The sequence below is a fragment of the Shimia biformata genome (assembly GCF_016888515.1).
In the GTDB taxonomy this organism is placed as follows: Bacteria; Pseudomonadota; Alphaproteobacteria; order Rhodobacterales; family Rhodobacteraceae; genus Shimia_A; species Shimia_A biformata.
Window position 1 is genome coordinate 63,539 of sequence record NZ_JAFEJK010000002.1, and the last position, 111,549, is coordinate 175,087.

Below are 111,549 nucleotides of genomic sequence, written 5' to 3' on the forward strand. Positions count from 1 at the left end.
AGGCAGCGACATCGTCGGGTCACAAGGTTCCCTATCTGACCTACTACGCGGGCAGCCTTGGGGCCGCGACGATCATGGGTGAGGGTGCCGTTGGTCAGGTCAAGCAGATCTCGGAGATGAACACCAACCTCGAAACACCGGATGAGCAGGACATGCTGATCGACGGGTTCGAGACCAAGAACAGCGACATCAGCTATTACTACCACCGCATCTTCACCGCGATGGGCATGTTCGATGCCGCCGCCACCGCCGCAGGCAGCGTCGAGCCGATCAAGGTCGCGATGGCGCTTGAGGGTATGGAATATGACACCGCCTATGGCCCTGTCACCATGCGCGCCGACAACCACCAGATCCTGCAACCGCTCTACATGTCGACCTTCAGCGCGGACGTGAAACGCGATGTCGAGGATCTGGGGCTGGGATGGGCTTCGGGCGACGGCGACCGGATCGAGGCTGACAAAACCTCTATGCCCACATCCTGCGAGATGAAGCGCCCGTAATCCGGGCAGGTCATCACACATGAAACCGGGGCGTCGGGCCAGCCGCGCGACGCCCCCTTTTCAGCCGAGGCTCTCATGGAAACCATCCTCTTTTCGCTTCTGAACGGGGTGATCTACGGGCTTCTCCTGTTCATGCTGTCCAGCGGTCTGACGCTGATTTTCAGCATGATGGGGATCCTGAATTTCGCCCATGCCAGTTTTTACATGCTGGGTGCCTATTTCGCGTTCAGCTTTACCCAGGTGACCAGTTTCTGGTTCGCTTTGATCTTTGCCCCGATCCTTGTCGGACTTCTGGGCGCTCTGGTCGAACGATGGGGGCTGCGCAGCGTTCACCAGCATGGCCACGTGGCAGAACTGCTGTTCACCTTTGGCCTGGCCTACCTGATCGACGAGGTGGTCAAGATCGTCTGGGGAAAGAACGCGGTGGACTATCGCGTGCCAGAGTCGCTGGACTTTCCATTGTTCGAGCTGTTCGGCGCCCAGTATCCCGCCTATCGGATGTTCATCCTGGTGGTTGCCGTCGGGATGCTTGTGGCGCTCTGGTATCTTCTGAAACGCACGCGGATCGGCCTGATCATTCAGGCCGCGCTGACCCATCCGCATATGGTTGGACATCTGGGCCACAACGTACCGCGCATCTTCATGGCCGTCTTCGGTGCCGGTTGCGCACTGGCGGGTCTCGCCGGTGTGATCGGCGGCAACTATCTTGTCACCGACCCGGCCATGGCCGCCTTCATGGGGCCGATTGTCTTTGTGGTCGTTGTCATCGGCGGGCTTGGCAGCCTTGAAGGGGCGTTCATCGCCTCGTTGCTGCTTGGCCTGTTGCAGACCTTCGCCATCTCGATCGACGCCAATTTCTCGGATTTTCTGGGCTGGGCAGGGGTCACGGCGACAAGCGAACTTGGAAGCATCTCGATCTCCTCGCTGGCGCCGATGCTGCCTTTCCTTCTGTTGGTCCTGATCCTGATCGTGAAACCAACCGGACTGATGGGGGACCGTGAAGTATGACCGATACAGCCACACCCGATTTCGCCACCCTCAGCCCGTCGCGCGGACAGAAGTTCCGCCAGCGTGTGCTGCCGCTGATCGCGCTGGCGCTGATCCTGGCGCTGGTGCCCGCCCTGTCGCCGTCGCGCACGGTCTATTCGCTGCTGAACGCGGTTGGGATCAACATCGTCTTTGCCCTGTCCTACAACATGCTGTTGGGGCGCGGAGGGCTATTGTCCTTCGGCCACGCAGTCTATTTCGGTCTGGGCGGTTATGCCGCCATGCATGCCATGCGCGCGATCGAGGCCGGAGACGGCCTGTGGTCCGGCTTCCCGGTCTTCGGCCTGCCGGTTGTCGGCTTTGCCGCCGGTGCCCTTGCCGGGGCCGTGATCGGCTGGCCTTCGTGCCGTCGCGCCGGGACTGCGTTTGCCATGATCTCGCTTGGGGTTGCCGAACTGATCGCGGCGGCCGGTTTCATGTTCGCGTCGATCTTTGGCGGCGAAGAAGGCGTCACCGGCGACCGCATGAACGGGCCGGAACTGTTCGGCCTGTCGCTGGGTCCGGTTTCCGAGGTCTATCTGTTCATCGCCTTCTGGACCGTGGTCGGCACGGCGATGATCTTTGCCTTCACCCGCACGCCCCTGGGCAAGCTCAGTGAAGCCACGCGCGACAACCCCGAGCGGGTCCAGTTCATCGGCTTCGATCCGGTGCGTATCCGCTATATGGTGTTCATCGCGGCCGGGGCCTTTGCCGGTCTGTCGGGCGGCATGGCGGCGGTGAATTACGAAATCTTCACCCCGGAATCCCTGTCTCTGCACCCCTCGGGCTTTGTCCTTCTGATGGCTTACATCGGCGGTATCCGCTACTTCTCTGGGCCGATCCTTGGCGCGGTTGTGCTGACGGTGATGCAGTCGATGCTGTCGGATTTCACCGAGGCCTGGCTGCTTTACCTTGGGGTTCTGTTCATCGCGATCATCATGTTTGCGCCCGGCGGTCTGGCCGGCATCTTCCACGGCGTTGCCGGGACGGTGCGGCGTGACGGGGCAGGGCGCGCAGCGCGCTCGCTGGGTCTGAAGGCGGCGGGCGTCAGCTTGCTGCTGGTCGGTCTCATCGTTTTGATCGAAGTCGTGATCCGCTGGTCCAACGGCTATGGCGAGGTGTTCGAGCCCTTCGGCCTGATGTTGGAAACGGGGTCAGTCCTGACCTGGGTGTTGGTGGCCGGTCCCATCCTTGGTGGCGCGGCGCTGGTGCGCTTCGTCGCAAAGACAGATGAAGGAGGTGCGTGATGTCGACACCCGCATTGGAAATCGCCGGGCTGCACAAAAAGTTCGGACCGGCCCATATTATCCGCGGTGTGGACCTGACCATCGCCAAGGGTGAACGCCACGCGATCATCGGGCCGAACGGGGCCGGGAAGTCGACCCTGTTCAACCTGATCTCGGGCTATTTTCAGCCCAGCGAAGGCAGCGTCACGATGAACGGCGCGCCGATCTCTGGCTTGCCTGCGTTCGAGATCAACCGCCGCGGCCTGTCGCGCAGCTTTCAGGTATCGAACATTTTTGCCAACATGACGGTGCGCGAAAACGTGCGCTGCGGCGTGTTGCATTCGATGGGCTATGGCTACAGCTTCTGGCGCAACATCGGCAACCTGCGCAGCGTGCAGGAAAAGACCGCCGAAATCCTCGAAAAGGTAGAGCTTCTGGACAAGGCCCATGTGCCTGCCGCGTTGCTGCCTTATGCAGACCAGCGCACGCTGGAGATCGCGGTCACCATCGCGGGCGGGGCGGATGTCATCCTGCTGGATGAACCCACCGCAGGGATGAGCCATTCCGAAACCGACCGCGCCGTGGCGCTGATCCGCAAGGCGACCGAGGGCAAGACCCTGTTGATCGTCGAACATGACATGGGCGTGGTCTTTGACCTTGCCGACACGATCAGCGTCCTTGTCTACGGCGAGATCATCGCTTCGGGCAAACCCGAGGACATTCGTGGCAACCCCAAGGTCCGCGAGGCCTATCTGGGCGATGAGGCCGACCAGCAAGCGATTGGAGGTGCAGCATGAGCGCGACCGAACCCATGCTGAAAGTGGAAGACCTGCATGCCTATTACGGCAAGAGCCATGTCTTGCAGGGCGTCGACCTCGAAATCATGCCCGGCGAGGTGGTGGCGCTTCTGGGGCGCAACGGGGTGGGGCGGTCGACCACGGCCAAGGCCATCATGGGCGAGGTCGCGCCGCAGGGCCGGGTGACGTTCAAGGGACAGCCGATCTCGGGGATGGAAAGCCACCAGATCGCCCGGCTGGGCCTGGGATACGTGCCGGAAAACCGCGACATCTTCCCCATGATGACGGTGCGCGAGAACCTGATCCTTGGCATCAAGAACATGCGAGCGACCGGGCGCTGGAACATCGATGACATGCTCGACATGTTCCCGAACCTCAAGACCCGCGCGGACACTTTGGCCGGGGTTCTTTCGGGGGGCGAGAAACAGATGCTGACGATCTGCCGGACCCTGATGGGGGACCCCGATCTTGTCATCATCGACGAACCGACCGAGGGGCTGGCCCCGAAGATCGTGCATCAGGTCGGCGACCTGATTGCCACTATCGCCAAGGCAGGTGTGGCGATCCTTCTGGTCGAGCAAAAACTGTCGATCGCGCTGCGGATCGCCGACAAGGTCTATGTCATGGGCCACGGCAACATCGTCTATTCCGGCACGCCCAAAGAGTTCCTTGAACGGGATGACGTGCGCCGCGAATGGCTGGAAGTCTGAGCCCGCATCCCCGTGAGGCACAGATTGGGCGGGTCCTTGTTGTTTTCCCGGACCCGCCCGCTTTTTGGACTATAGGATAATGACGTTGCGCTTGGCCGCGCCGGTCATCGTGTCGGCAATCGCCTCGTTCACCTGATCAAGCGTCCAGCGCCCCGAGATCAGCTCGTCCAGCTTCAGACGACCCTGCTGATACAGGTCCACCATCCACGGAATGTCGCGCTTGATCACCGTGTCGCCCATTTTCGAGCCGATGATCTGCTGGCCCATGTCCGACATCAGCAAAGGCTGGTAACTGGCGCTTTGGCCAAAACCGGGCATCCCGACCATGACGATCTTGCCGCCATCGTCCAGGTAGCGCGGCGCCGAGTCATAGGCAGGGATCGCACCCACGGTCACGATCACCGCGTCGGCCTTGCCGCCCATCGCCCGGATCGCTTGGGTCCATGGTTTCGCCGCACTGCCCAGAACGCCGTCCGTGGCACCGAACTCGCGGGCGATTTCCAGTTTTTCTTCGGTCATATCCACCGCCACGATCCGGCGCGCGCCCGCGATCCGCGCGCCCTGGATCGCGTTCAGGCCGACCCCGCCCGCGCCGATCACCACCACGTCCTGACCAGGGCGCAGTCCGGCGGCATTGACGACCGCACCGACGCCGGTAATCACGCCACAGGACAACAGCGCTGCGGCATCCTTGGGCATCGAGGCCGGGATCTTCACGATCTGGCTGGTGTCGACGACGACCTTCTCGGCAAAGGCGCCACAGTCCATGCCCTGCATCAGAGGCCCGCCATCGGCGGTCTTCAGCGGTCCGTCCATGTCGTCATGGGTGGTGGTGCAGATCGTCGGCTTGCCCGCGCCGCAATTGGCGCAGGACCCGCAGGCGCGGATCAGCGTGACAACCACGTCATCGCCTTCCGCGAAGCCTTTCACACCCGGTCCGACCGCAGTGATCTTACCCGCCGCTTCGTGGCCATAGACCGCCGGAAGGCTGCCGCCGAACTTGCCCTGCCAATAGGAAATGTCGGAATGGCAGATCGACACCGCCTCAAGCGTGACTTCGACCTCGCCCAGTTCAGGTGCGGCCAACTGGACTTCTTCAATGGTCAGGGGTTTTCCGTATTCTCGGCAAATGGCAGCCTTGATCGTTTGCATGGTGCGACTCCGCGTTGACTGGGTATCGGATCTTTCCGAATCTTGGTGTGGTGTTTGGAAAAATAAAGGAAAAATAATAACTTACAAGTTTGCGGAAAATATTTCTGCAAATGACTGAAAATGTTGTTTATTCTGCGGGTGCAGCATCTTTCAGGGGCAGATTCTATGCCCGGATCATGCCGCAACAAATACCAATTCGGCAGCGCATTCAGGCCCGCCGGAGACATGAAGGAACAAAAAACGTGAAAGCCATTCTGTGCGAGGAACACGGTCCACCCGAGCTTTTGAAGCTGCGCGACATCGACGCCCCTGATCCCGGCAAGGGCGCGGTGCGTATCCGCGTCGATGCCTGTGGCGTTAATTTCCCCGAGACGCTGATCATTCAGAACAAGTACCAGTTCAAACCCGACCTGCCGTTCGTGCCGGGCGGCGAGGTTGCGGGCACCATTGATGCGGTTGGCGAAGGTGTCACCGGTTTCGAGGTGGGCGACAAGGTGATGGCGATGTCTCTGACCGGCGGCTTTGCCGAACAGATCGTGGTCGACGCGATCTCGGTTCGCAAGCGACCCGACACGATGCCCGGAGAGATCGCGGCAGGGTTCACCATGACCTATGGCACCTCGATGCACGCGCTGAAACAGCGCGCCAAGCTGCAACCGGGCGAAACGCTTTTGGTGCTGGGCGCGGGCGGCGGCGTGGGCTTGGCTGCGGTCGAGATCGGCAAGGCGATGGGCGCGACCGTGATCGCGGCAGCTTCCAGCCAGGACAAGCTGGACGCCGCGTCCCGCGCCGGGGCCGATCACCTGATCAACTACACGTCCGAGGACCTGCGCGCGCGGCTGAAAGAGATCACTGGCGGCAAAGGCGTCGACGTGTTCTATGACCCGGTCGGCGGCGATATGTTCGAGACCTGCCTGCGGTCGATGGCCTGGGATGGGCGGGCGCTGGTGGTCGGGTTTGCCTCGGGCGAGATCCCGAAGGTCGCGATCAACCTGACCCTTCTGAAAGGTTGCGCCATTGTCGGCGTGTTCTGGGGCGCGTTCCGCCGCCAGTTCCCGTCCGAGGACGCGGCCAATTTCGACCAGCTGTTCGAATGGTTCGAAGCCGGCAAACTGGCGCCGCAGATCAGCAAGACCTATGCGCTGGCCAATGCGGGACAGGCGCTGATCGACCTTGCTGCACGCAATGTCGTCGGCAAGGTCATCGTCAAACCGTGACTGCGAAAAGGGGGGGGGCAGGACAGGATTCCCTTGTCTTATGTTGGCATCGGGTGCAGGATTTTCACAATGCGGAATCAAATTCCGCAAATACCGAGATGAAAGGACAGGTCCATGAACGTTGATCCAGAGAATGCCCAGCCACCGTCGCCATTCCTTCTGGCCGCGGAATGGCGCGCACTGTGGGAGTTCGGCGCCTATGGGCTGTCCCTGCCCTTCCTGTCGCGACTGCCAAAAGGGGACGGGCGTCCTGTGCTGGTGCTGCCCGGCCTGTCCGCTGGCGACATGTCGACCCTGCCGATGCGCCTTTTCCTGAAAAACCGGGGGTACGCGGTCTATGGCTGGTCGCTGGGACCGAACCAGGGCTATCGTCCGGGTCTGAAAGAGTTGAAGCAGAAGAGGCTCAAGGACATCTATGACGAACATGGTCAAAAAGTCAGCCTGATCGGCTGGAGCCTGGGCGGCATCTATGCCCGTCAACTGGCCAAGGCCATGCCTGACATGGTGCGCGACGTGATCACGCTGGGCAGCCCGTTCAAGGGCCATCCCCGGTCGTCAAACGCCTGGCGGCTTTACGAGGCACTGGCAGGCCACACCGTCGACGAGGTCCGCGTGAGCGAAGACATCGCATCGGCACCGAAGGTGCCGACGACCTCGATCTTCAGCCGCACCGACGGGGTGGTGGCGTGGGAATGCTGCATCGAGACCGAAGGCCCGCAGTGCGAGAATATCGGGCTGGAAGGCAGCCATTGCGGGCTGGGTCATAACCCGCTGGCGCTGACAGTGATTGCCGACCGGTTGTCCCAGAAAGACGGCGAATGGGCGCCCTTCGACCCCAAGCCACCGGTCATGCGGGCGATGTTTTCTGATCTGCACGATCCGATTCAGGCGACTCACTGACGCTGCAACCAGCACCGATTCTATGGTTCGCGCCCCCGGAGACCTTTCTCCGGGGGTGTTCTTTTTTCGCCTGCCGGAACAAGGAAGGGAAAATGCTGCAATGCAGCAACAAAACTGCTGCAAATTGAAGTACCCGGATAGAAAGTGCTTGGGAGCTTGTTATGTGTGGAAATATATTCCGCAAAGCGGCAATATGGGCGTGCCGATGGTCGGGCGCCCATGATTTGCTGGCACATCGCAGGAGTGACGACATGACCAAGAAAACCGCGAAACCCGAATCCGCATCCAGTCCGGCGGATGCCGCCAAGAACGGCGTCGACAAGGTAAACGCATGGGCCAAGGATGCCGGGGAACAGCTGCGCGAGGCCGCCGCCCGTGCCACTACAGATTTCAAAACCGCCGGCAACATCGCCATCGAGGGCGAGGTCCAGCACAGCACCCGCCTGTTGCAATTGGCCGGCGACCTGTTGAACGCACGCTCGAAAGCGACCCTGTCGATCCTTGAACAGGGCGAATTGAAAGCTGCAGCCGATATCGAGCGCGATTTCCTGAAATCCGCCGCCGAGACCCTGACGCAGGGCATCCGCGAATTGAACGAGATCCGCGTCAACACGCTGCGCGACGCGTCCGAGACCTATTCGACCCGCGCCAAGGAAGCGATCGACCGGCTGTCCAAGCCCGGCGCCGCGGCGTGATCGACAACTTTCGGCGTGTCCGCGCCTGAAACGGGTGCGGCCACGCGGCCAATTCAGCAAGGAAGAGGGGATATGGCCAATCTTTCGACCATGGACGCGACGTTTCTCTACAATGAAACGCCCGAGACCCCGATGCATGTGGCTGGGTTGGCCATCTTCAAACCCCGTGACGACTATGACGGCAACATCTTTGAAGATTACCGCAAGTTCATCGCCGACCGGGTTCACCTGATCAGCTATCTGCACCGTCGCCTGTCGACCTCGGCCTTCGCGCCGTTCGACCCGATCTGGATCGAGGATTACGATCTCGACTGGGACTACCACATCCGCCACAACGCCCTGCCGAAACCGGGCAACCGCAAGCAGCTGAACGAACTGGTCGAGCGGTTGCATGCCGTGCCGCTGGATCGCAAGCGCCCGCTTTGGCAATTCTACGTGATCGAGGGTTTGGAAGAAGGCGGTTTCGCGCTTTTCACCAAGACCCACCATGCCTGTCTTGATGGCGGGGCTGGCATCGTCACCATGAACATTCTCTATGACCAGTCCCCGGACGGGTCCGAAGTCGCACCGCCGAACCTGCATGGCCAGACCCGCCAGCCGGAACCCGACTGGGTGCAGCATCTGCGCGAATCCTATTCGCAGCTTCTGAAGCAGCAGGTGAAAATGCTGGAAAACGCGCCGCAGATGCTGAAGGCGATGGAGCAGCTGACCCACAAGGCGGTGGATGACATCCTGCATCCCAAGGTACCCAAGACCGCGCCGCGCACTCCGATCAATGTCAGCATCGGCCGCGAGCGCAGCTTCTCGACGCTCAGCCTGCCGCTGTCCGAGGTGAAGGCGCTGGCCAAGGCCACGGGCTACAAGATCAACGACGTGGTGATGATGCTTTCGGGCGGGGCGCTGCGGCGCTATCTCGAACGGCTGGGGGATTTGCCTGCTGAACCATTGATCGGCGGGGTTCCGGCCTCGCTGCGCAAGGCAGGCGACTTCAAGATGAACAACCAGGTCGTGCTGATGCTGGCCAGCCTTGCCACAACCGAACGCGACCCGATTGAGCGCCTCAAGGCCGTGTCCGAGTCGATGACCGAGGCCAAGGAACGGCTGGCGCTGGTCAAGGACGTGATCCACCTGGAATACAGCTATATCGGCGCGCCGCAGATCATGCAGGGCTGGACACGGTTCATGAATGCTACCCATGCCGCGGACCAATTGCCGCCGCCGATGAACGTGATCGTATCGAACGTGCCCGGCGCGCCAAGCCCCTGGTATCTTTTGGGGCACGAGATGGCGAACTATTTCCCGGTCTCGATCCCAAACAATGGCGTTGGGCTGAACATCACCGCCCAAAGCTACAGGGACACGCTGGATATCGGCATCGTGTCGGGCAAGGCAGCGGTGCAGCAAACGGACACTATTTCCGAGATGTTCCTGCAGGAATACGCCCTGTTCAAAAAGCGGGTGGCCGCGATGGAGGCCCCCACCGACAAAGCGGAAACCCCTGCGGTCGAGGTGCCGATCAGGAAAGCTCCGTCAAAGAACGCCGCGACCAAGGCTCGGACGTCAGACCCCGCGCTGCAAAAAACCGCAGCAAAGAAGTCGGGTGCAAAGAATCCGGCGGTCAAACCAAAAGCCACAAGAAAGTCAGCTCCGCGCCAGCCCGCCACCAAGCCCAAGAAAGCATGACCCGGGGCGGCCCCTTTGCGCCGCCTGTTTCGCGAACTCATCCATAACCACAACCAAAGCCGCAGCGCCGGTCCCCGGCGATCTGCAGCTTCCCAAACAGGGAAAGAAAGACATGAAGGATCTGACAGTCGACCTGGGCGATCTTGCACGGCATGACGCATATATCGACGGCACATGGACAGCGGCGGCCAATGGCGCGCGCTTCGAGGTCACAAACCCCGCCACGGGCGAAGTCATCGCGCAGGTTGCCGACCTTGGCGCGGCGGAAACTCAAACCGCCGTTGCCGCGGCGGTTGCGGCGTTTCACGACTGGGCCAAGCTGCCCGCCCGCAAACGCGCCCTGATCCTGCGCCGCTGGCATGACCTGATCCTTGAAAACACCGAGGCGCTGGCCCTGATCCTGACCACCGAACAGGGCAAGCCGCTTTATGAAGCGAAATCGGAAATCCGCAGCGGCGCGGCCTATGTCGAGTGGTTCGCGGAAGAGGCCAAGCGGCATTACGGTGAGGTGATCCCGAAGGATTCCGATGGCCGCCGCTACCTGACATGGCACGAGCCCGTTGGCGTGGTGTCGGCGGTGACGCCGTGGAACTTCCCTTCCTCGATGATTACCCGCAAGCTGGCCCCGGCGCTGGCGGCGGGCTGCACCGTCGTCCTGAAGCCCTCGGAACTGACGCCCCTGTCGGCGCTGGCGCTGGCGGACCTGGCGGAACATGCGGGTGTCCCGGCTGGCGTGATCAACGTCGTCACCGGGCTGGATGCCGCCGCCATCGGGCAGGTGCTGACCACCCATCCCGATATCCGCAAGTTCAGCTTCACCGGCTCGACCCGTGTGGGCAAGATGCTGACCGCGCAATGTGCGTCGACCGTGAAACGGGTTTCGATGGAGCTGGGCGGCAACGCGCCTTTCCTCGTGTTCGAAGATGCCGATTTGGACGCGGCCGTGGCCGGGGCGATGGGGTCGAAATTCTCGAACGCGGGGCAGATGTGCATCTGCACAAACCGTATCCTTGTGCATGAGAACATCGCCGACGCCTTTGTCGAGAAGCTGGCCGCAGCCACCGCCCGACTGCGTCCGGGCAATGGCGCGGTGCGCGGCACCTCGCTGGGGCCGCTGATCAGCGATACCGCCTGCGCCAATGTCGCGGGGCTGGTCGAGGACGCAGTGGCGCGCGGTGCGAAAGTGGTCGGAGATGAGGGTGACGCGCCCGACACGGGCAGTTTTGTCAAACCGATTGTGCTGGATGGTGTCACGCAGGACATGCGCGTCTTTGCCGAGGAAATCTTCGGCCCCGTCGCCCCGGTCCTGCGGTTCAGCACCGAGGAAGACGCCATCGCCATGGCCAATGATACCCGCTATGGGCTGGCCGCTTATCTCTTCACCCGCGATATCGGGCGGGTGATCCGGGTTTCTGAAGCATTGGAATTCGGCATGGTCGGCGTCAACGACATCGCCATCTTCCCCGAAACCATTCCCTTCGGCGGCATCAAGGAAAGCGGTTTTGGCCGCGAGGGGTCCAGTCACGGCTTGTCGGAATATACCGAGGTCAAATACGTCGCGCTTGGCGGCTTAGGCGGCTGATCTTCGGGTCTGACAAGACGCGGGCGCGGCAGGGACAAACCTGCCGCGCCCATTTTCCATATAACGATCAGCCTCGCCTAGATCGTAATCGTGCCCGGATCGGCGTCGTCGTATAGTCGCTCCAGCAGATCCTTTCGGCGGGTCAGCACCTTGCGGAAGTTGAGGTTGCCCTTGGCCGTCATCTCGCCCTCGGGCATCGAGGCCGGTTCGCTGAGGATGATCGCCCGGCTGATCAGGGTCGATGACCCCGCGTTGTCGCGGGCGCGTTCCGCCAATCTGCGGTGAATTTCGCAGCGCAGCATCCTGCCCGTCATCGCGCCGTCCTTGTCGTCCGTCTCGAAACCCTGCGCGTCAAGTTCCCCAAGGTTGGGGAAGATCATCACGCCGATCTGGTCGCGGTCGGCCCCTGTAATCACCACGTCCGAGGCAAGAGGCGCGAGACAGGTCAGCATGTCCATCCGCAACTGCGCTGCCCGAACCCAGGTGCCAGTGAGCAGCTTGAAATCCTCGGAAATGCGCCCGTCAAACGCCATCCCCTTGTCGATGTCATCCGGGTCGACCAGCCGCATTGCGTCGCCGGTGATAAAGAACCCCTCGTCGTCAAACGCCTCGGCGGTCTTGTCCGGGGCCTTGAAATAACCGGGCATCAGGTTCGGCCCTTTGGCGCGGACCTCGAACCGGTTGTCATCATCCGGGATCAGCTTCAGGGTCACGCCCCCCAACGGCACCCCCACCACGCCCGGCCGGTCAATCGGTTCATGTTGCAGCATCAGTGCAGGTGCCGACTCGGTCAGACCCCAGGACGAGGTCATCAACGGGATCTCTCCCTTCACCTCAAGCGCCATCTCCTCCAGCCCGCGCCAGACCTCCATCGGCAGCGACGCGCCAGCATAGAAGATCATGTCGAGATCGGCAAAGAAGGCCTGTCGCAGCTTTGCGTCCCTGCGCATCGCGTCCAGCAGCATCGCCCAGCCGACCGGGACGTTGAAGGCAAGCGTTCCGGTCATCATCGACAGGTTCTCGACAGTGCGGTCGAACAGGCCCTTCACCGGCTTGCCGTCGTCAATATAGAAACTGCCGCCATTCGCCAGCATCATGTTGAAATTATGCGACCCGCCAAAGACGTGGTTCCATGGCAGCCAGTCAACGACCCGCGGCGGGTGTTCGCGCAGGATCGGCAGCGCGTCGGCCATCTGGGTCTGGTTCACGCACATCATGGCTTGCGTGGTCATCACCCCCTTGGGCGCCGAGGTCGAGCCGCTGGTCATCAGGATTTTGGCCACCGTATCGGGGCCGACCTGCGCAAAAGCCGCGTCGACGTCGACACCCCCATCCCCTTTCAGAAGGTCGGCAAAGGGCGTGACATTGGCGTTCTGGCCGGGGCGGGTGGCGACGATCTCGATCCCGCTCAGCGCATCCAGCGCCAGCGCCTCGGCATATTGGTCGGCATCGACCACATAGGCCATGGTCGGCCCGACCAGGTCGATCGCGTGGCGCAGGCGGCCATGGGCGCCGTGGATCAGGGAATATTGTTCGGCCACGGGCGCAGTCGGGACGCCGACATATTGCGCCGCGAGAGTCAGAAGGGCGTGATCGACCCCATTGCCCGACATGATGATGATCGGCGTCTGTGGCCCCATGCCGCGCGCCAGAAGGGATGCAGCAATTGCGCGCACCTGGTCCAGAGTCGCAAGAAAACTTTCGCTCCGCCAACCCGCACCGCTACGTTCGGCGATGAAGGTGGTTTGCGGCGTCTTCTCTGCCCATTGATGCAGCCAGTCGCCGGTTTTGCCAACAACCGCACCCAGCGGGTGGTTGGATCGCAACAGGACGGTGCCATCGGCCCGGTCCTCTCGGTTGACGGAATGTCGTTGAAAAAGCGATGCCCGTTTCATGCCCGGGATTTCCCGCTTTTTTCGATCTTGGACAGTGCCGCAACCAGCGTGGCGCGGGTGGCATCGTCCAGACCCGACAGCAGTGCCCGTTCATGCGCTTCAACCGCCGCCACAGCCCTTTTGCACAGCAATTGACCGGCCGGGGTCGCGGTCAGCGCATAGGCTCGCCGGTCGGTTGGCACCCGGTCGCGGCTGACCAATTCTCGTCCTTCAAGCTCGTCGAGGATGACAACGAGGTTGGGGCGTTCGATATCCATCGCGTCGGCCAGTTGCGACTGGCGCAGGCCGGGATTGTCGACGATCAGCACCAGCGCGCTATAGGTCAGCATGCGCAGCTCGAACGGTTGCAGGGTGCGGACCAGATCGGCCTGCACGACGTTGAATGCGCGTTTCATGTGATAGCCGACGAAGCCGCGCAGCGTAGCGTCGCTGACCATCAAGATGTCCGTCGTGGTTGCAGAGGTTTGGGCGGGTTTCTTCATGGGGTTTCCTCGCTTGGCTCAGCTGAATACCGGGGCGCGTTTTTCCAGAAAGGCGCGCAGCCCCTCTTCGGCATCCGGCGTGGTCTGTGACATGGCGGCGGCAAGGGATTCGACAAACAGCCCGTCGCCCTGCGACATATCGTTGATCCGCGCGATAGACTGGATCATGAGGTAGTTCGACAGGGGCGCGTTGCGGGCGATCTTGCTCGCCAGTTTCCGAGCAAGTTCCAGTGCCTTGCCGTCATTCACCGCATAGTGCGCCAGCCCCAGCGTGACGCCCTCATCGGCGCCATACTTGCGACCCGTCAACATCATCTCGGTCATCCGGTCGGCGCCCAAAAGGCGGCCGACCCGTGCCGTTGCACCGCCCCCGACGAAAATCCCGCGACGGCCTTCGGGCAGTTGGAAGATGGTCGATTCCTCGGCGATACGGACATGGGTGGCCGCGGCCAGTTCCATACCGCCGCCGATCACCGCCCCGAACATTGCTGAGACGACCGCCAGCCCGCCGAACTGGATCTTGTCCATGACCCGATGCCAGGCGCGTGAATGGTACAGGTTTTCTTCGGGCGACCGATGCACATGTTCCGACAGGTCCAGACCCGAGCAGAAATGCCCCTCGGTGCCAGTCAGGATCACCACGCGGACACTCTCTGGCGGGGCCGAGAAAAAGGCGTCAATTGCCTCAAGAAGTGCTTCGCACATGGCGTTGCGTTTGCCGGGGCGGGTCATGGTCAGGGTGGCGATGCGGTCTTCGATCTCGATTTTCAGCATGTCAGACATGGTCGGTCTCTCTTTCAGCGCGGGGGCAGGCGGACGGCACCATCCAGCCGGATTGTGGTGCCGTTCAGAAACGGGTTCTCGACGATATGCTGGGCAAGCGCGGCATATTCATCCGCCTCGCCGAGCCGTGGCGGGAAGGGGATGTTCGCGGTGATCTTGGCCGCGATTTCTTCCGGCAGCCCTTCCATCATCGGGGTGTGGAACAGGCCCGGCGCGATGGCCATGACGCGGATCCCTGTCTGGGCAAATTCGCGCGCGGCAGGCAGACACATCGAGGCAATCGCACCTTTGGACGCGGCATAGGCCGCCTGTCCCAATTGCCCGTCCTGCCAGGCGACCGAGGCAGTGTTGATCACGACACCGCGTTCACCGGCATCCTCGTCCGGGGTCAGCGTGGCCATGCGCGCCGCAGCGTGGCTCATGACGTTGTAGGTGCCAAACAGGTTTACGCGCAGGGTCTTTTCAAACACGTCAAACGACAGTTTCCCCTCGCGCCCGACTATCCGTGCTGCCATGCCGATCCCGGCGCAGTTCACCACGATCATCGGGGCACTGCCAAAATGTTGTTCAACCGCGTCAAAGGCCGCGCCAACCGCGTCTGCGTCGCCGACATCGGCCTGAACCGCAAATCCGTCAACCTCGGCGGCTACGGCCCTGGCGCCCTCAAGGTTGAAGTCCAGCACTGCAACTTTGGCTCCTTCGCGCGCCAACCGGCGTGCGGTCGCCGCTCCCAATCCGCTTGCCCCGCCAGAGACAAGCGCGACTTTCCCCGCGATCTTCATTTGATCGATCTCCCTTAGGTATGCGTATTAATAGTTATTTCACATAACCATTAAGGCAAACCCGGAAAAATGCAACATTCATCTTTCCAGGAGATTGGGCAGCAGAGGCCGCGGTCAGAGGAAATCGTCGCGGCGCGGGGTGAAGCAGTCAATCAGCTCTCCGCTTTCAAGGCAGGTACAGCCATGTTCCGCCCCCGAGGGGATGACCAGGCTGTCTCCGGGCCCAAGGTCATGGGTGTCGTCGCCGCAGAAAAACTGAAACCGGCCGGATTTCACGTAAGTCGACTGCACATGCGGATGGCTGTGACGATAGCCCTGTGCGCCATTTTCGAATTTGAACGACACCACCATAAGGTCGGCATGATCGGCAAGAACCTGGCGCGTGACACCGGGATCGGCGGCGACGGCTGGAAAATCGGACATGATGAAATTCCTTGTGAATGAGTGCGGCGTCTTGGCCGGATTATTCAAAGTACTCCGCGTGTTTGCGGGCGACATCGTCGATGGTGTCGTCAAGCCGGCTGAGGTGTTTTCGCGCCACACGGGTCGCTTCTGCAGCATCATGGCGGATCAGCGCCTCGGCAATTCGGGTATGATCGTCAAGCAGCGATTCGACCTCGTGATCGCGCCCCAGGCTCAGAACGCACATGCGGTCGACCTTCTGCTTGCATTGCTCGATGGTCTCGAATGCCAGCGGATGCCCGGACAGAGCGCAAATCTCCCGGTGGTATTCATAGTCGAAACGGTGGAAGCTTGCGTGGTCGCCGGCGTCGATCGACGTCCTTTGACCGGCCAGATTGACGGCCAGAGCGTCGGCCTTGGCCTTGTCCCAGACCGCGCAGGCGCTGTGCAGAACCTCAAGCTCAACCGCAAGCCGGACAAACCGGGCGTGGGCGATCCGTTCCAGCGAAAATCCCCGAACTTCGGTCGCGCGTTGAGGGCGAATCAGCAACAGGTCCAGATTGGCAAGCCGAACAAAAGCGTCACGCACAGGTTGTCGCGAGACTCCGAATTGCTTGGCCACTTCGACCTCCGACAGCTTTGTGCCCGGCAGCATCCTGAGCGACACAATCTCGTCGCGCAGTTGTTCAAAGACAATGTCGGTGGTGGTCCGCCGCTCAATGATCTCAGAGAGTTCCCGCATGTATAGCCTTCTCTTTTCCACCATTTAGACCGAACCCGGAACGGGTGCAAATCTTGCATCTTGTCGCGCAATCCCGCCGGGCGCTTGGTCCGGGTTTCCGGGCGGCGGTATCGATCAGTTCGATTCTGTCTTGACATAGCTAACATACTAGTTGTCTAAAATGCTAGCAAGTCAGTAATGGCGCTGCAGATTCCTTTTCGGGTCAAACGGCCTGTCGGAAGAACAAGACACAGAATGCTGGGGGGCATTCGGCCACGGCACGAAAAAACGCCCCCCTGACGAACGCAAAACAGGTGCCGGGACCGGTCGCGCAACAGGTCCGCCAAGCACCGAAGGAGGAACACGGAATGAACCAAGCGGAAGCCAGCCCCCTGTCCGGGAGGGTCGCAATTGTAACGGGCGGCGGGCGTGACATCGGTCGTGCCTGTGTCATGCGGCTGGCCCAGGCAGGCGCCGCGGTCGCCATCAACTATCACAGCTCGTCCCAGGGCGCAGACAGCGCCGTGGCCGAGATCAGGGCCGCCGGTGGCCGCGCGATTGCGCTTCAAGGCGACATGACCAACGGCGATGACGTGGCCGCGCTGGTGTCCGAGACGACCAAGGCCTTTGGCGACAAGATCGACATCCTGGTCCATGTCACCGGCGGGCTCGTGGCGCGCAAGACAATGGCCGAGATGGATATCGACCACTGGAACCGCGTCATGGACCTGAACGCCACCTCATTCTACCGCGCTGTAAAGGCGGTGCTGCCGCAGATGTCCGCCGGTGGTGCGATTGTCGGTCTGGCAAGCCAGGCCGGGCGTGATGGCGGCGGTGCGGGGGCGGTGGCCTATGCTGCGTCCAAGGGCGCGGTGATGACGATGACACGTGGTCTGGCCAAGGAACTGGGGCCGGATATCCGCGTCAACTCGGTCTGCCCCGGCATGATCGACACGGACTTCCACAACACCTTCTCGAAACCCGAAGTGCGCAGCCACGTGGCGAACATCACCCCTCTCAAACGTGAGGGCTCGTCCGAGGATGTCGCGAACCTGGTCACCTATCTGGCTTCGGATGAGTCGGCATTCATCACAGGCGCCAATATCGACATCAATGGCGGTCTGCTCTTTTCCTGACCGGTCCCCGGCGCAGGAATTACTTCAACTGGTCAAAACCTTAGGGAGGAACTCATGTACCAGAAACTTTCAAAAACCCTTCTTGGCGCGGTCGCCGCGCTGTCGGTCATGGGCGGCGCGGCCGCGGCCGAGAACTGGCGGGCCTGGAACATCCACAGCGATGGCCACCCCAACACCCCGGCAATGGACCGGTTCTCGGAACTGGTGAACGAAAAGACCGGCGGCGACGTCACGATCGAGGTCTTCCACGGCGGCGTTCTGGGCACCCAGCCCGACGCGCTGGAGCAGGTCCGCATCGGTGCGATCGAGGTCGGCAACTTCAGCCTGGGTCCGATCGGCCCGATGGTGGCCGAGGCGAACCTTGTCTCGCTGCCCTTCATCTTCAAAAACGTGCCGCACATGTTCCGCGTGATGGAAGGTGAAGCAGGTCAGATCGTTGCGGGCGCGATGGCCGATGCCGGGCTTCTGCCGCTGGCATGGTTCGACGCTGGCGCGCGTTCGTTCTATGCGCAGAAAGCGATCCACACGCCCGACGATGTTGCCGGGCTGAAGATCCGCGTGATGAACAACGATCTTTACACCGCGATGATCTCGGCCATGGGCGGCAACCCTTCGCCGATGGCCTTCTCGGAAGTGCAGCAGGCGCTGAAAACCGGCGTTGTTGATGGTGCGGAAAACAACTTCCCGTCCTTCAAGAACGTCGGCCACTACGAGGTCACCACCGACTATTCGCTGTCGGAACACCTGATCATCCCGGAATGCATCTGCGTCAACACCGCCAAGTTCAACGCGCTGTCGCCCGAGCTGCAAGAGGCCGTGCGCAGTGCCGCGCAAGAGGCCGCTCTGTATCAGCGTGAACTGTGGGCGGTTCAGTCCGAGCAGGCGCGCAAGGATGTGGAGGCCGCAGGCGTGACCGTGACCGAGATCGCCGACAAAGCTCCGTTCCAGAACGCGATGGGCAAGGTCTACGAGGACTATCTCGCCGCGAACCCGAACATGCGGACGCTGGTGGAACTCGCGCAAGCGACCGAGTGACACTGACAATGTCAACAGACGCCCGGGCCGAAACGACGTCCGGGCGTCATTGAATGGGGGAGGGGCATTAGATGGACACATCGCCCAAACGGGATGGGTTCCTTGGCCGGATGGACCGGTTTTTTGAATTCCTGTGCCGGATCAGCCTGATCCTGTCGGGTACAGCGCTTGTCATTATGACCGCGATCTTCGCCTGGCTGGTTTTTGGCCGCTACGTGTTGAACGACACGCCGACCTGGGTCGAGCAGGTCTCGCTTCTGCTGGTCATGGTGATCGCGTTTTTCGGGGCTGCGGTCGGGGTGCAGCAGCACACGCATCTGTCCGTGGTGCTTTTCAGAACTGCGGTGCCAACGAAGGTGCGCACCGTCTTTGTCTTTATCACCGACATCCTGATGGGCGGGTTCGGCTTCATGATGTTCTGGTATGGCTGGGAACTGACCCAGTTCAAATGGAAATCCGCCATCCCGCTTCTGAAATGGCCCGAGGGCCTGCGTTCCCTGCCGCTGACCATCTGCGGCGCTCTGATTTTCCTCTTTTCCGTCGGCCACCTGATCCGGCTTTTCCTTGGCAAGGACGAGCGTCAGGACAGCATAGAATAGAAGGCGACTATGGGACTTTTGCTACTTCTGGGGGTCTTTGCCCTCTGCGTCATCATCGGCACGCCGGTTGCTTTTGCGCTTGGAATCGCCGCGCTCAGCGCCTTCTGGTTCGAGGGTCTGCCGCTGCTGGTCGTGTTCCAGCGCATCGTGTCGGGGATCAACGTGTTCTCGCTGATGGCGATCCCCTTCTTCATCTTCGCCGGCGAACTGATGTTCCATGGCGGCATCGCCATGCGGCTGGTCAAGTTCGCCCAAAGCGCGGTTGGTGCGGTGCGTGGGGGGCTTGGCATCGTGAACGTGTTTTCGTCGATGCTGTTCGGCGGAATCTCGGGGTCTGCGATCGCCGACATCTCGGCGCTGGGCTCGATCCTGATCCCGGTGATGAAGGACAAGGGCTATGACGCCGATTACGCAGTCAATGTGACCGTGACCTCGTCAATCGCGGGGATCATCATTCCGCCAAGCCACAACATGATCATCTTCGCGCTGGCCACGGGCGGTGCGGTGTCGATCTCGAAACTGTTTCTGGCCGGTGTGGTGCCGGGCATCCTGATGTGTGTCTGCCTGGCCATCGCCGCCTATATCGTCGCCGTCAAACGCGGCTATCAGGCCGAGCGGTTTCCCGGTTTCACCGTTCTTTTCCTCAGCTTCATCGGCGCGATCCCCGGCCTTTTGACCGCTGTCATCATCGTCGGTGGTGTGCTGTCGGGCGTGTTCACCGTGACTGAATCCGGTGCGTTCGGGGCGATGTATGCCTTTGTGGTGACCCTGCTGGTCTACCGTTCGATCACATGGGAAAACTTCAAGATCGCCGTGGTTTCATCCGTGCGCACAACGTCAATGGTGATGATCCTGATCGCCTGCGCCGCGGCCTTTGCCTATATGCTGACGTTCTACCGGGTGCCGGACAAGACTGTCGCGCTGCTGACCGGGCTGACCGAAAACCCGATCCTGATCCTTTTGATGATCAACGCGGTGCTGCTGCTTCTGGGCATGATCATGGACATGGCGGCGCTGATCCTGATCTGCACGCCGATCTTCCTGCCGGTCATGTATGCGCTGGGTGTTGATCCCGTGCAGTTCGGCATGATCCTTCTGGTGAACCTTGGCCTTGGGCTTTGTACCCCGCCGGTCGGGGCCTGCCTGTTCGTCGGCTGTGCCGTCGGGCGGCTGCCGATGGAAAAGGCGCTTCGGACGATCTGGCCCTTCTACCTGGCGATCTTCGTGGCCCTGATGATGATAACATTCATACCGGCCATATCGCTCACTTTGCCGAGCCTTTTGGGGTAGGCCCGGCGGTGGCGGGGCCGACGCTCCCCGGATGCCCCGCCACCATGAATTGCAGCAAAAAACGCGCCAGTGCCTTGCGGGGCTGGCGCGTTTCCTTTTGTTGCAAGAGGGATGCGTTCAGTCGCGTGTTGCCCATTCCGGCCGCGCCGCGCCCAGATAGGGAGCCGCACCATCGGCGCGCAGCCGGGCGCCATCCACCCTGAGCGGCGACAGGACGCTGGCAAATGTCTCACCGCCGCGCGAGGTCTCGCCAATGCAGCCAAGCGCCTGCAAAACACCCGATTGCCGCAGGTCGCGCCAGTCCGACACCGGCGCCGCCCAGATGTCGCGGGCTTCTGTGGTCTTTATGAACGACTTGGTGGTCAGCGGCCTGACCGCCGCCGCGATTTCCGACTGGATCAGGTCGCGGTCGGCAAAAGGGTCGCGGGATGCATCCGGCGCGGCCAGCCCAAGACACTCATAAAGGTCGCCAAGATCGTTCATGGCAATGGCGACATGGCCATCGGCTGTTTCATAAACGCCATAGGGCGCGCCCAGATAGGCATGGGCGGCATTGGCAGCTGGGCGTTGCGGCGGGCGGTGGCCATCGTTGAAATGGGTGGTCAGCAACTCGAACTGCAAATCGACCATCGCTTCCAGAAGGCTGGTTTCCACGTGCCCGCCCTCGCCACTGATCCCGCGCCGCACCAACAGGGCCAGAACCCCCTGTGCCAGCGCCGCACCGGCAAGGATATCGGCAATCGGCAGGCCAAAGGCGACGGGCCCGTCATTGGCCGCACCGGACAGCCACATCACACCGCTGCGCGCCTGCGCCAGAAGATCCTGACCGGGTAGTGCGTCCCAGTCATGGCCAGTGCCATAGCCCGAGACCGACCCGTATACGATGCCCGGCTTACGCGCGCGCACCGCGTCAAAGCCAAAGCCCAGCCGCTCGATCACGCCGGGGCGGAAGTTCTGGATCACCACGTCCGCGCCGTCGATCAACTCCCAGACCTGCGCCTTGCCCGCCTCGGTCTTGAGGTCGACCGCCACCGATTTCTTGCCCCGGTTGATGGCGTGGAAAATCGTGCTTTCGCCGTCGATCATCACGTCCGAGACATAGAGGTAGCGCGACAGATCGCCCTTGCCGCTGCGCTCGATCTTGATCACCTCGGCGCCAAGATCGGCCAGCCGGAGCGAGGCGTAGGGGCCCGCCAGAAACTGCGAGAAGTCCAGCACTCGCAGCCCTTTCAGCGGTGCGGTTGTCATGGTTCACCTTCGAAGCTGGCGGCAAAGCGGGCGTTTAGCGCTGCAAGCCCCGCCGCGATGCCGGTCTTGCCCGTGAGCATGTCGTTGACGATCTGCGAGCCCTCTTCCTGGAAACCCATGTACCCGTTGTGACGCGGGCGCAGCCAAGCCGCTTCATGTGTCAGGCGGGTGTTGCGATAGGCGTCCATGACGGGGGCGTTCGCGGCCTCTGACGCCCAGGCCACCGCGTTTCCGGGCTGGCCGTTCGATTGCACGTAAAACCCCGACTGGCAATCCGCCCCCGCGACCCAGGCGGCAAAGGCGGCGCAGATTTCGGGATGTTCCGTTCCGGCGGAAATCGCCAGTCCGGTGCCGCCAAGCGCAGACCCGACGGGGCCGTTTTTTCCCAGAACCGGCATATCGGAAAAGGCAATACGGTTGGCGCGATACCCCTGATCGGCATACCCCTTGTAGAGATAGGTCAGTGGCATAAGGCGCACCTTGTCACTTTCGGCCATGGCATCCAGCGCCGCGATCGGGTCCAAGCTGAAACAGGTCGGGTCAAGATGTGCGGTGACGGCTTGCAAAGCGTCGAACACCTGTTCCGCCACCGCAGGCCGCATCAGTTCGGTCGGGTCTGACCCGCAGGGCGCGCCGATGTTGGCGGCCAGCGTATAGACGCACATCAGAGAATGCGGCGGGCGCAACGGCAGGATCACCGCCCCGTCGCGTGCCGCCTCGACCACGTCCCGCCAGCCGCTGACGCGGTCGCCAAGATCGGGCCGATGCGCCTGTACCTGCGTCGCGGCATCGACAGGCAGCGCCCATTGGTGCCCGGCAAGGTTATAGCTGACAAAGCTCTTGCCGACGGTTTCATTCATCAGGGCGGTCATCGTTGCGGCGGGCAGCAACTCGTCCAGCGCAAGAAGACAGCCCTCGGCCACCACCGCGCCGACGTGGGGATGGTCGATGATCATCATGTCATAGGTCGCGGCCAGTTCATCAACCGGGGTCGATTCAAACCCCTGCAACGAACGTTTGTCCCACTCAATCGTCACGCCAGGGTGGGCTTTGGCAAACGCGTCCGCGGCGGCGACCATCGGGTCATACCCGCGCGGGTCGGACCATGTCATGCCCCTGAGGGAAATAGTGGCTGTCATCGTGTCTCTCTGTTGGTCTGATGGCTGGTCAATCCGGCGCGTCGAAGGCGGCACCGGCGCCAAGGGCTTCGGAAATCCGTTTTCCCGCCTCGATCATCGCAAGGCGGCATTCCTTTACATCCGGGTCGCCCTGGCTGGTCAGGCGGCGGATGTAGGGCGTGGTCAGTGCTGCGGCGACCTCACCTTCGTATGAGAAGATCGGGACCGAGACGTTGTGAATACCCGCAATGGTCAACGAGGCGCTCTGGCAGTAGCCGCTCTTGGTGACCTGATCGACGTTTTCATGGAACATGCGCAGCATGTCAGGGGTCGTGTTCTCATTGCGCGCGCACAGCGCATCGATGCGGTCCTTGCTCATCTGGTAGACCAGGCAGGCGCCGGACGCGGTATAGGAAATCGGCACGCGCGCGCCCAGCCGGACGGCGGTGATATTGTTGTCGGGCGGATCGACCTGGGCGATGACCAGGATGTCGGCGCCGTGCAGAATGGCAAGGTGCAGCGACTGGTTCAGGCGCAGCGCATATTCTTCCATGATTTCCCCGGCCACCGCAGACAGCCGTTTGACCGGCGGATGCCGGTGCGACATCTCGAACATCTTGAGCGTCAGGCTGTAGCGTTCGCTTTCGGGGTCCAGCATCACGTAGCCCCGCGCCTGCAGCACGGCCAGCATCCGATAGATTTCGCTGACCGAACGCTCCAGCGCCGCCGCAACCTCGGCCTTCTTCAATCCCCGCGTCTGGCTGGCAAGCAGCTCAAGTATGTCCAGCCCCTTGGACAGGGCCGGGGCGCTGTATTTCTCAAGATCGGGAGAGGGGCGGTCGGGTTTGGAAACCATGGGAATGTCCTTTGCCGGGGCGAAATAATCGGTTCTGGCGCTTCTGCCTTACAGGTCCCAGATGCGGCAAGCGTTTTCATTGTAAAACGCAGCTCGCTCCCCGTCGCTCCAACCGACGGTCAACGCATGGGTTGCGGCCACCCAGACTGCCAGCCCACCGCCGAGGTTGCAGACCGGTTGGTCCGAGCCCCAGACGATCCGGTCATGGCCAAAGGCAGCAACGGTTTCTTCGACAAAGGGGCGGATGTCGTCCAGAGACCATGTGTCGGCATCCCCGTAAGCGACGACCCCAGAGATCTTGGCCACCACATTCAGCCGTTCTGCCAGAGCCCGAATATCGGCGCGCCACGGTTCTATTGCACCCGAGGCCACGTCCGGCACACCGCAATGGTCAAGGATGAAAGTCACGTCGGGGCAATGGTCGACCAATTCTGCGGCCAGCCCCAGTTGCCGGGGCAGGACACACAGGTCGAAGGTTCGCCCAGTGCCAGACAGCCGCCAGATATTGTCGCGGAAGGTCATGGTCTGGCTGACCTCGTCCGGGGCAACGTGCAGCACGCGGCGGAAACCCTTTACCAGTGGATTATCAAGGTTGCGCTCAAGAAAGGCGGCAAACCCGTCGTTTTCCGGGCGGCAGGACGAGATTGCCCCGCGCATCAGGCTGCCGGGCTCTGCCGCCAGTTCGCCGATCAGAGCTGTCTCGTCCTCGATCCGGTCCTCGGCGACGTCCACTTCCATGTGGAGGCAACCCATGATTCCCAACCGCGCCGCATCGCGCGTGTAGGCGTCAAACCGATTGTCCCGGTTCAGTGCCTCAAACCCATCAAGCCACGGATATTCGAGCCGGTCCTTATAGATCAGGTGCAGGTGGGTATCCAAAAGCATGTCGGCGTCCTCCGGGTGTTTCTGGAGTCAGATAAGCATTGACTAAATATGAAAGTCAAGTTTATGTGTAAATATGAATTGAAGTTTCATATAGGAATACCCATACCGGCGCAAACCCTGCGTCATGGCAAATCCAAAGGGAGGATCTCATGGGAAATCAGAAACTTAAGGTGCTTTTGGGGGCGACCGCTCTTGCGGCCGTGGCCGGGCATTCAACAGCGGGTGAGTTCGACGGAATCACCTTGCAAGCCAAGCTGATCGGTGGTCAGCAATACGAGGCGCTCTATGCCCGGATCGCGGAATGGGAGGCCGCGACAGGTGCAAAGGTCGAGGTGATCTCGAAGAAAAACCACTTTGAACTGGACAAGGAATTCAAGTCCGACCTCGCCGCGGGAACGCTGGGCTGGTGCGTCGGTTCGAACCACTCGTCCTTCGCGTCGCAATACCCGAATCTCTATACCGACCTGACGCCATACCTGTCGGCAGATTTCATCGCGGAATACGTGCCCGCAAACATCGCCGCGTCCAAGATCGGCGATGCGCTGGTCATGCTGCCACGCGCGCAGTTTGACGTTTCGGCGCTCTACTATCTGAAGTCGGTCTATGCCGACGCCGACAACCAGGCGGCATACAAGGCCAAGACCGGCCGCGATCTGGCCCCGCCGGACACCTGGGAAGAATACAAGGAACAGGCGATCTTCTTCACCGATGCGCCGAACTTCTACGGCACGCAATACGCCGGCAAGGACGAGGCCATCGTTGGCCGTTACTATGAAATGGTGATCGCCGAGGGTGGTCAGCTGTTCAACGACGACTGGTCGCCGGCCTTCAATTCGGACGCGGGCAAACGCGCATTGTCGTGGTTCGTCGATCTCTATCAGGCAGGCGCCGTTCCTCCGGGCACCACGTCCTACCTGTGGGATGACCTTGGCCAGGGCTTTGCCTCGGGCACCATCGCACTGAATCTGGATTGGCCGGGCTGGGCCGGTTTCTTCAATGGCGAGGACAGCTCGAAAGCTGCCGGTGACGTGGGCGTCATCGTTCAGCCGCAGGGCTCGGCCGGTATTCGTACGGGCTGGTCCGGGCATCACGGGTTCTCGGTCACCGAAGCCTGCGACAACAAGGAAGCCGCTGCATCGCTGGTTGCATGGCTGACCAACGAAGATAGCCAGAAGCTTGAAAGCGCTGCCGGCCCACTGCCAACCCGGACCGCCGTCTGGGAACACGTGGTCGCCTCGGCTGAAGGGGATGCCTATCGCTCGGAAGTTCTCAAAGCGTTCCAGGCTGCCGCGTCGCACGCATTCCCGGCACCGCAGACGCCCTACTGGATCGAGGCCACCAACCTCATCTATCCCGAACTTCAGGCCGCTATCCTTGGGGACAAGTCGATTGACGATGCCCTTGCCGATGCCGCCGAAGCCGTCGACGAGATGATGCAGGAGAACGGCGTCTACTAAGCCGCCCTTCATGGCCGGGGGTGATCCTCCCCTCATCCCCGGCCCGCCCTCTTGTCACCTGACGGGCCTTGCCCGAACCGACATCACGAAACCCTCCTCGAATTCAAGGACGCAAGCAATGTCCCGCTTCCGGCCACCGGCGTGGTTTGTCCTTCTGCTGCCCGCGATCATCATCCTTGCAGCCGTCGTGCTTATTCCGCTGATCCTGTCATTCTACTCCAGCTTCACGCCTTACAAGCTGACCCGTCCCGAAACGCTCTATAAGTGGATCGGCACGTTCAACTACGAAAAGGCGATGAAAAGCGTGCATTTCTGGTCTGCTTTCGGACGCACCGTCCTGTTGCTGACTGTCGCACTGAACCTAGAAATGCTGTTGGGCCTTGGCCTGGCGCTTCTGGTGAACAAGGTCACATATGGCCAGCGCGCCCTGCGCACGATCATGATGTTCCCGATGATGTTCTCGCCGGTTCTGGTCGGGTTCCAGTTCAAGTTCATCTTCAACGACAACGTCGGGCTGGTGAACAACGCCCTTCAATCCTTGGGGCTGACCGACCGGGCCATCCCGTGGTTGGTCGATGGTCAGCTTGCCTTCTTCTCGATTGTCGTGGCCGAGATGTGGTCCTCGACCGCCGTCTTCGCCATCCTGATCCTGGCCGGGTTGTTTGCCGTGCCGCGCGATCCGATCGAAGCCGCCAAGGTCGATGGCTGCACCCCATGGCAAAGCTTCCGTCACATCACGCTGCCCTATGTCATGCCGTTTATCTACATCGCGCTGGCCATCCGTTCGCTGGATGTGGCGCGGGCCTATGACATCGTGCAGATCATGACGAACGGCGGCCCCGCCCGCCGGACCGAACTGCTTTGGACGCTGATCGGGCGCACCGGCTATGTCGATGCCAAGATGGGATATGCCAACGCCATGGGCTATATCTCGATCTTCCTCGCGATCATCTTCACCGTTTACTTCTTCCGCAAGCTCAACGCCGCGCGGAGCGAACTTGGCATGGCGGGGTAAGGACATGAACGAGAATCTCCAACACCGTATTCGCGCCCGTCTGCTGAAGCTGGCCCATTTCGTGGCGCTGTTCATTGCCATGGCGATCATCTGCGTGCCGGGTCTCTGGGTTGTCCTCAACTCGTTCCGGCCCACTGTAGACATCATGGCGAAACCGCCTGTGTGGATCCCGCGTGGCCTGAACCTCGACAATTACCGCGCCATGTTCGGCGCGGTGGGCGAGGGCGGCGTGCCGGTGCTGCAATATTTCACCAACTCGCTGATCATCTCGGTCACCTCGACCTTTATCGCCATCCTTGTCGGTATGGCGGGGGGCTATGCCTTTGCCCGCTATCGCTTCAAGGGCAAGGCGGCGATCTTCATCGGTCTGATGCTGACCCGCGCGGTTCCCGGCGTGTCGCTGTCGCTGCCGCTGTTCATCGTCATGGCCAAGACCGGCCTGATCGACACCCACATGGGGCTGATCCTGGTCTATGTCGCACTGAACGTGCCCTTCACGATCTGGCTGATTGACGGGTTCTTCCGGCAAGTGCCGATCGACCTGGCCGAAGCCGCCGAGATCGACGGCTGCACCCGCTGGCAGGCGTTCTGGAAGGTCGAGTTTCCGGTGGCCCGCGCAGGTGTGGCATCGGCGGGCATCTTCGCCTTCCTGACAAGTTGGAACGAATACGCGCTGGCCAGTCAGCTGACCCGCTCGACGTTTTCGAAAACCATGCCGGTGGGCCTGCGCGACTTCACGTCCGAGTTCACCATCAACTGGGGGGGCATGTGCGCGCTTGCGGTCCTGATGATCATTCCCGCACTCATCCTCACCTTCATCGTACAGAAACACCTCATTGCCGGCCTCACCTTCGGCGGCGTGAAAGGATAAGACTTATGGCACAGGTTCAACTGCAGAACGTGGTCAAGAAATACGGCGCTGTTGAAGTCGTCCACGGCATCAACCTTGAAATTGCCGATAACGAGTTCGTGGTGCTGGTCGGTCCCTCTGGCTGCGGCAAGTCCACCACCTTGCGGATGATTGCCGGGCTCGAGGCGATCTCGGGCGGGGACATCTCGATCGGGGACCGGGTGGTGAACGACCTGCCACCGCGCCACCGCAATATCTCGATGGTGTTCCAGAACTACGCGCTTTACCCGCATATGACGGTGCGCGAAAATCTCGGCTTCTCGCTTCAGATTGCCAAGCGCCCGCAGGCCGAGATCGACAAGGCCGTGGACGAGGCCGCGCAGATCCTGTCGCTGGCCGAGTATATGGACCGCAAGCCCGGCGCCCTGTCGGGTGGTCAGCGCCAGCGCGTCGCCATGGGCCGTGCCATCGTGCGCCACCCCGAGGTGTTCCTGTTCGACGAACCCCTGTCGAACCTCGACGCCAAGCTGCGCACGCAGATGCGGACCGAGATCAAGAAACTGCACCAGAAGGTCAAATCGACCATCGTCTACGTGACCCATGACCAGGTCGAGGCAATGACGCTGGCAGACCGCATCGTGATCATGCGCGACGGACATATCGAGCAGGTCGGCACCCCGCTGGAAGTATTCGAAACCCCGGCAAACACCTTTGTCGCCACTTTCATCGGCTCGCCTCCGATGAACCTGCTGTCCGGTCAGATCGCAGGCGGCGAGGTGGCCATTGACGGCGGGCCGAAGGTCACGCTTCCCGACCAGTTCGCGGGCAAGGTGCAGGACGGGCAGAAGGTCATCCTCGGCTTCCGCGCCGACAACCTGATGCCAGAGGGCCATGCCATGCCGATGGAAGGCGCATCGGCCGAGTTCGAGATGGTCGTGAACCTCTCGGAACCGCTGGGCACCGAAACACTGTTGTTCGGGTCGCTGGCAGGCAAAGAGGTGCAGGCCAAGATGCTGAACCCACGCCCTGTCGCGGATGGTGAACGTCTGCAGTTCCAGCTGGACCTGACCCGCTGCCACCTGTTCGACGCCGAAACCCAACAAAGCTTGAGGTAAGCCCATGGCCAAGATTGCCCAGGTCGAGATCTTCATGGCCGACCTCAAACCCAAGGTGAAACGGGTCGACGCGATCCAAAGCTTCGTCAGCCAGGAAACCCCGTTCGTGCGGATCACCGACACCGACGGTGAGACCGGGTTGGGTTACAGCTATACGATCGGGCAGGGCGGTCCGGCGGTCATGTCGCTGCTGCAAGAAACGCTTGTGCCACAGTTGATCGGACGCGAGGCGGAAGAGATCGAACGCATTTGGCGCGACCTGTTGTTCTCGACTCATGCCACGGCGGTGGGGGCGATCACCTCTCTGGCGCTGGCGGCCATCGACACCGCCCTTTGGGATCTGCGCTGCAAACGCGCGGGGCTTCCCCTTTGGCGGATGCTGGGCGGAGCGAAGGATTCCGTGCCGATGTACACCACCGAAGGCGGCTGGCTGCACATCCCGACCGAAGACCTTGTTTCGGATGCGCTGGATGCTCAGTCCAAGGGTTTTGCCGGATCGAAGATCAAGATCGGCCGCCCGCATCTGTCCGAGGATCGCGCGCGGCTGAAGGCTGTGCGCGAGGCGGTGGGCGATGCTTACGAAATCATGGTCGACGCCAACCAGAGCTTCTCCCGCGCCGAGGCCACCCGCCGCGCTCGCGTGCTGGAGGAATTCAACATTGGTTGGTTCGAGGAACCGATGCCCGCCGACGACGTGATGGAACACGCGCGCCTTGCCGCCAGCACATCGGTCCCGATCGCGGTGGGCGAAAGCATGTATTCGCTGAGCCAGTTCAAGGATTACCTTGTGACCGGGGGCGCCAGCATCGTGCAGGTGGACGTCGCGCGGATCGGTGGCATCACGCCATGGATGAAGGTCGCGCATATGGCCGAGGCGCATAACGTCCCCGTCTGCCCGCATTTCCTGATGGAACTGCATGTCAGCCTTGTCTGCGCCATCCCCAACGCGCCGTGGCTGGAATACATCCCGCAGTTGGACAGCCTGACCGCGTCGCCCATGCGGATGGAAGCGGGCCGCGCCTATCCCTCGGATGCGCCGGGGCTTGGGATCGACTGGGACAACGACAGGCTGACCGCCGCCCGTATCGACGGGCTGTCGGCCATGTTCAGCTAAACGGAGGTTCGCAAATGCAACGCATGGGAATGGTGATCGGCCTGGACGCCGAAAAGGTGCAGGAATACAAAAAGTTGCACGCCGACGTCTGGCCCGGCGTCCTGAAGATGATTTCCGAGTGCAACATCCGCAACTACTCGATCTACCTGAAAGAACCCGAGAACCTTCTGTTCGGCTACTGGGAATATCACGGCAGCGACTTTGAGGCGGACGCCGCGAAGATGGCCGCCGACCCCGAGACCCAGCGCTGGTGGGATGTCTGCATGCCCTGCCAGAAACCGCTCGATACCCGCAAGGACGGCGAGTGGTGGGCGATGATGGAAGAAGTGTTTCACTTGGATTGAGCGATGTTTGACGACCTGCAACAACACTGGCCCAAGGCCACCAAACCCAGGCCCATAGTGATCTTTGGTGCCGGATCGATTGTCACCGACGCCCACCTGCCGGCCTATGCCAAGGCGGGCTACAGGGTGGCGGGCATCTATGACCCCGACCTTGAAAAGGCGCGCGCATTGGCGGCAAAACATGGGGTCGATGCCTATGCCGCGCCGGAACAGGCCGCCGCCGTCCCGGACGCCATCTTCGACCTGGCAACTCCGCCGGATGCCCATGTCGGCATCCTTTCGATCCTGCCCGAAGGCGCGGGTGTGCTGATCCAGAAACCCATGGGGTCGGACCTGAAGGGTGCCACCGAAATCCTGACCATCTGCCGCCAGCGCAACCTCAAGGCCGCCGTCAATTTCCAGCTGCGTTTCGCGCCAATGATGCTGGCGCTGCAGGACGCGGTGAACCGGGGTCTGTTGGGCGAGATCGTCGATTTCGACGCGTGGCTTGCCCTCGATACGCCGTGGGGATTGTGGAAATTCCTCGAACCCCTTCCTCGGGTCGAGATCAGCCTGCACTCGATCCATTACCTCGATTTCATCCGGGGGCTTCTGGGTGACCCGCACGGCGTGCATGCCAAGTCGATGGGGCATCCGTCATCGCGCATCGCCCAGACCCGTACAGCGGCCATTCTGGACTATGGCGACACGCTGCGCTGCGCGCTTTCGATCAACCACAACCATGCCTTCGGGCGCAAATACCAGGCATGCGAATTCCGCATCTGCGGCACCCGGGGCGCGGCCTATCTGCAACTGGGCGTGAACCTCGACTATCCCAAGGGTGAACCGGATATCCTCGAGATCAACACCGGCGATGGCTGGCATTCCGTTCCGCTGGATGGGGCATGGTTCCCCGACGCTTTTGCCAGCCGGATGAGCCAGCTTCAGCGCTTTGTCACCGGCGAGGACGCCACCCTGATTTCAAGTGTCGAGGACGCATGGAACACCATGGCGCTGGTCGAGGCTGCCTATGAAAGCAGCGCCGCGCCCGCCCACCCGATTGCAAGGAAACCCACATGAACATCCAGGAAATCTTTTACGAGGATTACGAGGTCGGGCATCAGCGCGAAACTTTCGGACGCACCATCACCGAAACCGATTTCGTGGTTCATGCCGGGCATACCGGCGACTTCTTCCCGCATCACATGGATGCCGAATGGTGCGCCACGCAGGATTTCGGCCAGCGTATCGCCCATGGCACCATGGTATTCGCAATCGGTATCGGCATGACCGCCAGCGTGATCAACCCGGTCGCCTTTTCCTATGGCTATGACCGGCTGCGCTTCATTCGCCCGGTTCATATCAATGACACGATCCGCACCCGCCTGACCATCGATCGCAAGCTTGAAGACCCCAAGCGCGCGGGCATGGGGCAGGTCTTTGAAAAGGTCGAAGTCATTAACCAGAAGGACGAGGTCGTCCTGTTCTGCGAACATATTTACCTTGTCCAGATGAAGGCGGCGGCATGAGCGCGTTTTTGAAACTCCACCGCGACGACAACGTGCAGGTCGCGCTGCGGTTGGTGCCCAAAGGGTCGATGATCGACACGGCCAATGGCCCGGTGGCGACGCTGTCGGATGTTGCAATGGCCCACAAGGTCGCCGACTGCGCCATCGCCAAGGGCGAACTGGTGATCAAATACGGCATGCCCATCGGCACCGCCACGACCGATATCGCGCCGGGCGCCCATGTGCATGTCCACAATATCGCCAGCCGTTACACCGCGACCCACTACCGCGCCGAAGAAGCGGGGCTGGCCGATGCCTGATATTGCGAAACCCAACTGGCAAGGTTACCTGCGCGCCGATGGGCGCAAGGGCATCCGCAACACTGTCGCCGTGGCCTATCTGGTCGAATGCGCTCATTTCGTTGCGGATGAGATCGTGCGGAATTTCCGGGGTCAGGATGTTCACCTGATCGGCTTTCCGGGCTGTTTTCCCAATGATTATGCCCAACGGATCATGGAACAGCTTGGCACCCATCCGAACGTGGGCGCGGTGCTGCTGGTCAGCCTGGGCTGCGAAAGCTTCAACCGCTCGAAACTGGCCGAGGTGATCGCCGCCAGTGGACGCCCCGTCGAAACGCTGGTGATCCAGAAATCCGGCGGTTCCGCGGCGACCATCGCCAAGGGCATGGACGCCGTTCAAGGCATGCTGGCACAGATCGCCGACGTGCCCCGTGCGCCGATGGGCGTCAGCGACCTGATCGTCGCCACGGTCTGCGGCGGCTCGGACGGGACCAGCGGCATCTCGGGTAACCCGGCAGCGGGACGCGCCTTTGACCGGCTGGTGGCGGAAGGGGCCGCCTGCATTTTCGAGGAAACCGGCGAGCTGATCGGCTGCGAACACATCATGGCGGAACGTGCAATCACGCCGGAACTGGGCACTGAACTGACCGCCTGCGTGGAAAAGGCCGCGCGCTATTACAGCACCCTGGGCTATGGCAGCTTTGCCGCCGGAAACGCCACCGGAGGCCTCTCGACCATCGAGGAAAAGTCGCTGGGCGCCTATGTCAAATCCGGCGATGCACCCATTTCCGGCATCATCAAGCCCGGTGACGTACCGCCGCGCGGCGGGCTCTACCTGATGGACGTGGTGCCGGACGGCGAGGTGCGGTTCGGGTTCCCCAACATCTCGGACAATGCCGAAATCGTCGAGATGATTGCCTCGGGCGCGCATATGACCCTGTTCATCACCGGGCGCGGTTCGGTTGTCGGCTCGGCGATCTCACCGGTCATCAAGATCTGCGCCAATCCCGACACCTACCGTGCGCTTGAGGGCGACATGGACGTTAACGCAGGCGCGATCATCGAAGGCACGCGCAGTCTCGATCAGGTGGCGGATGAAATCTATGACCAGGTCCGCGCCACCGCCGCAGGATCCGCCACCGCATCGGAATCCCTTGGCCACCAAGAATTCATCCTGACCTACAAACGCTTCGACCCCATCGGCCCGGCCTGCCTCCCGGTGCCTTGAGAACGAGAGAGATATGAAACGACTTCAAGGAAAAACCGTCTTTGCCACCGCCGCCGCCCAGGGGATTGGCCGTGCCACGGTCGAGCGCATGGCGTCCGAGGGCGCCCGCGTCATTGCCACCGACATCAACATCGACCCGCTCGCCGATGCGCAGGGCCTTGAGGTCGTGCAGCTTGACGTGACCGACACCGACGCGGTGATCGCCGCCATTGCCGCTGCCGGTCCGGTGGACGTTCTGTTCAACTGCGCCGGAGTGGTTCATGCGGGCACCATCCTCGACGCCACGCGCGAACAGCTGGATTTCGCCTTTGCCCTCAATGTAGCCGCCATGTTCGACACGATCCGCGCCGTTCTACCGGGGATGCTGGAACGCGGGCAGGGGTCGATCATCAATGTCGCCTCGGTTGCATCGTCGGTGATCGGCGTGCCGAACCGCGTTGTCTATGGCGCAACAAAGGCTGCCGTGATCGGCCTGACCAAGGCCGTCGCGGCAGACCATGTCCGCCAGGGCATCCGGGTGAACGCGATCTGTCCCGGAACCGTCGACAGCCCCAGCCTGCACGAGCGTCTGCGCGCCACGGGCGACTATGAACAGGCGTGGCAGGACTTCAACGAAAGGCAGAAGATGGGGCGCGTTGGCAAGACGTCTGAAATCGCCGCGCTTGCCTGCTACCTCGCCTCGGACGAGGCCGCCTTTACCACGGGTCAAACACACAATATCGATGGTGGCTGGACCATCTGACAACCAACTGACGAGGACGACATGAAACTTCTGCGTTATGGCCCCCGCGGGGCTGAAAAACCCGGTGTTCTGGACGATCAGGGCCAGATCCGTGACCTCAGCGGCATTGTCGGCGACATTGCCGGGGACATTCTGGTCAATCTGGACCGCCTGACAGGTCTCGACTTCAATAACCTGCCCGTTGTCGACGGCGACCCGCGCCTTGGCGCCTGTGTCGGCGGCACCGGCAAGTTCATGTGCATCGGCCTGAACTATTCCGACCACGCGGCTGAGACCGGAATGGAGGTTCCGCCCGAGCCTGTGCTGTTCATGAAGGCCACCTCGGCGATCTGCGGCCCCAACGACCCGATCCTGATCCCGCGCGGGTCCGAGAAAACCGACTGGGAGGTCGAACTGGGCGTCGTCATCGGCAAGCCGGCAAAATATGTCTCGGAAGCGGACGCGCTCGACCACGTCGCGGGCTATTGCGTCATCAATGACGTCTCCGAACGCGCCTTCCAGACCGAGCGTGCGGGCCAGTGGACCAAGGGCAAATCTTGCGACAACTTCGGCCAGACTGGCCCGTGGCTTGTAACCAAGGACGAGATTGCCGACCCCCAGAACCTGTCGATGTGGCTGACGGTGAACGGCGAAACCGTTCAGGACGGCTCGACCCAGACGATGGTCTATGGCGTCGCCCATGTGGTCAGCTACCTCAGCCAGTTCATGACGCTGCATCCCGGCGACATCATCTCGACCGGCACCCCTCCGGGCGTCGGCATGGGCTTCAACCCACCGCGCTACCTGAAAGCTGGCGATGTCGTGGAACTGGGCATCGAGGGGCTGGGCCAGCAGAAACAGGTCTGCATCCAGGACTGACATTGCAGACATCAAGGGGCGGCTTCGGGCCGCCCTTTTTCATCCACAGGAGATCGCCATGACGGAAAGCTACTACGACGAACACGACGACACCCAGCTGTTCAACGTCGAGACATGGCTCTACGAGGATTTCGAGGTCGGACAGAAATGGCGCTCGATCCGCCGGACGATTTCCGAGGGCGAGGCGATGCTGTTCAACAGCCTTGTCATGGACAATCACCCCTATGTCGCCGACGATATCTTCACCAGCGAAGAAGGGGTCTTTGGCAAACGTCTTGTCGCGGGCGCAATGGTGTTCTCCTATGGCCTTGGCCTGATGGCCCATAACAACGTCAACACCTTCTCATATGGCTATGACAAGCTGCGCTTCATCAAGCCGGTTTTCATTGGCGACACCATCTACACCGTGCGCACCAACCTTGAGAAACGACCTAAATACAAGGACATGGGTTTGGTGAAGGTCAGCTACCAGGTCTACAAGAATAAGGGTGAACTGGCGCTCTACGCCGAGCATCTCCAGACCGTGAAATACCGCCACCCTGAAAACGTCACTCCCGAGACCTGACCGCCGCTTCCTCTTGCCCGAAATACCTCGGGGTGAGCATCGAAAACGAATTGTTTTCGATGTGAGGGGCAGCGCCCCTCTGGGCCCTTACCCAAGATAGCGCGCGGTATCGGCCCCCAGCGCCGGACCGCCCTCGGGGTTGCGCAATACCGCGCCATCCAGCCGGATCGGGCAACGCGTGGTTCGGATCTGGGTGCCATCCGGCGCGGCGATTTCCTGCACCGCATCCAGCGCTGCAAAGCCGTCCGTTGCCATCAACTCAGGCCAGTCCATCACCCGCGCACACCAGATGTCGGCCGGTTCCAGCCGGTCCAGCCAATGCTGCACTGTTTTCCCGGCCAGATGGTCGCGCAGGATCGCCTTGATCTCGTCCCGCTTCTCCAGGGCAATCTCCGGCGCGCAATAGCCTTCCAGTTCGGGGCAGTCCAGCAAGTCGCGCAAGGTGGCGATCGGCGTCATCGCCAGCGCCAGATAGCCATCGGCACAGGCATAGACGCCATAAGGCGCCGCGACGGTGGCATTGGCGTTCGAGACTGCGCTGCGCCGGGGCATGGTGCCGTCGCCATTCAGATAGGCGGTCAGCAACTCGAATTGCATGTCCAGAGACGAGGACATCAGGTCCACCTCGACCAGCCCGCCCTTGCCGGTCACGCCGCGCCGGATCAGCGCCGCCATGATGCCCTGCACAAGGTGGTTGCCACAGGCGATGTCCAGCACCGCGAACCCGGCGGGCACCGGTGCTTCGCCGTCATTCCCAGACAGCCACGGCATGCCCGTCATCGCCTGCACGAGAAGGTCCTGACCGGGTTTCTTCACCCATGGCCCCGTCGTGCCATAGCCCGTGACCGCCCCATAGACGAGGCGCGGATTGCGTGCGCTGACTGCGTCGTAGCTTAGCCCGATCCGCTCCATCACACCGGGGCGGAAGTTGTGGATCATGACATCCGCCGTATCGATCAGCGCCGCGACCTTCTCAAGGTCCGCGCTGTCCTTCAGGTCTGCCGCGACGCTTTTCTTGCCGCGGTTAATGGTGTGAAACAAAAGGCTGTCCGGCCCGACTTTCTGGTCCGCGATGACCAGCGACCGGCACAGATCCCCGCCGGCGGGCCGCTCGATTTTGATTACTTCGGCACCAAGATCGGCCAATCGCATCGCCGCCATCGGCCCAGCCAGGAATTGTGCGAAATCGAGGACTCTGAGCCCGTCCAAAGGTTTCATGTCATGCTCCGAATATTCATATGAAAAACTATAATTCATATACGGAGGCATTGAAAGTGCCATGTGACCTTGTTCGGGAGCCGGGTCAAAACGCAAAACGCCTGCGCAAACCATGGTCGCGCAGGCGTCTTTGAAAACTGGATCGAAAGGTGGGGTCAGGCGTCCCTTTTGGCCGCCGTGCAGAGAGTCACTTGCCCCATTTCAGCGCGATCAGGTCCATGTCAGAGGCCAGTTGCAGCAGACGCTCGCGGGTTCGGTCTGACATCGGTTTCAACGGGTGGCGCACATGGTCGCTGCCGATCACGCCGCCTTCCATCATCACTGTCTTGCAGGCGCGCAGACCGCATTGCCGGTTCTCGTGGTTGATCAGCGGCAGGCAGCGCGTCCAATGCGCCAGCGCCGCGTCCTTGTCACCCGCACGATAGGTTCGGATGATCTGCCCGATATGCTCGCATTGCAATCCCGACGTCATGGTGCCGGTGCAGCCCGCATCGAGATCGGCCAGCAGGGTCGCGGCCTCTTCGCCATCAAACGGGCCTTCGATGGCATCGCCGCCAGCCTCGATCAGAGCCGCCAGCTTGTCAGCGGCAAAGGGCATCTCCATCTTGAAATAGCGCACCTGTTCCAGTTCTTTCGCCATCCGCACCAACAGCGGCACCGACAGCTGACAGCCCGACAGGGGCGCGTCTTGTACCATGATCGGGATCGAAATCGCGTCCGACACGGCCTGGAAATGCTCGTAGATGCCCGCCTCGGCAGGCACCAGCCCGACGCCATGATAAGGCGGCATCATCATCACCATCGCGGCACCCATCGCCTGCGCCGATTTTGCGCGTTCCACGACAATGCCGGTTGAGAAATGGCTGACCGTGACAATGACCGGCACCCGCCCCGCGACATGTTCCAGCGAAAGCCGCATCAGAAGCGCGCGTTCGGCATCGGAAAGGACGAACTGTTCCGAGTAATTGGCAAGGATGCAGATCGCATCGACGCCCTGGTCGATCATGCAGTCAAGCACGCGGCGCATGCCATCCTCGTCGACACGGCCATCTGCGTGGAACGGGGTGGGGGCGACGGGCAGAATTCCTGTGAGTGGTGTTTGCATCGGTATTCCCGGTCAGATTCAGGTCAGGTTCTATTCAAAAAACGGGGCGACGACTTCGCGGCGGCCCAGAAGGAAGGCGTCCGCGACATGGCGCAGCGGTTCAAGGTCGACATCGCTTTCGCCGGTGGCCAGAAGCCGCGCCATGCGCGCGTAAAGCCGGGGGTATTCACCCGACAGCGTGTCCTTGGCGGCCTTCTGTTCGGTGCCGTTGACGATCATGCGCGCGCCGCCGTCTTCCAGCGTCAGCGTGCCGTGATCGGTCTCGGCCTCGATGCGCCAGGTCTGGTCGCCCTCCTGCCGCCAGTCAAAGACCGCGCTGACATCGGCGCCGTCGGGATGGGCAAACCGCAGGTGCGCGGCAATCGGACCCTGCTTGTTTTCGGGCGTTTCCAGCACCGCATCGGTCAGGTGCAGCGTCTCCGGCATCAACCGGGTGACAATCGACAGCGCGTTGATGCCGGGGTCGAACACACCCAGCCCGCCGGGTTCCCAGATCCAGTCCTGTCCGGGATGCCAGCGGCGCACGTCCTCTTTCCATGTGACGGTCAGCCGCTTCAACACCTTGCCCGTCAACCATTCCTTCGCCGGTTCGACCATCGTGGCCTCACGCGAATGCCAGGTGGCAAACAGGGTGACGCGGAAGTCATTGGCCATCGCTGCCAGCTTGCGACACTCGGCAAGACTGGCGCCCGGCGGCTTTTCCAGCATGACGTGGCGGCCCGCCCGGATTGCGGCCTCCGCATAATCAAAGCGCGGCACCGGCGGCAGGCACAGCGACACGACGCGAATGTCCGGGCGCTGTTCCAGGAACTTGGTGAAATCCGAAAAGCTTTCGACCCCGTCCACTGATCCCTGCCGCGAGACGGTTGCGGTCAAATCCCAATCGGGTGATGCCGCGATTGCGGGGACATGCTGGTCCAGGGCGATCTTACCGACGCCGACAAGAGCGATGTTCATCAATGCGAGTCCTTTCCGACAGGGCTGCCCCGGCAGCCTTTGAGAAAGTCGAGATCGGCCCCGGTATCGGCGCCTTCGACATGGGCCTGATGCATCCAGGCATAGCCGCTGGTGGCCTGCTCATGGCTGGGTTGCCAGGACGACAGGCGGTCGGCGAGTTCCGCATCGGAAATGTCCAGATGCAGCCGCCGCGCGGCAACATCGACCTCGATCATGTCACCATTGCGGACCACTGCCAGCGGGCCACCCGCCGCCGCCTCGGGCGAGGTGTGCAGGATCACGGTGCCATAGGCCGTGCCGGACATGCGCGCATCGGAAATGCGGATCATGTCGGTGATGCCTTTCTTCAGCACCTTGGGCGGCAGGCCCATGTTGCCGACCTCGGCCATGCCGGGATAGCCCTTGGGCCCGCAGTTCTTCAGCACCAGAACGCAGGTTTCGTCAACGTCCAGCGCGTCGTCATTGATCTTGGCCTTGTAGTCGTCGATGTCCTCGAACACCACGGCGCGGCCACGATGTTTCAGCAGGTGTTCTGACGCCGCCGACGGTTTCAGCACAGCGCCCTTGGGCGCAAGGTTGCCGCGCAGAACGGCAATACCGCCCTGCGGGGTCAGCGCCCTCTCCACGGGTCGGATCACGTCGGTGTTGTGGTTCACCGCACCCTTGACCTCGTCCCAGATCGCTCCGCCGGAAACGGTCAGCGCGTCCTTGTGCAAAAGCCCGGCTTCGCCAAGGTGCCGCAGCACGACGGGCAGGCCCCCGGCATAGAAGAACTCTTCCATCAGATAGTCGCCCGACGGCATCAGGTTGACGATGGTGGCAATGTCGCGCCCGCAGCGGTCCCAGTCGTCCAGCGTGAAATCCACCCCGACCCGGCCCGCAATCGCCAGCAGATGCACCACCGCGTTGGTCGAGCCGCCAATCGCGCCATTGGTGCGCACGGCGTTTTCGAACGCCTGTTTGGTCAGGATGTCGGACGGTTTCAGGTCATCCTTGACCATCTGAACGATCCGACGGCCTGACAGTTGCGCCATAGCCCGGCGGCGGCTGTCCACGGCGGGGATCGCCGCGTTGCCCGACAGGGCCATGCCAAGCGCCTCGGCCATCGACGCCATGCTGGACGCCGTGCCCATGGTGTTGCACGACCCCGATGACCGCGACATGGACTGTTCCGCCTCAAGGAACTCGTCCTGCGTCATCTCCCCGGCTTTCACCGCTTCCGAGAACTTCCACAGATGCGTGCCCGAGCCGACCCGCTCGCCCTGGAAATACCCGTTCAGCATCGGACCGCCCGAGACCACGATCGACGGCAGGTCGGTCGAAGCGGCGGCCATCAACAGCGACGGCGTGGTCTTGTCACAGCCCACCAGCAACACCGCGCCGTCAATCGGCTGACCGCGCATCTGTTCCTCGATGGCAAGCGCGGCCAGGTTGCGGAACATCATCGCCGTCGGGCGGAAGGTGTTTTCACTGGCTGAGAACGCCGGCACCTCGACCGGAAACCCTCCGGCCTCCCAGATGCCGGCCTTCACCTTCTCGGCCAGTTCCCGCAGGTGACCGTTGCAGGGCGTCAGGTCGGACCATGTGTTCAGGATGCCGATCACGGGGCGGCCGTCGAACAGGTCGTCCGGGTAGCCCTGGTTCTTCATCCAGCCACGGTGATAGATCGTGTCCCGCGAGGTGCCGCCATACCATTCCTGGCTGCGCAGACGCCGTGGCCATGTTGCCGGTTTGAACGTCATTGCGTCAGGCCTGCTTGGATTTGTTGTAGACGTCGAAGATGACTGCGGCCAGAAGCACCAGGCCTTTGATCATCTGCTGATAGTCGATGCCGATACCAAGGATCGACATGCCGTTGTTCAGAACCCCCATCAGGAAGGCCCCGACCACCGCGCCGACGATCTTGCCGACACCGCCCGACATCGACGCCCCGCCGATGAACACCGCCGCAATCACGTCCAGCTCCAGCGCGAAGCCCGCTTTCGGCGTGGCCGAGTTCAGGCGGGCGGCAAAGACCATGCCCGCGATGGCCGCAAGGACGCCCATGTTGACGAAGGCCAGGAAGGTCAGCCGCTCGGTTTTGACACCCGACAGTTTTGCTGCCTTCTCGTTACCCCCCAGCGCATAGATACGGCGGCCGGTGACGGTGCGTTCGGTGAAGAAGGCGTAAAGGATCGTCAGGATGCCCATGGTGATCAGGACGTTCGGCAAACCCCGGAAGGTCGACAGCTTGAACAGGATGAAGACCAAGGCAAAGGCGATGATCCCGACCCGCGCCCAGAAGAATCCGTTGGGTTCGACCTCCATGCCATAGGCCCGGTTCTGCGCCCGTTTCTTCAATTCGAGCGACAGGATCAGCGCGGCGGCAATCAGCCCGGCCCCCAGCGCAAGAACGTTGACCCGGCGCTGGCCCAAAAGCTCGGCAATGCCTTCGCCAAAGGCGGCGGGGAAAATGTCCGGAACGAAACCGTTTGCGATCATCTGAAACTCGCGCGGGAACGGACCCAGTGACTGGCCTTCCAGAAGCCACAGGGATGCCCCCCGGAACACCAGCATGCCCGCCAGTGTCACGATGAACGAGGGGATCTTCCAATAGGCGATCCAATAGCCCTGCGCCGCCCCGATCAGGCCGCCGGCAAGGATACAGGTGGCGATGGTCACGCCTGTCGACTGGTCAAACTCGACGATCATCACCGCCGCAAGGGCTCCGACGAACCCCATGACCGAACCGACCGACAGGTCGATGTGCCCGGCAACGATCACGATCAGCATCCCCAGCGCCATGATCACGATATAACTGTTCTGCAACAACAGGTTGGTGACGTTGACCGGCTTCAACAGCGTGCCATTCGTCACGATCTGGAAAAAGGCCATGATCGCGATCAGCGCGAACAGAAGCCCGTATTCCCTGAGGTGCCGCGCCAGATAAGCGCCGATGCCCTGTCCCTTTTCGGGTGTTTGCGTGTCTTGCGCGATGTCCATCGTCGCCTCCCCTTAATCCGTCACGATGAGCGACATGATGGCTTCCTGGCTGGCATCCTTTGCCGTCAGTTCGCCCACGAATGCGCCCTCGTTCATCACGTAAATTCTATCGCACATGCCCAGAAGCTCGGGCATCTCGGACGAGATCATCAAGACGCCCTTCCCCTGGGCGCTGAGGTCATTGATGATCCCATAGATCTCGAACTTGGCGCCTACGTCGATGCCGCGCGTCGGTTCGTCGAGGATCAGCACCTCGGGACCGGCAAACAGCCATTTCGACAGGACAACCTTCTGCTGGTTCCCGCCCGACAGGTTCACAACCCGCTGGAACACACCCGGCGTTCGGATGTTCAGTGCTTTGCGGTATTTGTCGGCGACCTGCGTTTCCGCAGCCTCCTGCAGCACCTGCCCGCGCGACACTTCTTCCAGGTTCGACAGGGTGATGTTGCGCTGGATCGTTTCATCCAGGATCAACCCCAGCGCCTTGCGGTCCTCGGTCACATAGGCCAGCCCCGCATCAATGGCGCGACTCACCGTCGAGACATCCACGGGCTGCCCGCGCATCTCGACTGTGCCGGAGATCTTCTGGCCATAGGCGCGCCCGAACAGGCTCATCGCCAGTTCGGTGCGGCCTGCGCCCATCAACCCGGCGATGCCCACAACTTCGCCCGCGCGGACGCTGAGATTGACGTTCTCGATCACCTGGCGGTCTGCGTGCAGCGGGTGAAACACGTTCCAGTCGCGCACCGTCAACAGCTCGTCCCCCGAGCGGCGTTCCCGTGCCGGATAGCGCTGGGCCATGTCGCGGCCCACCATGTCGCGCACGATTCGGTCTTCGGAAACCTTCTCGGCGCGGGCATCCATCGACGAAACCGATGTGCCGTCGCGGATCACCGTGATCTTGTCGGCGACGCGACGCACCTCATTCAGCTTGTGACTGATGATGATCTGGGTGACACCCTGCGCCTTGAGTTCCAGCATCAGGTCCAGCAACGCCTGGCTGTCGGCCTCGGACAGGGCCGCGGTCGGCTCGTCCAGGATCAAAAGGCGCACTTCCTTCGACAGCGCCTTGGCGATCTCGACCAATTGCTGTTTGCCCACGCCCAGCTTGTCGATCAGCGTGCCGGGGGCTTCGCTCAGACCGACCTTCTTCAGCAACTCGACGGTGCGGCGGTCGGTTTCACGCCAGTTAATGACGCCACCCTTGGCGCGTTCATTGCCCAGAAAGATATTCTCGGCAATCGACAGAAGCGGCACCAGCGCCAGTTCCTGGTGAATGATGATGATGCCTTTCGCCTCGCTGTCGGCGATATTGGCAAACTGGGCAAGCTCTCCGTCATAGTGGATCTCGCCGTCATAGCTGCCTGCGGGATAGACCCCGGACAGGACTTTCATCAGGGTGGATTTGCCTGCGCCGTTCTCACCGACCAGCGCGAGGATCTCGCCGCTGTCCACCGTAAGATCGACCTGGTCCAGCGCTTTCACACCCGGAAATTCTTTGGTGATGCCACGCATCTCTAGAAGCGCCGACATGCGCAGTCCTCCCTCACCCCATGGTCTCCCTAGGCGCATCCGCAAGAAGCGGACGCGCCCCGGGGAGTGTCGTTCAGCCGATTACTTCAGCTGGTCCATCGTATAGTAACCCGACCCGATGATGATCTCTTCCCAGTTCGACATATCGACCGAGACCGGCTCAAGCAGGTAGGAGGGGATGACCTTGACGCCATTGTCATAGGTGGTGGTGTCGTTGATCTCGGGCTCGCCGCCTTTCAGAAGCGCCTCGACCATGCCGACGGTCACACGCGCCAGTTCGCGGGTGTCCTTGAACACGGTCGAATACTGTTCGCCTGCCAGCATCGACTTGATCGAGCGGACCTCGGCGTCCTGACCGGTGACGATCGGCATTGCCAGGTCGCCCGAGCCATAGCCGACGCCCTTCAGCGACGAGATGATGCCGATGGACAGTCCGTCATAAGGGGCCAGAACGCCATGCACCTGCGCATCAGTGTAATGCGCCGACAAAAGGTTATCCATGCGCGCCTGCGCCACCGCGCCGTCCCAGCGCAGGGTGCCGACGGTGTCCATGCCCATCTGACCCGAAACGATGTTGATCGTACCCGCGTCGATCAGCGGCTGCAGCACCGACATCGCGCCGTTGTAGAAGAAATAGGCGTTGTTGTCGTCCGGCGAGCCGCCGAACAGTTCGACATTATAGGGGCCGTCGCCAAAGCGTTCTTTCAGACCGCTGACCAGCGACGATGCCTGCTGAACGCCAACCTTGAAGTTGTCGAAAGTGGCGTAATAGTCGACATATTCGCTGTCACGGATCAGGCGGTCATAGGCAATCGTCTTGATCCCGGCGAAATGCGCGTTTTCCAGCGCGTTCGACAGGGTGGTGCCGTCAATGGCGGCGATCACCAGCACGTCGACGCCGTTGGTGATCATGTTCTCGATCTGCGCCAGCTGGTTGGGGATGTCGTCCTCTGCATATTGCAGGATGGTCTCATAACCCGCGGCCTCGAATTGCTCGACCATCGAGTTGCCGTCGGAAATCCAGCGCGACGAGGATTGGGTCGGCATCGCGATGCCAACGGTTTCTGCCATGGCCGCGAAACCGGTCACGGCCATCGCGGTCGAAGCTAGCAAGAGTTTCAGTTTCATTTGGTTCTTCCTCCCATCAAAACGTCGTGCTGCCTGACCCGAGTGGTCTGTGACCTGGGCGGCGGCCGACATGAAAACTGGTTTAGGCTGGAATCACATTACGGTAAAATTTCCATGTCGCCATTGTGCATATCAAAAATGTTATGTAATTCTGCCCCATGGACCTTGTGCATCGGATCAAACCCAAACATCTCGAACTTTTGCTGAGGATTGCCGAAACCGGGCAGTTGCAGGTAGCGGCGCGTGACGCCGCGATGTCTCAGCCCGCCGCGTCCCGCATCTTGGCTAACCTTGAAAACACTCTGGATGCCAAGCTGTTCGAACGCCACCCGCTGGGTATGGAACTGACCCCTGCAGGTCATGTGTTTGTGCGCCACGCCCGCGTTGTCCTGTCCGAGTTGCGCACCCTCGGGGACGAGTTGCAAAGCCTCAAGACCGGAGCGCTTGGCAACGTGCGTATCGGCGCGGTGACCGGGCCTGCCGTCGGGATGCTGATGCCGGCGCTGCAGTCCATTCTGCAGCGCTATCCCGATCTTAATGTGTCGGTTGATGTTGCCCCCTCAAGCGAATTGATGCGCAGGCTGGACGAGACGCGGTATGATTTCGTCATCGGGCGCGCACCAAAGGGACAGGAACCCCACGACTATCGCCTGCATCCCGGACGCATCGAAAAGGTCAAGCTGCTGGTCCACGAAACCCACCCGTTGGCCGGGGCGACGGGGACGCCGCTTGAGGTGCTTCATGACTATTCCTGGGTCATGCAGGACGTCGGAAATCCGATCCGCGAGGCCGTCGAAGGCGCGTTTATTTCCAAGGGTCTGGATGTTCCGCCGCGGGTGCTGAACTCGTCTTCGCTGCTGGTCGGGCTGGCGCAGGTGGCGAATGGCGATACCATTGCGCCCCATTCCGAAGAGGTAGTGAACCTGTTGCTGTCCGAACCCATCGGCGCAAAACTGGCGACGATCCCGATCCGCGAGCCGATCATCGTTGCCCCCTATTTCGTGATTCAGAACCGCTGGCGGAAACTGCCCCGCGCCGTCGAAATGGTGCTAGAGGAAGTGCTGACCCGAATGTGACCGCCTCAGTTCTGTTCGATGGCGTTTTCCCATTCCGCTAGGAAGGCGCGGCGCTTCAACTGATCGAGAAACACCAAAAGCCCCGGTCCGATGCGGATACGGTTCAGCGCGGTGCCAAGCTGGGTCAGATTGATGTCGGTGTGGGTCAGCGGACGCGCCTGCGGACCATGGGCCATTTGCAGCAGATGGTCGACAAACGCCGCCGCAAGGTCCGGGGCGGGGGCATTTTCCGGAATCATCGCCGTGCGCAGCATGACAGTGGTGAAATCCGTCGGCAGCACGATTGCGAATTCGTCCCGGTCGCTGCGATTGGCGGCATAACTGCCCAGGACATTATAGGCGATCAGCAATTCCCCGGATTTCACCGCGTCGATCATCTCAGACGAACAGCAATAGAGACGGGCTCCAAGCCTGCCCATGACTTCGGTTAGCCGCCAATAGGTCTCGGACGCGCGCGTGTCCTGCGTCGCGAACAGGTAGCCCAGACCGGATTGACGGATGTCATAGGTGCCGACCTTGCCGCGAAACCGGTCGGGATGCTGACGCAGAAGGTTAATCAGGTCATGGCGGCTTTGGGGAACGGGCAGGGCGCCAAGCGCGGTCTTCGACAGGATGATCGTCGCGGGCTCCTGGGTGAAGGCAAACAGCATGTCATTCCAGACCGCCCAATCGGGTAGCATTTCGGTCACATCCGACTGGTGCCGCATCGCGCGACCGTCATTGGCCAGCTTGGTCTGCAGGTCCATCGCGCTTGAAATCACCACGTCGAATTGATTGGCCGCATTCGTGACCGCGCCCGACAACTCGGTTGAACTGGCCACGGTATAATCCACCGTGACCTCTGGGTTGGCGGAAAGGAACGCCGCGATCATCGGTTCGAAAAACGTGATATCCGCAGTCGAGATGATGCGGATTTCGCGCGCCGCACCGGGATCGCCGAACCGGGCGTGGTCCTCGATCTCGAAGGCGTGCAGCGTGCCCGCGATCCAAGTTGCACAGACCGCAAAAGCGATGGTCAGGACTGGGGAAATTGCAGGGTGACGCATGCGCCTCCTCCTGGGTTGTTGGACAGGGTCATCTGGCCGCCATGCGCCTCGACCACCTCGCGGACGATGGTCAGGCCAAGACCCGAGCCGACCACGCCTTCCGCGTTTTCGCCGCGTTGGAAGCGTTCGGTGATGCGGGCCATTTCGGTTGCCGGAAATCCCGGCCCTGTGTCGCGGATGTCAATCCGCGCACCCCGCGCCGTGGCGCTGACATCGACGGTGACGCGTGCGCCGTTTGGCGTGTATTTCACCGCGTTGTCGAAGACGTTTTGCAGAGCGTTCTGCAACAGTATCGCGTCGCCCTGAACCGTCACGCTGTCCATCCGCCCGGCAGCGATGTCGATCTCTTTCATGTCTGAGAGCGGGTGAAGGCGTTTGATGCTGTCACGGGTCAGCTGCGCAAGGTCGATCTTCTCACGCAGCAGCGTGTCCAGCCGGAACGTGACCATCGCGTGATCCAGAAGCTGTCCCGCCGTGCGCGAACTGTCGTCAATCGCGTGGATCATCTCGCGCAGGGCCGCCCGCGTCGCATCGTCGCCGCTGCGCCGCAGGGCAACCTCGGCCTTGGTGCGCACGATGGCCAGCGGCGTGCGCACCCGATGCGCGGCCTCGGCGATGAAATCCTCGGACCGGCTGAGCGATGTCCGAAGCCGCGCCATCAGCGAATTGAGCGAACTGACAAGCGGCGCCATCTCAGAGGGCACCGGCGCCGCGACCGGGCGCAGGTCGGTTGGCCCGCGCCGCGACACGCTGGCGGTCAGCCGGTGCAGGGGCTGTGTGGCACTGCGCGAGATCACGGCCGACAACAGCACCGAGACCAGAAAAAACCCCGCCCCGATCCCAAGTGACGTGCGGTTGAACCGCGCCAGTGTCCGCTTCTTCCCGGCCAGGGTCTGTGCCACCGAAACAGTCAGCCATTTTTGCCCAAGGTCGGTCGAGACTGACCGCCGCACCGTGGCAATCCGCACCTCTTCGCCCAGAAAAGTCGTCGACCGGAAGGCAGGCGCGGTCGGGCGGCTGCCCTCGGCGGCTGGCAGGTCGGCATAGCCGCTGAGGAATTCCTCGCCCAGCCGGATGGCATAGAACACCCGCTCATCCGTCACGCTGTCCAGCATCGACAGGGCCGCATAAGGCAGGTCGACATGCACCAACCCCCCTGCGGACCGGGCACTGTCGAGGATCGACAGGGCCGAGGCCGTCAGAACATTGTCCTGACTTTCCTCCGCCACCTGACGCGCCACCGACTGCATCACCAGATAGACGATCACCGTCAGCACCGCCGCCCCTGCCAGAAGCGACAACAGCAACCGCCGCCGGATCGAGCCCTTGATGAAGGGGCCACTCATGCCAACTCCAGCTTGTAACCCAGGCCGCGCACGGTGGTGATCTTGACAGACGACCCCTGCAGATGCCGTCGCAACCGCCCGACATAGACCTCGATGGCGTTTTCCGACACCTCCTCGTCATAGGAAAACAGCCGGTCCACCAGCGCGGATTTCGAGAATATCTGACCCGGCGCGGCCGAAAAAACCTCGAACAGGCGCAGTTCGCGGGTGCGCAGCTGGATGTCTTTCCCGGCCACTTTCAGCGTGCCCGAAAGCGAATCAAAACTGGCATCCCCCAACGCGATAAGGTTCCGCGCCGCGCCCCCGCGCCGCCTCAGAACTGCGCGGCAGCGCGCTTCCAGCTCGGAAAAATCGATCGGTTTTATCATGTAATCATCCGCGCCAAGGTCGAGGATTCCGACCCGGTCCGAAACTTCCGACCGCGCCGTCAACACGATGACAGGCGTCCTCGACTGGCGCTCTCGGTGGCGGGCAAGAAAGCTGCGCCCATCACCATCGGGCAACATAATATCCAGTAATATCAAGTCGTAATCCGTCGTGGCCGCAAAATCCCATGCGGTTTCCAGATCGCCCGCGTGGTCAACCACATGCCCGTCCAACTTCAGCCGGTCCACCACCGCCTCGGCCAGCTGTCGATTGTCCTCGATCAACAGGAACCGCATGTCTTTTCCTCCCACGCTGCTGGCCCGTGTCAGCTTTGTGTCAGCTTTCACAGTCAGCTTCCCCTGACATGAGCGGCGAAGGCCGCGCTTGTCAAATGGGAGGAACCAACAGATGACATTCAACATGGGCCGCCGCGCCCTTCTTGCCGCAGCCGCGGCTTTCGCCATCTCCGGGCCGGTTTCGGCTGAACCGATGGTCGACAGCATCCACTTCCTGATCCCCGGCGGGGCAGGCGGCGGCTGGGACGGCACCGCGCGCGGCACAGGCGAGGCACTGACGGCCTCGGGGCTGGTCGGCACCGCGTCTTATGAAAACATGTCGGGCGGCGGTGGCGGCAAGGCCATCGGCTATTTGATCGAGAACGCAGACAGCCAGCACGGCACGCTGATGGTGAACTCGACCCCGATCGTGATCCGCTCGCTGACCGGCGTCTTCCCGCAAAGCTTCCGAGACCTGACCCTGGTGGCCGGGACCATCGGCGACTATGCCGCGCTGGTCGTGTCCAAGGACAGTCCGATCAACTCGATGGCCGACCTTTTGGCGGCCTATGACGCCGACCCCGCCAACACCGCAATCGGTGGCGGTTCGGTTCCCGGCGGCATGGACCACCTCGTTGCTGCGATGGTGATGGAAGCCGCCGGCAAGGACGCGCTGGGCGTCAAATACATCCCCTATGACGCGGGCGGCAAAGCCATGGCCGCGCTTCTGTCGGGCGAGATCAAGGCGCTCTCGACCGGTTTCTCCGAAGCGGTCGCGCTGGCCGACGCGGGTGAGGTGAAAATCCTTGGCGTCACTTCGGACGAGCGTGTCGCGGCCTATGCCGACGCGCCGACCATGAAGGAACAGGGCATCGACACAACCTTCGTCAACTGGCGCGGGTTCTTCGCGGCCCCGGGTCTGCCCGAGGACAAGCTGGCGATGTATCAGGACGCGATTGCCAAGATGTACGAGACCCCGGAATGGGAAGCTGTGCGCGCCCGCAACGGCTGGGTCAATATCCACAATTCCGGCGATGACTTCCGCGCCTTCCTCGAAGCGCAGGAAAAGGCCATCGGAGATCTGATGAAGAAGCTCGGCTTCCTCTGATCACCTGACAGGTGCGAGGGGCGCTGCCCCTCGCGCTCCCCGAGGTATTTTCGGCAAGAGGAAGGGGGAACGCACCGCGTCCCCCCGACAGGAAGTCACCTTCCCCTTGCACGGTCATCGGCTCCTCAGCCTGTACCGTGCCGCCAGGTTAGCGTGGAGAGGTTAACAACCGCTTTCCTCCTGCCGAAAATACCTTGGGGTGAATTGGCCGCAGGCCAAGAGGGGCAACGCCCCTTTCCCGACAAAAGGAGAAAACCGATGGCACTGGATCGCTGGATCGCGATGGTCATCCTCGCCGCTGCGCTGGCCTATGGTTATGCCGCTTTCTTCACCATGGATCATCTGCTGCCGCCCTTCATGCAGCGTAACCCGATCTGGCCCAGCACCTTCCCCAAGATCCTGTCGGTGCTGGCGATCCTGACATCGCTGGTGATCGTGCTGGGGCTGGAAAAGCCCGAGACCACGGACAAGGTCCCGGATATCGATTACCGCCGTCTGGGTGAATACAACCTGGTTCACGCCATACTTCTGCTGGTGCTGATGGTTGCCTACGCGCTGCTCTTGCGTCCCGCCGGGTTTCTCTGCGCCACTTTAGGTTTCCTGACCTTGGGCGCGGTGATCCTTGGTGAGCGCAAGTTTCACATCCTTCTGCCAGTCGCGGCGCTGGCCAGTTTCGTCGTCTGGTACCTGGTCGACGCCGTCCTGGGTATCTTCCTGCGGCCCTGGCCGTTCTTTCTGTAAGGAGGCCACGAGATGATCGAGGGACTCATGATCGGCCTCGGGGCCGCGTTTTCCATCCAGAACCTTCTCATGGTTGTTGCCGGCTGTCTGATCGGCACCTTCATCGGTATGCTGCCGGGGCTTGGGCCGATGTCGATCATCGCTATCATGATCCCGGTGGCGATCACCATCGGCGACCCTTCGGCGGCGCTGATCCTGCTGGCGGGGGTCTATTACGGCGCGATCTTCGGCGGCTCGACCTCGTCGATCCTGCTCAATGCGCCGGGGGTCGCGGGCACGGTTGCAACCAGTTTCGACGGCTACCCGATGGCGCGGCGCGGGCAGGGGGGCAAGGCGCTGACCATTGCCGCCATCGCGTCCTTCTGCGGTGGCACTATCGGCGCAGTCCTGTTGATGGTCTTTGCGCCGATGCTGTCCACCGTCGCGCTTCTGTTCCACTCGGCGGAATATTTCGCGCTGATGGTGGTCGGTCTTTCCGCCATCGCCGCTTTTGCCGGCACCGGTAATGTCGCCAAGGCCGTTCTGATGACGCTTCTCGGTCTGATCATGGCCACGGTGGGCGAGGGCGCCCTGTTCAACATGCCGCGCTTCACCATGGGGTTGATGGACCTGCAATCGGGTTTCAGCTTCATCACGCTGGCGATGGCGATGTTTGCCCTGCCCGAGGCGCTGTTCCTTGTTCTGAACCCCGCGCGCTCGGCCCAGTCGGGCGACAGCGGCAAGATCGAGAACCTGCGCATCACCCGCGAAGAAGGCCGCAAGATTGCTCCGGTCATCGGGCGTCAGTCGATCCAGGGTTTCTTCATCGGTGTCTTGCCGGGGGCCGGGGCGACCATCGCGTCCTTCCTTGGCTACGCGGTCGAGCGCAACATCGCCACGAAAGAGGAACAGGAAGAGTTCGGCAAGGGCTCGATCAAGGGGCTGGCCGCGCCCGAGACCGCCAACAACGCCGCCTGCACCGGGTCTTTCGTGCCGCTTCTGACGCTGGGCATTCCCGGCTCAGGCACGACGGCGATCCTGTTGGGCGCGCTTCTGGCGCTGAACGTGACGCCGGGGCCGCGCTTGATGGTGGACGAGCCCCAGATCTTCTGGGCCGTGATCATCTCGATGTATATCGGCAACCTTGTCCTCTTGGTGCTGAACCTGCCGCTGATCCCCTATATCGCCAAGGTGCTGGCGATCCCGCGCAACTACCTGATCCCGTTCATCCTGTTCTTCACTTTGATGGGCAGCTACATCGGCCAGAACAATGCGACCGAGTTGCTGATCCTTGTCGGCATGGGGGTTGCCGCGACGGTGCTGCGCTTTGCCGACTATCCGCTGGCGCCCTTGTTGATCGGCTTCATTCTGGGCCGGATGCTGGAAGACAACTTTGCCCGGTCGATGCAGCTTTATGATGGTGTGGGTTTCATCCTCGACAGACCGATGACGCTGGGACTTCTGGTCATTGCGGTCTTGCTGGTGATCGTGCCCAGCTATCGCGCGCGCCGTGCGCGGGCACGGGCCAGGGGGGTGGCGGATGGCGACTGAACCGCTGGCTGGCATCCGCGTTCTTGACCTGACCAATGTGCTGGCCGGACCCTATTGCTGTTATCACTTGGCACTGATGGGGGCCGAGGTCATCAAGGTCGAGCGTCCCGGTTCCGGCGACCTCGCCCGCGTCCTTGGGGCCGATCCCCAGCGAAACGCGCAAGGCATGGGCATCAGTTTCCTTGCTCAGAACGCGGGCAAGAAATCGGTCACGCTGGACATGAAAGCGCCGCGCGGCAAGGCGTTGTTGAAGCAGCTGGTCAGAACCGCCGACGTGCTGGTCGAAAACTTCCGCCCCGGCGTGATGGACCGGCTTGGGCTGGGGCCGGACGTGCTGAGGGCCGAAAACCCCCGCCTGATCTATTGTGCCATCAGCGGGTTTGGCCAGACCGGGCCGCGCAGAGGCGACCCCGCCTATGACCAGATCGTGCAGGGCATCAGCGGGGTGATGTCGATCACCGGCGCGCCCGACACGGCCCCCTATCGTGTCGGCTATCCGCTGGCGGACACGGTGGGCGGTCTGACAGCCGCCTTTGCCATCGCCGCGGCCCTGAACGCCAATCCGCGCGGCGCAGTTCTTGATATCTCGATGACAGAGGCGGTGATCTCGACCATGGGCTGGGTGGTGTCGAACCACCTGATCGGTGGTCTGCCCCCGGCGCCGCATGGGAACGAGAACACGACCTCGGCCCCTTCGGGGACGTTTCAGGCCGCCGACGGACCGATCAACATCGCCGCCAACCGGGACGAACAATGGCAGGCGCTGGCATCCCATCTGGGGCGCGACGACCTGTTGGCGGACCCCGACTATGCCACCCGCGAGGACCGCAAGCGCAATCGTCACGCCCTGCGCGCGGCCCTGGAGGACACTCTGAAAACCCGGCCCGCCGCCGACTGGGTCCGCGAGCTGAACGCGTTGGGCGTGCCCTCGGGCCCGGTTCTTGGCGTGGCCGAGGCGCTGGCAGATCCGCAGCTTGCCGGGCGCGGTCTGATCGGTTCGGTGGACATGGACGGGCAAGAGGTCAGGCTGTCGGGCAGCCCCGTCGTCATGGACGGCACCCGCCCGATGCCGAATACACCGCCGCCGGAACTGGGCACGGACAATGATGACGTCTGGGCCGGGATTGGCCTTGAACCGGATGAAATCGAACAGCTGAAAAACGAGGGCATCCTATGAGCGACGTTTCCGACTGGTGGTCCACCGCGATCATCGACATGGAGCCCGGGCGCATCGCATTGCGTGGCCACCCCATCGAGGATCTGATCGGCAACCTGAGTTTTGCACAGATGATCTGGCTCATGCTGCGCGGTGATACGCCCGACCCGGTACAGGCGGCGCTGTTCGAGGCGGCGCTGGTTTCGGCTGTGGACCACGGCCCGCAGGCGCCTTCAATCGCGGCGGCGCGGATGGCGGTGACCTGTGGTCTGCCGCTGAACAATGCGATGGCAAGTGCCGTCAACATGCTGGGCGATGTGCATGGCGGGGCCGGGGAACAGGCGGTCGAGCTTTATCACCACGTTGCCGCCCAACAGGGTGACATTGACGCCGCTCTGGACACGTGGATCGCCACGCGCGGCAAGATCATCCCCGGTTTCGGCCATCGCTTTCACACCCCGACCGACCCGCGCGCGCCCCGCCTGATGGCCTTGGTGACCGAGGCGGTGGATGCCGGAGTTTGCGCGGGGCAGTTCATGAAGATCGCCACCGGGATAGAGACCGCGCTTCACGCCCGCAAATCCCGCCCCATCCCAATGAATATCGACGGGGCGACGGCGGTGATCTATGCCGAACTGGGCTTTGCGCCACCCTTGGCGCGCGGGCTGTTCTGCCTGTCGCGCTCGGTCGGCATCCTTGCCCATGCCTGGGAGCAGACCGAACAGGGCGGCCGCAACAAGGGGCCGACCCCGCCCAAGTATCGCTGGACCTACACCGGCCCTCAGGGGCGATAGTTTTCCAGCGTATCGCGGTTGATCTCGATCCCCAGACCCGGCCCGTCGGGCACCGCAACCAAGCCGCTTTCATGCGTCAGCGGGCTGGTCAGCACTGTCTGGCGGAACGGCATCTCGGTCTGGTCAAACTCCAGCATCGGCTGCAGCGGTTCGGGGCGTGGCGGGTTCGGGGGCAGGGCCGACAGGAACTGAAGCGAGGCCGCAAGCTGCACGCCCGTCCCCCAGACATGCGGCACAAGCCGGACGCCATGCAACACACACATGTCCGAAATCCGCTTGGCCTCGGTAAACCCGCCAGTGCCGCAGATATCCGGTTGCAGGATGTCGATGCAGCGTTTCTCGACCGGACCCTTCATGCCCCATGACCCATGCCACGTCTCGCCGCCCGCCACCGGGATCGGCTGGCCGCGGCGCACGTCGACATATCCGTCCAGAAGTTCCGGCAGGACCGGTTCCTCGAACCATCCGATGCCGTATTGCGCCGCCTCGCGCCCCAGCGCGATCGCTTCGGCGACGGTGAACCCGTGGTTGGCGTCGATCATCAGTTTCATGTCCGGCCCGATCGCGTCGCGGCAGCGCTTGATCACCTCAAGGTCCTCATCTACGTCGAAGCCAATCTTGATCTTCGCCGCGCCAAAGCCTTCCGCCTTGTAGCGCGCCAGTTCTGCCGGCAGGTCGGTGACCCGGTCCAGCCCGTCCTTGCGGAAGCCGCCGGTGGCATAGGCCTCGATGCTCTCGCGGAACCGCCCGCCCATCAGGGTCGAAACCGGCACCCCCCATGCCTTGCCCTTGATGTCCCACAGCGCGATGTCGATGCCGGAAAGCGCGGTGATCGTCAGCCCGCGCTGCCCCTGGTCGCGGAAGGCGTGATAGGTCTCAAGCCAGCGTTTTTCCGTCTCCAGCGGGTTCTGCCCGATCAGGTGGCCCGCCATGCCCTCGACAATCGCGGCGTTCAGCCGGGCCGGACCCAGACACTCGCCCCAGCCTGTGATCCCGACATCGGTTTCCACCTCGACAAGGACATGGGTGCGGGTGCTGAACCCCGAGGACGCGCTTTCGAAATAGGTGTCCAGCTTATGTTCCAGAAGATGGGTGCGGATGGCGGTGATTTTCATTGAGAGGTGCCTTTGACTTGATAAAGAACGGCAAGCCCGACGACGATCAGCATCGACAGGCTCATGCAGATATTGATGATGCGCTGGCTGCGTTGGGGCAGGTCCAGCCGGTGCAGCGTGATGCCCATCGCCAGCCACAGGAAATGGATCGGCAGCCAGATCGCGTTCAGGATCACGAATTTAAGCACCGTTTCCATGGCCAGCGACGTGCCCTCGAAGGCAAAACCGGAAAACAGCGTGGTGTTCACCGCATAGGCCTTGGGGTTCAACAGGTTCAGGATCATCCCGTCCCGGAACCCCGGCTCTCGCTTGGCTTCGATAAAGGCGATGCGGCTGCCCGCCAGCGCGATCTTCAGCGCGAGGTAGATCAGGTAACAGGTCGAGGCCGCAAACAGGATGGCGCGGATGCGCGGATCGGCCAGAACCACGGCGGCAAGACCCGAGACGACAGCAAGACAGACGATATTGGTGCCGACGAACAACCCCAGCACGTAACGTGTTCCGGGCCGCGCGCCATAGCCCGCCCCAACACCGGCGGCGGACAACACACCCGGCCCCGGCGTGATGATCAGGAAGAACACGGCGGCGGCGAAAATCAGCATTCCGCCAACTCCTGCGCGGTCAGGGCAAGGTCGCAGACGGTGAACACCCGCTCCTGCGGCATGGCGGTTTCCGTGCGGTGGCGTATGTCATGGGCGAGGGCGGCGAAGAACGGCAACCCGGCCTCCGATGCCTGTTCCATCCGGCAAACCTCGCCGTTCACGAGGATCACGTGATCGGTGCCGGGCACTCCGCCCGGATCGACATATTTGCGCAGCTCCAGCGTGCCCTTGGTGCCGGTCACAAAAAGCCGCCCGTCGCCCCAGTTCGGCAGCGCGTCGGGCGTGTACCAGTCCAGCCGCACAAACCCGCGCGCCTTTCCTGCCTGCAGGACAATCTCGCCGAAATCCTGAAACCCGTTCTGTCGATGGCAGGCCGCGTGCGCCAGGATCACCTCGGCGCTGTCTTCTCCGGTAACGGCAAGAAACTGGTCGATCTGGTGGCTGCCGATATCGGCCAGAATGCCGCCGTTCCGCGTCCGATCCCAGAACCAGTCGGGTCGGGTCGCAGCGTTCAGACGGTGCGGCCCAAGGCCAACCGTGCCGATCACCTCTCCAATCTCGCCCGCTGCGATCAGCTCTAACGCGCGGGTCATCGCCGGAACCTCGAACCGCTCCGAGAAATCGACCGCCCAGATGCGCCCGGTCTCGGCCACCGTCGTTCGCAAGGTGGCAAGGTCGTCGCGGGTCAGAACACCGGGCTTGTCCGACAATACGTCCTTACCCGCCCGCATCGCCCGGACCGATATCGCGGCGCGATCCGACGGCACGGCGGCGGTCAGGATCAGGTCGATGTCGGGTGCGTCGATCAGGTCCTCCGCCGCGGCCACGCGCGGCGCGTCGGGGAAGCGTTCGACAAACCCGTCCAGCGTGCCGGGTTCCCCTTCCGTGAACCAGCCCGCCAGCACACATCCGGCGTCCAGCATATGCTGCGTCATGGTATAGATATGGCGGTGGTCGATCCCGACGATGCCGATACGAATGGGGTCAGTCATCGCTTACCCTTTCCCGTTGGCCGCTGGCCGCAGACCGGGTGATGGCGTCGATCAGCGCGTGAACCCCAAGCGCCGAGCGCGCGGTGATGGCGGGCGCACGATCCTGCCGGACGGCCTCCGCGAAATCGGCAATCACGTCGCGGTGCCAGTCATGCGAAAACGCCATCGGATCGGCACCGCCGCCGCTGCCTGCGGCCTGACCTATCTCTTCCGGCTCGGCGCCGTGGCGGTGCAGCACCAACCGGTTTGCCGCCAGCACCGCGCTGCCCTTGGTGCCGTTCAGGAGGATCTCTTCCGCGCCGCCGGGGTAATGCGTGACCGAGGCCACCATCGACCCCACCGCGCCCGAGCGGAACCGCAGCGCAGCTGCGGCAAAATCCTCGGCTTCAAGCTGGTGCAGCGCGGTGGTCGCGGTCATCGCCTGTACCGTCTCGACAGGACCGCAAAGCTGCAACATCAGGTCCAGTGTGTGAATGGCTTGGGTGATCAGCACACCGCCACCGTCACGGGCATAGGTGCCGCGCCCCGGCACGTCGTAATAGCTCTGGTCGCGCCACCACGGGATGCGCAATTCGACCGAGGCGATGTCCCCGATCTGGCCGCTCGCGATCCGCGCCATCAGGTCCTGCGCAGCGGGTCGCATTCGGTGCTGCAACAGCGCACCAAAACCCACGCCCCGCGCGTCGCAAATCTCTACCAGTTCCACCGCTTCCGCATATGTCCGGGCCAGCGGCTTTTCGGTCAGGATCGGGATGCCCGCCCCGGCAAGGCGCGTCACATAGTCCCGCCGCGCATCCGGCGGGGTGGCGAGGATGACGAAATCAGGTTGCGCCGCGATCACCGCGTCAACCGAGGTCAGGACCGCCGGCCCCCCGTGGCGGTCGGCAAAAGCTTTGGCCGTCTCGACCCGCCGCGCCATGACCCCGGCAAGTCGCACCGCGCCATCGGTGTCGGCAATCGCGGCGGCGTGCATGTCGGCAACCATGCCCAGTCCGATCAGGACGGCATTTGAACGGGCTTTAGTCATGGCAAAATCTTCGGCGGCACGGGGCGTTTTTCACGCCACCAGATTATCAGGCCCGAAATCACGATGATCCCGGCACCGGTAAAGGTCATCGCGTCGGCCACATTGCCGAAGAACAGCCAGCCCGCGACGCTCATGAAAATCAGATAGCTGTAGGATAGCGGCATCAGGAACGACACCTCGGCATAACGATGGGCGCGGGCAAAGCATTCGTGCCCGATCCACGCCGTCAGCCCGATCCCCAGAAACAGCACCCAGTCGGCCACGCCGCCGATGGGTTGCCATGTCCAGACCGCGAAGGGCAGCAGAACCACCGTCCCCGACAGCCCAGCCGTCGCCTGCATCACCCCGGTCGACACCTCGCCCGACAACATCCGCGTGATGATCGAGAACATTGCCAGCGCAAAGGCATTGTAAAGCGACAGCAGCGCGGCCCAGTGGAACTCCTCCCCGAAAGGCCGGACGACGAACATCACCCCGACAAAGCCGATCGCAATCGCCGACCAGCGCCACGGGCCGATCCTCTCTCCCAGCATCGGTACAGCCAGGAAGCAGACGATGAAGGGCGATGAGAACATGATCGCCGAGGTCACCGTCAGCGTCAGATAGCGCAGCGCGATGAAGTTCGAGATGGTCGAGGTCACCAGAAGCGCCGCCCGCAGCGCCAATAGCTGGGCCTGCCGCCGTGTCACACTGCCAAAAAACCGGGACGGGTGACCGCTGGTCGCCAGCGACAGCGCAAATTGCACGCCATAGCGCGCAAAGGCCAGCTGGAACGCCCCGACCCCTGCCGTGACCTGCCATTTGACCGAAGTATCGGTGGCGGCAAACAGCAGGTAGGCGCCCAGCATCAGAAGCATGCCAAGCCCGACCCGGTCCTGTTTGCCCGCCACGTTCATGTCCTAGCCACCGAACTTGGCGCTGTAGAAATCGACCATTTCCGGCACCAGCGCATCGCCCTTGCCCTCGGCAATAGCGGTTTGCAGGGCTTTGTCGGCACAGGCGGACATGATGCTTTCGACGCCCAGCCCCTTGGCCATTTCACGGTAATAGCCGACATCCTTGCCCGCGTTCTGGATCGAGAAAGCAAGGTTCTGCGCATTGCCGTCGATGGCATAGGCGGTAACGAAATCCATCATGCCCGATTTCAGCGGACCCGCGCTCATCACGTCATAAAGCGCCTGACGCGGCACACCGGCCTTGTCCGCCATGGCAAAGGCCTCGGACATGGCGTTGGCGGTGGTCATGGCAAAGAAGTTGTTGATCAGCTTGATCGTGTGCCCCGTACCAAGCGGCCCAAGGTGAAAGACGTTCTCGCCAAGGTCATCCAGCACCGGCTTGACCTTGTCAAAGGTCGCCTTGTCGCCCGACCCCATGATGTTCAACAGCCCCTCGCGGCCATGGGTTGGCGTGCGACCCAGCGGCGCGTCAAGCATCTGCCCCCCGGCGGCGGCGACCTTGTCACCCAGCATCTTGGTCGAGCCGGGCAAAGAGGTGCCGAAGTCGATCACGACGGCGCCGGGTTTCAGGCCCGCGATCACTCCTTCGTCACCCAGCATCCGGCTTTCGACGTGGTCAGAGGTGCCCATGCACAGCATCACGATATCGCTTGCGGCTGCGACCTCGGCGGCATTTGCGGCTTCGGTTGCGCCGCGCGCCAGTGCCGCCTCGACTCCGGTGCGGTCGCGGTTGCCAAGGACGGTCAGCTCGTATCTCTTGTCCTGAAGCCGCGCGACCATGGCGGCCCCCATCAGACCAAGGCCGATGAAGCCAATTTTCGGTTGTGTCATGTCATCCTCTCTTTCGATTTGGTTGCAACCGGCACATGTCCAGTCGAATTTCAGGTAACGGGTGCAGCCGTGGCGGCTGGGTTATCTTTGGGGCGCAACGGTTCGAGCATCCCGGCAAGGGCGGGATCGGCTGGCAAACCGCTGTATGCGGCAAAACTGTCGACAGCCATGAAGCGGAACATGTCGAACCCCGTCAGGCAGGACAGGCTTTGCTTGCGTGCAAGGGACAGGAACGTCGTTTCGACCGGGGTATAAACCGCGTCAAAGGCCCATTTCTGCCCCGCGACGGCCTCGGGAGGGAAGGCGCTGCGCCTGTCTGTGCCCATACCCAGCGGGGTGGCGTTGACAAGGCCGTCGGCGCTGCGGATCACCTCGGACGCATCGGCGATTGGCACGACCTGCGCCTTGGGTCCAAGCCGCGCGGCAAGCGTTTCGGCCTTGACCGGATCGGTGTCCCAGATCGTCAGGCTTTCGGCCCCAAGCGACAACAGCGCAACACCCAGCGCGCCCGCCACTCCGCCCGCGCCCGCCATGGCGGCATGTCCCGGACGCTGGTCGCCGAACCGGTCCAGCCACGCGGCCCGGAAACCGCTGAAATCGGTGTTCAAGGCCCTTGTCTCGGGCTTGAACAGCACAAGGTTCGTCGCCCCGATCCGCCGGATATCATCGTCCAGCACCGCATCCGCCCAGACTGCCGCATCCGATTTGTAGGGATGTGTCACCGACACTCCGGTCCAGCCCGCCTCGCGTAGCCGCTCAAGTTCCGCCACAAGGTCAAAATCGCGGCGGTCCGCCGTGTCGATCAGGTGGAACGCGACCTCATACCCGTGATGCGCGCCCAGCATCCCCAGCGCAGTGCCGAAGCGGGACCGGCTCAGGCCCTCTCCGATCAGGCCGCAGGTGATGGTTGTCATATGCTGACCCCCTTGGGCAGGGTCGCCGCCTCGATTTTCAAGGTCACATCCAATGCCCGCAGCCCGTCGCGGGCGCTGACACGGGGGCTGGCCCTTCCTGCGATCACATCGGCGAAATGTTCCAACTGGCGCACCAGCGGCACAGCCTCGGACACATCCAGCTGCCGCGCCTGTGGCGCCTCGTTCCAGCTGGCGGCACCGCTCCAGACGGTCAGTGACGGGAACTCAACCGCGCCCCCCGTGCAGGCGATGCGCAGCGAGTCCTGCTTGGTATGCGGGATCGCCGGGCTTTCCCCGGTCCCGGCCTCGAACCCCCAGGGCGTCGGCGTGGTGTCGGCAAAGGCAATCGACACGATCACCCCCGAGGCAAAACGCAGCACCGCGCCGCCATGTTCGGTCCGCGCCGCGCCGCGCACCGGGTTGCCGCCAATCCCGACAACCTCGTCCACGTCGCCAAACAGCCAGCACAGCATGTCGACATCATGGATCAGGTTCTGTTTCACCGGCGCGCCGTTCATCCCGGCCCGCCAGCCGATGTCGAAATACTCGTCCGGCTTGCGCATGTACCACATCAGCGACGCGCCGACCGGCTGGCCCAGTTCGCCCTCCGCGATCAGCTTTTGCAGCGCCTCGACGCGGGGATGATGGCGGCGGTGATGGCCAACCAGCACCTTGCGCCCGGTGCGCTCGGCCGCGTCTATGATGCGTTGTGCCGCGTCGCGGGTCTCGGCCAGCGGTTTTTCCACCAAGACGTCCCAGCCCCGCTCCATCGCCGCGATGGCAAGCGGGGCGTGGGTCTCGGTCGGGGTCGCGATGACCAGCCCGTCACAGGGCACATCCACAGCGTCGATATCGGCAAAACCAGGTGCGCTGTCGTGGGTGCGCCTGTTCGGGTCCGGGTCGATGATCCCGGCCAGCGTCAGGGCAGGATGCGCGTCAATATGGGCAAGGTGGCGATGGCCGATCAGCCCGGTTCCTGCAACGATCAGACGGGTCACATCACCGCTCCGATCAGCCACGGCACGAATTCGTTATCGCCAAGACCCTGCGCCTCGGATTTGCTGACTTCGCCCGAGGCGACGCGCAGGAACATCTGGTAAATCTCGCGGCCCTTCTCCTCGACACTGGTCTCGCCCGAAAGGATGGTGCCGGCATCGATATCCATGTCGTCGGGCATCCGGCTGGCAAGCGTCGAATTGGTTGCGATCTTGATCGTCGGCGCGGGTTTCGACCCGAAGGCAGAGCCGCGCCCTGTGGTGAAACAAACAAGGTTGCAGCCACCCGCGATCTGCCCGGTGACCGAGGCCGGGTCGTAGCCGGGGCTGTCCATGAAGGTGAACCCACGCGCCGTCACCGGCTCGGCGTATTTGTAGACCCCGTTCAGAGGGGACGTGCCGCCCTTGGCCGCCGCCCCCAGCGATTTTTCAAGGATGGTGGTCAGGCCGCCCTTCTTGTTGCCGGGGCTGGGATTGTTGTCCATCGAGCCCCTGTTGCGGGCGGTGTAATCCTCCCACCATCTGATCAGCCCGATCAGCTTGTCGCCGGTGGCGCGGTCGGCGGCGCGGCGGGTCAGCAGGTGTTCGGCGCCGTAAATCTCGGGCGTTTCCGCCAAAACCCCGGTGCCCCCCTGCGCCGCAAGCAGGTCGCAGGCATAGCCCAAGGCCGGGTTCGCTGTGATGCCCGACCACGCGTCCGAGCCGCCACATTGCAGCGCCACTTTCAGTTCGGAAGCCGGGCAGGGGGTCCGTTGCGCCTCGTTTGCGATGGGCAGCATGGCGCGGACCTTTTCGATCCCGGCGTCGATGGTCTTTTGCAGCCCCGCGACATTCTGGATGTTCATGGTCTGGAACAGCGGCCCCTGTTTTAGACCATAGGCCTCAAGCAGCCAGTCGATCTGGTTCATCTCACAGCCCAGACCAACCATCAGAACGCCGGCATGATTGGGGTGGCGGGCATAGCCCCACATCACCCGTTGCAGCGCCTCGAACCCTTCACCGTCGCCGCCCATGCCGCAGCCGGTGCCATGCACGAAGGCGACAACGCCATCGACATTGGGATAGGCGGCCAGTTCCGCAGGCCCAAACGAATCCGCAATCCGCCGCGCGGCGGTGGCCGAGCAGTTCACCGACGTCACCACAGCGATATAGTTGCGGGTGCCGACGCTGCCGTTCTCGCGTCGATAGCCCATGAATGTGTCCGGTTCCTTTGCCGGTGTCACGGGGCGCAGATCGGTGCCGAACTCATACTCGACCTCGGTATTGCGGAACTCGACATTGTGGGTGTGGACATGATCCCCGGCAGCGATGTCGACCGCCGCATAGCCGATCAACTGGGCGTATTTGCGCACCTCGGCCCCTTTGGGCATCGGCGTTGTCGCCACCTTGTGCCCGGACGGGATCGCCTCGCGGGTGGTCAGGTCTTCGACCTGCGATCCGGCCGCAAGCATTTGGGTGGCGGTGACCACCGTGTCGCTCGCGTCAAGCCGAACGTAGTTTTGCATGTCTTGCTCCATTCCGCGCCGGCCAGTGCTTGGCCGGCGCAGGCAGTTTAAGGCGTCACAGAAGAATTGCGATGATCGGCGGCCAGATCAGCAGGACCGAAAGCGCCAGAAGCTGGATGCCGATGAAGGGCAGGAACCCTTTGAAGATATCGGTCAGCGAGATATGCGGCGGCGCCACGGATTTCAGATAAAACGCGGCCGGACCAAAGGGGGGCGATAGGAAACTGACCTGCATGTTCATACAGAACAACACCCCGAACCAGATCGACAGCTGGCTGCGCTGCAATTCACCAAACAGCCCGATTTCCTCGATCGGCAGGCGCTGCACGATGGGCAGGAAGACCGGGATGATCAGCAACACGATCCCGACCCAGTCCATGAAGGCGCCCATGAACAGCAGGATCAGCATCATGATCAGAAGGATGCCCATGGTCGGCAGGTCCGACCCGGTGATCAGGTTGGCGATATAGGTCGGGCCGCCCGCAATCGTATAGGCCCCCGACAGCGCCGCCGCGCCGATCGTCACCCAGATGATCGTGCCGGTCGACTTCAGCGTCCGCATCAGGCTGTCCCACAAGAGGTCCCAAGATGCCTCGCGCCGGATGATCGCCAGAACCAGCACGGCAAACGCGCCCATGCCCGCGGCCTCGGTGATGCCGGTGATACCCATATAGATCGAGCCCAGAACGACGCCGATGATGATGATTGGCGGCACCAGCCCTTTGCCCATCTCCCAGCCGGTCTTGGTGCGTTCGCGGCCAAAGACAAAGAAGATCAAGAGCAGCGCGACGACCACGGTGCCAACGAACCACGGCAGGTAATCCAATGTGCCAAAGCGGATCGGATCGCCGGTCTTGGCGGCGTTCTGGCCGCTCAGTTCGAAGAACAGGACACGCAGGCTGAAGAAGGTCCAGAACCCCGCGATCAGCGTGCAGAGGAACCCGCCGAACAGCATCAGCTTTTCCCTGCCGCGCGGCTGCGCATCCAACTCGGCCTTTTCCGCCTCAAGACGCGCGCGCTTGGTGTCCTCGCCTGGGGCAAGCTCGGCCAGTTCCTTGCTCAACCGTTCCTCGGCCAGCGGCGCGTGATGCGGGTTCAGCTGGGTGCGGATGATGATGTAGATGATGATGAAGCTCGCCAGCATGAAACCGGGGATGAAGGACGCGGTGAACAGCGCCTTGATCGAGGTCTCGGTGATCAGCCCATAGATGATCAGCACGATCGAGGGCGGGATCATCGTCCCCAGCGACCCCGAGGCACAGATCGTCCCGATGGCAAGGTTCTGGTTATAGCCCAGCCGCAACATCTGCGGCAGCGCGATCAGGCCCAGAAGCACAACCTCGCCGCCGATAATGCCCGACATCGCCGCCATGATCACCGCCATCAGCGAGGTCACGATAGCAATGCCGCCACGGGTGCGGTTCAGCCAGACATTGAGCGAGTCATACATCGACTTGGCGATGCCCGACCGTTCCAGCAGCGCGGCCATGAAGATGAACAGCGGAATGGAGATGAGGACATAATCCGTCAAAAGCCCGTATATCTTCTGCGCCAGGATATTCAGCGGCCCCGATCCGGGTCGCCCGGTCAGGATGCCATCGCCAAAGGCAAATGGGTTGGTCAGAAGCGCCGGCTCGAACTTCATCACAAGGACAAGCACGGCAAGGATGGCCGAGGCAAAACCAAGCGGCATGCCGATCGCCAGAAGGACAATCAGGCCCAGCATGAGGACCAGCGAAATGGTTCCGATATCCATCAGCTTTTGCTCCCGATGCTGGACTGGATCTTGCCGCGGGTGACGTCTTCGTCGCCCACTCCAGATGCGCCCACCGCTTCCCGCAGGCGGCGCAGTTCGTCTTCGTCAATATCGTCGGCGGCGGAATGCTCGACCGGTTCGGCGTTCCAATCCGAGATCAGGTTGATCACGGCCTGCACCGCAACCAGCGAGATCACGATCAGAACAGCAGGTTTCAGCGTTGCCGGGATCGGCGGGTCAAAGGCAGTGCCGAAGGTCTCCCAGCGATAGAACTTGTCAAACGCCTCGCCATAGCCGCCATAGACCAGGAAGAAGGCGAAGGTCAGGATCAACAGGACCGAGATCGTGTCACAGGTCCGCTGCGCCCAGCGGGGCATCAGGTCATAGATCAGGAAGATGCGGATATGGCTGCGCTGCTGCATGGCATAAAGCCCGGCAGTCAGAAAGATGAACCCGGCCAGCCACAGGCTGAGTTCGTTGGCCCACAGCGTCGCGGCGTTCATGATATAGCGCACGAAGACCTCGTACAGCATGACCGAACACAGGCAGACGATCATCATCATCGTCACGCGGCCGATGAACACGGCCAGCCGGTCCGCCGGACGCCAGCTTTCAAATTCCATCGCGGCGCGGCGCACCGTCATCACACCGATGACCGTCAGCACCGGCACAAGGATCAGCGAAAGCCAATCCACGATATCGGCGAAACCGCCAAACAGACCCGGCAGGTTCGGCGCGACATCGTTGCGCTTGAACAGGGCGCTCAGCTTGTCGAACTGAGACGGGTCGTCGGGTGGTAAGAAATCCAGAATAAACGCCGGGATGTGCCAAACCAGCCAACCCGCGCTTGCGATGAAGGCCATTGGAACAACCCACTCGATGAGGCTGCCGGAACGCTGTTGCATGAAATCCCCTTTCTACAGGCCTTCTGAGGACCTGCAGATATAGTTCGGGGCCCGCCATCATGCGGACCCCGTTTTTTGTTTTGGGTTTACTGGGAAGCCAGGCCCAGTTGGGTCAGGTACGCCATATGTGCATCAACCAGAGCCTTGGCTTCCGGCGTGTCGGCGAACTCGGGCCAGGTGGACTGCGCCGCGGCGCGGAACTTGGCCAGCTCTTCCGGTGCCCATTGCGACAGAGTCACACCATCGGCGCGCAGCTTGGCGGCGGCTTCGGCGTTCTTCTTCTCAAAGGTCAGCGCGGTGCGCAGGGCCAGGGCTTCCATGGCAACCTTCATGATCTTCTGGTGATGCGCGGGCATCGCGTCGAAGACGGCCTTGTTACACGCCAGGTGGTCCGACGGCATCGAGTGGAAGCCGGGGAAGTTGGCGTATTTCACGATGTCATACAGGCCCAGACCGACGTTGTTGGCCAGACCCGATGCGTCCGCACCGTCGATGATGCCGGTTTCAAGCGCGGTGAAGATCTCGGTAAAGTCCATCACGATCGGCTTGGCGCCCAGCTTTTCGAAGATCTTGGTTTCCATGCCCGGAGGCGAACGGAATTTCCAGTCCTTGAAGTCGGCCACTTTCTCGATCGGCTTCGACGAAGCAAAGCTTTCCTGACCATAGACCCACCAGCCGATCAGCTCCATGCCGTACTTGTTGTAAAGCGGTGCCGCAGCTTCGAGGCCGCCACCGAAATACAGCCAGCTCAGCTGCTGATAGGGGGTGTCATAGCCGCCCATGATGTCGCCGACGAACTGGAACGCCGAGTTCTTGCCGGTCTGGTAGCCACCGCCGGTCATGTCGCAGTCCAGGATGCCCGTTGCGGCAGCGTCGAAGGTTTCGACCGACTTCACAACCGAGGACGAATAGAACATTTCGACTTCGATTTCGCCGTTCGACATCGTCTGGATATCGTCAATGTATTGCGCCGCCAGCTTGCCGGACACGGTTTCCGGCGCATAGTGCGTCTGGATGCGCAGTTTCGATGTTTCTGCCGATGCCGCCCCGGCGACAAGAGCAACCGCGCTGACAGCCGCGGCCGCCAAATGAGTGAATTTCATATCTTTCCTCCCTTAGGGTTCATTGCCCCGCGTCCTCGCAGTTTTCGTGTCTTCGGCGGGCCAAGCGAGAGGGAGCCTAGCAATGGTTGCCATCCACGCCAAGGAAAATTTCAGAATTCGAATTAATTTTGAAAATTCTTGAAATCTTCGAAACTTCCAATAGGGTGGCGGTTTGAACGACCTGGGTCTGAGAAAAATGAAAACCGATACTGCCGACATCTATGACGATTTGCAGCGCAAGCTGATGACGGCGGTATTCAAGCCTGGCGAAAAGCTAAAACCGGCAAGTTTGCAAGGCGATTACGGCGTTTCGTCCAATACGGTGCGGGACGTGCTGATGCGGCTTTTGCCCTCGGGTCTTGTCGAATTCGAGGAACAGCGCGGGTTCCGCGCGACCCCTTCGTCCGAGACCCGCCGCCGCGATGTCACCCGGTTTCGAATCATGCTGGAACAAGAGGGCTGCACCCTGTCGATCCAGAAAGGCGGCCTTGAATGGGAGGCTTCGCTGACAGCCGCCCATCACAAGCTCAGCCATATCGAGCGTCAGATCGCCCGCGATTCGGACCTTGGCGAACACGCCCATGTCTGGTCGGATGCCGAGCTTGGCTTTCACACCGCGCTGATCTCGGCCTGCGATTCGCCGCTTCTGATGCAGACCTTCTCGCGGGTCTACGCACTGTTTCGCCAGCAGGTCGTTGGCGTGAACCGGGACTTTGGCACCAACTATTTCGAGGCCATCATCAGCGAGCACAAGGACATCGTCGATGCCGCCCTTGCCCGTGATGTCGGTGCCGCGCGCGAGGCGATTTACCGCCATATGGCGCGCTCGTTGTGACGATGAGCAGGGCGGGGGGATTGGCCGGGGCGCTCCGGTGTGGTCAGCCTTTTTCAGGCAATCCGTTCCGGTCGCGCAATTCCAGGTACAGCGCGGAATGGTCCCAGTCGCCGCCGCCCATTTCGGTACAAAGCCGGGCAAACCGATCGCGCACCCCGTCGACCGCCGGCAGGGTGATACCTGTGGCCGTGGCCTCGGCCAGAACGTTATCGAGGTCCTTCAGCTGCAGGCGCGACAACCCGCCGGGGGCAAAATCGCCATTGGTCATGCGCGCGCCATGCTGTTGCAGGATGGTGCTGTCGGCAAACCCGCCCTTCAGCGCCTCGCGCACCGCCGCGGGATCGGCCCCGCCTTCCGTCAGCATCAGCATCGCTTCGGCCACGGCGGAAATTGTGACCGCGACGATGGCCTGGTTTGCCAGCTTCGCCAGTTGCCCCGCGCCCGCAGGCCCGACCAGCACCGGGCGGCCCATCGCGGCCAGCACATCCGTCACCTCAGAGAGAACCCCGGCCTCTCCGCCGACCATGATTGCCAGCGTACCCGCCTCGGCCCCCTTGGTGCCGCCCGAGACCGGCGCATCCAGATGCCGGACCCCGATCGCGGCAAGACCGGCGGACTGCGCCCGCGCCTCTTCCGGCTTGGCCGAACACATGTCGATCCAGACCGCGCCACGCCTCAGCGCCGCCTGTGTGCCCGGATCGGACTGCACCGCGCCCGTCGCCGGCCCGTCCGCCAGAATCGAGATCACCACATCCGCGCCCGCTACCGCCTCGGCAGCGGTTGATGCCACCCGCGCGCCATCCGCCCGCAACGGCTCGGCCTTGGGCTGGGTCCGGTTCCACGCGGTGACGTCAAACCCGGCCTTCAACAGGTTGCGCGCCATATGCGCCCCCATCAGCCCGGTGCCCAGGAATGCAATTTTCATCGGTTTCGATCCTTTAGAGAGAAGCGGTAATGCCGCCGTCCACATGCAGCGTGTGCCCGTTGACGAAGCTCGCGGCATCGGAACTGAGGAAGACCGCCGCGCCGACCAGTTCCTCGACATTGCCCCATCGCCCTGCCGGGGTGCGTTTCTCCAGCCAGTCGGTAAAGGCGGGATCGTCGATCAGGGCCTGATTGAGCGGGGTCTTGAAATAGCCCGGCGCGATGGCGTTCACCTGCAACCCATGCCGCGCCCAGTCGGTCGCCATGCCGCGCGTCAGGTTGCGCATGGCGCCCTTGGTGGCGGTATAGGGCGCGATGCCCGGCCGCGCCAATTCGCTTTGCACCGAGGCGATATTCACGATCCGGCCCCGGCCGCGCGCAATCATCGCCCGCGCCACGACCTGACCAACCAGAAAGGCGCTTTTGACGTTGGTCTCAAAAAGCGCGTCCCATTTGTCTTCGGGGAAATCCTCAAGCGGGGTGCGGAACTGCATCCCGGCGTTGTTGATCAGGATGTCGATCGGGCCGGTCGCTTCGATCGCGCCCACGGCGGCGCGCACGGCAGCGCCGTCGGTGACGTCGAAACAAGCGGTCGAGACCTCGGCCCCTTCGCCACGCAATTCGTCCGCAGCCGCCTCAAGCCGGTCGGCATTTCGCGCGTTCAGCACCACCGCCGCGCCATGCTGCGCCAGCCCCCGTGCCAGCGCCAACCCGATTCCCATGCTGGACCCGGTAATCAGCGCCGTCCTGCCGCTCAGATCGAATATCCCGCTCATTTCGGCCCCTCCCTTGCTTGCGCCCACCATAGGTCCGGCCCGCAAGAGAAGCCAACCGCCTTTGCATCCCGCACCTCAACGCCCGACCACAGGAGGTAACCCAATGTCCAAACCCCAGCTTTTGCAGATCGGCAATATCACCGACCGGATGCGCGCCCGGCTTGAAGCCGAGTTTGACGTGACCCGCCTGTTCGCCACGCCCGAGGCAGATCGCCCCGCGCTTCTGGCCGAAAAGGGTGCGGATTTTGTCGCCGTGGCCACCGATGGGCACTGGGGCGTGCCGGGGTATGTCTTTGATGCCCTGCCGAACCTCAAGGTGATCTCGTCCTATGGTGTCGGCTATGACGCCATCGACGTGGACCGCGCCGTGGCCCGGGGCATCATCGTCTCGCATACGCCGGATGTGCTGAATGATGAGGTCGCCGATACCGCGACCCTGCTGTGGCTCGCCACCTATCGCCGCCTGATCCCCGCCGACCGGTGGGTCCGCAAGGGCGCGTGGGAGGAAAAGGGCGCGTTCCCGCTGACCCGGTCCGTCCGAGGCACCAAGGTCGGTATCGTCGGGCTGGGCCGGATCGGGCAGACCATCGCCGATCGGGTACAGGCCTTTGGAGCCTCGGTGGTCTATCACTCGCGCAGCCCCAAGCCGGTGGACCTTGAATATTTCTCCAACCTCAAGGACATGGCCGCCGCCTGCGATGCCCTGATCGTGATCACCCCCGGCGGCGCCGCCACCCGCCACCTTGTCAATGCCGAGGTGCTGGACGTGCTGGGCCCGGACGGGGTTCTGGTCAATGTCGCGCGCGGCTCGGTCGTGGATGAACCCGCCCTTGTCGCTGCGCTGGAACAGGGGCGGCTCGGTGGGGCAGGGCTGGATGTGTTCGACGCCGAACCCAAGGTGCCGGACGCGCTCAAACGCATGGAAAACGTCGTCCTCACCCCGCATGTCGGCTCGGCCACGGTCGAGACCCGACAGGCGATGGGCGACCTGACTTGTGACAACCTCTCGCAATATCTCAAGGACGGGACCGTGCTGACGCCGGTGCCCGAATGCCGCCACCTATGACCAAGATCACCTCAGTCGACGCCCGCCTGTTTCATGTCCCGCTGGACGAAGTGCTGGTGGATGCCAAGCATGGCGACCACCACCATTTCGAACTTGTGACCGCGACCGTGACGCTGGCCGATGGCAGCACCGGCACGGGCTATACCTATACCGGCGGCAAGGGCGGATACGCGATCAAGGCAATGATCGACCATGACCTTGCCCCGTTCCTGATCGGACAGGACGCGGAGGCGGTCGAGGCGCTGTATGATGCGATGCAGTGGCATGTGCATTACGTCGCGCGTGGCGGCATCGCCAGTTTCGCGATCTCGGCGGTGGATATCGCGCTGTGGGACCTGCGCGGGAAGGCGACCGGGCAATCGCTGGCGCAGATGGCGGGCGGAGCGTCCGACCGGTGCCGCGCCTATTGTGGCGGCATCGACCTTGGCTTTGACCTGCCCAAGCTGCTGGACAGTATCCGGGGCTACCTTGAGGCCGGGTTCAACGGCGTCAAGATCAAGATCGGCCAGCCGACGCTGGATCAGGACCTGACCCGCATCGCCGCCGTGCGTGAGCTGATCGGGCCGAACATCGCCTTTGCCGTCGACGCCAATTACTCGATGACCGAGGCACAGGCCCGCGACGCGGTTGCCGCCTTCGAACCTTTTGACCTTTTGTGGTTCGAGGAACCGATGATCCCCGACGATTACGACGCCTATGGGCGGCTTTCCAAAGTCAGCAAAGTGCCGCTGGCCATGGGCGAGAACCTGCACACGATCCACGAATTCGAATATGCCGTCGACCGTGCCGGGCTTTCGTTCCTGCAACCGGACGCCAGCAATTGCGGCGGGATCACGGGCTGGCTGCAGGTGGCGGAGCTATCGCGCAAGGCCGGGCTTCCGATCTGCAGCCACGGTATGCAGGAACTGCATGTCAGCCTGGTCTCGGGACAGCCCAATGCCGGGCTGATCGAGGTCCACTCCTTCCCCATCGACCGCTACACCAAGCGCCCGTTGCGGGTTGAAAACCACATGGCACTGGCCCCGGCGACGCCGGGCACCGGGGTCGAATTTGACTGGGGTCGTCTTGCGGCCTTCCGAAAGGACTGAGTGCAACACGGATTGACGGGAACAGGGACATGACACCCAACAGACTGAAACGCGCATGGGCCGAGGGCCGGACAACGCTGAACGGCTGGCTCGCGATCGGCAACGCCTTCTCGGCCGAGATCATGGCCGATGCAGGGTTTGATTGCCTGACAATAGACCTGCAACACGGGTTCCTTGACTACAGTGACGTCAAGGGGATGTTTCAGGCCATGCGCGCCAGCGGTGTCACCCCGATGGCGCGCGCGCCGTGGCGCGAACCGGGTATCGTGATGAAGCTTCTGGATGCTGGTGCCTTTGGCGTCATCTGCCCGATGATTAATACGCCGGAAGAGGCCGCCGACCTTGTCTCGATGGTGCGTTACCCGCCGCTCGGCACCCGTAGCTTCGGCCCCACCCGTGTCAATTTCGCCGCCGGTCCCGACTATGCGGCCCATGCCAATGACGAGGTCATGGTCATCGCGATGATCGAAACCGCCGAGGCTTTTGCCAACCTCGACGCGATCTGCGCCACACCGGGGCTTGATGGCGTCTACATAGGTCCCGCTGACCTGACCCTGAGCCTGTCGAACGGCGCGTTGCCCGCCGGTCTGGACCGGGAAGAACCCGAGATGATCGAGGCGATCCAGACCATTCTGGCCGCCGCGAAGCGGGCCGGGATCGGTACGATCCTGCATTGCGGCACGCCGGAATACGGCGCCCGCGCAGTCGGCTGGGGCTGTGACATGGTTACCATCGCGGCCGATGTCTCGCTTCTTTCGGCAGGGTCGAAGGCGGCGGTTGCCAGAACACGGGCCCTTCTTGGGGGCGACGGACAAGGGGATGCGGACGGCTCCCCTTCGAGCTATTGAATGAAAGGTTTGGGACGTGAAACGACTATTGATCACCGGCGCGGCAGGCACCCTTGGCGGGTTTGCCCGTGAACATCTGGCCGGGTTCGCCGATGAGCTGCGCCTGAGCGATGTCACCCCCGTCACTGACCTGGCCCAGCACGAGACTTTCGTCGCCGCCGACCTCGGTGACAAGGACGCGGTCGAAGAGGTCGTCCGGGGCTGTGACGGCATCGTGCATTTTGGCGGCATCAGCGTCGAGAAGGGCTTCGACCTGATCGAACGCGCCAATCTGCGCGGGGTCTTCAACCTTTATGAAGCCGCCCGCAAGCATGGTAACCCGCGCATCATATTCGCCTCTTCGAACCACGCCATCGGCTTTTACCCGCAGGGGCAGCGCATCGACGCTGATGCTCCGCCTCTGTCGGACGGCCTTTATGGCGCCTCCAAGGTCTATGGTGAGCAGCTGGCGGTGCTTTACTGGCAGAAATTCGGGGTCGAAACGGCGCGTGTGCGCATCGGCTCTTGTGTGCCGAAACCGCTGAACCGGCGGATGCTGTCGACCTGGCTCAGTCCGCGCGACATGTTCGGCCTTGCAAAATGCTGTTTCGCCGTGCCGGAACTGGGCTGCCCGGTGGTCTATGGCGCGTCGCATTCCGATACGTCCTGGTGGGACAACAGCAAGGTCGCCTACCTAGGCTGGACCCCGCAGGACAGCGCCGAGACCTACCGCGCCGAGGTCGAGGCCGCCCATCCGCCTGAGACCGTGCCAGAGGACGAAAGCCGCTTTCAGGGCGGAGTTTTCACCGCTTATCCGATTTACCAATCCTGATCCCGGCGCACCGCCTGCGGTGCCGCACCCGATCAGGTCACCCAACGCAGACAAGGACAAGATGGGATGACAGACCAGACAATCACCGCCGCCTTTTATCGTGGCGACAAGAGCTTTGCGGTGGAAGCGACCGCCCCGAAACAGCCCGGTCCGGGCGAAGTTGCCGTGCGCATCGCCTATTGCGGCATCTGCGGCACCGACATGCATGTCTATCACGGCAACATGGACGCCCGCGTCGGCCTGAACCGCATCATCGGCCACGAGATGTCGGGCACCGTGGCCGCCTGCGGCGAGGGCGTCTCGGGCTTCGAGGTTGGCCAGAAGGTTGTCGTGAGGCCCCTGGACCATTGCGGCGACTGCCCCGCCTGCAACGCAGGTCATCAGCACATCTGCCACAAGCTCAAGTTCCTCGGACTCGACACCGATGGCGCGATGCAGGAAATCTGGACCGTGCCGGCGCATACGCTGCACCTGTTGCCCGATGAGCTGCGCCTTGACCATGCGGCGTTGATCGAACCGGTTGCCGTGGCCTGCCATGACGTGCGTCTCTCGGGGCTGCAACCCGGCGAGGACGTGGTTGTCATCGGCGGCGGTCCCATCGGCATTCTTGTCGCCATGGTTGCCCGTGACGCGGGCGGCAAGGTCGTGATCTCGGAGGTGAACCCTCACCGCCTTGCCATTGCGCAGAAACTGGGCTTCGACACGGTGAACCCGGCCGAACAGGACCTCAAGGCACAGATCAACACCCGTACCGCCGACAAGGGCGCCGACGTGGTGTTCGAGGTCTCGGGCACCCAACCCGGCGTCGACGCCATGACCGCCGTCGCCGCCACCCGCGCGCGCATCGTCATGGTCGCGATCCACGCAACAAAGCCCCAGATCGACCTGTTCCAGTTCTTCTGGCGAGAGCTGAAGCTGATCGGCGCACGGGTCTATGAGGGCGAGGATTACGAAAAGGCCATTGCCATCATCACCTCGGGCGGCGTCGATGCCGAAACGGTCATCACCGATGTCAGCCCTCTGTCCGACATCCAGGCCGCGTTCGAAGCGCTCGACCGCAGCCCCACTGCCATGAAAAGCCTGATCAAGGTAGGAGAAGACGCATGACAAACCCCTTCGATTTGACCGGCAAAACCGCCCTTGTGACGGGCTGCAAACGCGGCATCGGGCGCGGCATGGCTGAAGCGCTGGCCGCCGCAGGGGCCGACATCGTTGGCGTCAGCGCGTCGTTGGAGCTTTCGGGCAGCGAGATCGAGAAATCCGTGACTGCCATGGGCCGCAGCTTCACCGCCTATCAATGCGATTTCTCGGACCGCGCGGCGGTGCTGGCTTTCGCCGCGCAGCTTGAGGCCGACGGGGTGAAGCCGGATATCCTTGTCAACAACGCCGGCACGATCAAACGCAAACCCGCCGCCGAACATCCCGACGACTGGTGGGACGAGGTGATCGAGGTGAACCTTTCGGCGCAGTTCGTCCTCAGCCGCGAGGTCGGGCGGGGCATGGTTGAGCGCGGGTCGGGCAAGATCATCTTCACCGCGTCCTTGCTGACCTTCCAGGGCGGCATCACCGTGCCGGGCTATGCTGCGTCAAAAGGTGGGATCGGGCAGTTGACCAAGGCGCTGGCCAATGAATGGGCCGGCAAGGGGGTCAACGTCAACGCCATCGCGCCGGGATACATCGCCACGGACAACACGCAGGCGCTGCAGGATGATCCGGTCCGCTCGAAGGCGATCCTCGAACGCATCCCGCAGGGTCGCTGGGGCACGCCTGCCGACTTTGGCGGCCCTGCCGTGTTCCTTGCCTCTGCCGCGTCGGATTACGTCAACGGCGAAATCCTCGTCGTCGATGGCGGCTGGATGGGGCGGTAAGCCCCGGAAACAAAGCTGATCGCCCCGCGAAAGCCGGGCGATCAGGCGAAGGGCTGAAGCGGCGAAACCTGCGTCAGGTCGCCCGAGATGCGGATCATGTTGGCCTGAGCCAGCGGGTCCGCATCGGCATATAGCCCGATCAGCTCTGCAGGCACCGTTGTCGCCGCTTTCAAAGCCGCGCCAAGGTCGATCCCGCATTGCCCCACCAAAACGTTCAGCGCGCGCGTCAGGTCCAGATCGGCCCCCGCCAGCGTGCCATCCGCCAGCGTCAGCCGCCCGTCTTTGCGCGTGATCTCGCGCCCATTGAGCGTAAACGCGGGTTGGTCCGTGCCCGCCACCGACATCGCGTCGCTGACAAGGTAAATCTGTCCGGGCCCGCGTTTCGCGGCCCATGCCCGGCGCATCGAGGCCGGGTGAACATGGATCGCATCCGCGATCAGCCCCGCCGACAACCGCCCTTCGTCCAGCGCCGCGCCGACGATGCCCGGCTCGCGGTTTCCAAGCTGGCTCATGGCGTTGAACAGGTGGGTGACACAGCGCGCCCCGGCGTCGACATATCGCAGAACAGTGGCGAAATCGGCGTCGCTGTGGCCAATGGCAACCAGCACGCCCGCCTCGGCCAGTGCCCGGACCTGATCGGTCGTCACGTTTTCGGGCGCGATGGTGATTTTCAGAACCGGCAGCACCTCCGCCGCAGCCAAAAGCGCCTCAAGGTCCGCCACTTCCATTGGCCGGATGAGTGCAGGCGAATGGGCCCCCTTGCGGGCAATCGACAGATGCGGCCCTTCCAGATGCAGCCCGGCAATTCCCGGCACGCCCTCGCCAACCGCCTGAACTGCCGCGGCAATCGCGGCTGCGGTAACCTCCGGCGTGTCGGTGATCAGCGTCGGCAAAAGCGCGGTCACGCCCAGTCCGTTATGCGCCGTCGCCATCAGGCGCAGCGTCTCGACCGTCGGCGCGGCGTTGAACATCACCCCACCGCCGCCGTTCACCTGCAGATCGACATAGCCGGGCGACAGGATATCGCCACCCAGATCGACCACCGTTTCGCTTTCGCCGTCGGCCAACCGACCGCCACGGAACGTCACCGTGCCCGCCGGGTGCAGTACTGCGCCGTCAAACAGGCGCGCGTTGGTATAGGTGATGTCAGCCATGCTCATACCGTCTCGGTCACCTTTCTCAGGTGGCGCGGCGTGTCTGGGTTGATCCCGCGCCCCACGGCCACCGATTCAACCATGCCATAGAAGGACACGATCACCGAGATCGGGTCGGTCAGCCAATGGTCGGTGCGCACATGCGGCAGGCAGGTGGCGCGCTTGACCTTGTCCGTGGTGGCAAAGGCCGTGGCCCCCTTGTCGGCAATCGCATCGACGGCCTCGGCAAGGCTGTCCTCGGCGGCATCCCGCGCGCCGAAGGCGATGACGGGAAAGCCGCTTTCGACGATCGAAACCGGGCCGTGCAGCACCTCGGCCGAGGAATAGCTCTCGGCGTGGATCAGGCAGGTTTCCTTGAATTTCAGCGCCGCTTCGTTCGAGATCGCCCAGCTTGGGCCGCGCCCCAGCGTGAACAGCGACCGCCCGTCGATCGCCGCTGCCGCCTCGGACCAGTCGCAGCGCGTGGCGGCGTCCAGCTGTTCGGGCAGGGCGTGGATCGCGGCCAGAAGATCGTCATCACCCTTCATCGCCGCCAGCCACCACAGCCCCGCCACCAGCGAGGTCACGAAGGTCTTGGTTGCGGCAACGCTTTTCTCTGGCCCGGCAAAGATTGGCAGGGTGGCATTGGCCACGCCCGCCAGCCGGGAGCTGGCGTCATTGGTGATCGCCACCGTATGCGCGCCCGCTTTGCCTAGGCTCGCGGTCAGCGCCACGATGTCCGGGCTCATGCCCGATTGCGACACCGACACGCAAAGGCCACCCTCGGCCTTCAGTTCCGCGCCATAGATCGACGCGACAGACGGCCCGACCGAGGCCATCGGCAGGCCCAACAGCAGTTCGGACGTGTATTTCAGATAGGTGCAGACGTGATCCGACGATCCCCGCGCCACCGACAGCATGAAGCGCGGGTTTGTTGCCGCAGCGCGCCTTGCGGTCTCGGCAACCAGCGTTTCCCCCCCGGTCAACAAACGGTCGACCGCCTGCGGAATTTCCTGGATCTCGGCTTTCATCCGAGTGGATTGGATAGACATGTTTTCTGACCTTTCGTGTTCAGATCCGCAGTTCGGCGACAAAGTCATAAGCGTCCCCGCGATAGAGCGAGCGTGTCAGTTCCGCGACCCGTCCGTCTCTGAGATAGGATGTGCGCTCGATGTTCAGCCCCGCCGATCCTTCAGGCACCCCCAGAAGCGCGGCTTCCGGCGCTTCGAGGTTGACCGCCGAGATCTTTTGCGCGGCGCGGACCGGGCGGTTGCCCAATGTCTCAAGCACTTCGTAAAGCGAGGTCGTGACCTCGATCGGATTGGGCAGGATATCAAGCGGTAGCGCGGCGCGCTCCAGCGCCATAGGCAACCCGCCCGCTTCGCGCAGGCGATAAATCCGCGCCACCTGATCGCCCTCTTTCAGGCCCAGTGTCGCGATCTCGTCCGCCGAGGGTTCGAATATACCACGTTCCAGCCATTTCGACGTGGTCTCCATGCCGCGATTGGCCATGTCCTGTGTGAACGATGTCAGGTGCGACAGCGATTGTTCGACCCGCCGGACGGCCTCGCGCACGAATGACCCTGATCCCTGGCGCTGCTCGACCAGCCCCTTGCCGACAAGTTCCTGGATTGCCTTGCGCACGGTGACGCGTGACAACTCGGTTATGTCGGCGATTTCGCGTTCTGGCGGCAGGGATGAGTTCGGCGGCAGAATACCTGCATCGATGGCTGCCTCCAGCCGGCTGCGCAACTGCACGTAGCGGGGGCCACCGTGCTGATCAAGCCATTGATCTGGTGCAAGAAACTCAGTGATTGTCATTTGCGACCTCCCGTGCAAGCGCAATCGCCCCATCCAGCGGCACACCCAGCGGCTGGCGGATTTGCGACTGCATGTCTGCGGGCAGATAGGGGGCAAAATGCGGCCCGATCCCTCCGGTCAGGTAAAGCGGCACACCTTGCGTCCAGCCCATCCGAGCTGCGGTCTCGACCGCGTAGTCCGCACCCGCCTGCATGACCGCGACCGCAAGCGCGTCTCCCTTCACGGCATGTTCCGTTACGGTTGGTGCCAGCTTGCCAAAGGCGGTCGGGGTCGCCGTCGCCGCAAAGCGCACGATCCCCGCCGACCCGTCCAGCGTCGCCAGGAAATGCGATGTCATGGCGGTTTCGGGGCGTAGCCCGTCCACCGTGTCCAGTGTTACCGACAGCGCCCGCCGCCCGATCCACTGGGCCGAGGCTTCGTCCCCCAGGATCGACCCCCAGCCGCCACAGAACCGCATCGCGCCGCCCAGCTTGGCGGCGACAAAAGACCCGGTGCCGCAATGCACCACCACGCCATCGCTATCCCCCACCGCGCCGCGCAGGGCAGCGGGGCGATCATCCATCACGCGGATGCGCGAAAACGGCAGCGCATTTTCCAAACGGCCCGCGATCTCAGGCCCGGTGATTCCCGCCATGCCCGCGAAACAGGGTAGGGCGGCCAGCGACTCGAATTGTGTCTGCAGCCGGGCCGCGAGGCGGTTCAGCCCTTCGCGAATCTCGGCCACGGCCCCGTCAAAACTGGTCGTGACATTGGCCGCGCCCATCTCTTCAATCGTTGCGTTTTGCCCGTCGGAAACGGCGATCCGACAGCGCGTACCGCCGCCATCAATGGCCAGAACAGCGTTATGCAGGGGTTTTGTCATGTAGATACCATTATGATACCAAGCGTGGAAAATAAAGACCAAATTAGTGTCAGCAGGACGTTTCGCGGGCAATTCTGGCCGAAATACCTTGAAAACACAGCGTAAATCAGACCATTTCAAAAAAGATTGGACAAAAGGTATTAGAAAGGTATGCTAATCAAAACCTGGGGAGGTGAATCACTTGACCACACGCGCAACCGAGCAACTGCACCAAGACGCCAAAGGGCTGGACCGGCGCGCACCCGACGAGGTGGCGCGCCTTCTGGCCCGGGGGCAGGTCGCGGCGGCGGGTTCGGCCGTGACTGCGGCACCGGCTATTGCCGCTGCATCGGTGGCCATGGCCGACACGATCCGTCTGGGTGGGGTTCTGCATTACGCCGCCGCCGGATCGTCGGGCCTGATGGCGGCAGCGGATGCGCAGGAACTGGGCGGCACCTTCTCGATTTCCCCGGCGCATCTGCGCATTCACATGGCGGGCGGCCTGCCGACGGGCGTCGAGATGCCCGGCGACACCGAGGACGAGATTGCCGGACTGGAGCAGGGCCTTGCGGGGATCGGCGCGCAGGACTGCCTGATCGCGGTTTCGGCCAGCGGCTCGACCCCCTACACCGTGGCGGCGGCGAAGCTGGCGCTGGCGGGCGGGGCGACGGTGATCGGCATTGCCAACACCCCCGACAGCCCGCTTCTGTCCATGGCGACTTTCCCGGTTCTGGTTGAAACTCCGCCGGAACTGGTGGCAGGCTCGACCCGGATGGGGGCGGGCACCGCACAGAAGATTGCGCTGAACATGCTCTCGACCCTGATGGCGGTGCATCTCGGGCATATCCACGACGGCATGATGGTCAACCTGACCGCCGACAACATCAAGCTGCGCCAGCGCGCGCGGATGATCGTTTCCACCATTGCGGGCGTCGATGACTCGGCGGCCGAAACCGCGCTGGCCACGTCCGATGGCCGCGTCAAACCTGCCGTGCTTCTGGCGATGGGCGCAGCGTCCCTGACCGAGGCCGACGGGCTTCTGAATGTCACTCAAGGCAACCTTCGGGACGCGATCCAGCGTCTCTCAACAGTCTCAACCCAAAGGGAGGAAAGACAATGAAAACCAAACTCACCCTCGCGGCGCTTCTGGCGTCCAGCACGCTGGCGGGCGCGGCCATGGCCGATGTCACGCTGACGATCGAAAGCTGGCGGAATGACGACCTGACCCTGTGGCAGGACAAGATCATTCCCGCGTTCGAAGCCGCAAACCCCGGCATCAAGGTCAAGTTCACCCCGTCGGCCCCCGCCGAATACAACGCGGTCCTGAACTCGAAACTGGAAGCGGGCTCGGCCGGCGACCTGATCACCTGCCGTCCGTTCGACGCATCGCTGGCGCTTTACGAAGCCGGTCACCTGGCCGACCTCTCGGGCCTCGACGCGATGTCGAACTTCTCGGACGTGGCGAAATCCGCGTGGCAGACCGATGACGGCTCGGCCTCGTTCTGCGTGCCGATGGCCTCGGTGATCCACGGCTTCATCTACAACAAGGACGCCTTTGCCGAACTGGGCATCGACGTTCCGACCACCGAAGCCGAGTTCTTTGCCGCGCTTGAAGCGATCAAGGCAGACGGCACCTATATCCCGATGGCGATGGGCACCAACGACCAGTGGGAAGCCGCGACCATGGGCTATAACAACATCGGCCCGAACTACTGGAAAGGCGAGGAAGGCCGCCTTGCCCTGATCGCGGGCGAGCAGAAGCTGACCGACGAAGCCTGGGTTGCACCTTATGCGACGCTGGCCAAGTGGGGCGCATACCTCGGTGACGGTTACGAAGCACAGACCTATCCCGACAGCCAGAACCTGTTCACGCTGGGCCGCGCCGCGATCTACCCGGCCGGTTCGTGGGAAATCTCGGGCTTCAACGCACAGGCCGACTTCGAGATGGGCGCCTTCAAGCCGCCAGTCCAGAATGCCGGTGACACCTGCTATATCTCGGACCACACCGATATCGGCATCGGCATGAACGCCAAGACCGAGAACGCGGAAGCCGCGCAAACCTTCCTGGCATGGGTCGCCAGCCCGGAGTTCGCCTCGATCTTCGGCAACGCGCTGCCGGGCTTCTTCCCATTGTCGAACACGCCGGTCGAAATGACCGACCCGCTTGCAGCCGAATTCGTCAGCTGGCGCGGCGAGTGTGAATCGACCATCCGCTCGACCTACCAGATCCTGTCGCGCGGCACCCCGAACCTCGAAAACGAGACCTGGGGCGCGTCGGTTGCCGCCATCAAAGGCACCGCATCGCCGGAAGAGCTGGGCCAAAAGCTGCAAGACGGCCTTGCAAGCTGGTATGCTCCGCATCAGTAAGCTGAACGCTTGAAACCCGGTCCGGGCGGTGCGCCGCCCGGATCTCCCCGACAGGAGGTTCCCATGCAGAAACCGCGTATCAGGTGGCATATCGCCGTTTTCCTGGCCCCCGCCGTCCTTGTTTACTCGGCGATCATGATCTTCCCCTTGTTCAACACGCTGCGACTGGCGCTTTACAGCAAGGTCGATCAGGAACGGATCTTTGTCGGGCTTCAGAATTTCAAGACGCTGTTCATGGACCCGATCTGGTCCGAGCAGTTCTGGAACGCTCTGGGTAACAATTTCTGGTTCTTCATCATTCATATGCTGGTGCAGAACCCCATTGGCATCGCGCTGGCCGCGATCCTCAGCCACCCGCGCCTGCGTTTTGCGGCGCTTTACCGATCGGCCATCTTCATCCCCACGATCCTGTCCTTCGTGATTGTCGGTTTCGCATGGAAACTGATCCTGTCGCCGATCTGGGGCATCGCGCCCTCGATGCTGGACGCGGTTGGTCTGAAGTCGCTGTTCGCGCCGTGGCTGGGCAAAGAGGAATACGCGCTGACCACGCTGGCGCTGATCTCGGTCTGGCAGTTTGTCGGTATCCCGATGATGCTGATTTATGCCGCGCTTCTGTCGATCCCCGAGGAAATCCTCGAAGCGGGCGAGATTGACGGCATCACCGGCGCTTCGGCCTTCTGGAAGATCAAGCTGCCGCTGATCCTGCCCTCGATCGGCATCATTTCGATCCTGACCTTTGTCGGCAACTTCAACGCTTTCGACCTGATCTATGCCGCGCAGGGCGCGCTGGCGGGGCCGGATTTCAGCACGGATATTCTTGGCACCTTCATGTATCGCACCTTCTTCGGCTTCCAGCTGCAGCTGGGGGACCCGCACATGGGGTCGGCGATTGCCGGGGCGATGTTCGCGATCATCCTTGTGGGCGTCTGCATATACCTCTGGGGCATCCAGACGCGCATGCGCCGGTATCAGCTGTAATCGGGGGGAATGGACATGAACAAGGCACGTAACAACCCGCTGAACATGACCCTGATGCATGGCGCGCTGATCCTTTACACGATCATTGCCCTGTTCCCGGTCTTCGTGATCCTCATCAACTCGCTCAAGACCCGCAAGGCGATCTTCCGCGAACCGCTGGCCCTGCCCAGCAGCGACAGTTTCTCGCTTGTCGGATATCAGACCGTGTTCAAGCAGGGGGATTTCTTTCTCTACATGCAGAACTCGCTGATCGTGACGGTGGTGTCGATCTTCCTTGTCCTCTTGTTCGGGGCCATGGCCGCCTTTGCGCTCAGCGAATACCGCTTCAAGGGCAACACGCTGATGGGGCTTTACCTGGCGCTGGGGATCATGATCCCGATCCGCATCGGCACGGTCGCGATCCTTGAGATGATGGTGGCCACAGGGCTGGTGAACTCGCTCTGGGCGCTGATCCTTGTCTATACCGCGCAGGGTCTTCCGCTGGCGGTGTTCATCCTGTCCGAATTCATGCGGCAGGTGTCCGAAGACCTCAAGAACGCGGGCCGCATAGATGGTCTGTCGGAATACACCATCTTCTTCCGCCTTGTGCTGCCCTTGGTGCGGCCCGCGATGGCGACGGTGGCGGTGTTCAACATGATCCCGATCTGGAACGACCTGTGGTTCCCGCTGATCCTTGCTCCGGCGGAAGAGGTGAAAACGCTGACGCTGGGCAGCCAGGTGTTCATCGGCCAGTTCGTGACCGACTGGAACGCGGTCCTGTCGGCCCTGTCGATGGCGATCCTGCCGGTCCTGATCCTCTACGTGATCTTCTCACGGCAACTGATCCGGGGGATTACCTCGGGGGCGGTGAAGTGATGCCGTTTGAGTTCCTAACCCCGCCCGGCGGCAACGCCGGGCCGCGCCGACCCGCCCACGTCAAACCAAAGGTTTGCCTTCGGCAAAACGGGCGGCGCGTTCGCGCCACCCCGCGGGTCTCTGCGGCCCTAATCGCCAAGGAGACATGCAAATGACCCGCGTCCTGATCGCCGGACTTGGCAACATGGGCCTCAGCCATGCTCTGGCCCACCATCATCACCGCGACTCAACGATTGTCGGGCTGGTCAACCGCTCGGGCAAAGTCGATCACCCCGACCTCGCGCAATACCCCGCCTTCAGCGATTTCCACTCCGCGCTGGCGGATACCAAGCCCGACCTTGTCGTGGTCGCCACCTATTCCGACAGCCATGCCACCTATGCCATCGCCGCGATGGATGCCGGCGCGCATGTGTTCGTCGAGAAACCGCTGGCCACCACCGTTGCCGACGCGCAGGCCGTCGTGGACAAGGCGGTTGAAACCAACCGCAAGCTGGTCGTCGGCTATATCCTGCGCCATCACCCCAGCTGGATGCGCCTGATCGAAGAGGCGCGTGGCCTTGGCGGGCCTTACGTGTTCCGTCTGAACCTGAACCAGCAGTCCTCGGGCGCCGAATGGGAAACCCACAAGGCGCTGATGCAGACCACCTCTCCGATCGTCGATTGCGGCGTGCATTACGTCGATGTCATGTGCCAGATCACCGACGCGCTGCCTGTGCGGGTGAATGGCATGGGGCTGCGCCTCTCGGACGAGATCGCGCCGGACATGTACAATTACGGCCAGTTCCAGGTCACCTTTGATGACGGTTCCGTCGGCTGGTACGAGGCCGGCTGGGGTCCGATGATGTCGGAAACCGCGTTTTTCGTGAAAGACATCGTATCCCCGAATGGTTCGGTCTCGATCAAGGACACGGAGAAGGGCGCGTCGGCGGATGTCGACGGCCACACCCGCGTCGGCGGCATCCTGGTGCATCGCCCGGAAGGGGACACGCTGATCGACATGGCCGGTGAACCCGGCCACCAGGAACTGTGCGACGTCGAACAAGCCTTCGTGCTGCGCGCCATCGCCGAGGACACCGACCTCACCCGACACAATCAGGACGCCGTGCAATCGCTGGCGATCTGCCTTGCCGCGGATGAAAGCATCCGCACCGGACAATCCGTGACATTGAAGGAGGCCCGCCAATGACCGCGCTGACCCTGACAAACGTGAACAAATCCTTTGGCGACGTTCACGTCCTGAAAGACATCAACATCTCGGTCGAAGAGGGCGAGTTCGTTGTCTTCGTCGGTCCCTCGGGCTGTGGCAAGTCCACCCTTCTGCGCGTGATCGCGGGGTTGGAAGATGCCAGTTCGGGCGAGATCCGCATCGGCGACGAGCTTGTCAACCTGACCCCGCCCTCGAAACGCGGCATCGCCATGGTGTTCCAGTCCTATGCGCTTTACCCGCATCTGAACGTGGAAAAGAACATGTCGCTGGCGCTGAAACAGGAAGGCCAGTCGAAAGAGGTGATCGCCGAGCGCATCGCCAAGGCCAGCACGATGCTGAACCTTCAGGACTACCTGCATCGCTTCCCCTCGGAACTGTCCGGCGGCCAGCGACAGCGCGTTGCCATCGGCCGGGCCATCGTGCGCGAACCCAAGCTGTTCCTGTTTGACGAACCCTTGTCGAACCTCGACGCCGCATTGCGGATGAACACAAGGATCGAGATCGCCAACCTGCACCGGCAGCTGTCGGCCTCGATGATCTATGTCACCCATGACCAGACCGAGGCGATGACGCTGGCCGACAAGATCGTCGTCCTGCGCGATGGCCGGGTCGAACAGATCGGCGCGCCGATGGAGCTTTACAACAACCCCGCCAACAAGTTCGTGGCCGGTTTCCTTGGCTCTCCGTCGATGAACTTCCTGCCGGCCGGACTGGTGACCGAGGGCGATAGCCGCACCCTTGGCATCCGGCCCGAGGACCTGCGCCTTTCGGATGGTGACGGGCTGGCGGCGCAGGTCAGCCATGTCGAACATCTGGGCGGTGATACCAATGTTATAGCCCATGCCGGCGATCACCAGATCACCGCACGGCTGTTTGGTCAGCACGCGGTCGAGGCAGGGCAGGGGGTCACCCTCGGGTTTGCCCCGGAAAAGGCTTATTACTTCGACGAGGCAGGCGCGCGTCTGCGCGGCTGATCCACCACTCACACCCGTTTCGGACCCTCGCCGAAAAGGGGCGCCGCGCATCACCGTGCGGCGCCTTTTTCGTTGCAGTGGCGGGACCGCGGTTCGGGCTTGGCATCGCGCGTTGCGGAACTGCGACAGGCCCCTCGATCCGCTCCCCGGCTGTCACAGAAGTTTTGGAAACCCGACACAAACCCGTGATTATCCGCGCCTAGCGTCCCCGACGAACAAGAGATGGGGATGACCTTGCTGCTCGTCAGAAATCTGACCAAGCGCTTCGGCGCGAACACCGCTGTCGACAACGCCAGCTTCGAGGTTTCAGCGCCGATGATGATTGGCGTGATCGGGCGTTCCGGCGCCGGGAAATCGACCTTGCTGCGGATCATCAACCGGCTGACCGACGCCACCACCGGCGCGGTCGAGGTCGACGGCCGCGATGTGCTGACACTCAGCGGTTCGGCCAAGCGCGCCTGGCAATCCGAATGCGCGATGATCTTTCAGCAGTTCAATCTGGTGCCGCGCATGGACGTGGTGTCGAACGTGCTGCATGGCACGCTGAACCGCCGCTCGACCATGGCCACTGCCTTCAACCTTTACCCGCAATCCGACATTCGCCGTGCGATCGACATTCTTGACCGGCTGGGCATTGCTGAACACGCCGCCAAGCGTGCCGAGGCGCTCTCGGGCGGGCAGCAGCAGCGTGTCGCCATCGCCCGAGCGCTGATGCAGGACCCCAAGGTGATCCTTGCGGACGAGCCGATTGCCTCGCTGGACCCGATGAACGCCGAGATCGTCATGTCCACCCTGCGACGCATCCACGTCGAGGATCGCCGCATGGTGATCTGCAACCTGCACACGCTGGATACTGCGCGGCGTTATTGCGACCGGGTGATCGGGATGCGAGACGGCAGGATCGTCTTCGACGGCACGCCTGATCAGCTGACCACCGCCGCCGCCCGCGACATCTATGGCGCCGATGACAGCTTTTCCGAAGCCACCACCTCGACCGAGATCGCGGCGCTGGATCGCGCCCAAAACCTCGAGACCGCCTGAAGTAACTAATTGAAGTAACAGCCTGAATTCATCCGCCCCCAACCGAATGAAACACGGGGCGACAACAACTGGAGATGTGATGATGAAGAAACTGATTGCTGCCGCAATGGTCACCACCGCGCTGGTTTCGCCCGCGCTGGCCGAAGACGCCGTCAAGGAATTCCGTATCGGGATCCTCGGTGGCGAAAACGCACAGGACCGGCTGAACAGCTATGAATGCCTGCGCCAGAAGACCGAAGACCTGCTGGGCGTCGAAACCAAGCTGTTTGCCCCGGCCGATTACGACGGTGTGATCCAGGGTCTTCTGGGCGGCACCATCGACATGGCATGGCTGGGTGCGTCAGGCTATGCCAAGACCTATCTGTCGGACCCCGAAGCGGTCGAACCGGTGCTGGTCAAGGTCAACGTCGATGGCGGCTATGGCTATCACTCCATCGGTTTCGCCCGCAAGGACAGCGGCATCACCTCGATCGAGGACCTCAAGGGCAAGGTCTTTGGCTTCGGCGATCCGAACTCGACCTCGGGCTACCTGATCCCGTCGATCGAAATCCCTGAAGTGACCGGCGCGACCATGGAGTCGGGTGACTATTTCGGCGAGGTCAAGTTCACCGGCGGTCACGAACAGACCATCGTTGCCGTGGCCAACGGCGATATCGACGGCGGCGTGACCTGGGCCGACGGCCTGGGCGAATGGGAAGATGGCTATAACTCGGGCGCCCTGCGCAAAGCGGTTGATGCCGGTCTCGTCGACATGAATGACCTGGTCCAGATCTGGCAGTCCAAGCCGATCCCGGAAGGCCCGATCGTCCTGCGCAAGGCGCTGCCCGAGATGGCCAAGGTCAAGATGACCGGCCTGATGGCGTCGCTGCCGGCGATGGACCCCGACTGCGCCTATGGCGTTCTCTCGGGCGAGGCCAAGGGCCTGATGCCGATCGGTCACGAGGCGTATGAGATCATCGTCGAAGCCCGCAAGCGCAAGTCCAGCTGATCTGACACACCCTTTCGCCGGGTCCGGTCCTGCCGGGCCCGGCCTTCTTTTGCCGGAACACTTCCTCATGGCCGACCACGCCCTGCATGCCCCCCAACCCATAGACACGATCCGCGATGACTATCTCGCGCTGATCCGTCGTAAGCGCACCTATGGCGCGATCCTTCTGGCGATTTTCATTGCCCTGATGACATCGGGTTTCATTATCGCCGATGACCGCAATGCCGGTGGGTTCTGGGACGGGTTGCACCGGATCTTCGATTTCCCGGCCGAGGTCATCGCAGAGGCGGCGCAGAAAGCGGACCAGCTTCCGGCGCATTTCGTGACTTTCCTGCCCGCGATGATCGAGACCCTGAACATCGCTGGTGCAGCCACGCTGACCGGGGCGATCGGCGCTGTGGTTCTGTCGCTTCTGGCGACCCGCGGCATGGCCAAGTGGCCGCGCCTGATCCCGGTGTTCCGCCGGATGATGGATATCATGCGCGCGGTGCCCGAGATTGTCATCGCGCTGATCCTGATCTTCGTCCTTGGCGGCGGGCCCGTCCCGGCCATGATCGCGATCGCCTTCCACACCGTCGGCGCACTGGGCAAGCTGTTTTCCGAGGTGAACGAAAACGCCTCGCTCAAGCCGGTGGAAGGCCTTGAATCGGTAGGGGCCAACTGGTCACAGCGCATGTGGCTCGGGGTGATCCCGCAGGTCGCGCCGAACTATGTCTCCTATGCGCTGCTCCGATTCGAGATCAACATCCGCGCCTCGGCCATCCTTGGCTTCGTCGGGGCGGGCGGTATCGGTTACGAACTCAAGAACGCCATGTCCTGGGGCAAGGGCCGCTATGACGAGGCCGCGGCGATCTTCCTGATCCTCTTCCTGACGATCATCCTGGTCGATCAGGCGTCCTCGGCCCTGCGCAACCACCTGACCCATGGCGCCAAACGGGGGGCAAAGTGATGGCAACCGCAGACCTCTATCAGCACAAGGCCGCCGCCGAAACGCTGTTTCGCAGGAAACGCCTGGCCGCCATTGGCCTGCCGCTTCTGGTGCTGGCCTATCTCACCTATATTTTCTTTGCCTTCGACATGCCCGGTCTCATGGGGCGTGCCAGCCTTGAGAACGCTCAGAAACTGGTCTCGGACAGCTACAGCTACAAGACCCACGTGACCCGCGACAACCGTTCGGGCGAGGTCGAGATCGCGATCGAGGGCGAACGCAAAGGCGAATATGCCCCCGGCACAAGCCCCGCGTGGGTGGCTCTCGGGGACGAGACGGTGATCGACCTTGAGAACGGCCACATCGTCACTTTCAGCGCCGACAATGCGGTCCGCTATGACGTGCCGGGCTATGGCGCGATCACTGCGCAGCCGACCCGCGCCAGTGGCGTCAACGCGACCCTGCCCGCAGGCGATGTGCCAGACTGGATCAACCTGTCCAAGAACCGCATGACCGTCACCACCGACGCTGGCCGCCTGACCGTGACCCGCAACCGAACCGAGGTCTTCCGTTATTTCACCGGCTGGGAACTGTTCTTCTTCACCCTCGACAGCCCCTATCACGGCCTCAGCTATGCCGAGGTCATGGCCCGCGCGCTGGGGGGCGAGGCCGCCGACATCTGGACCGATTTCTGGTCGAACAAGATGTGGCGACACGGCGACGTGGCATGGGCGCTGTTCGAAACCGTGCTGATGGCCTTTCTCGGGACTTTCGGCGCGGCCATTGTCGCGCTGCCGCTTGCCTTCCTTGCGGCCAAGAACTTTTCTCCGCTCATGCTGGTCCGGCAGGTCACCCGGAGGTTCTTTGATTTCTTCCGCGGCGTTGATGCGCTGATCTGGACGGTTGTTCTGGCCCGCGCCTTTGGCCCCGGCCCGCTGACCGGTGCGCTGGCGATCCTTGTCACCGATACCGGCAGTTTCGGCAAGATGTTCTCGGAAGCGCTGGAAAACGTCGACGAGAAGCAGATCGAAGGCATACGCTCGACCGGGGCGAAACCGATCCAGCGCTACCGGTTCGGGGTCATTCCCCAGATCACTCCGGTCCTTCTCAGCCAGATCCTCTATTACTTCGAATCCAACACCCGCAGCGCCACCATCATCGGTGCGATCACCGGGGGCGGGATCGGCCTGTTGCTGACGCAGGCGATGATAACCCAGAAGGACTGGGAAGAAGTGACCTATTACATCATCCTCATCGTCTTGATGGTGATGGCCATGGACTGGCTTTCCGGTATCCTGCGACGGCGCCTGATCAAGGGTGACGGCAGCGGACACTGAGAAAGAGGTCATTGCCATGCACAATCCCCTTTTCGCCGGCAGACCCGTGATCGGCGCGGATTGCCAGATCGTGGACGCAGAGTTCGGGGCCTATGTCTGGATCAATGATGGCAGCCGGGTCCAGCATGTCAGCTTTGGCGATTACTCCTATTGCGACCGACACTGTGACATTGCCAATGCCAGCATCGGCAAGTTCGCCAATATCGCCAGCGGGGTGCGGATCGGCGCCACCGACCATCCGCTGGACCGGGCCAGCCTGCATCATTTCATGTATCGCAGCGCCGACTACTGGCCAGATGCCGAACCCGACGAGGACTGGTTTGCCCACCGCCGGTCGCGGCGCGCGGTGATTGGCCATGACACCTGGATCGGCCACAATGCGCAGGTCAAACCCGAAGTCACCCTGGGTCACGGCGCGGTTGTTGCCGCCGGAGCCATCGTCACCCACGATGTCGCACCCTACATGATCGTTGCCGGAGTTCCGGCCAAACCCCTGCGCGCCCGTCAGCCTGCTGCCATCGCCGCCCGCCTGATGGCGCTGGCGTGGTGGGACTGGGACCATGACGCGCTCAGGGCGTCGCTCGACGATTTCCGCAGCCTCTCGGCCGAAGCCTTCCTTGAGAAATACGAGGGCCGGGCAGGTGGCCCTATTCCCCCTGGTCCAGCACCAGCGTAACCCGGTCTGCGGCAAACCAGGTCCGCCCGTATTCCACCGCCGTCCCATGCCCATCGACACTGACCGAGGTCGTGCGCAACAGTGGCGCGCCGTCCTGCAATCGCATGTGCCGCGCCAAAGCAGCCGTTGCCGGGCACGCGTCGATCCGGGTCGAGGCGCGCGTGTAATCCGCTACCCCGCAGCCTGCCAATGCCCGCGTGATCGAGCTTTCGGCGCGCAGGAAACCCGGCAGGTCAGGAAGGCGCGCGGCGGGAAACGCGTGGCGGAAATAGGCCACCACCGCCTTGTCCGCCATCGAGATTCCCTCGCAGACATGCACCTTGTCGTCTGCGTCCAGCCCCAGCGCCCCGGCTTCAGCTGCATCCGCCGCGCGGGTCTCCAGAAGCAGGATTTCGCGCGACGCCAGCCGCCCGGTCCGCGCGATATTCTGGTGAAAGCGCACCCGCTTGCCGATGGGATAATCGGTCGGCGCATGGGTGACATAGACGCCAGACCCCCGGCGGGCATGAACCAGCCCCCGGTCCGCCATCTCTGCCAGCGCACGCCGGACCGTGTGGCGGTTGACCGCGAACCGCGCTGCCAGCGTTGCCTCGGTTGGCAGCTTGTCGCCCTCGGCATATCGGCCCGCGCTGATATCCGCTGTCAGCGCGTCGCGGATTTCGACCCAGGCGGCGGTTTTTCTGTTGCTCATGTCACGAATCCGTCACGTGGCGGGGATATTGATTAGTCTAGTTGTATAGTGATCTAGACAAATCGACAAGGTGTATAGATGCCCGATCCCACCCAACCGCTGACGCCGGACCAGGCCGCTCGCCGCGACTGGATGAGTCTGCTGGCAAAATCCGCGCCCGCCGCGCTGAAAGACCGGTTTGACACGCTGCCCGCCATCCCCACCCACCACTTCCTGCGCCAGCCCGAGGCCGGGGCGGTTATGATGCGTGGCCGGGCCGGGGGGACGGGTGCGGCGTTCAATCTTGGCGAAATCACCGTGACCCGCTGTGCGCTGCGGCTGGAAACGGGTGAGGTTGGCTATGGCTATGTTCAGGGGCGTTCCACCGATCACGCCACCCGCGCCGCGCTGGTGGATGCGCTGATGCAGACCGACCGCGCGGATGAAACGCGCGCTGCCGTGCTGACACCGCTGGCCAGCGATGCCGCCACCCGCGACCGGGCGCGCGCGGTAAAAGCTGCCGCCACCAAGGTCGATTTCTTCACCATGGTTCGAGGAGAGGATTGATGCAGATGTTGCAGACCACGGATCCCGTCGAGGGCGGCTTCGACAATATTCCAACCCAATCAGCCCATGCCTTTCGCGCCGCGATGACAGCCATGGCCCGTCCCGGCACGGCGCATGTCCTGTCCGGTGCCACAGCGCCCGCCCCGACGTCGCCTGCTGCCGCAACCCTGCTGATGACACTTCTTGACCCGGAAACGCCCCTGTTCCTGGCGCCCGGACATGACACCGGGGCGCTGCGCGACTGGATTGCCTTTCACATTGGCGCGCCGCTGGTTGGCCCGGAACGGGCGGTCTTTGCCCTTGGCGCATGGGATGCGCTGACCCCGATCACCCGCTTTGCTGCGGGCACGCCGGAATATCCAGACCGCGCCGCGACCCTGATTGTCGATGACGCCGCCTCTGGTTGGGACGCCGCCATCCTGACCGGCCCGGGCATCCTGAACGAGGCCGTCGCCGACCTTCCCGACATCGACATATTGGCGCGCAATGCCGCGCTGTTCCCGCTGGGGCTGGATTTCTTTTTCACGCGCGGCGACCGGGTTCAGGCCCTGCCGCGCTCGATCAAGGTGAGGGCGCGCTGATGTATGTTGCGGTCAAGGGTGGCGAAAAGGCCATCGACACGGCCCATGCGTGGCTGGCCGAAGAACGGCGTGGTGATCGCGATGTCGCGGACCTGTCCGTGGCGCAGATCCGTGAGCAACTGGCGCTGGCGGTCAATCGCGTGATGGCCGAGGGCGCGCTGTACGACCCGGATCTCGCTGCGCTTGCGATCAAGCAGGCGCGCGGTGATCTGATCGAGGCGATTTTCCTCATTCGCGCCTATCGCACCACGCAGGCAAGGTTCGGGCATTCCGAACCGGTGGACACAGGCAAGATGCGCTGCGACCGCCGGATTTCGGCCACCTTCAAAGACGCCCCCGGCGGACAGGTGCTTGGGCCGACCTTCGACTATACCCACCGGCTGATCGACTTTGCGCTGGCCGCCGAGGATCAGGCGGCCAATGCCTCACAGGTTGAGGCACAAAGCGGGGATGCCGCCGCTGCCGAAATGCCCCGGATCACGGATTTCCTTGATCGTGACGGGCTGATCCAGCCCGAGCTTAGGGATGACACCACGCCCCCCGACATGACCCGCGAACCGCTCGCTTACCCGGCAAACCGCGCCCTGCGCCTTCAGGCGCTGGCCCGTGGCGACGAGGGGTTCCTGCTGGGCATGGCCTATTCGACCCAGCGCGGATATGGCCGCAATCACCCGTTCGTCGGAGAGCTGCGCGTCGGCCGTGTCGATGTCGAGATGGAGATCCCGGAACTGGGATTCGCCATCACCGTGGGCGAAGTCACCCTGACCGAATGCGAAACCGTGAACCAGTTTGTCGGCTCGAAATCCGAACCGCCGCAGTTCACCCGCGGCTATGGGCTGGTCCTTGGCCATACCGAGCGCAAGGCGATTTCGATGGCGCTGGTGGACCGCGCGCTGCGCTGGCAGGAACTGGACGAGGACAATTCCGGCGCCCCCGCGCAGGACGAAGAGTTCGTGCTGGCCCATGCCGACAACATTCAGGCAACCGGGTTCCTCGAACATATCAAGCTGCCGCACTACGTCGACTTCCAGTCCGAGCTTGAGCTGATCCGCAAGCTGCGCGCCGAGGCGCAGGCGGCACAGATGGTCCGGCAGCCGGAGGCGGCGGAATGAATGTAACACCTGCGAATCCGCTTCGGTGCCCGCCCGTTCGCCAACGCGGGATCCCCACTTTTCCACGCCAAAGGACGCCCCATGTCTGACTATAATTTCGCCTATCTCGACGAACAGACCAAGCGCATGATCCGCCGTGCGATCCTCAAGGGGCTGGCTGTGCCGGGTTACCAGGTGCCCTTTGCCAGCCGCGAAATGCCCATGCCCTATGGCTGGGGTACCGGTGGGGTTCAGGTCACCGCCGCCTGCCTGACACCCGACGACACGGTGAAGGTGATCGACCAGGGCGCCGACGACACCACCAACGCCGTCTCGATCCGCAAGTTCTTTGAGAAAACCGCCGGGGTCGCCACCACCACAAGCACCGCCGCCGCCGACCTGATCCAGACCCGCCACCGCATCCCCGAGGAACCGCTGCGCGAGGACCAGATCCTGGTCTACCAGGTGCCGATCCCGGAACCGCTGCGCTTTCTCGAACCGCGCGAGACCGAGACGCGCAAAATGCACAGCCTTGAGGAATACGGGCTGATGCATGTGAAGCTTTATGAGGACATCGCGCGGCACGGCCACATCGCGACCTCATACGCCTATCCGGTGATGGTCGAGGACCGCTATGTCATGGACCCTTCGCCAATCCCGAAATTCGACAACCCGAAACTGGAAAGCGCCGCGATCCAGCTGTTCGGCGCCGGGCGCGAGCAGCGGATCTATGCGCTGCCGCCCCATACAAGAGTGGTGAGCCTCGATTTCGACGATCATCCGTTTGACCCGTCGCGCGCCGATCATCCCTGCGCGCTTTGCGGGGCCGAGGGCAGCTATCTGGACGAGGTGATCACCGACGACCGGGGCGGGCGGATGTTTGTCTGTTCCGACACCGATTTCTGCGAAACCCGCCGCGACGCGGCCAAGGATGAGGTCGCCGCATGACCCCGCTTCTGTCTGTCCGAAACCTGTCGAAATCCTATGGCGCCCAGTTGGGCTGTAACGCGGTGTCGTTTGATCTGTTCCCCGGCGAGGTCATGGGGATTGTCGGCGAAAGCGGCTCGGGCAAATCGACCTTGTTGAACTGCATTGCCGGTCACATCGCGCAGGATCGGGGGCAGGTGGTCTATGACACCCGCGCCGACGGTCCGCGCGACACCGTGACCATGCCGGAACCCGAGCGCCGGATGCTGGGTCGCACCGACTGGGCCTTTGTCCACCAGAACCCGCGCGACGGGTTGCGGATGAATGTCAGCGCCGGCGGCAATGTCGGCGAGCGGCTGATGGCGGTGGGGGCGCGCAACTATGGCGATATCCGCGACACAGCGCAGGACTGGCTGGGCCGGGTCGAGATCGCCGCAGGCCGCATCGACGACCGACCCTCGACCTTTTCGGGGGGCATGCAGCAGCGGCTTCAGATCGCGCGCAACCTGGTGACCGCCCCACGGCTGGTCTTCATGGATGAGCCGACCGGCGGGCTCGATGTCAGCGTGCAGGCGCGGCTTCTGGACATGCTGCGGGAACTGGTGCGCGAGATGGGGCTGTCGGTGATCCTGGTCACCCATGACCTTGCGGTGGTGCGGCTTCTGGCGCATCGGCTGATGGTGATGAAATCGGGCGAGGTGGTTGAAACCGGTCTGACCGATCAGGTTCTGGACGACCCCCAGCACGCCTATACCCAGCTTCTGGTGTCATCCGTGCTGCATGTCTGAAATGTTTCGCATGCGAAACAAATTGTATTTATTAACAGTGGCTTAACGAAATGATCGAGATCGAAAACCTGTGCAAATCCTTCATCCTGCACAATCAGGGCGGCACCGAGATACCGGTGATGGCCGGGGCGTCATTGCGGGTGGAACCGGGGGAATGCGTCGCTCTGACCGGACAGTCCGGAGCGGGCAAGTCCACGCTGATGCGGATGATCTATGGCAATTACCTGGCCGGGGGCGGCGCGATCCGCATTGCCGGGGTGGATGTCGCAACTGCCGCCCCGCGCGAGATCCTCGAACTGCGCCGGACCACGCTGGGCCATGTCAGCCAGTTCCTGCGCGTGGTGCCGCGCGTGCCGACCCTGAACGTTGTCGCCGAGCCGTTGCTGGCGGTGGGCGAGCCGCGCGAAAGGGCGATGGCGCGGGCGGCCGAATTGCTGACGCGGCTGCGCATCCCGGAGCACCTGTGGGGGCTGTCTCCCACCACGTTTTCGGGTGGTGAGCAGCAGCGCGTGAACATCGCGCGCGGCTTTGCCTTTGCCTATCCAGCGCTGCTTCTGGACGAGCCGACGGCCAGTCTGGATGCGCAGAACCGTGACACCGTGCTGACCCTGATCGAAGAGGCCAAGGCGCGCGGCGCGGCGATCATCGGCATCTTTCACGATATCGGCGCCCGCGATCGGGTTGCCGACCGCGAGGTCGATGTCACCGCCTTCACCCCCGGTCTGGCGGCATGAGGGGGCGCATTCTGGCCGTGGTCGGCCCCTCCGGGGTGGGCAAGGACACGGTGATGGCGGCGGTGGCGGCGCGGCTGCCGTCGGTAACGCTGGCGCGGCGCACCATCACCCGGCCCGAAACCGCCGGTGGCGAAGCTTTCGAGGGCGTCACCAAGCCAGAGTTCGAAGACCGGCTGGCGCGCGGGAGCTTTGCGCTCTGCTGGCAGGCGCATGGGCTGCATTACGGTATCGGACTGGATCAGTTCGCGCCGGCGCAGGCCGGCGGCACCGTGCTGTTCAACGGCAGCCGCGCGGCGCTGGCGCAGGCGGTGGCGACCTTTCCGACGTTGCAGGTTCTGCACATCATCGCCCGGCCAGAAGTGCTGGCAGAACGGCTGGCGGGCCGGGGGCGGGAAAGCGCCGACCAGATCGCCAACCGCCTCAGCCGCCGCACCGCACCGTTTCCCGATGGCGTCCCGGTGCATGAGATCGACAATTCCGGCAGGCTTGAGGATGCGGTCTCCGCAATCCTGGTCCGGCTTCAGCCGGAAAGCGTGTAGCGATGCAATTCGACGAACCGGCCATCCGCGCGTTCGGCAAAAAGGCACAGCGCATCGACCACGAAGGGCCGGGGGATCAGCGGGGCAAGTATCGGGGTGAGGGCGGTTTTCACGGAGTCAGCCTGACCGCGCGGCAGGGACCCGGTCAGGGTCAGGTGAAAGCGGAACTCATCCATCACATAAGGATAGCCCCAACGGATCAGGTTCGCCTCTTGCGGCGGAGTCAGCCCCTTGCCGCGTCGCCGGTCCAGCTCGCCGTTGCTGGCGGGGGCGCGGAACGGGTCAAGCTCGGCAACACAGCGCGCCGCCAGTGTCGACAGCGCGCTTGTGTCGCCTTCGGGCACCAGCGCAAGGAACCCCCCGAGGCGCCGCAGTTCCAGCCCGTCCAGCACCACGGGGGACAGGGATGCGGCAAGTGTCGCGACGGCCTGCTGCAAAGCATCCGCACTCTGACCCGTGGCCAGCCGGAACGGAGGCTTGAGCGTGCCGTGGAACCCGTATTTGCGTGGGCGGGCGGTCAGCTCGGTAACCGGGGCGGGCAGGCCGGGAATGTCGGGGTGGGCAAGGTCCGTGGCACCAACCGCGTCCCAGCCCAGCCACGCGGCGGCAAATTGCGACAACGGTCCCGGCGCGGGGGCGGCATAGACGGCATATCTGACAAAGTTTTCCATACGCACCGCCTATACATGATCTGTCACAATTCGGTGACGGAGAAATGGCATTCGGGTGGTCTGACAGACGGAACGACCCATGACTGATTTCATCCTGACAAATGCGCAGCTGGTATTGCCGGACGAGGTGATCGACGGAACCCTTACCGTGCGCGATGGCCGCATCGCGGCAATCGACCCCGGCCCCAGCCGGGTGGCGGGGGCGATCGATTGTGACGGCGATCTTGTGATCCCCGGTCTGATCGAGCTGCACACCGACAACCTGGAACGCCACATTCAGCCGCGCCCCAAGGTCGACTGGCCCCATACCGCCGCGATCCTTGCCCATGACGGCGAACTGGCCAGTGTCGGCATCACCACCGTGTTTGATGCCATGCGCATCGGCTCGGTCGTGTCGAACACCCGGACCGACTATCGCGCCTATGCCCGCGCGCTGGCAAGCGAGTTGCTTGAGGTGCGCGCCCGCAACGTCCTGCGCATCAGCCATTTCCTGCACCTGCGGGCCGAGATCTGTTCCGAGACGCTGATTGACGAACTGGCGCAATTCGGGCCCGAAGATCGGGTCGGGCTGGTGTCGATCATGGATCATACTCCGGGGCAGCGGCAGTTCCGCGATATTTCGAAACTGAAGGACTACATCGTCGGCAAGCACGGGTTGACGGATGCCGAGTTCGAGGACCATGTCGCCACCCAGGTTGCCACGCGCGACCGTCTGGGCGACCGTCACGAAGCGGCAGCGGTCGAGACCGCGCACCGGCTGGGTGCGGTGCTGGCCAGCCACGATGACACCACGGCCGAACAGGTGGCAGTCAGTGCCGGGCACGGCGTTCGTCTGGCCGAGTTCCCGACCACGCTTGAGGCCGCGCGTGCCTGTCAGGAGCATGGTATCGCTGTGATGATGGGCGGCCCAAACGTGATCCGGGGCGGGTCGCATTCCGGCAATGTTGCCGCGCATGAACTGGCGGGGGACGGCTGTCTGGATATCCTGTCGTCGGATTACGTGCCGGGGTCGTTGATGACGGCGGCCTTCGCGCTGGCCGATATCTGGGGGGACGTGCCGCGGGCGATCACCACCGTGACCCGCGCCCCTGCGCAGGCGGCGTCGCTGACGGATCGCGGGGCGCTTGAGTTTGGGCTTCATGCCGATCTGGTCCGGGTCCACCGCGCGCCGCCGCACACGCCGGTGGTGCGTGGCGTCTGGGCGCATGGGCGTCAGGTCGGGTAAGGCGGCGCACCGGTATCCGCGGCGAACCGCGTGACATGTCGTTTTCAGAACGGACCCGGCGCCGCACCTGCCGCAGCCTTGACCCCGAGATCGCGAAACAAGGGGCAAGTCATGAAAGTCGGGTTCATCGGTTTGGGAAATGTCGGCGGCAAGCTGGCGGGATCATTGCTGCGGAATGGGGTGGACCTTGTGGTCCACGATCTGGACGCGGGCAAGCTGGCGGATTTCGCCGCGCGCGGGGCAGGGGTGGCGGAGTCGCCTGCGGGCCTGATGCGCGCCTGCGATGTGGTCATCACATGCCTGCCATCCCCGGCCGCCTCTGCCGCGGTCCTTGACGCGATGCTGCCCGAGGTCGGGCCGGGCAAGACATGGCTGGAGATGTCGACCACCGATGCCGATGAGGTCAGACGGCTGGGCGCCGAGGTGATCGCGAAGGGGGGCGCGGCGGTGGATTGCCCGGTGTCGGGCGGCTGCCACCGGGCGGACACGGGCAATATCTCGATCTTTGCGGGTTGCGACCGGGCCACGTTTGAGCGGATTCTGCCGTTTCTGACCATCATGGGGCGGCGCATCCTGCACACTGGCGCGTTGGGATCGGCCAGCGTGCTAAAGGTGATGACGAACTATCTGGCCACGGCGAACCTGTTGACCTGTTGCGAGGCGCTGGTGACGATGAAGGCGGCGGGGCTGGACCTGAACACCACGTTCGAGGCGATCCGCATCAGTTCCGGCACGTCCTTCGTGCATGAGACCGAAAGCCAGGTGATCCTGAACGGATCGCGGGACATCAATTTCACCATGGACCTTGTGAAAAAGGATATCGGCCTGTTTCAAGAGATCGCGGACCGTGCCGGGGTGCCGCTGGAGATCAGCCCGCTGATGATCTCGATCTTCGCCGACGGGATTGCGCGTTACGGCGAGCGGGCGCAATCCGACGATATCATCAGGCGGCTGGAAGAGGCGACGGGGCTTGATATCACCGCGCCGGGTTTTCCGCCCGAGATGGTCGATGACGAACCCGAGGAACCGGGATACGAGGTGGTGCCGATGGGTCGGGCACCGGGCGCGGGCTGAAGTCGGGGAGGGGGGCGCCGCCCCCCGGTCACAAATGGGGTTTGTGACACTCCCCCCGAGGTATTTTTGGCAAGAGGAAGCGGCGGTTTGATGCTTTACGGGGCGGCGGGGCAGTCCTATAAGGCGATCCATGATGGCTTTTGTCGCGATCATTATTCGAATTACATGCCCGGCGCTCTGACCAAGACGAGCCGCCGGGACAAGGCGTATGGGATACCGCGCCGACCCATTTCCCAGAACCGACCGACTGATGAAGGACGCCACAGATGTGCGCCGAGACACCCGACTATAAGAATACCGTAAACCTGCCGAAAACCGACTTTCCGATGCGCGCGGGGCTGCCCAAGCGCGAACCCGACTGGCTGGCGCGCTGGGAGAAGATCGGCGTTTACGACCGACTGCGCGAGAAACAGGGCCGCACGCCGTTCACGCTGCATGATGGACCGCCTTATGCCAACGGCAACCTGCATATCGGCCACGCGCTGAACAAGACGATCAAGGACATGATCGTGCGCAGCCACCAGATGATGGGGTTTGATGCGCGTTACGTGCCGGGCTGGGACTGTCACGGGCTGCCGATCGAGTGGAAGATCGAAGAGCAGTACCGCGCCAAGGGGCAGGACAAGGATGCGGTCGACGTGGTCGAGTTCCGCCAGGAATGCCGTGCCTTTGCCGACAAGTGGGTGAATATCCAGCGCGAGGAATTCAAGCGGCTGGGGATCACCGGCAACTGGGAAAACCCCTATCTGACCATGGACTATCACGCCGAGGCGGTGATCGCGGAAGAGTTCATGAAATTCCTGATGAACGGCACGCTTTACCAGGGGTCGAAGCCGGTGATGTGGTCTCCGGTCGAGAAGACCGCGCTGGCCGAGGCCGAGATCGAGTATCACGAGCATCAAAGCCACACGATCTGGGTGAAATTCCCGGTCGTGCGTGCGGTCGAGGCGACCGGGGCGCGGTCGAACCTTCTGGGGGTGAACGTGGTGATCTGGACCACGACGCCTTGGACCATCCCGTCGAACCGGGCGGTCGCGTTCAACCCGGCGCTGTCCTATGGCCTTTACAAGGTGACTGCCGCGCCCGAGGGCAACTGGGCGCAGAAAGGCGATCATTACATCTTGGCCGACAACCTGGCCGAAGAGGTGATGAAAACCGCCAAGGTCGAGGAATTCATCCGCAAGCGCGATGTCACGGCGGAACAGCTGGACCTGCTGATCTGCGCGCATCCGCTGCGCGGGGTCGAGGGTGGCGAAGGCGAGTGGGATTATGACGTGCCGATGCTGCCGGGTGACCATGTGACCGACGACGCCGGTACGGGGTTTGTCCATACTGCCCCCAGCCACGGTGCCGATGACTTTATCCTTGGCGTCAAGCACGGGCTGGAGATGACCCATAACGTGGTCGAGGACGGGTCGTTCCGCAAAACCCTGCCGCTGTTCGGCGGCGAGGTCATCATCACCCCGAAGGGCAAGGAAGGCGGCGCGAACACAGCTGTCATCAATGCGCTGGCGGGTGTTGGCGCGCTGATCGCGCGGGGGCGAGTCAAGCACAGCTATCCGCATTCCTGGCGCTCGAAGGCGCCGGTCATCTTCCGCAACACGCCGCAGTGGTTTGCCGCCGTGGACCGTGACATCGAGGACGGCATGGGCGAGATGGGCGACACCATCCGCGAACGTGCGCTGAACTCGATCGACAAGCTGGTGAAATGGCATCCGCAGTCGGGCCGCAACCGTCTTTTCTCGATGATCGAGGCCCGGCCAGACTGGGTGCTGTCGCGCCAGCGTGCCTGGGGTGTGCCACTGACCTGCTTCACCCGCAAGGACGCGCTGCCCAGTGATCCGGGTTTCCTGTTGCAGGACCCGGCGGTCAATGCCCGCATCGTCGCCGCCTTCGAGGAAGAGGGCGCGGATTGCTGGTATGCGGAAGGTGCGAAAGAACGGTTCCTTGCGCCCGACTACAACCCCGATGAATGGGAGCAGGTGTTTGACGTTCTGGACGTCTGGTTCGACTCTGGTTCGACCCACGCGTTTGTGCTGCGCGACCGCCCCGACGGGACCGTGGACGGGATTGCCGACGTTTACATGGAAGGCACCGACCAGCACCGTGGCTGGTTCCATTCCTCGCTGTTGCAGGCCTGCGGCACTAAGGGACGCGCGCCTTATCGCAACGTGGTCACGCATGGGTTCACGCTGGACGAGAAGGGCAACAAGATGTCCAAATCGCTTGGCAATACCATCGTGCCAGAGAAAATCGTCCAGCAATATGGCGCCGATATCCTGCGGCTGTGGGTGGCGCAGACCGATTACACCGCCGACCAGCGGATCGGGCCGGAGATCCTGAAGGGGACCGCCGACAGCTATCGTCGCCTGCGCAATACGATGCGCTATTTGCTGGGGGCGCTGGCGGATTTCACCGAGGCCGACCGGGTCGAACCCGCCGACATGCCCGAGCTTGAGCGCTGGGTGCTGCATCGTCTTGCAGAGCTGGATCACAAGGTCCGCACCGGCTATGCGGCGTTTGACTTCCAGGGCGTGTTCAGCGCGGTGTTCAACTTTGCCACGGTGGACCTGTCGTCCTTCTATTTCGACATCCGCAAGGACGTGCTTTACTGCGATGGCGACACCGAGCGCCGCCGCGCGGCGCGGACCGTCATGGACATCCTGTTCCACCGCCTGACCACATGGCTGGCGCCGATCCTTGTCTTCACCATGGAAGAGGTCTGGCTGGAACGGTTCCCCGGTGACACGTCTTCGGTTCACTTGGTCGACATGCCGGACACGCCCGCCGACTGGCTGGACGAGCCGCTGGCGACGAAATGGGCCAAGGTGCGCGGTGTGCGCCGGGTGGTGACAGCCGCGCTTGAGGTGCAGCGGACCGACAAGGTGATCGGTGCCTCGCTTGAGGCGGCACCTGTTGTGCATGTGCGCGACGATGACGTTCTGGCGGCGCTGAAATCGGTGAACTTCGCCGATATCTGCATCACCTCGGACGTGATCCTGAGCGGCGATCCGATCCCGGCGGAAGCCTTCCGCATGCCAGATGCCGAGGGTGTCGGCGTGGTGTTTGAAAAGGCCGAGGGCGAGAAATGCCAGCGCTGCTGGAAGATCCTGCCGGATGTGGGCAGCCATTCCCACCCAGGCGTCTGCGGTCGGTGCGACACGGCGCTGGGGTAAGACATTGAAAAACAAGAAAACGCGCGGTTTTCGGGCCGCGCGTTTTTTTTTGGCGGCCGCCGGGTTACACCATCATGTCATCGAAGATGAAGTCGCCGGCATCCAGTTGATGCGCTGAAACGCCCATCAGGTCATCGCCCGCGCCGGTCTTGAACTTCTCGCCAGTGTCGTCGCCGATCAGGATGTCGGTCAGGGTGCCAGATGCATCGCCTCCGCTCAACAGGGTCAGAGTGTCCGCTGGGAAACCAATGCTTTCGGTTTCACCTATCGGGGCGTCGTTGCCCGTCACGGATGCAGTGATCGTGGCAAACCCGGAAAAGGCGTCATCGACGGTGGCAAAGACCGTCAGGTCGGGAAGCGTGTCCAGCGCCACGACCAGCCCGAGGTGGCTTGCGGATGGCGGGATTGCAAGCGACAGTCGGCGAATGGTTGAGCAACTCACAGTTTCCAGCCCGGTCGGGGATCTGATCCTGCGCGCCGAGGCGGACAGGATCGTCGCGCTGGACTGGGGGGGCGCGGGAAACAGCGATGCGTCTGTGCTGCAAGAGGCTGCCCGGCAGCTTGATGCCTATTTCGCCGGGACACTGACGCAGTTCGACCTGCCGCTGCAGGTGGCAGGGTCGGATTTTCAACAGGCAGTCTGTGCCGCAATTGCCGCCATCCCCTTTGGCGAGACCCGCACCTATGGCGAGATCGCGGCAGAGCTTGGGGCGATGCCGCAGGCGGTGGGGCGGGCCTGTGGGGGCAATCCGATCCCGATCATTATCCCGTGCCATCGGGTCATGGGCGCAAATGGTGCGCTGACCGGGTTTTCCGGCGCGGGCGGAGTCGAGACCAAGGTCGCCCTGTTGCGCCACGAGGGGGCGGGCGGGTTCCTGATATGAGCCTTGGTGTCTTTCTTGCCGTCCTGTTTGCGGCCTTCCTGCACGCGGCATGGAACGCACTGGTCAAGCTGGACGCGGGCAAGCTTCAGGCGATGTTGATCATGACGCTGGTTCAGGGGGCGCTTGGGTTGACGATCGCGCTTTTGCGCCCGTTTCCATCGGCCGGGGTCTGGCCGTGGCTGATCGCGTCAGGGGCGGTCCATTCGCTTTATAAATTCCTGCTGGCCTATGCCTATACCAAGGGCGACCTGAGCCGGGTCTATCCCATCGCGCGAGGTGCGGCGCCGATGCTGGTGGCGCTGGGCGGCGTGGTGCTGTTGCCGGATGCGATTTCGACGCTGGACTACCTTGGCATCGGTCTTCTTGGACTGGGTGTGGTGATGATGTCGCGCGGCGTGTTCACCGGAGGCGAAGAGCGGCGGCTGCTGCCCTTTGCCATCGGCTCGGCCGTGGCGACGGCGTGCTATTCGGTGATCGACGGGCTGGGGGCGCGGGTAGACGGCGACGCGGTGACCTTTGTCGCGTGGATGTTCGCGCTGGATGGCATGATCTATGGCTCGGTCGCGTTGACGACCACCGGGACACATATGTTGCGGGCAACGGCGCGGACATGGGCGCTTGGCGGGGCGGCCTCGGTCGCATCCTACGGAGCCTATGCAATCGCGGTCTGGGCGATGACGCAGGCGCCGATCCAGCTTGTCACGGCTTTGCGCGAAACCTCGATCCTGTTTGCGGTGCTGATAGGGTGGCTGGTCTTCAAGGACCGCATGGATGGCACCAAGGCATTTGCCGCGGCGCTGATCCTGGCGGGGGTCGCGATCAGCCGGCTTTCGCCGGGATGACCTGCTGCGCGATCCCGGCAAGCATCAGGTAGATGCTGGTGGCGACCAGCCCCCACAACGCCCAGCTTTCCGGGTGGAATTCAACCCAGGCAGCCCAGCCCGCGAACGCGGTCCAGGCCAGCGCCATCGGCAGCGACAGCGCGCGCCAGCGTTCGGTGCGGACCGGGTGGATGAATTTCAACGGCAGGAACATGGCCACGGCCAGCGCCGCAACAATGGTCAGGCTGACCCAGAAATTCGGCTCGACCGCGAAGATGACGATCACCACCATGTTCCAGCATCCGGGAAAGCCAGAGAACGAGTTGTCCTTGGTTTTCATACGGGTGTCGGCAAAATACATCGCACTTGCAAAGGTGATGACGATGATCGCGAACCAGCCGGTCCAGCCATCCATCAGCCCCGATTTGAACAGGGCGAAGGCGGGAATGAACACGTAGGTCAGGTAATCGACAATCAGATCCATCAGCACGCCGTCGAACTCGGGCGCGTTTTTCTTGACGTCATATTTCCGCGCCAGCGGTCCGTCGATCCCGTCCACGGCAAAGGCGACGACAAGCCAGAGGAACATCAGGCTCCAGTTCTGGTCGACGGCAGCCAGCATCGCAAGCATGGCAAAAACCGCGCCAGTGGCGGTGAGCAGGTGGACGGCAAGGGCGGCGTGGCGTGAGGTCATCCGCCTGTCATGCCGGAAAACACAAGGCCACGCAACAGTTTGGCGTGGCCCTGGTCCGGATTGTATCGGGTGCGGCGCTGGCCGCGGTCACTTCACAATGACCTCGTCCTTGACGAACATGTTGGCCCAGGCGCGGTCGATCAGCTCTGGTGACATCTGGTAGGGGATGCCTTCGAATTCGCAAATGGCGATCATCTGGTCGATCAGGAAGACCGGCTGATAGTTGGCATAGACGTTGTTGATCTCGGGGTATTTCACCTTCAACAGGTGGATCAGCGCGTCCTCGTCCAGCGGCATGCCCTTCTTGCGGGCGACCAGAGCGAAAATCTTGAGGAAGTTTTCCTGGCTCGGCCCGTCGATCTTGATCTTGTAGAAGATCCGGCGCAGGGCGGCCTGGTCGAAGATCTCGTTCGGGTGGAAGTTGGTCGAGAAGATCACCAGCGTGTCAAATGGCACCTCGAATTTCTCGCCCGATTGCAGGGCAAGGATGTCCTTGTTTTCCTCCAGCGGCACGATCCAGCGGTTGACCAGCGCCTGCGGCGGTTCTTCCTGGCGACCAAGGTCGTCGACAATGAAAATGCCGCCGGTGGATTTCAACTGGAGCGGCGCCTGATAGGTGCGCGCAGTGGGGTTATAGACAAGATCCAGCATCGACAGCGACAGTTCACCCCCGGTGATCACGGTGGGGCGGTCACAGCGGACATAGCGGCTGTCGTATTTGGCGACGCGGCGCAGACCGGCGCCTTCTTCGGAGTCATTCTCGGCCGCGGAATGCACGATCGGATCATAAACGGTGATGACCTGACCGGCATATTCAATCGCGCGGGGGACATAAATCTTGTCGCCCATCGCGTCACGGATGCCGTTCGAGATCGAGGATTTACCGTTGCCCGGCGGGCCGTACATCAGGATCGAGCGGCCCGAGGACACGGCCGGGCCGAGGTGGTCCAGCAGGCTGTCGGGCAGGATCAAGTGGCCCATCGCCTCAGTCAGTTGGGTGCGGGTGACCTGAATGTTGCGGATCGACTGGCGCTTGATCTGTTCGCGATAGACATCGAGGGGAACCGGCATGGCGCCGAAATATTCCGACTGGCTAAGCGCATCCAGCGCCCGCGCCTTGCCCGCGTCGGTCAGCTGATACCCCATCTCGTTGCCATTGTTGGCGTTCAGCGTGCCGGTCGCCTCAAGAAGGCGCTGGCCGCGCGCCATGTCGATCAGTTCCTGGGTCACGGCGGTCGGCAGACAGATCGCCTTGGAGACGTCGCTGACCATGTCCACGTTCTTGCGGAACATGGTTTTCAACAGGATGTCGCGCATCATCACCGTTGGAAGCTGCATTTCTTCCATCCGGCGTGGCGGTGGCGGGGCCATCACATTGGCGGCGTGCATGTTCATCGGTCTTGTCCCACGTAAAACCCGGTTTGGGTTCAGACTAGGGGGGCAACCCGGCAAATTTGTGGCGCGAAAGGTGCGATCCCGCGACTTCACGCCATAGAATAAGGGGACAGGCAGGGTCGGGTCAGACCCCGTAAACCGCGCCCAGGCCTAGATAAATCGCCAGTGTCCCGCCAAGCGCAAGCCCCATCGGGAAGTCCCAGCCCTGATCCCAGCTTTCCCAGTGCGGAACCATACGGCGCACCGGCGAATACTTGGCGGCGCGGTGGGTGACCCAGGCGGCCAGAAGCGTGGTGGCGAAGATCACGGACAAAAGCCGGATGTCACCAAAGGCAACGAACGGGGCGGCGGCGGCGGCGAACTTGGCGTCGCCCGCGCCGATCAGCCCACCGGCATTCAGCACCATGCCGATCAGAAGCACGACGACGAGGTGCAGCAAACGCCAGCCAAAGACCTCAAGGGGCAGGACAAAGGGCCCGACCACCAAAAAGACCAGCGCCAGCACGATCACCGACATGTTGGTGATCTTCATCGCGCGCATGTCCGACCATGCGACATAGAAACAGATCGGCAGCACGAAGGGCAGAAAGGCCGCTGCCGAAAACGCGGTGATTTGCATAGATCAGCCGGTGCCTTCGAGTGCGCGCATCGCGCGGACGGCGGATTCGAAATGCTGCGGATGGGTGTCGATCGCCTCTTGCAGCAGTTGCTTGCCGGTTTCGGTGTCACCCTGCTTGATCGCGCTCAGCGCCATCGTGTGCAGAAGCTGTGCCCGCTCGGTCTGGTCCATCGGGATCACCGGCAGCGTATACTTGCGCTGCGCGCCGCGCGCCAGAACCAGGTTGTTCTTGGCGGTGAACAGGGTGTTGTCCTGACGTACGGCTTCGCCGAATAGCCGCTCGGCATCTGCGAAATCACCGCGTGACAGCTTGGAATAGCCCCAGTTGTTCATGACCCCGGCCGGGCGGGTGGTCAGCCCGACGGCGGTTTCATAGTAATGATCGGCCTTGCTCCATTCCTTGTTGCTGTCGGCAATCATGGCCTCAAGCCGGTAGCGCTTGAAGGTTTCATGCGTCGGGGGAATTGCGTCCAGCGTCTTTTCGGCATCTTCCCAGCGGCCGGCCCGGATCTGGGCATCGGCAAGGTCGACGCGGTCGTCATTGGTTGACTTGGCGTTCTTCAGCACGTTTTGCCAAGCCGGGACCGCTTCGGTAAAGCGCTTGGCGCGCACCAACGAGATCGCAAGACCCCGCTGAAGATCAATTCTGCCGGGTTTCTCGGCCAATGTCCTTTTGAAATATTCAACCGCTTCATTGGCGTCGGCCACCGAAAGCATAACATCGCTCAGGTCGGCATCGTCCACGGCGTTCACGGATTGCAGGGCCCGGTCGACCGATTGTTCGGAGGACTCGCCGCAGGCCGAAAGCGCAACAGCGCCTGACAGACACAGGGTTACAAGAAGAGGATGGCGCATCGTATTGCGTCCTTTACTGCTCTCGCCTGATTACGGCGCCTTGCGGATCAGATAATCGCTGCCACCGCGCCGCACCAATTTGTACTCTTGCTCATCTTCCTCATCATACGGGGCTTTTTCCATTTTTGCGAGTGCCAACCTCAAATTGTCGCGGATTGAGTCACTTTCGCCATTGTCCAACGCAAACGCGCGCTCAAAGCATTGTACCGCTTCGGGAATTTCGCCCTTTTCCACCAATATTACTCCAAGATTGTTCCACGCCTGGGGGCTTCTTTCGTCATGGTCCAGCGCGTCCCTGAGGTTGTCCTCGGCCTGGCCCAACCGCCCAAGAGACAGGTTCGCCGTGCCGATGGCGCTGAGAACCTCGGCGTCGATTCCGTTGTTGGCCGCCGCGCGGTAGAACGCCTCGAGCGCCAGTTCATACTGGCCCGAGGCCATCAGGCGGTGGCCGACCACCATGCCGTCAACGGATTGTCCGCTGCTGTCGACATCCGGCGCATAGGGGCTGTCTTTTGACGCCGAAAGGCCGCCCGAGTTGCAGGCGGCCAGAAGGCTTATCAATAATAAGGTTCCCAAGGTGTTTCGGGATGGGGCCCGTTCCGCGCGTTTCGTGTCACCGTCGTTTCGTGACAATGTGTCGAAACGCCTGAGAACGCGGATTGGGATCATATATTCAAGAACCTACTGCCCGATTTGCGTGATCGAATGCACCGAGGGTCCGACCAGAATGATCAGAAGCGGCGGCACCGTCAGCATCATTGTGGCAAGTGTCATCTTGGTTGGCAACTTGTTTGCGGCCTCTTCGGCCCGCATCACGCGCTTGTCGCGCATCTCACCGGCATAGACCCGCAACGCCTCGGCAATCGACGTACCAAAGGCGGCAGACTGGATCATCACGGTTGTGAACGAGGCCACGTCCGGCACGCCGCAGCGTTCGCCCATGTCGCCAAGCACCTGTGCCTTGTCCTTGCCGGCCTTCATCTCGTAGCTGACGATCTCGAACTCGTCGGCGAGCGACGGGTAAGAGGCGCGCAGTTCGCGGGCGACGCGGACGATCGACTGGTCCAGGGACTGACCCGCCTCGACGCAGACAAGAAGCATGTCCAGCGCGTCGGGGAAGCCCTGGGTGATTTCTTCCTTGCGGGTCTCGACCCGGCGAGTGACCCAGTATTTGGGCAGGAAATACCCCGCCGCACCCGGCCCCAGAACCCACATCAGCGTATCCTGCGTGGTGGCGCCTTCGGTGCCTTTAACAAAGACGAAATAGAACACGCCCAGGATCAGACCGCCAATCCCCAGCGCCATCTGCGCAAGATAGAAGGCGCGCACCGCGTCACGGCTTTGATAACCGGCCTGCATCAGCTTCAGCTTGATACCGGCCAGTTCCTCTTCCGATTTCGGTTCGAGGAAGGCCTTGTATTTCGCCAGTTTCTCATTGGCAGACGCGCGGCGCAGCTTTTCCTTGCGCTCGGCTTTCTGGGCGCGCTTGTTGACCTTGCCTTCGCGCGCGTCCTTGAGTTTTTGCAGCGGATCATCGCGTTCCTTGAGCATCAAGGGAATGGTGATCAGGATCAGCAGGATCCCGAGCATGCCGACAACGATCAGCGGGCCGAAAGGACCAAGCAGGCCGGTCAGGAAATCGAAAACACTTCCGAGCATGGGTTGGCTCCTTTTTAAACCTTGATGTTGGTCAGCATGCGCATGACGAAGAGGTTGGCCGCCAGGAACACCGCCACCGCGATACAGGCGGGGATGAACAGGGCGTGGTCCTTGACCTCGTCATAGTAATGCGGATCGCCGACGTTGATCACGATCAGCGCGCCGACCGGGAAGCCCGACAGGAACTTGCCTGACCATTTCGCTTCGGCGGTGATCGCCTTGACCCGGCGGAACAGGCGGAAGCGGGCGCGGATCACCTTGGACAGACCTTCAAGGATCTCGGCCAGGTTACCACCGGATTGCTGCTGGATGGTCACGGCGACAGCAAGGAAGCGCAAATCCTGCATGTCGAGCCGTTCGGCCATGTCCTTCAGCGCCTCGCCGACATCGCGGCCATATGCGGCCTCGTCCGCGATCATGCCGAACTCGGTTGCCAGCGGGTCGTCGACCTCGCGTGCGACGACCTGGATCGCCGAGGAAAACGGGTGACCGACGCGCAACGAGCGCACCATGAGTTCGATGGCATCGGGCAGCTGTTCCTCGATCATCGAAAGGCGTTTGCCGGCCTTGTGGCTGACCCAGAAATAGACACCGCCTACACCCATGCCGACCGACATGATGGCGTTCATAGTGGGGGTGGACTGGGTGCCGATGGTCAGGCCGATGAAGGCAAAGACCGACAGGCCGACCATGATCATAATCAGCTGTTGCGGCGTGAAAGCAATCGCGGCTTTCTGCGCCTTGGACGCAAGGAGCGAGTAAAGCGGGATCGACCGCGCCTTGCCATGCTGGGCCATTTCCTTGCGGAGCTGTTCCAGCACGTCTTCGCGCTTGGCCCCCTTGTCGAGCATCTCGAGCCGGCGGTTGACTTTGTTGTTCAGGCTGATCGAACGGCCGAAGACGGTCAGGTAGACACCCTCGACCAGGACGACGACGCCGATGAAGATCATGCCATAGATGATGAGTTCTGGGCTGAAAGGCATAACTGTTTACCCCACTGTGGGTTCATAGATGGACGGCGGCAGGTCGTAACCCCACATGCGGAACCGCTCGGAATAGTGGCTGCGGACGCCGGTTGCCGTAAAATGTCCGACGATCTTGTTGTCCGGCGTGATGCCGGTGCGCTGGAAGCGGAACACTTCCTGCATCGAGATGACGTCGCCTTCCATGCCGGTGATCTCGGTGATCGAGGTCATCCGGCGCGAGCCGTCCTGCAGGCGCGATGCCTGCACGATCAGGTTCACAGCCGAGGCGATCTGACTGCGCACGGCTTTGATCGGCATCTCAATCCCGGCCATGGCGATCATGTTTTCAAGACGGCTGACCCCGTCGCGGGCACTGTTGGCGTGGATCGTGGTCATCGACCCGTCGTGGCCGGTGTTCATGGCCTGCAACATGTCGATCACCTCTTCGCCGCGCGTCTCGCCGACGATGATGCGGTCGGGGCGCATCCGCAGGGCGTTTTTCAGACAGTCGCGGGGCGATACCTCGCCTTTGCCTTCGACGTTCGGTGGGCGGCTTTCCATCCGGCCCACGTGGGTCTGTTGCAGTTGAAGTTCGGCCGTATCCTCGATGGTCAGGATGCGTTCGGCATTGTCGATGAAGGACGATAGCGCGTTCAGCGTGGTCGTCTTACCGGAACCCGTCCCGCCCGACACGATCACGTTCAGCCGGGTGGCGACGGCGGCCTGGAGATAGGCGGCCATTTCCTCGGTAAAGGCGCCAAACTGCACCAGGTCGTCGATGCCCAGCTTGTCCTTTTTGAACTTACGGATCGAGACCAGAGAGCCATCGACGGCAATCGGCGGCACCATGGCGTTGAAACGCGAGCCGTCCTGAAGACGGGCGTCGACATAGGGATTGGATTCATCGACCCGCCGACCCACGGCCGAGACGATCTTGTCGATGATCCTGAGAAGGTGCTTTTCGTCCTTGAAGGTGATGTCGCTCAGTTGCAGCTTGCCGTTACGTTCAACGAAGATCTGCTGCGGACCGTTCACCAGGATATCCGAGACGGTTTCATCCTTCAAAAGCGCCTCAAGCGGACCAAGGCCCGTCACCTCGTCATAGAGGTCCTGGTTCAGCGCGGTGCGTTCCTCTCGGTTGAGGACGATGGCCTTTTCCTGAAGCACCTCGCCGGCAATGGCGCTGATTTCGGCGCGCAACTCGGATTCGCTGGCGTGTTCCAGCGCGGAGAGGTTGAGGTTGTCCAGCAGTTCCCGGTGCAGCTCGAGCTTGATCTCGGACAGCCGCTCCTTGCGCTTGCGCTCTTTGTCGGCGGCATTGGCCTGGGCCGCTGTGGTCGGCATCGGCTTGCGCAGAATGCGTTTTTCGACCGGAGCGGCCTCTGCCTCGGGGATC

General features: G+C 62.6%; 113 protein-coding genes (2 of these 113 only partly in view). 63 read left to right on the plus strand and 50 right to left on the minus strand.

The window, feature by feature from the left end; translation table 11 throughout:
- From JQ863_RS15505 to JQ863_RS15525, 5 genes are all read left to right on the plus strand, one after another.
- Positions 1–500, plus strand: partial view of a branched-chain amino acid ABC transporter substrate-binding protein gene (locus JQ863_RS15505; RefSeq protein ID WP_204115239.1) — the 3' end only. The gene continues 733 nt to the left of window position 1, outside the view; only the last 500 of its 1,233 coding nucleotides appear in the window; its start codon lies off the left edge, out of view; it ends in the stop codon at positions 498–500.
- Positions 501–575: 75 nt separating this feature from the next.
- On the plus strand, positions 576–1,508 hold the full coding sequence (locus tag JQ863_RS15510) for a branched-chain amino acid ABC transporter permease (RefSeq protein WP_204115240.1): 933 nt from the start codon (positions 576–578) through the stop codon (positions 1,506–1,508).
- The gene (locus tag JQ863_RS15515; RefSeq protein WP_204115241.1) at positions 1,505–2,773 is read left to right on the plus strand and encodes a branched-chain amino acid ABC transporter permease; all 1,269 of its coding nucleotides are present in this window, start codon (positions 1,505–1,507) and stop codon (positions 2,771–2,773) included. The genes JQ863_RS15510 and JQ863_RS15515 overlap by 4 nt, the downstream gene beginning before the upstream one ends.
- A complete protein-coding gene (locus JQ863_RS15520) occupies positions 2,773–3,549 on the plus strand; it encodes an ABC transporter ATP-binding protein (protein WP_204115242.1) in 777 nt (258 codons plus the stop codon). Before JQ863_RS15515 ends, JQ863_RS15520 begins: the two co-directional genes overlap by 1 nt.
- Entirely contained in the window at positions 3,546–4,259 is a 714-nt protein-coding gene (locus JQ863_RS15525; RefSeq protein ID WP_239113495.1) for an ABC transporter ATP-binding protein, read from the plus strand. Before JQ863_RS15520 ends, JQ863_RS15525 begins: the two co-directional genes overlap by 4 nt.
- Before the next feature lie 69 nt (positions 4,260–4,328).
- Here JQ863_RS15525 and JQ863_RS15530 read toward each other — a convergent pair whose 3' ends face one another.
- A complete protein-coding gene (locus JQ863_RS15530; RefSeq protein WP_204115243.1) occupies positions 4,329–5,411 on the minus strand; it encodes an alcohol dehydrogenase catalytic domain-containing protein in 1,083 nt (360 codons plus the stop codon).
- A 242-nt stretch (positions 5,412–5,653) separates the two neighbouring features.
- On the opposite strand from JQ863_RS15530, the gene JQ863_RS15535 reads away from it, so the two are divergent.
- From JQ863_RS15535 to JQ863_RS15555, 5 genes are all read left to right on the plus strand, one after another.
- Positions 5,654–6,628 (plus strand): zinc-binding dehydrogenase, encoded by a 975-nt coding sequence (locus tag JQ863_RS15535; RefSeq protein WP_204115244.1) that lies wholly within the window; start codon positions 5,654–5,656, stop codon positions 6,626–6,628.
- Between the two features lie 114 nt (positions 6,629–6,742).
- On the plus strand, positions 6,743–7,528 hold the full coding sequence (locus tag JQ863_RS15540; protein ID WP_204115245.1) for an esterase/lipase family protein: 786 nt from the start codon (positions 6,743–6,745) through the stop codon (positions 7,526–7,528).
- 251 nt (positions 7,529–7,779) lie between these two features.
- Positions 7,780–8,223 (plus strand): phasin family protein, encoded by a 444-nt coding sequence (locus JQ863_RS15545; RefSeq protein ID WP_204115246.1) that lies wholly within the window; start codon positions 7,780–7,782, stop codon positions 8,221–8,223.
- A gap of 72 nt (positions 8,224–8,295) precedes the next feature.
- Positions 8,296–9,906 carry a WS/DGAT/MGAT family O-acyltransferase gene (locus JQ863_RS15550; protein WP_204115247.1) on the plus strand — a complete coding sequence of 537 codons (1,611 nt, stop codon included), beginning with the start codon at positions 8,296–8,298 and terminating at the stop codon, positions 9,904–9,906.
- Positions 9,907–10,018: 112 nt separating this feature from the next.
- Positions 10,019–11,488 (plus strand): NAD-dependent succinate-semialdehyde dehydrogenase, encoded by a 1,470-nt coding sequence (locus tag JQ863_RS15555; protein ID WP_204115248.1) that lies wholly within the window; start codon positions 10,019–10,021, stop codon positions 11,486–11,488.
- Between the two features lie 77 nt (positions 11,489–11,565).
- On the opposite strand, the gene JQ863_RS15560 is transcribed toward JQ863_RS15555, so the two are convergent.
- The 6 genes from JQ863_RS15560 to JQ863_RS15585 all read right to left on the minus strand — a co-directional run bounded on the left by JQ863_RS15560 (position 11,566) and on the right by JQ863_RS15585 (position 16,574).
- Complete coding sequence (locus JQ863_RS15560; protein ID WP_204115249.1) at positions 11,566–13,383, minus strand: feruloyl-CoA synthase; 1,818 nt, start codon at positions 13,381–13,383, stop codon at positions 11,566–11,568.
- On the minus strand, positions 13,380–13,865 hold the full coding sequence (locus JQ863_RS15565) for a MarR family winged helix-turn-helix transcriptional regulator (RefSeq protein WP_204115250.1): 486 nt from the start codon (positions 13,863–13,865) through the stop codon (positions 13,380–13,382). The genes JQ863_RS15560 and JQ863_RS15565 overlap by 4 nt, the downstream gene beginning before the upstream one ends.
- An 18-nt stretch (positions 13,866–13,883) precedes the next feature.
- Positions 13,884–14,639 (minus strand): crotonase/enoyl-CoA hydratase family protein, encoded by a 756-nt coding sequence (locus JQ863_RS15570; RefSeq protein WP_420826283.1) that lies wholly within the window; start codon positions 14,637–14,639, stop codon positions 13,884–13,886.
- A 23-nt stretch (positions 14,640–14,662) separates the two neighbouring features.
- Positions 14,663–15,430, minus strand: a complete 768-nt coding sequence (locus JQ863_RS15575; protein ID WP_204115252.1) for an SDR family NAD(P)-dependent oxidoreductase — start codon at positions 15,428–15,430, stop codon at positions 14,663–14,665.
- 114 nt (positions 15,431–15,544) lie between these two features.
- Complete coding sequence (locus JQ863_RS15580; protein ID WP_204115253.1) at positions 15,545–15,853, minus strand: cupin domain-containing protein; 309 nt, start codon at positions 15,851–15,853, stop codon at positions 15,545–15,547.
- 40 nt (positions 15,854–15,893) lie between these two features.
- Complete coding sequence (locus JQ863_RS15585) at positions 15,894–16,574, minus strand: GntR family transcriptional regulator (RefSeq protein WP_204115254.1); 681 nt, start codon at positions 16,572–16,574, stop codon at positions 15,894–15,896.
- Positions 16,575–16,921: 347 nt separating this feature from the next.
- Here JQ863_RS15585 and JQ863_RS15590 point away from each other — a divergent pair, with 347 nt between their 5' ends.
- From JQ863_RS15590 to JQ863_RS15605, 4 genes are all read left to right on the plus strand, one after another.
- Positions 16,922–17,689 (plus strand): SDR family NAD(P)-dependent oxidoreductase, encoded by a 768-nt coding sequence (locus JQ863_RS15590; protein WP_204115255.1) that lies wholly within the window; start codon positions 16,922–16,924, stop codon positions 17,687–17,689.
- A gap of 54 nt (positions 17,690–17,743) precedes the next feature.
- Positions 17,744–18,724: a TRAP transporter substrate-binding protein gene (locus tag JQ863_RS15595; RefSeq protein WP_204115256.1), complete on the plus strand. Its 981-nt coding sequence runs from the start codon at positions 17,744–17,746 to the stop codon at positions 18,722–18,724.
- A 71-nt stretch (positions 18,725–18,795) separates the two neighbouring features.
- Complete coding sequence (locus JQ863_RS15600; protein ID WP_204115257.1) at positions 18,796–19,323, plus strand: TRAP transporter small permease; 528 nt, start codon at positions 18,796–18,798, stop codon at positions 19,321–19,323.
- A gap of 9 nt (positions 19,324–19,332) precedes the next feature.
- On the plus strand, positions 19,333–20,613 hold the full coding sequence (locus JQ863_RS15605) for a TRAP transporter large permease (RefSeq protein WP_204115258.1): 1,281 nt from the start codon (positions 19,333–19,335) through the stop codon (positions 20,611–20,613).
- 117 nt (positions 20,614–20,730) lie between these two features.
- On the opposite strand, the gene JQ863_RS15610 is transcribed toward JQ863_RS15605, so the two are convergent.
- The 4 genes from JQ863_RS15610 to JQ863_RS15625 are packed head-to-tail and all read right to left on the minus strand — an operon-like array spanning position 20,731 to position 24,720.
- Positions 20,731–21,861 carry a CaiB/BaiF CoA transferase family protein gene (locus tag JQ863_RS15610; RefSeq protein WP_204115259.1) on the minus strand — a complete coding sequence of 377 codons (1,131 nt, stop codon included), beginning with the start codon at positions 21,859–21,861 and terminating at the stop codon, positions 20,731–20,733.
- Positions 21,858–23,000, minus strand: a complete 1,143-nt coding sequence (locus JQ863_RS15615) for an extracellular solute-binding protein (protein ID WP_204115260.1) — start codon at positions 22,998–23,000, stop codon at positions 21,858–21,860. Before JQ863_RS15615 ends, JQ863_RS15610 begins: the two co-directional genes overlap by 4 nt.
- Before the next feature lie 28 nt (positions 23,001–23,028).
- Complete coding sequence (locus tag JQ863_RS15620; RefSeq protein ID WP_204115261.1) at positions 23,029–23,835, minus strand: IclR family transcriptional regulator; 807 nt, start codon at positions 23,833–23,835, stop codon at positions 23,029–23,031.
- Between the two features lie 48 nt (positions 23,836–23,883).
- Positions 23,884–24,720, minus strand: a complete 837-nt coding sequence (locus JQ863_RS15625) for an amidohydrolase family protein (RefSeq protein ID WP_204115262.1) — start codon at positions 24,718–24,720, stop codon at positions 23,884–23,886.
- 149 nt (positions 24,721–24,869) lie between these two features.
- Here JQ863_RS15625 and JQ863_RS15630 point away from each other — a divergent pair, with 149 nt between their 5' ends.
- The 13 genes from JQ863_RS15630 to JQ863_RS15690 all read left to right on the plus strand — a co-directional run bounded on the left by JQ863_RS15630 (position 24,870) and on the right by JQ863_RS15690 (position 35,794).
- Positions 24,870–26,177, plus strand: coding sequence for an extracellular solute-binding protein (locus tag JQ863_RS15630; protein WP_204115263.1), 1,308 nt, complete (start codon positions 24,870–24,872; stop codon positions 26,175–26,177).
- 118 nt (positions 26,178–26,295) lie between these two features.
- Positions 26,296–27,192: a carbohydrate ABC transporter permease gene (locus JQ863_RS15635; protein WP_204115264.1), complete on the plus strand. Its 897-nt coding sequence runs from the start codon at positions 26,296–26,298 to the stop codon at positions 27,190–27,192.
- A gap of 4 nt (positions 27,193–27,196) precedes the next feature.
- Positions 27,197–28,063 carry a carbohydrate ABC transporter permease gene (locus JQ863_RS15640; protein WP_204115265.1) on the plus strand — a complete coding sequence of 289 codons (867 nt, stop codon included), beginning with the start codon at positions 27,197–27,199 and terminating at the stop codon, positions 28,061–28,063.
- A 5-nt stretch (positions 28,064–28,068) separates the two neighbouring features.
- Positions 28,069–29,157: an ABC transporter ATP-binding protein gene (locus JQ863_RS15645; protein ID WP_204115266.1), complete on the plus strand. Its 1,089-nt coding sequence runs from the start codon at positions 28,069–28,071 to the stop codon at positions 29,155–29,157.
- A 4-nt stretch (positions 29,158–29,161) separates the two neighbouring features.
- Entirely contained in the window at positions 29,162–30,271 is a 1,110-nt protein-coding gene (locus JQ863_RS15650; protein WP_204115267.1) for a mandelate racemase/muconate lactonizing enzyme family protein, read from the plus strand.
- A gap of 14 nt (positions 30,272–30,285) precedes the next feature.
- Positions 30,286–30,615 (plus strand): L-rhamnose mutarotase, encoded by a 330-nt coding sequence (locus tag JQ863_RS15655; protein WP_204115268.1) that lies wholly within the window; start codon positions 30,286–30,288, stop codon positions 30,613–30,615.
- Positions 30,616–30,618: 3 nt separating this feature from the next.
- Positions 30,619–31,674: a Gfo/Idh/MocA family protein gene (locus JQ863_RS15660; RefSeq protein WP_204115269.1), complete on the plus strand. Its 1,056-nt coding sequence runs from the start codon at positions 30,619–30,621 to the stop codon at positions 31,672–31,674.
- Complete coding sequence (locus JQ863_RS15665) at positions 31,671–32,123, plus strand: MaoC family dehydratase (RefSeq protein ID WP_204115270.1); 453 nt, start codon at positions 31,671–31,673, stop codon at positions 32,121–32,123. Before JQ863_RS15660 ends, JQ863_RS15665 begins: the two co-directional genes overlap by 4 nt.
- On the plus strand, positions 32,120–32,422 hold the full coding sequence (locus JQ863_RS15670; protein WP_204115271.1) for a UxaA family hydrolase: 303 nt from the start codon (positions 32,120–32,122) through the stop codon (positions 32,420–32,422). Before JQ863_RS15665 ends, JQ863_RS15670 begins: the two co-directional genes overlap by 4 nt.
- Complete coding sequence (locus tag JQ863_RS15675; protein ID WP_204115272.1) at positions 32,415–33,629, plus strand: UxaA family hydrolase; 1,215 nt, start codon at positions 32,415–32,417, stop codon at positions 33,627–33,629. Before JQ863_RS15670 ends, JQ863_RS15675 begins: the two co-directional genes overlap by 8 nt.
- Positions 33,630–33,642: 13 nt before the next feature.
- A complete protein-coding gene (locus JQ863_RS15680; protein WP_204115273.1) occupies positions 33,643–34,371 on the plus strand; it encodes an SDR family oxidoreductase in 729 nt (242 codons plus the stop codon).
- Positions 34,372–34,392: 21 nt separating this feature from the next.
- On the plus strand, positions 34,393–35,229 hold the full coding sequence (locus tag JQ863_RS15685; RefSeq protein ID WP_204115274.1) for a fumarylacetoacetate hydrolase family protein: 837 nt from the start codon (positions 34,393–34,395) through the stop codon (positions 35,227–35,229).
- A gap of 58 nt (positions 35,230–35,287) precedes the next feature.
- Positions 35,288–35,794 carry a MaoC family dehydratase gene (locus JQ863_RS15690; RefSeq protein ID WP_204115275.1) on the plus strand — a complete coding sequence of 169 codons (507 nt, stop codon included), beginning with the start codon at positions 35,288–35,290 and terminating at the stop codon, positions 35,792–35,794.
- Between the two features lie 87 nt (positions 35,795–35,881).
- On the opposite strand, the gene JQ863_RS15695 is transcribed toward JQ863_RS15690, so the two are convergent.
- The 7 genes from JQ863_RS15695 to chvE form a co-directional block, all read right to left on the minus strand.
- Positions 35,882–37,012: a CaiB/BaiF CoA transferase family protein gene (locus JQ863_RS15695; RefSeq protein WP_204115276.1), complete on the minus strand. Its 1,131-nt coding sequence runs from the start codon at positions 37,010–37,012 to the stop codon at positions 35,882–35,884.
- A gap of 187 nt (positions 37,013–37,199) precedes the next feature.
- Entirely contained in the window at positions 37,200–38,117 is a 918-nt protein-coding gene (locus tag JQ863_RS15700; RefSeq protein WP_204115277.1) for a dihydrodipicolinate synthase family protein, read from the minus strand.
- Between the two features lie 30 nt (positions 38,118–38,147).
- Positions 38,148–39,074 (minus strand): Gfo/Idh/MocA family protein, encoded by a 927-nt coding sequence (locus tag JQ863_RS15705; RefSeq protein ID WP_204115278.1) that lies wholly within the window; start codon positions 39,072–39,074, stop codon positions 38,148–38,150.
- Complete coding sequence (gene araD, locus JQ863_RS15710) at positions 39,074–40,816, minus strand: L-arabinonate dehydratase (RefSeq protein ID WP_204115279.1); 1,743 nt, start codon at positions 40,814–40,816, stop codon at positions 39,074–39,076. Before araD ends, JQ863_RS15705 begins: the two co-directional genes overlap by 1 nt.
- A 4-nt stretch (positions 40,817–40,820) precedes the next feature.
- A complete protein-coding gene (gene mmsB / locus JQ863_RS15715) occupies positions 40,821–42,056 on the minus strand; it encodes a multiple monosaccharide ABC transporter permease (protein ID WP_204115280.1) in 1,236 nt (411 codons plus the stop codon).
- Positions 42,057–42,068: 12 nt separating this feature from the next.
- Entirely contained in the window at positions 42,069–43,589 is a 1,521-nt protein-coding gene (mmsA, locus tag JQ863_RS15720; protein WP_204115281.1) for a multiple monosaccharide ABC transporter ATP-binding protein, read from the minus strand.
- An 81-nt stretch (positions 43,590–43,670) separates the two neighbouring features.
- Positions 43,671–44,717 carry a multiple monosaccharide ABC transporter substrate-binding protein gene (gene chvE, locus JQ863_RS15725; protein WP_204115282.1) on the minus strand — a complete coding sequence of 349 codons (1,047 nt, stop codon included), beginning with the start codon at positions 44,715–44,717 and terminating at the stop codon, positions 43,671–43,673.
- Between the two features lie 158 nt (positions 44,718–44,875).
- Between chvE and JQ863_RS15730 the strand changes: the two genes are divergently transcribed.
- Complete coding sequence (locus JQ863_RS15730; protein ID WP_204115283.1) at positions 44,876–45,793, plus strand: LysR family transcriptional regulator; 918 nt, start codon at positions 44,876–44,878, stop codon at positions 45,791–45,793.
- 5 nt (positions 45,794–45,798) lie between these two features.
- On the opposite strand, the gene JQ863_RS15735 is transcribed toward JQ863_RS15730, so the two are convergent.
- Genes JQ863_RS15735 through JQ863_RS15745 form a run of 3 tightly spaced genes read right to left on the minus strand, consistent with a single transcriptional unit; the run spans position 45,799 to position 48,847 of the window.
- Positions 45,799–46,839, minus strand: a complete 1,041-nt coding sequence (locus JQ863_RS15735; protein WP_204115284.1) for an ABC transporter substrate-binding protein — start codon at positions 46,837–46,839, stop codon at positions 45,799–45,801.
- Positions 46,809–48,185, minus strand: coding sequence for a sensor histidine kinase (locus JQ863_RS15740; RefSeq protein ID WP_204115285.1), 1,377 nt, complete (start codon positions 48,183–48,185; stop codon positions 46,809–46,811). The genes JQ863_RS15735 and JQ863_RS15740 overlap by 31 nt, the downstream gene beginning before the upstream one ends.
- Entirely contained in the window at positions 48,182–48,847 is a 666-nt protein-coding gene (locus tag JQ863_RS15745) for a response regulator transcription factor (protein ID WP_204115286.1), read from the minus strand. The genes JQ863_RS15740 and JQ863_RS15745 overlap by 4 nt, the downstream gene beginning before the upstream one ends.
- Positions 48,848–48,959: 112 nt before the next feature.
- Between JQ863_RS15745 and JQ863_RS15750 the strand changes: the two genes are divergently transcribed.
- From JQ863_RS15750 to JQ863_RS15770, 5 genes are all read left to right on the plus strand, one after another.
- Positions 48,960–49,934 carry a tripartite tricarboxylate transporter substrate binding protein gene (locus tag JQ863_RS15750; RefSeq protein ID WP_204115287.1) on the plus strand — a complete coding sequence of 325 codons (975 nt, stop codon included), beginning with the start codon at positions 48,960–48,962 and terminating at the stop codon, positions 49,932–49,934.
- Between the two features lie 258 nt (positions 49,935–50,192).
- Positions 50,193–50,675: a tripartite tricarboxylate transporter TctB family protein gene (locus JQ863_RS15755; RefSeq protein ID WP_204115288.1), complete on the plus strand. Its 483-nt coding sequence runs from the start codon at positions 50,193–50,195 to the stop codon at positions 50,673–50,675.
- A gap of 12 nt (positions 50,676–50,687) precedes the next feature.
- Positions 50,688–52,205 (plus strand): tripartite tricarboxylate transporter permease, encoded by a 1,518-nt coding sequence (locus JQ863_RS15760; RefSeq protein WP_204115289.1) that lies wholly within the window; start codon positions 50,688–50,690, stop codon positions 52,203–52,205.
- On the plus strand, positions 52,195–53,382 hold the full coding sequence (locus JQ863_RS15765) for a CaiB/BaiF CoA transferase family protein (protein ID WP_204115290.1): 1,188 nt from the start codon (positions 52,195–52,197) through the stop codon (positions 53,380–53,382). Before JQ863_RS15760 ends, JQ863_RS15765 begins: the two co-directional genes overlap by 11 nt.
- Entirely contained in the window at positions 53,379–54,155 is a 777-nt protein-coding gene (locus JQ863_RS15770; protein ID WP_204115291.1) for a citryl-CoA lyase, read from the plus strand. Before JQ863_RS15765 ends, JQ863_RS15770 begins: the two co-directional genes overlap by 4 nt.
- Here JQ863_RS15770 and JQ863_RS15775 read toward each other — a convergent pair.
- From JQ863_RS15775 to JQ863_RS15830, 12 genes are all read right to left on the minus strand, one after another.
- Complete coding sequence (locus tag JQ863_RS15775) at positions 54,143–55,270, minus strand: mandelate racemase/muconate lactonizing enzyme family protein (protein ID WP_204115292.1); 1,128 nt, start codon at positions 55,268–55,270, stop codon at positions 54,143–54,145. The two genes, JQ863_RS15770 and JQ863_RS15775, sit on opposite strands and share 13 nt — an antisense overlap.
- Entirely contained in the window at positions 55,267–55,872 is a 606-nt protein-coding gene (locus JQ863_RS15780; RefSeq protein WP_204115293.1) for a LysE family translocator, read from the minus strand. The genes JQ863_RS15775 and JQ863_RS15780 overlap by 4 nt, the downstream gene beginning before the upstream one ends.
- Positions 55,866–56,864 (minus strand): Gfo/Idh/MocA family protein, encoded by a 999-nt coding sequence (locus JQ863_RS15785; protein ID WP_204115294.1) that lies wholly within the window; start codon positions 56,862–56,864, stop codon positions 55,866–55,868. The genes JQ863_RS15780 and JQ863_RS15785 overlap by 7 nt, the downstream gene beginning before the upstream one ends.
- The gene (locus JQ863_RS15790) at positions 56,857–57,891 is read right to left on the minus strand and encodes a Gfo/Idh/MocA family protein (protein ID WP_204115295.1); all 1,035 of its coding nucleotides are present in this window, start codon (positions 57,889–57,891) and stop codon (positions 56,857–56,859) included. Before JQ863_RS15790 ends, JQ863_RS15785 begins: the two co-directional genes overlap by 8 nt.
- Complete coding sequence (locus JQ863_RS15795) at positions 57,888–58,781, minus strand: DMT family transporter (RefSeq protein WP_338055532.1); 894 nt, start codon at positions 58,779–58,781, stop codon at positions 57,888–57,890. Before JQ863_RS15795 ends, JQ863_RS15790 begins: the two co-directional genes overlap by 4 nt.
- A gap of 9 nt (positions 58,782–58,790) precedes the next feature.
- Positions 58,791–59,678, minus strand: a complete 888-nt coding sequence (locus JQ863_RS15800) for an NAD(P)-dependent oxidoreductase (RefSeq protein WP_204115297.1) — start codon at positions 59,676–59,678, stop codon at positions 58,791–58,793.
- A gap of 50 nt (positions 59,679–59,728) precedes the next feature.
- Positions 59,729–60,592, minus strand: a complete 864-nt coding sequence (locus tag JQ863_RS15805) for a shikimate dehydrogenase family protein (RefSeq protein WP_204115298.1) — start codon at positions 60,590–60,592, stop codon at positions 59,729–59,731.
- A complete protein-coding gene (locus JQ863_RS15810; RefSeq protein WP_204115299.1) occupies positions 60,589–61,590 on the minus strand; it encodes a Gfo/Idh/MocA family oxidoreductase in 1,002 nt (333 codons plus the stop codon). Before JQ863_RS15810 ends, JQ863_RS15805 begins: the two co-directional genes overlap by 4 nt.
- Entirely contained in the window at positions 61,587–63,092 is a 1,506-nt protein-coding gene (locus JQ863_RS15815; protein WP_204115300.1) for a UxaA family hydrolase, read from the minus strand. The genes JQ863_RS15810 and JQ863_RS15815 overlap by 4 nt, the downstream gene beginning before the upstream one ends.
- Before the next feature lie 55 nt (positions 63,093–63,147).
- The gene (locus tag JQ863_RS15820) at positions 63,148–64,848 is read right to left on the minus strand and encodes a TRAP transporter large permease (RefSeq protein WP_204115301.1); all 1,701 of its coding nucleotides are present in this window, start codon (positions 64,846–64,848) and stop codon (positions 63,148–63,150) included.
- Positions 64,848–65,753 carry a TRAP transporter small permease subunit gene (locus JQ863_RS15825; RefSeq protein WP_204115302.1) on the minus strand — a complete coding sequence of 302 codons (906 nt, stop codon included), beginning with the start codon at positions 65,751–65,753 and terminating at the stop codon, positions 64,848–64,850. The genes JQ863_RS15820 and JQ863_RS15825 overlap by 1 nt, the downstream gene beginning before the upstream one ends.
- Before the next feature lie 86 nt (positions 65,754–65,839).
- Positions 65,840–66,856, minus strand: a complete 1,017-nt coding sequence (locus tag JQ863_RS15830; RefSeq protein ID WP_204115303.1) for a TRAP transporter substrate-binding protein — start codon at positions 66,854–66,856, stop codon at positions 65,840–65,842.
- A 196-nt stretch (positions 66,857–67,052) separates the two neighbouring features.
- On the opposite strand from JQ863_RS15830, the gene JQ863_RS15835 reads away from it, so the two are divergent.
- Positions 67,053–67,691, plus strand: a complete 639-nt coding sequence (locus JQ863_RS15835; protein WP_204115304.1) for a GntR family transcriptional regulator — start codon at positions 67,053–67,055, stop codon at positions 67,689–67,691.
- 43 nt (positions 67,692–67,734) lie between these two features.
- Here JQ863_RS15835 and JQ863_RS15840 read toward each other — a convergent pair whose 3' ends face one another.
- Both JQ863_RS15840 and JQ863_RS15845 read right to left on the minus strand, forming a co-directional pair.
- Positions 67,735–68,616, minus strand: coding sequence for an NAD(P)-dependent oxidoreductase (locus tag JQ863_RS15840; protein ID WP_239113497.1), 882 nt, complete (start codon positions 68,614–68,616; stop codon positions 67,735–67,737).
- Between the two features lie 13 nt (positions 68,617–68,629).
- Positions 68,630–69,391 carry an SDR family oxidoreductase gene (locus tag JQ863_RS15845; protein ID WP_204115306.1) on the minus strand — a complete coding sequence of 254 codons (762 nt, stop codon included), beginning with the start codon at positions 69,389–69,391 and terminating at the stop codon, positions 68,630–68,632.
- Between the two features lie 103 nt (positions 69,392–69,494).
- Here JQ863_RS15845 and JQ863_RS15850 point away from each other — a divergent pair, with 103 nt between their 5' ends.
- From JQ863_RS15850 to JQ863_RS15875, 6 genes are all read left to right on the plus strand, one after another.
- Positions 69,495–70,457, plus strand: a complete 963-nt coding sequence (locus tag JQ863_RS15850; RefSeq protein ID WP_204115307.1) for a 2-hydroxyacid dehydrogenase — start codon at positions 69,495–69,497, stop codon at positions 70,455–70,457.
- Complete coding sequence (locus tag JQ863_RS15855) at positions 70,454–71,545, plus strand: mandelate racemase/muconate lactonizing enzyme family protein (RefSeq protein ID WP_204115308.1); 1,092 nt, start codon at positions 70,454–70,456, stop codon at positions 71,543–71,545. The genes JQ863_RS15850 and JQ863_RS15855 overlap by 4 nt, the downstream gene beginning before the upstream one ends.
- Before the next feature lie 29 nt (positions 71,546–71,574).
- Positions 71,575–72,393 carry an HpcH/HpaI aldolase family protein gene (locus JQ863_RS15860; RefSeq protein WP_204115309.1) on the plus strand — a complete coding sequence of 273 codons (819 nt, stop codon included), beginning with the start codon at positions 71,575–71,577 and terminating at the stop codon, positions 72,391–72,393.
- Between the two features lie 16 nt (positions 72,394–72,409).
- Positions 72,410–73,204, plus strand: a complete 795-nt coding sequence (locus tag JQ863_RS15865; protein ID WP_204115310.1) for an NAD-dependent epimerase/dehydratase family protein — start codon at positions 72,410–72,412, stop codon at positions 73,202–73,204.
- A 66-nt stretch (positions 73,205–73,270) separates the two neighbouring features.
- Entirely contained in the window at positions 73,271–74,311 is a 1,041-nt protein-coding gene (locus tag JQ863_RS15870) for a zinc-dependent alcohol dehydrogenase (RefSeq protein ID WP_204115311.1), read from the plus strand.
- Positions 74,308–75,072, plus strand: a complete 765-nt coding sequence (locus JQ863_RS15875; RefSeq protein WP_204115312.1) for an SDR family oxidoreductase — start codon at positions 74,308–74,310, stop codon at positions 75,070–75,072. The genes JQ863_RS15870 and JQ863_RS15875 overlap by 4 nt, the downstream gene beginning before the upstream one ends.
- Before the next feature lie 41 nt (positions 75,073–75,113).
- Here JQ863_RS15875 and nagA read toward each other — a convergent pair whose 3' ends face one another.
- Genes nagA through JQ863_RS15895 form a run of 4 tightly spaced genes read right to left on the minus strand, consistent with a single transcriptional unit; the run spans position 75,114 to position 78,888 of the window.
- Entirely contained in the window at positions 75,114–76,232 is a 1,119-nt protein-coding gene (nagA, locus tag JQ863_RS15880; protein WP_204115313.1) for an N-acetylglucosamine-6-phosphate deacetylase, read from the minus strand.
- Positions 76,229–77,257 carry an SIS domain-containing protein gene (locus tag JQ863_RS15885; RefSeq protein ID WP_204115314.1) on the minus strand — a complete coding sequence of 343 codons (1,029 nt, stop codon included), beginning with the start codon at positions 77,255–77,257 and terminating at the stop codon, positions 76,229–76,231. Before JQ863_RS15885 ends, nagA begins: the two co-directional genes overlap by 4 nt.
- Before the next feature lie 19 nt (positions 77,258–77,276).
- Positions 77,277–78,026, minus strand: a complete 750-nt coding sequence (locus JQ863_RS15890) for a GntR family transcriptional regulator (protein WP_204115315.1) — start codon at positions 78,024–78,026, stop codon at positions 77,277–77,279.
- Positions 78,013–78,888 carry a glucosamine kinase nucleotide-binding domain-containing protein gene (locus JQ863_RS15895; RefSeq protein WP_204115316.1) on the minus strand — a complete coding sequence of 292 codons (876 nt, stop codon included), beginning with the start codon at positions 78,886–78,888 and terminating at the stop codon, positions 78,013–78,015. Before JQ863_RS15895 ends, JQ863_RS15890 begins: the two co-directional genes overlap by 14 nt.
- Positions 78,889–79,069: 181 nt before the next feature.
- On the opposite strand from JQ863_RS15895, the gene JQ863_RS15900 reads away from it, so the two are divergent.
- From JQ863_RS15900 to JQ863_RS15950, 11 genes are all read left to right on the plus strand, one after another.
- The gene (locus JQ863_RS15900) at positions 79,070–79,987 is read left to right on the plus strand and encodes an N-acetylmuramic acid 6-phosphate etherase (RefSeq protein ID WP_204115317.1); all 918 of its coding nucleotides are present in this window, start codon (positions 79,070–79,072) and stop codon (positions 79,985–79,987) included.
- On the plus strand, positions 79,984–81,234 hold the full coding sequence (locus tag JQ863_RS15905) for an ABC transporter substrate-binding protein (RefSeq protein WP_204115318.1): 1,251 nt from the start codon (positions 79,984–79,986) through the stop codon (positions 81,232–81,234). The genes JQ863_RS15900 and JQ863_RS15905 overlap by 4 nt, the downstream gene beginning before the upstream one ends.
- 63 nt (positions 81,235–81,297) lie before the next feature.
- Positions 81,298–82,212 carry a carbohydrate ABC transporter permease gene (locus JQ863_RS15910; RefSeq protein WP_204115319.1) on the plus strand — a complete coding sequence of 305 codons (915 nt, stop codon included), beginning with the start codon at positions 81,298–81,300 and terminating at the stop codon, positions 82,210–82,212.
- 15 nt (positions 82,213–82,227) lie between these two features.
- Positions 82,228–83,067 (plus strand): carbohydrate ABC transporter permease, encoded by an 840-nt coding sequence (locus JQ863_RS15915; protein ID WP_204115320.1) that lies wholly within the window; start codon positions 82,228–82,230, stop codon positions 83,065–83,067.
- Positions 83,068–83,218: 151 nt separating this feature from the next.
- Complete coding sequence (locus JQ863_RS15920; protein WP_204115321.1) at positions 83,219–84,253, plus strand: Gfo/Idh/MocA family protein; 1,035 nt, start codon at positions 83,219–83,221, stop codon at positions 84,251–84,253.
- A complete protein-coding gene (locus JQ863_RS15925; RefSeq protein ID WP_204115322.1) occupies positions 84,250–85,248 on the plus strand; it encodes an ABC transporter ATP-binding protein in 999 nt (332 codons plus the stop codon). Before JQ863_RS15920 ends, JQ863_RS15925 begins: the two co-directional genes overlap by 4 nt.
- A gap of 228 nt (positions 85,249–85,476) precedes the next feature.
- Complete coding sequence (phnC, locus tag JQ863_RS15930; protein WP_420826281.1) at positions 85,477–86,289, plus strand: phosphonate ABC transporter ATP-binding protein; 813 nt, start codon at positions 85,477–85,479, stop codon at positions 86,287–86,289.
- A gap of 82 nt (positions 86,290–86,371) precedes the next feature.
- Positions 86,372–87,277: a phosphonate ABC transporter substrate-binding protein gene (gene phnD, locus JQ863_RS15935; protein ID WP_204115521.1), complete on the plus strand. Its 906-nt coding sequence runs from the start codon at positions 86,372–86,374 to the stop codon at positions 87,275–87,277.
- 67 nt (positions 87,278–87,344) lie between these two features.
- Entirely contained in the window at positions 87,345–88,226 is an 882-nt protein-coding gene (gene phnE / locus JQ863_RS15940) for a phosphonate ABC transporter, permease protein PhnE (protein WP_204115323.1), read from the plus strand.
- A complete protein-coding gene (gene phnE, locus JQ863_RS15945; protein WP_204115324.1) occupies positions 88,226–89,542 on the plus strand; it encodes a phosphonate ABC transporter, permease protein PhnE in 1,317 nt (438 codons plus the stop codon). The genes phnE (JQ863_RS15940) and phnE (JQ863_RS15945) overlap by 1 nt, the downstream gene beginning before the upstream one ends.
- A gap of 16 nt (positions 89,543–89,558) precedes the next feature.
- Positions 89,559–90,218 carry an LbetaH domain-containing protein gene (locus tag JQ863_RS15950; protein ID WP_204115325.1) on the plus strand — a complete coding sequence of 220 codons (660 nt, stop codon included), beginning with the start codon at positions 89,559–89,561 and terminating at the stop codon, positions 90,216–90,218.
- Here the strand turns inward: JQ863_RS15950 and phnF are convergent.
- The gene (gene phnF / locus JQ863_RS15955) at positions 90,190–90,909 is read right to left on the minus strand and encodes a phosphonate metabolism transcriptional regulator PhnF (RefSeq protein WP_204115326.1); all 720 of its coding nucleotides are present in this window, start codon (positions 90,907–90,909) and stop codon (positions 90,190–90,192) included. The genes JQ863_RS15950 and phnF overlap by 29 nt on opposite strands.
- Before the next feature lie 78 nt (positions 90,910–90,987).
- Here phnF and phnG point away from each other — a divergent pair, with 78 nt between their 5' ends.
- The 7 genes from phnG to phnN all read left to right on the plus strand — a co-directional run bounded on the left by phnG (position 90,988) and on the right by phnN (position 96,115).
- Positions 90,988–91,455 (plus strand): phosphonate C-P lyase system protein PhnG, encoded by a 468-nt coding sequence (phnG, locus tag JQ863_RS15960; protein WP_204115327.1) that lies wholly within the window; start codon positions 90,988–90,990, stop codon positions 91,453–91,455.
- Positions 91,455–92,036: a phosphonate C-P lyase system protein PhnH gene (gene phnH / locus JQ863_RS15965; protein ID WP_239113499.1), complete on the plus strand. Its 582-nt coding sequence runs from the start codon at positions 91,455–91,457 to the stop codon at positions 92,034–92,036. The genes phnG and phnH overlap by 1 nt, the downstream gene beginning before the upstream one ends.
- Positions 92,036–93,148 carry a carbon-phosphorus lyase complex subunit gene (locus JQ863_RS15970; RefSeq protein WP_204115328.1) on the plus strand — a complete coding sequence of 371 codons (1,113 nt, stop codon included), beginning with the start codon at positions 92,036–92,038 and terminating at the stop codon, positions 93,146–93,148. Before phnH ends, JQ863_RS15970 begins: the two co-directional genes overlap by 1 nt.
- 81 nt (positions 93,149–93,229) lie before the next feature.
- Complete coding sequence (locus tag JQ863_RS15975; protein WP_204115329.1) at positions 93,230–94,075, plus strand: alpha-D-ribose 1-methylphosphonate 5-phosphate C-P-lyase PhnJ; 846 nt, start codon at positions 93,230–93,232, stop codon at positions 94,073–94,075.
- The gene (gene phnK / locus JQ863_RS15980) at positions 94,072–94,842 is read left to right on the plus strand and encodes a phosphonate C-P lyase system protein PhnK (RefSeq protein ID WP_204115330.1); all 771 of its coding nucleotides are present in this window, start codon (positions 94,072–94,074) and stop codon (positions 94,840–94,842) included. The genes JQ863_RS15975 and phnK overlap by 4 nt, the downstream gene beginning before the upstream one ends.
- A 50-nt stretch (positions 94,843–94,892) precedes the next feature.
- Positions 94,893–95,576, plus strand: coding sequence for a phosphonate C-P lyase system protein PhnL (phnL, locus tag JQ863_RS15985; RefSeq protein WP_204115331.1), 684 nt, complete (start codon positions 94,893–94,895; stop codon positions 95,574–95,576).
- On the plus strand, positions 95,573–96,115 hold the full coding sequence (gene phnN, locus JQ863_RS15990) for a phosphonate metabolism protein/1,5-bisphosphokinase (PRPP-forming) PhnN (protein ID WP_204115332.1): 543 nt from the start codon (positions 95,573–95,575) through the stop codon (positions 96,113–96,115). Before phnL ends, phnN begins: the two co-directional genes overlap by 4 nt.
- Here the strand turns inward: phnN and JQ863_RS15995 are convergent.
- On the minus strand, positions 96,097–96,786 hold the full coding sequence (locus JQ863_RS15995; protein ID WP_204115333.1) for a DUF1045 domain-containing protein: 690 nt from the start codon (positions 96,784–96,786) through the stop codon (positions 96,097–96,099). The two genes, phnN and JQ863_RS15995, sit on opposite strands and share 19 nt — an antisense overlap.
- A 79-nt stretch (positions 96,787–96,865) precedes the next feature.
- On the opposite strand from JQ863_RS15995, the gene JQ863_RS16000 reads away from it, so the two are divergent.
- The 3 genes from JQ863_RS16000 (at position 96,866) to ileS (ending at position 102,261) form a co-directional block, all read left to right on the plus strand.
- Positions 96,866–98,011, plus strand: a complete 1,146-nt coding sequence (locus JQ863_RS16000) for an alpha-D-ribose 1-methylphosphonate 5-triphosphate diphosphatase (RefSeq protein WP_204115334.1) — start codon at positions 96,866–96,868, stop codon at positions 98,009–98,011.
- Positions 98,012–98,122: 111 nt separating this feature from the next.
- On the plus strand, positions 98,123–99,085 hold the full coding sequence (locus JQ863_RS16005; protein ID WP_204115335.1) for an NAD(P)-dependent oxidoreductase: 963 nt from the start codon (positions 98,123–98,125) through the stop codon (positions 99,083–99,085).
- Between the two features lie 266 nt (positions 99,086–99,351).
- Positions 99,352–102,261, plus strand: coding sequence for an isoleucine--tRNA ligase (gene ileS / locus JQ863_RS16010; RefSeq protein WP_204115336.1), 2,910 nt, complete (start codon positions 99,352–99,354; stop codon positions 102,259–102,261).
- Positions 102,262–102,325: 64 nt separating this feature from the next.
- On the opposite strand, the gene JQ863_RS16015 is transcribed toward ileS, so the two are convergent.
- Positions 102,326–102,703: a hypothetical protein gene (locus JQ863_RS16015; RefSeq protein ID WP_204115337.1), complete on the minus strand. Its 378-nt coding sequence runs from the start codon at positions 102,701–102,703 to the stop codon at positions 102,326–102,328.
- Between JQ863_RS16015 and JQ863_RS16020 the strand changes: the two genes are divergently transcribed.
- On the plus strand, positions 102,687–103,145 hold the full coding sequence (locus tag JQ863_RS16020) for a methylated-DNA--[protein]-cysteine S-methyltransferase (RefSeq protein ID WP_204115338.1): 459 nt from the start codon (positions 102,687–102,689) through the stop codon (positions 103,143–103,145). The two genes, JQ863_RS16015 and JQ863_RS16020, sit on opposite strands and share 17 nt — an antisense overlap.
- Positions 103,142–103,987 (plus strand): DMT family transporter, encoded by an 846-nt coding sequence (locus tag JQ863_RS16025; RefSeq protein ID WP_204115339.1) that lies wholly within the window; start codon positions 103,142–103,144, stop codon positions 103,985–103,987. The genes JQ863_RS16020 and JQ863_RS16025 overlap by 4 nt, the downstream gene beginning before the upstream one ends.
- On the opposite strand, the gene JQ863_RS16030 is transcribed toward JQ863_RS16025, so the two are convergent.
- The 8 genes from JQ863_RS16030 to JQ863_RS16065 all read right to left on the minus strand — a co-directional run.
- Complete coding sequence (locus tag JQ863_RS16030; protein WP_204115340.1) at positions 103,965–104,660, minus strand: CDP-alcohol phosphatidyltransferase family protein; 696 nt, start codon at positions 104,658–104,660, stop codon at positions 103,965–103,967. The two genes, JQ863_RS16025 and JQ863_RS16030, sit on opposite strands and share 23 nt — an antisense overlap.
- A gap of 87 nt (positions 104,661–104,747) precedes the next feature.
- The gene (locus JQ863_RS16035) at positions 104,748–106,055 is read right to left on the minus strand and encodes an ATPase (protein ID WP_204115341.1); all 1,308 of its coding nucleotides are present in this window, start codon (positions 106,053–106,055) and stop codon (positions 104,748–104,750) included.
- Positions 106,056–106,179: 124 nt separating this feature from the next.
- Positions 106,180–106,674: a prepilin peptidase gene (locus tag JQ863_RS16040; protein ID WP_204115342.1), complete on the minus strand. Its 495-nt coding sequence runs from the start codon at positions 106,672–106,674 to the stop codon at positions 106,180–106,182.
- Between the two features lie 3 nt (positions 106,675–106,677).
- On the minus strand, positions 106,678–107,529 hold the full coding sequence (locus JQ863_RS16045; RefSeq protein ID WP_204115343.1) for a tetratricopeptide repeat protein: 852 nt from the start codon (positions 107,527–107,529) through the stop codon (positions 106,678–106,680).
- Between the two features lie 30 nt (positions 107,530–107,559).
- Positions 107,560–108,090, minus strand: a complete 531-nt coding sequence (locus JQ863_RS16050) for a tetratricopeptide repeat protein (RefSeq protein WP_239113501.1) — start codon at positions 108,088–108,090, stop codon at positions 107,560–107,562.
- A gap of 120 nt (positions 108,091–108,210) precedes the next feature.
- A complete protein-coding gene (locus JQ863_RS16055) occupies positions 108,211–109,188 on the minus strand; it encodes a type II secretion system F family protein (protein ID WP_204115345.1) in 978 nt (325 codons plus the stop codon).
- Between the two features lie 14 nt (positions 109,189–109,202).
- Entirely contained in the window at positions 109,203–110,171 is a 969-nt protein-coding gene (locus tag JQ863_RS16060; protein ID WP_204115346.1) for a type II secretion system F family protein, read from the minus strand.
- Between the two features lie 6 nt (positions 110,172–110,177).
- On the minus strand, positions 110,178–111,549 hold the 3' portion of the coding sequence (locus tag JQ863_RS16065; protein ID WP_204115347.1) for a TadA family conjugal transfer-associated ATPase. It continues 101 nt past the right edge of the window; 1,372 of the gene's 1,473 nt are visible here — the last part of the coding sequence; its start codon lies beyond the right edge, outside the window; the stop codon is at positions 110,178–110,180.

Excerpts from the sequence above, each read along its gene's own strand:
- phnE (WP_204115323.1), top strand. The coding sequence starts at position 87,345 with ATGGCCGACCACGCCCTGCATGCCCCCCAACCCATAGACACGATCCGC.
- ileS (WP_204115336.1), top strand. The coding sequence starts at position 99,352 with ATGTGCGCCGAGACACCCGACTATAAGAATACCGTAAACCTGCCGAAA.
- JQ863_RS15910 (WP_204115319.1), top strand. The coding sequence starts at position 81,298 with ATGCAGAAACCGCGTATCAGGTGGCATATCGCCGTTTTCCTGGCCCCC.
- JQ863_RS15840 (WP_239113497.1), bottom strand. The coding sequence starts at position 68,616 with ATGAAAATTGCATTCCTGGGCACCGGGCTGATGGGGGCGCATATGGCG.
- JQ863_RS15760 (WP_204115289.1), top strand. The coding sequence starts at position 50,688 with ATGATCGAGGGACTCATGATCGGCCTCGGGGCCGCGTTTTCCATCCAG.
- JQ863_RS15655 (WP_204115268.1), top strand. The coding sequence starts at position 30,286 with ATGCAACGCATGGGAATGGTGATCGGCCTGGACGCCGAAAAGGTGCAG.
- JQ863_RS16040 (WP_204115342.1), bottom strand. The coding sequence starts at position 106,674 with ATGCAAATCACCGCGTTTTCGGCAGCGGCCTTTCTGCCCTTCGTGCTG.
- JQ863_RS16030 (WP_204115340.1), bottom strand. The coding sequence starts at position 104,660 with ATGACCTCACGCCACGCCGCCCTTGCCGTCCACCTGCTCACCGCCACT.
- JQ863_RS15570 (WP_420826283.1), bottom strand. The coding sequence starts at position 14,639 with ATGCTGAAAATCGAGATCGAAGACCGCATCGCCACCCTGACCATGACC.
- JQ863_RS15630 (WP_204115263.1), top strand. The coding sequence starts at position 24,870 with ATGGGAAATCAGAAACTTAAGGTGCTTTTGGGGGCGACCGCTCTTGCG.
- JQ863_RS15530 (WP_204115243.1), bottom strand. The coding sequence starts at position 5,411 with ATGCAAACGATCAAGGCTGCCATTTGCCGAGAATACGGAAAACCCCTG.
- JQ863_RS15890 (WP_204115315.1), bottom strand. The coding sequence starts at position 78,026 with ATGACAATCACTGAGTTTCTTGCACCAGATCAATGGCTTGATCAGCAC.
- JQ863_RS15775 (WP_204115292.1), bottom strand. The coding sequence starts at position 55,270 with ATGAAAATCACCGCCATCCGCACCCATCTTCTGGAACATAAGCTGGAC.
- JQ863_RS15670 (WP_204115271.1), top strand. The coding sequence starts at position 32,120 with ATGAGCGCGTTTTTGAAACTCCACCGCGACGACAACGTGCAGGTCGCG.
- phnL (WP_204115331.1), top strand. The coding sequence starts at position 94,893 with ATGATCGAGATCGAAAACCTGTGCAAATCCTTCATCCTGCACAATCAG.
- JQ863_RS15585 (WP_204115254.1), bottom strand. The coding sequence starts at position 16,574 with ATGCGGGAACTCTCTGAGATCATTGAGCGGCGGACCACCACCGACATT.
- JQ863_RS15680 (WP_204115273.1), top strand. The coding sequence starts at position 33,643 with ATGAAACGACTTCAAGGAAAAACCGTCTTTGCCACCGCCGCCGCCCAG.
- JQ863_RS15850 (WP_204115307.1), top strand. The coding sequence starts at position 69,495 with ATGTCCAAACCCCAGCTTTTGCAGATCGGCAATATCACCGACCGGATG.
- JQ863_RS15540 (WP_204115245.1), top strand. The coding sequence starts at position 6,743 with ATGAACGTTGATCCAGAGAATGCCCAGCCACCGTCGCCATTCCTTCTG.
- JQ863_RS15650 (WP_204115267.1), top strand. The coding sequence starts at position 29,162 with ATGGCCAAGATTGCCCAGGTCGAGATCTTCATGGCCGACCTCAAACCC.
- JQ863_RS15550 (WP_204115247.1), top strand. The coding sequence starts at position 8,296 with ATGGCCAATCTTTCGACCATGGACGCGACGTTTCTCTACAATGAAACG.
- JQ863_RS15750 (WP_204115287.1), top strand. The coding sequence starts at position 48,960 with ATGACATTCAACATGGGCCGCCGCGCCCTTCTTGCCGCAGCCGCGGCT.
- JQ863_RS15705 (WP_204115278.1), bottom strand. The coding sequence starts at position 39,074 with ATGAACATCGCTCTTGTCGGCGTCGGTAAGATCGCCCTGGACCAGCAT.
- JQ863_RS15860 (WP_204115309.1), top strand. The coding sequence starts at position 71,575 with ATGACACCCAACAGACTGAAACGCGCATGGGCCGAGGGCCGGACAACG.
- JQ863_RS15580 (WP_204115253.1), bottom strand. The coding sequence starts at position 15,853 with ATGTCCGATTTTCCAGCCGTCGCCGCCGATCCCGGTGTCACGCGCCAG.
- phnH (WP_239113499.1), top strand. The coding sequence starts at position 91,455 with ATGCAGATGTTGCAGACCACGGATCCCGTCGAGGGCGGCTTCGACAAT.
- JQ863_RS15600 (WP_204115257.1), top strand. The coding sequence starts at position 18,796 with ATGGACACATCGCCCAAACGGGATGGGTTCCTTGGCCGGATGGACCGG.
- JQ863_RS15605 (WP_204115258.1), top strand. The coding sequence starts at position 19,333 with ATGGGACTTTTGCTACTTCTGGGGGTCTTTGCCCTCTGCGTCATCATC.
- JQ863_RS15690 (WP_204115275.1), top strand. The coding sequence starts at position 35,288 with ATGACGGAAAGCTACTACGACGAACACGACGACACCCAGCTGTTCAAC.
- mmsA (WP_204115281.1), bottom strand. The coding sequence starts at position 43,589 with ATGTCGGCGCTTCTAGAGATGCGTGGCATCACCAAAGAATTTCCGGGT.
- JQ863_RS15595 (WP_204115256.1), top strand. The coding sequence starts at position 17,744 with ATGTACCAGAAACTTTCAAAAACCCTTCTTGGCGCGGTCGCCGCGCTG.
- JQ863_RS15765 (WP_204115290.1), top strand. The coding sequence starts at position 52,195 with ATGGCGACTGAACCGCTGGCTGGCATCCGCGTTCTTGACCTGACCAAT.
- araD (WP_204115279.1), bottom strand. The coding sequence starts at position 40,816 with ATGACGTTCAAACCGGCAACATGGCCACGGCGTCTGCGCAGCCAGGAA.
- JQ863_RS15645 (WP_204115266.1), top strand. The coding sequence starts at position 28,069 with ATGGCACAGGTTCAACTGCAGAACGTGGTCAAGAAATACGGCGCTGTT.
- phnC (WP_420826281.1), top strand. The coding sequence starts at position 85,477 with ATGACCTTGCTGCTCGTCAGAAATCTGACCAAGCGCTTCGGCGCGAAC.
- JQ863_RS15625 (WP_204115262.1), bottom strand. The coding sequence starts at position 24,720 with ATGCTTTTGGATACCCACCTGCACCTGATCTATAAGGACCGGCTCGAA.
- JQ863_RS15835 (WP_204115304.1), top strand. The coding sequence starts at position 67,053 with ATGAAAACCGATACTGCCGACATCTATGACGATTTGCAGCGCAAGCTG.
- JQ863_RS15925 (WP_204115322.1), top strand. The coding sequence starts at position 84,250 with ATGACCGCGCTGACCCTGACAAACGTGAACAAATCCTTTGGCGACGTT.
- JQ863_RS15565 (WP_204115250.1), bottom strand. The coding sequence starts at position 13,865 with ATGAAGAAACCCGCCCAAACCTCTGCAACCACGACGGACATCTTGATG.
- phnN (WP_204115332.1), top strand. The coding sequence starts at position 95,573 with ATGAGGGGGCGCATTCTGGCCGTGGTCGGCCCCTCCGGGGTGGGCAAG.
- JQ863_RS15520 (WP_204115242.1), top strand. The coding sequence starts at position 2,773 with ATGTCGACACCCGCATTGGAAATCGCCGGGCTGCACAAAAAGTTCGGA.
- JQ863_RS15745 (WP_204115286.1), bottom strand. The coding sequence starts at position 48,847 with ATGCGGTTCCTGTTGATCGAGGACAATCGACAGCTGGCCGAGGCGGTG.
- JQ863_RS15755 (WP_204115288.1), top strand. The coding sequence starts at position 50,193 with ATGGCACTGGATCGCTGGATCGCGATGGTCATCCTCGCCGCTGCGCTG.
- JQ863_RS15995 (WP_204115333.1), bottom strand. The coding sequence starts at position 96,786 with ATGGAAAACTTTGTCAGATATGCCGTCTATGCCGCCCCCGCGCCGGGA.
- JQ863_RS15915 (WP_204115320.1), top strand. The coding sequence starts at position 82,228 with ATGAACAAGGCACGTAACAACCCGCTGAACATGACCCTGATGCATGGC.
- JQ863_RS15615 (WP_204115260.1), bottom strand. The coding sequence starts at position 23,000 with ATGACAGCCACTATTTCCCTCAGGGGCATGACATGGTCCGACCCGCGC.
- JQ863_RS16020 (WP_204115338.1), top strand. The coding sequence starts at position 102,687 with ATGGTTGAGCAACTCACAGTTTCCAGCCCGGTCGGGGATCTGATCCTG.
- JQ863_RS15870 (WP_204115311.1), top strand. The coding sequence starts at position 73,271 with ATGACAGACCAGACAATCACCGCCGCCTTTTATCGTGGCGACAAGAGC.
- JQ863_RS15970 (WP_204115328.1), top strand. The coding sequence starts at position 92,036 with ATGTATGTTGCGGTCAAGGGTGGCGAAAAGGCCATCGACACGGCCCAT.
- JQ863_RS15855 (WP_204115308.1), top strand. The coding sequence starts at position 70,454 with ATGACCAAGATCACCTCAGTCGACGCCCGCCTGTTTCATGTCCCGCTG.
- JQ863_RS15590 (WP_204115255.1), top strand. The coding sequence starts at position 16,922 with ATGAACCAAGCGGAAGCCAGCCCCCTGTCCGGGAGGGTCGCAATTGTA.
- JQ863_RS16025 (WP_204115339.1), top strand. The coding sequence starts at position 103,142 with ATGAGCCTTGGTGTCTTTCTTGCCGTCCTGTTTGCGGCCTTCCTGCAC.
- JQ863_RS15825 (WP_204115302.1), bottom strand. The coding sequence starts at position 65,753 with ATGCAACAGCGTTCCGGCAGCCTCATCGAGTGGGTTGTTCCAATGGCC.
- JQ863_RS16060 (WP_204115346.1), bottom strand. The coding sequence starts at position 110,171 with ATGCCTTTCAGCCCAGAACTCATCATCTATGGCATGATCTTCATCGGC.
- JQ863_RS15785 (WP_204115294.1), bottom strand. The coding sequence starts at position 56,864 with ATGACTGACCCCATTCGTATCGGCATCGTCGGGATCGACCACCGCCAT.
- chvE (WP_204115282.1), bottom strand. The coding sequence starts at position 44,717 with ATGAAACTGAAACTCTTGCTAGCTTCGACCGCGATGGCCGTGACCGGT.
- JQ863_RS15815 (WP_204115300.1), bottom strand. The coding sequence starts at position 63,092 with ATGCAAAACTACGTTCGGCTTGACGCGAGCGACACGGTGGTCACCGCC.
- JQ863_RS15700 (WP_204115277.1), bottom strand. The coding sequence starts at position 38,117 with ATGCAAACACCACTCACAGGAATTCTGCCCGTCGCCCCCACCCCGTTC.
- JQ863_RS16045 (WP_204115343.1), bottom strand. The coding sequence starts at position 107,529 with ATGCGCCATCCTCTTCTTGTAACCCTGTGTCTGTCAGGCGCTGTTGCG.
- JQ863_RS15560 (WP_204115249.1), bottom strand. The coding sequence starts at position 13,383 with ATGAAACGGGCATCGCTTTTTCAACGACATTCCGTCAACCGAGAGGAC.
- JQ863_RS15975 (WP_204115329.1), top strand. The coding sequence starts at position 93,230 with ATGTCTGACTATAATTTCGCCTATCTCGACGAACAGACCAAGCGCATG.
- JQ863_RS15665 (WP_204115270.1), top strand. The coding sequence starts at position 31,671 with ATGAACATCCAGGAAATCTTTTACGAGGATTACGAGGTCGGGCATCAG.
- JQ863_RS15885 (WP_204115314.1), bottom strand. The coding sequence starts at position 77,257 with ATGTCTATCCAATCCACTCGGATGAAAGCCGAGATCCAGGAAATTCCG.
- JQ863_RS15610 (WP_204115259.1), bottom strand. The coding sequence starts at position 21,861 with ATGACAACCGCACCGCTGAAAGGGCTGCGAGTGCTGGACTTCTCGCAG.
- JQ863_RS15905 (WP_204115318.1), top strand. The coding sequence starts at position 79,984 with ATGAAAACCAAACTCACCCTCGCGGCGCTTCTGGCGTCCAGCACGCTG.
- JQ863_RS15920 (WP_204115321.1), top strand. The coding sequence starts at position 83,219 with ATGACCCGCGTCCTGATCGCCGGACTTGGCAACATGGGCCTCAGCCAT.
- JQ863_RS15790 (WP_204115295.1), bottom strand. The coding sequence starts at position 57,891 with ATGACTAAAGCCCGTTCAAATGCCGTCCTGATCGGACTGGGCATGGTT.
- JQ863_RS15805 (WP_204115298.1), bottom strand. The coding sequence starts at position 60,592 with ATGACAACCATCACCTGCGGCCTGATCGGAGAGGGCCTGAGCCGGTCC.
- JQ863_RS15735 (WP_204115284.1), bottom strand. The coding sequence starts at position 46,839 with ATGCGTCACCCTGCAATTTCCCCAGTCCTGACCATCGCTTTTGCGGTC.
- JQ863_RS15800 (WP_204115297.1), bottom strand. The coding sequence starts at position 59,678 with ATGACACAACCGAAAATTGGCTTCATCGGCCTTGGTCTGATGGGGGCC.
- phnF (WP_204115326.1), bottom strand. The coding sequence starts at position 90,909 with ATGAGCAACAGAAAAACCGCCGCCTGGGTCGAAATCCGCGACGCGCTG.
- JQ863_RS16000 (WP_204115334.1), top strand. The coding sequence starts at position 96,866 with ATGACTGATTTCATCCTGACAAATGCGCAGCTGGTATTGCCGGACGAG.
- JQ863_RS15780 (WP_204115293.1), bottom strand. The coding sequence starts at position 55,872 with ATGCTGATTTTCGCCGCCGCCGTGTTCTTCCTGATCATCACGCCGGGG.
- phnG (WP_204115327.1), top strand. The coding sequence starts at position 90,988 with ATGCCCGATCCCACCCAACCGCTGACGCCGGACCAGGCCGCTCGCCGC.
- JQ863_RS15950 (WP_204115325.1), top strand. The coding sequence starts at position 89,559 with ATGCACAATCCCCTTTTCGCCGGCAGACCCGTGATCGGCGCGGATTGC.
- JQ863_RS15730 (WP_204115283.1), top strand. The coding sequence starts at position 44,876 with ATGGACCTTGTGCATCGGATCAAACCCAAACATCTCGAACTTTTGCTG.
- JQ863_RS16035 (WP_204115341.1), bottom strand. The coding sequence starts at position 106,055 with ATGAACATGCACGCCGCCAATGTGATGGCCCCGCCACCGCCACGCCGG.
- JQ863_RS15875 (WP_204115312.1), top strand. The coding sequence starts at position 74,308 with ATGACAAACCCCTTCGATTTGACCGGCAAAACCGCCCTTGTGACGGGC.
- JQ863_RS15515 (WP_204115241.1), top strand. The coding sequence starts at position 1,505 with ATGACCGATACAGCCACACCCGATTTCGCCACCCTCAGCCCGTCGCGC.
- JQ863_RS15820 (WP_204115301.1), bottom strand. The coding sequence starts at position 64,848 with ATGGATATCGGAACCATTTCGCTGGTCCTCATGCTGGGCCTGATTGTC.
- JQ863_RS15510 (WP_204115240.1), top strand. The coding sequence starts at position 576 with ATGGAAACCATCCTCTTTTCGCTTCTGAACGGGGTGATCTACGGGCTT.
- JQ863_RS15770 (WP_204115291.1), top strand. The coding sequence starts at position 53,379 with ATGAGCGACGTTTCCGACTGGTGGTCCACCGCGATCATCGACATGGAG.
- JQ863_RS15895 (WP_204115316.1), bottom strand. The coding sequence starts at position 78,888 with ATGACAAAACCCCTGCATAACGCTGTTCTGGCCATTGATGGCGGCGGT.
- JQ863_RS15660 (WP_204115269.1), top strand. The coding sequence starts at position 30,619 with ATGTTTGACGACCTGCAACAACACTGGCCCAAGGCCACCAAACCCAGG.
- JQ863_RS15525 (WP_239113495.1), top strand. The coding sequence starts at position 3,546 with ATGAGCGCGACCGAACCCATGCTGAAAGTGGAAGACCTGCATGCCTAT.
- JQ863_RS15575 (WP_204115252.1), bottom strand. The coding sequence starts at position 15,430 with ATGAAGATCGCGGGGAAAGTCGCGCTTGTCTCTGGCGGGGCAAGCGGA.
- JQ863_RS15620 (WP_204115261.1), bottom strand. The coding sequence starts at position 23,835 with ATGGTTTCCAAACCCGACCGCCCCTCTCCCGATCTTGAGAAATACAGC.
- JQ863_RS15635 (WP_204115264.1), top strand. The coding sequence starts at position 26,296 with ATGTCCCGCTTCCGGCCACCGGCGTGGTTTGTCCTTCTGCTGCCCGCG.
- phnD (WP_204115521.1), top strand. The coding sequence starts at position 86,372 with ATGAAGAAACTGATTGCTGCCGCAATGGTCACCACCGCGCTGGTTTCG.
- mmsB (WP_204115280.1), bottom strand. The coding sequence starts at position 42,056 with ATGGACATCGCGCAAGACACGCAAACACCCGAAAAGGGACAGGGCATC.
- JQ863_RS15675 (WP_204115272.1), top strand. The coding sequence starts at position 32,415 with ATGCCTGATATTGCGAAACCCAACTGGCAAGGTTACCTGCGCGCCGAT.
- phnE (WP_204115324.1), top strand. The coding sequence starts at position 88,226 with ATGGCAACCGCAGACCTCTATCAGCACAAGGCCGCCGCCGAAACGCTG.
- JQ863_RS15685 (WP_204115274.1), top strand. The coding sequence starts at position 34,393 with ATGAAACTTCTGCGTTATGGCCCCCGCGGGGCTGAAAAACCCGGTGTT.
- phnK (WP_204115330.1), top strand. The coding sequence starts at position 94,072 with ATGACCCCGCTTCTGTCTGTCCGAAACCTGTCGAAATCCTATGGCGCC.
- JQ863_RS15845 (WP_204115306.1), bottom strand. The coding sequence starts at position 69,391 with ATGAGCGGGATATTCGATCTGAGCGGCAGGACGGCGCTGATTACCGGG.
- JQ863_RS15545 (WP_204115246.1), top strand. The coding sequence starts at position 7,780 with ATGACCAAGAAAACCGCGAAACCCGAATCCGCATCCAGTCCGGCGGAT.
- JQ863_RS16005 (WP_204115335.1), top strand. The coding sequence starts at position 98,123 with ATGAAAGTCGGGTTCATCGGTTTGGGAAATGTCGGCGGCAAGCTGGCG.
- nagA (WP_204115313.1), bottom strand. The coding sequence starts at position 76,232 with ATGAGCATGGCTGACATCACCTATACCAACGCGCGCCTGTTTGACGGC.
- JQ863_RS15740 (WP_204115285.1), bottom strand. The coding sequence starts at position 48,185 with ATGAGTGGCCCCTTCATCAAGGGCTCGATCCGGCGGCGGTTGCTGTTG.
- JQ863_RS15695 (WP_204115276.1), bottom strand. The coding sequence starts at position 37,012 with ATGAAACCTTTGGACGGGCTCAGAGTCCTCGATTTCGCACAATTCCTG.
- JQ863_RS15555 (WP_204115248.1), top strand. The coding sequence starts at position 10,019 with ATGAAGGATCTGACAGTCGACCTGGGCGATCTTGCACGGCATGACGCA.
- JQ863_RS15640 (WP_204115265.1), top strand. The coding sequence starts at position 27,197 with ATGAACGAGAATCTCCAACACCGTATTCGCGCCCGTCTGCTGAAGCTG.
- JQ863_RS15830 (WP_204115303.1), bottom strand. The coding sequence starts at position 66,856 with ATGAAATTCACTCATTTGGCGGCCGCGGCTGTCAGCGCGGTTGCTCTT.
- JQ863_RS16055 (WP_204115345.1), bottom strand. The coding sequence starts at position 109,188 with ATGCTCGGAAGTGTTTTCGATTTCCTGACCGGCCTGCTTGGTCCTTTC.